The following is a 113,195-nucleotide window of genomic DNA, read 5'->3' as shown; positions in this document are numbered from 1 at the left end:
CAGACCTTCAGCACGAACCACACCACACCCGGGATCCAGGTGAAGGGGGCGAAGTCGAAGGGCGGCAGCCATCCGCCGAGGAACAGAATGGTGGTCAGCGCGCACATCAGAACGATGGCGACATACTCACCGAGGAAGAAGAGCAGGAACGGCGTCGACGAGTACTCGATCATATGACCGGCGACGAGCTCCGACTCCGCCTCCACCAGGTCGAAGGGCGGACGGTTCGTCTCCGCGAGCGCGGAGATGAAGAAGATGATGAACATCGGGAAGAGCGGCAGCCAGTGCCAGTCGAGGAACGAGTTCGGCAGGCCGAGCATGGTGCCCAGACCGTCCTGCTGCGAAACCACGATGTCGGTGAGGTTCAGCGAGCCCACCACCAGCAGGACGGTGACGATCACGAAGCCGATGGAGACTTCGTAAGACACCATCTGCGCGGCGGAGCGCAGCGCGCCGAGGAACGGGTACTTCGAGTTCGAGGCCCAGCCGCCCATGATGACGCCGTAAACCTCGAGCGATGAGATGGCGAGCACGTAGAGGATGCCGACATTGATGTCGGCGATCGCCCAGCCGAAGCTCACCGGAACCACCGCCCAGGCCGACATGGCGAGAACGGAGGAGACCAGCGGGGCCAGGAGGAACACCACCTTGTTGGCGCCCGACGGGATGATCGGCTCCTTGAAGACGAACTTCAGAAGGTCCGCAAAGGACTGCAGAAGGCCCCAGGGGCCGACCACGTTGGGACCGCGGCGCAGCTGGACGGCGGCCCAGATCTTGCGGTCGGCATAGAGGATATAGGCAAGGCCAACCAGCAGGATGACCAGCAACAGCACCGACTGAGCCAGGATGATCAGCCCGGGAACCACGTAGTCAGTAAGGAACGATTCCATAGTAGACCTACTCAGCCGCCTGTTTGATCTCGCCGCGCGCCAGTGCCGAGCACTCGGCCATCACGGCCGAAGCGCGCGCAATCGGATTGGTTAGGTAGAAGTCGCGGATGGTGGAGGCGAAGCCCGCACTGTCCATGGCGCCCGCGAGCGAGGCCAGCGCCTCGACATCGGCCGCCGAACCGGGCGCGATCGTGTCGATGGCGGTGAAATGTGGGTAGTCCGCATAGAGCCGCGCACGCAGCTGCGCCAGCGAGTCGAACGGCAGGCGATGGCCGAGCACGTCCGAGAGCGCGCGCAGGATCGCCCAGTCTTCGCGGGCGTCACCCGGCGCGAAGGCGGCGCGGTTACCCATCTGGACACGGCCTTCCGTGTTCACATAAGTGCCGGACTTTTCGGTATAGGCTGCACCCGGCAGGATCACGTCGGCGCGGTGGGCGCCGGCATCGCCATGCGAGCCAATATAGACCGTGAAGGCGTTACCGATGCGTTCCATGTCGATCTCGTCGGCACCGAGCAGGAACAGCACGTCGAGGTTGCCCATCATGCCGGCAACGTCCCGGCCGCCCTCGCCCGGCACGAAGCCGAGGTCGAGACCGCCAACGCGCGCAGCCGCCGTGTGGAGCACGGCAAAGCCGTTCCAGTCCTCGGAAACGGCGCCGACGGCAGTGGCGAGTTTCGCCACATTGCCAAGCACGGCGCGGCCGTCCGGACGGGCAAGAGCGCCCTGCCCCACCAGGATCAGCGGACGCTGGGCCGTCTTCAGCACCTCGGCGAACTCATGCTTGCCGTCGAGGAGAGCCTTGAGCGACTCCGGACCGGAGCCGATGTGCGTGTACTGGTAGCGCAGCTCGCCGCCCTCGCCGACCACGCCGATCGGGAACGGGCCAACGCGCCAGCGCTTGCGGATGCGCGCGTTGAGCACCGCCGCCTCGATGCGTGGGTTGGAGCCCACGATCAGCAGCGCGTCGGCATCCTCGATGCCCTCGATGGTCGGGTTGAAGATGTAGGTTGCGCGACCGAGCGACGGGTCGAGCACGGTGCCGTCCTGGCGGCAGTCGATGTTGGCCGAGCCCAGCGACTGCATGAGCAGCTTGAGCGCGTACATCTCCTCCACCGAGGCGAGGTCGCCGGCGATGGCGCCGATGCGGTCACCCGAGGTCTGCTTGATGGCAGCGGCGATGGCTGCGAAGGCCTCGCTCCAGGTCGCCGGATAGAGGCGGCCGTCGCGGCGGACATACGGACGGTCAAGGCGCTGCGTGCGCAGGCCGTCCCAGACGAAACGGGTCTTGTCGGAGATCCACTCCTCGTTCACCGCCTCGTTGATGACGGGCACGATACGCATCACCTCGCGGCCGCGGGTATCCACGCGGATCGACGAGCCGACGGCGTCCATCACGTCCACGGACTGGGTCTTGGTGAGCTCCCACGGACGGGCCTTGAAAGCGTAGGGTTTCGAGGTCAGCGCGCCGACCGGGCAGAGGTCGATCACGTTGCCCTGCAGCTCCGAGGTCATTGCGCGCTCGAGATAGGTCGTGATCTCGGCGTCCTCGCCGCGGCCAATCATGCCGAGCTCGGCGATGCCGGCCACTTCCGTCGTGAAGCGGACGCACCGCGTGCAGTGGATGCAGCGGTTCATGATCGTCTTGACCAGCGGGCCGATGTACTTGTCCTCGACCGCGCGCTTGTTCTCGTGATAGCGCGAGGAGTCCACGCCATAGGCCATGGCCTGGTCCTGCAGGTCGCACTCGCCGCCCTGATCGCAGATCGGGCAGTCGAGCGGATGGTTGATGAGCAGGAACTCCATCACGCCCTCGCGCGCCTTCTTCACCATCGCGGACTTGGTGAAGATCTCCGGCAGCTCGCCGTTCGGGCCCGGACGCAGATCGCGGACGCTCATGGCGCAGGACGCCTGGGGCTTGGGCGGACCGCCCTTCACTTCCACCAGACACATGCGGCAGTTGCCGGCGATCGAGAGCCGTTCATGGAAGCAGAAACGCGGAACCTCTGCACCGGCCTCTTCCGCAGCCTGCAGCAGCGTGTAGTGATCGGGAACTTCGATCTCTATGCCGTCGACTTTCAACCTTGCCATTATCGCCGTCCGCTAACTGCTTGCCTTATCGACACATTCATTCTCATTCGGCCGCCGCCAGAACCGGTTCCACGCGGTGCGCATTCCGCGAGAACTCATCGATGCGACATTCGATCTCGTGCCGGAAATTCCGGATCAGGCCCTGGACCGGCCAGGCGGCCGCATCGCCAAGGGCGCAGATCGTGTGACCCTCGATCTGCTTCGACACGTCGAGCAGCATGTCAATCTCGTGCTTGTGCGCCTCGCCGCGCACGAAGCGCTCCATAACGCGCCACATCCAGCCGGTGCCTTCGCGGCACGGGGTGCACTGACCGCAGCTCTCGTGCTTGAAGAACTGCGACAGGCGGGCGATCGCCTTGATGATGTCGGTGGACTTGTCCATGACGATCACGGCGGCCGTGCCGAAGGAGGACTTCACGGAACGAAGGCCGTCGAAATCCATCGGGCAGTCAATGATGTCCTCGGCCTTGACGACCGGGCAGGACGCGCCGCCGGGAATGACCGCCAGAAGGTTGTCCCAGCCGCCGCGGATGCCGCCGGCATGGCGCTCGATCAGCTCGCGGAACGGAATGCCCATCTCCTCCTCGACGGTGCACGGCGTGTTGACGTGACCGGAAATCATGAAGAGCTTGGTGCCCTTGTTGTTCTCGCGTCCGAAGGAGGAGAACCAGGCCGCCCCGCGGCGCAGGATGGTCGGCGCAACGGCAATAGACTCGACGTTGTTGACCGTCGTCGGGCAGCCGTAGAGGCCCATGTTGGCCGGGAACGGCGGCTTCAGGCGCGGCTGGCCCTTCTTGCCTTCGAGGCTCTCGAGCAGCGCGGTTTCCTCGCCGCAGATGTAGGCGCCGGCGCCGTGGTGGACGACGATGTCGAAGTCCCAGCCGTGGCGGTTGTTCTTGCCGATGAGTCCCGCGTCATAGCACTCGTCGATGGCGCGCTGCAGTGCCTCGCGCTCACGGATGAACTCGCCGCGGACGTAGATGAAGGCATGATGCGCGCCCATCGCGAAACCGGCGATCAGGCAGCCCTCGATCAGCGTGTGCGGATCGTGGCGAAGAATATCGCGGTCCTTGCAGGTGCCAGGCTCGGACTCGTCGGCGTTGACGACGAGGTAGTGCGGGCGGCCGTCGCTCTGCTTCGGCATGAACGACCACTTGAGGCCCGTCGGGAAGCCCGCGCCGCCGCGGCCGCGGAGACCGGAAGCCTTCATCTCCTCGATGATCCGGTCCCTGCCCTTCTCCAGGATGGCCTTGGTGCCATCCCAGTGGCCGCGCATCATGGCGCCGCGCAGCGAACGGTCAAACCGGCCGTAGATATTCGTAAAGATGCGGTCCTTGTCCTGAAGCATCTCGCTCTCCTAGCGCGGTTTCTTTCCGAAGACCCGCTCGTATTCGGCTTCGCCGCCACGGGCCAGAGCCTCGGCCTGGCCGACCCAGTTCTCGCGCTCAATGCGGCCGTGGAACTGCAGGTGACGATCCACCCAGGCGCGCTCGCGCGGACCCCAGGCGGCAATCTGCACGTAGGTGTAGATGCCGAGCTCGTTGAGGATGGCCTCGATCTTCGGGCCGATGCCCGAGATCAGTTGCAGGTTGTCCGGCTTCTCCGGGCGCGGAAGCGCAACCGGACGGTCGTCGTCAGACAGGTCCGGGATCGGATCCACCCTGCTCAGCTCCGGCGCGCGCAGCTTGGGCTGCTGTTCCTCAGGCTTGCCGCTGTGGGTGCGGGTGCGAACCGTGCGCTCAACCTCCTCGGCCACGCGATCCGCCTGGGCCGGATTTTCAGCCGGGGCGGAGACGCTTGCAGCCGATTCCGCGGCACCGCTGACCTTGGCGGCGGACGGCGAGCTCACGGCAGGATTGGTCTCGATGGCGTCGGTGCGCGGACGGCCAGCCTCGGTGGGCGGAACCGTGGCGGACGGCGACGAAGCGAACCGCGCCGGCAGATCAGGATTGGGGACCTTGATGACGTCCGCCTCGTTCGCCAGGGCGGTGAAGCCGCCGGCAGGCGCGGAGTTGAAACGGTCGATCTGCGTGCCGGGCTTGATGGTGTCGCCCTTGCCCTCGTGGAAGGCGTCGATGATCTCTTCGAGCCGCTCGGGCGTCAGGTCCTCGTAGGTGTCCTTGAAGATCATCACCATGGGCGCGTTCACGCAGGCGCCCAGGCATTCGACCTCCTCCCAGGAGAGGGAGCCGTCCTCGTTGAGATGGAACGGTTCGGGATGGATCTTGCGCTTGCAGACCTCAATCAGGTCCCCTGCCCCGCGCAGCATGCAGGGCGTGGTGCCGCAGACCTGAACGTGCGCGCGCTTGCCGACAGGGGCGAGCTGGAACTGGGTGTAGAAAGTGGCGACCTCCAGCACGCGGATGTAAGGCATGCCAAGCATGTCAGCCACATATTCGATGGCCGCGCGGGTGACCCAGCCTTCCTGTTCCTGAGCCCGCATCAGGAGCGGGATGACGGCAGACTGCTGGCGCCCCTCGGGATACTTGGCGATCGTGCGCTGCGCCCACTCAAGGTTTTCCTGCGTGAAGGCGAAGCTTGCGGGCTGAACAGCTTCGTCTGCGAGACGGCGGACTGACATTACCTGTCTACCTCACCAAACACGATGTCGAGAGAGCCGAGCACAGCCGTGACATCGGCCAGAAGATGATGCCGGCAAAGGAAGTCCATTGCCTGCAGGTGGGCAAAGCCCGGCGCGCGAAGCTTCACCCGGTAGGGCCGGTTCGTGCCGTCGGAAACCAGGTAGACGCCGAACTCGCCCTTGGGCGCCTCGACGGCGGCATAGACCTCGCCCGCCGGAACGCGGAAGCCTTCCGTGTAGAGCTTGAAGTGATGGATGAGCGCTTCCATCGAGCGCTTCATGGCGGCGCGCTTCGGCGGCACGACCTTGCCATCCTCGGCCGAAACCGGCCCGGTGCGCTCGGTGCTCAACAGACGCTCGACGCACTGGCGCATGATCTTCGCCGACTGGCGCATCTCCTCCATGCGGATGAGATAGCGGTCATAGCAGTCGCCGTTCTTGCCGACCGGGATGTCGAAATCCATCTCGTCGTAGCATTCGTAGGGCTGGCTCTTGCGCAGGTCCCACGGCGCGCCAGACCCGCGCACCATCACGCCGGAGAAGCCCCAGGCCCAGGCGTCCTCGAGCTTCACGACGCCGATGTCGACGTTGCGCTGCTTGAAGATGCGGTTTTCGGTCAGCAGTTCATCGAGGTCATCGACCGTCTTGAGGAAGGGGTCGATCCAGTTGCCGATATCCTCGACCAGCTTCTCGGGCAAATCCTGGTGGACGCCGCCCGGGCGGAAGTAGGCCGCATGCATGCGGGCGCCGGAGGCGCGCTCGTAGAAGACCATCAGCTTCTCGCGCTCCTCAAAGCCCCAAAGCGGCGGGGTGAGCGCGCCAACGTCCATGGCCTGCGTGGTGATGTTCAGCAGATGGTTCAGGATGCGGCCGATCTCGGAATAGAGAACGCGGATGAGCTGGCCGCGCTTCGGCACCTCGATGCCGAGCAGACGCTCGATGGCCAGGCACCAGGCATGTTCCTGGTTCATCGGCGCCACGTAGTCGAGGCGGTCGAGATAGGGCAAGGCCTGGAGGTAGGTCTTGTACTCCATCAGCTTCTCGGTGCCGCGATGGAGCAGACCGATGTGCGGATCGACGCGTTCCACCACCTCGCCGTCCAGCTCCAGAACCAGACGCAGAACGCCGTGGGCGGCCGGATGCTGGGGGCCGAAGTTGATGTTGAAATTGCGGACAGAGGTTTCAGCCACGCGACACCTTCCTCGTCACTGCTTGGCCTTCTCGTCACCTGGCAGCACGTATTCCGTACCCTCCCAGGGCGAGAGAAAATCGAAGTTGCGGAATTCCTGACGGAGCGACACCGGCTTGTAGACGACGCGCTTGGCCTCTTCGTCGTAATGGACTTCGGAATAGCCGGTCAGCGGGAAATCCTTGCGGAGCGGATGGCCCTCGAAGCCGTAGTCGGTCAGGATGCGGCGGAGGTCCGGATGGCCGGTGAACAGCACGCCGTAGAAATCGTAGACCTCGCGCTCATACCAGTTGGCGCCAGGGAATACGTCGACAGCCGAGGGAACTGGCGTGTCCTCGTCCGTCGACAGCTTGACGCGGATGCGCTGGTTCTGGCGCGGCGACAGGAGGTGGTAGACCACCTCGAAACGCTTCTCGCGGGACGGGTAGTCCGCACCGCAAATGTCGATCAGGCAGATGAACTGACACTGCACGTCGTCCTTCAGGAAGGTCAGAACCTCGACGATGTCGTCGGGCTCGACCACCAGGGTCAGTTCCCCGTAGGCGACGATGCTCTCCCGCACACGGCCAGCGAGCTTGTCCTGAATGTAGGCTCCGAGGTCCTTCAGCGCGTCGCTCATCTTCACTCCTAACGCTCGATGGTGCCAGAGCGGCGGATCTTCTTCTGCAGAAGCAGCACGCCATAGAGCAGCGCTTCAGCGGTCGGCGGGCAACCCGGTACATAGATGTCCACCGGGACCACGCGGTCACAGCCGCGAACGACGGAATAGGAATAATGGTAGTAGCCGCCGCCGTTGGCGCAGGACCCCATGGAGATCACGTAGCGCGGCTCGGGCATCTGGTCGTAGACCTTGCGCAGCGCAGGGGCCATCTTGTTGGTGAGAGTTCCCGCTACGATCATCACGTCGGACTGGCGGGGAGAAGCGCGGGGAGCGAAGCCGAAACGCTCGCAATCATAGCGCGGCATCGACATCTGCATCATCTCGACGGCGCAGCAGGCCAGACCGAAGGTCATCCACATCAGCGAACCGGTCCGGGCCCAGGTGATCAGGGCTTCCGACGACGTCACCAGGAAGCCCTTGTCGGTCAGCTCCTCATTGATGGAGCCAAAGAAGGGATCGTTCTCGCCAACCGGACGGCCCGTATTCGGATCAATGATTCCCTTGGGCTTAGGGGCGACCATCGTCGTGCCGTTCAATTCCATTCGAGAGCCCCCTTCTTCCACTCATAGATGAAGCCTACGGTGAGGACGGCGAGGAACACCATCATCGACCAGAAGCCGAACATCCCGATGTCGCCGAAGGACACGGCCCACGGGAAGAGGAACGCCACTTCCAGATCGAAGATGATGAAAAGGATGGCGACCAGATAGAACCGCACATCGAACTTCATGCGGGCGTCGTCGAAGGCGTTGAAGCCGCATTCATAAGCGGACAGCTTTTCCGGGTCGGGATTGCGATAGGCGACCAGGAAGGGCGCAACCAGCAGGGCGCAGCCAATAATGAGCGACACCCCGATGAAGATGACGATGGGTAAGTATGAACTCAGAAGCTCGTTCATTGTCCGACTTTCCGTGACCTGCCAGGCAGGTTCGTACAGGGCGAGTCGCTTGCTGGCAGGAGTGCCGGCAGTGAGCCAGGCCCGTGTTGCAACGCGGCGAGGGTTAGCGCAGCCGTCTCCAGGAAGCAAGTCCAACGTTATGTAGTTGAGCCAGACTCGGGTCTGCTTCCCCCCAATTTTCGTGTTTTTTTGATCAGGCTCAAGAAACAACTTGATGCTTTCTCTCCTCAAACCAAGGGCCTGACCATAATTATTGGCTTACATCCTCATCAGATCTCCACCAGGGATGGGGCCCCGGCCACGCTCCAGGGGGGCTCTCACGGTTCCCTGCCCTCCTCTTCCGTGCCACAGTCGGCTTTGGACAGGAAGGTTCAACCGGACAGGGAGGCGCTCGATTGACCCGGGACACGATCGGACTGGCACAGGCACGGCGCATCGCCCTCGCCGCGCAGGGGTTCGGCACCCGCCCGCGGCCGGAAGGTGCCGAACCCACGCGACAGCATATCGTGCGAGTTCTTCAACGGCTCGGCGCGTTCCAGATCGATTCGGTGAATGTCGTCACCCGGGCGCATTACATGCCGGCCTTCTCGCGGCTGGGCCCCTATCCAGCGCAGCTCGTCGATGCGTCGCTCAGCCGGAAGCCGAGACGCGCCTTCGAGTACTGGGCGCACGAGGCTTCCCTTCTCCCGGCGGAAGTGCATCCGCTCCTGCGCTGGCGCATGGAGGAGGGGCGCGCCGGCCGGGGCATTTACAAGGGGCTCGCAACCTTCGGCCGGGAGATGCGGGATTTCATCGACCAGGTGCTGGCCGAGGTCGAGCGAAACGGCCCGCTGACGGCCGCCGCCATCGAGGGCCATCGCGGCGCCTCCGGCTGGTGGCAGTGGAGCGAGGCCAAACGCGCGCTCGAATGGCTGTTCTGGGCGGGACTGGTGACGACCCATTCGCGCGGGCCCAATTTCGAGCGGCTCTACGACATTCCGGATCGCGTGATGCCGCGCGAGATCCTTGCGCTTCCCACGCCGGAGCCGCGTGAGGCAAAACGCGGCCTGATCGAACGGGCGGCGCGGGCGCTGGGGATCGCCACGCGCAGCGACCTCCGCGATTATTTCCGCCTGCGTCCGGACGACGCCTATCCGCGGATCGAGGAGCTCGTGGAAGACGGAACCCTGTTTCCCGTCAGGGTCGAGGGCTGGTCGCAGACGGCATACCTGCACCGGGAGGCCCGGACGCCCCGAAAAGTCCGGGCAGCCGCGCTGCTCGCCCCCTTCGATCCTCTTATCTGGGAACGCAGCCGGGTCGAACGGCTGTTCGATTTCCGATACCGGCTGGGGATCTACACACCCGTTCACAATCGCGTGCATGGCTATTACGTCTTTCCGTTCCTGCTCGATGACCAGTTGGTGGCGAGGGTGGACCTGAAGGCTGACCGGAAGGTCGGCGTGCTCAGGGTGCTTTCCGCCCATCCGGAAGACGATGCGCCGGACGAGACCCCCGCGCGGCTCGCCGCGGAACTCGGACGAATGGCTGCCTGGCTGGGCCTTGAACGAGCGGAGATGAGCGGCCGGGACTGCCCTTTCGCGCAGCGCCTGGCCCGGGCATTGGAAGATGCGCCGGAGGTCAATCCGCGGTATGTTACCAAGGATGACAAAGTGACTTCGTGACATTGCGCCCGATGCGTGCCATGGGAAGCCCATGCAGAGGTTCATGCGCCTGAAACGGGATCCGTTGCTCGCGTGGCTGGTCGCCGCGCTGCTGGGCTATTTGCTGGCCCTGCAGGGTGCGGTCGCAGCCTACGCCAAGGGCACGATGGCGGCCCATGACCTGACCTACGAGTTCGTCCTTTGCCTGCCTTCCTCGGAGGACGGCTCCGGTCACGATCATCCGCTTGCGGGACTGGACCGCGACTGCTGCACGTCCGCCTGCCAGATGGCCTGCGGAACCGGCCCCCTCTGCACCCCCGAAACCCATCCGCGGATTTCCGCTCCGCATCTTGTTCCTCTCGGCCGGACCGCGGCGGTTGAGCCTCTGCCGCTTCCGGTCAGAGCCGTCAAGGCGGGGCACGCCCGGGCTCCGCCCACTCTCTCCATCTGACCGAAAGCACGGTGCCGCTTCCGGCTCCGCCATCGTACCGCCGCCCTCGCGGCGATCGTCAGACCTGGAGACTCTACTTATGAAATTCGCTGCATATCTTGTTGCTGCATCTGCCCTTTTCATGAGCCACGCCGCGCTGGCGCATGACTATCACGCGGGCGACATCCACATCGTTCATCCCTGGTCGCGCGCCACTCCGCCCGCCGCACAGGTCGGCGGCGGCTTCCTCAAGCTCGAGAACAAGGGCGAAGCGGCCGATCGCCTGGTTTCCGCCTCATCCCCTGTGGCTGGGCGGGTCGAGATCCACTCGATGGAAGTGACGGACGGCGTGATGCGCATGCGCCCCCTCGCGGACGGCCTCGAGATAAAGCCTGGCGCCACGGTGGAGCTGGCCCCCGGCGGCTATCACCTCATGCTGATGGAGCTCAAGCAACCCCTCAAGGAGGGCGAGCGCGTGCCGCTCACGCTCACCTTCGAGAAGGCCGGCTCCATCGACGTCGAGCTGGCAGTGGAAGCTGCCCGCCCTTCCAGCAACCATGGGGCGCACGGTGGGCACGAGGCACAGCCGCAGGACCACGGGCACAAGCACTAGGTGGTATCTGCGCTTCCTCCGGAAGCATGGAAACAACCAGATCGCCGGACGAAAAACGGTTCGCGCCTTTCCCGGGAGCGGACGGCTGGGCGGGGCCACGAGGTGGCCCCTTTCCTTCCCACGCATAAGCCCTGCATGGCCGTTCCTGTGCGCATTTGCCGATTGACCCTGACTGAACCCGGGTTCAATTGCTGATCAAAGAAATGCTTCTTTCCGGGTGAGTCCACGTGGTTCAGTCATGGCAGTTCTGGGCGCTGCTGTCCGCCGCCTTCGCCGCGCTTACGGCCATCTTCGGCAAGATCGGCGTGTCCGGCATCAATTCCGACATGGCGACCTTCATCCGCACGGCAATCATCCTGCCGGTGACGCTCGCGATCGTGCTGATGTTCGGCAACTGGCAGAGCCCGTCCAGCATTCCCGGCAAGACGTGGCAGTTCCTGACGCTCTCGGCACTTGCGACGGGCGCCTCGTGGCTCTGCTATTTCCGCGCGCTAAAGCTCGGTGACGCCGGCCAGGTGGCTCCGATCGACAAGCTCAGCGTCGTCATGGTCGCCATCTTCGCGGCCATCTTCCTCGGCGAGCGGCTCTCCATCCAGGGCTGGACGGGCGTTGCCCTCATCGCCGCCGGCGCCGTACTGGTGGCGACCGCCTGACCTGCCCTACCCGCGCTTCTGCCGGACCAGTCGAAACCCTCAAAGGCATCGCCTCGATGGTCACTACGCTGAGACAGGCAGCATACGACGCATGAAAAGTCTGCAAGATTGGGTCAATAGAGTAACTCTCTAACACCCTCTGCGGGAGTGGAAGTCGCCAACATATTGAAATCATTGAGGAAATTTTGGTGACCCCGGCAGGGCTCGAACCTGCGACATTCAGCTTAGAAGGCTGACGCTCTATCCAGCTGAGCTACGGGGCCAGTCCTGAACCCTCAGTGGGTCCAGGGCATCTTGCGATCATAGCGGAAGTTATCCGCGTACGAAATCTGACGCCGCTTGGGCCTGCGCTCCGGCTCGACGCGATAGGCGATGCCGTTCTTCTCGGCATAGGCGATCGCCTCTTCCTTCGTCGCGAAGGTCAGACGAACCTGACGGCGCGTGTCGGAGGACGACGTGTAACCCATCAGGGGCTCGATCGTCAGGGGCGCTTCCGGCTCAAACTCCAAGACCCAATGACCTGTCTTTGCCGTACCGGATTGCATCGCTGTCCTTGCTGGGCTGTAAATTCGCGCGGACATTCTAGACGACCTCGCTGCTGCCTCTCATGCCGCTCGCGCGGCACACTCGAATTCCTGGTCGGAGCGGCAGGATTTGAACCCGCGACCCTCTGGTCCCAAACCAGATGCGCTACCAGGCTGCGCTACGCTCCGACAGCAATGTCCTCTAGAGAGGATGACGATTCAACGCAAGGGGCTTGCGGAGAAATTTCCAAGCCTCCAAAGCCACCCGGTGGATAGATAATGGGTAGGCGTGGACAATTCCAGACGCTCCCGCCTCTCCGAACCCGCAGGGAAGACGGGACTATCGCGTCAGTGCCTGTCAGCAGGAAACGGCCAGATGATTAACTTGATGCCCCGCGGCGTATACATTTCCTCCCGTTCCAGGATCGAGGGAGGAAGGAATGGACGACAGGACTGAACCCGCGAAACCACGCCTTCTTGCCGGGGGCAACCCACAGATCCCAAAGGGATACGGGAACCGGCCCGTGCAGACCTACATCGCCGCGATGCCGGGATGGAAGCAGGCCGTCGGCCGGCAGATCGACCAGCTCATCGAACAGGCCGTGCCCAACGTGCGCAAGGCGGTGAAATGGAACTCGCCCTTCTACGGCGCGGACGACGACGGCTGGTTCCTCAACTTCCACTGCATCGCCCGGTACATAAAGGTCGCGTTCTTCCGGGGCACGTCGCTCGAACCGATGCCGCCTGTCGCCTCCAAACACAAGGAGGTGCGGTATTTCCACATTTACGAGAACGAACCATTCGACACGGAGCAGTTCGTCGACTGGGTCAAGCAGGCGGCAAAACTGCCGAGCGTGAAGATGTAATCGGCCACCAGGCGGTCAGGGGCAGAGGGATAACCGCCCTGCCCGCCTATTTCACCAATCATACCGGCAAGGCAGGCAGCACCCGCGCAATAACAGTCGGTCACGACGGCGCGCGGGTGATAGCCGCCTCGGCCAGATGCTCGCGGACCTGGGGACGGCGGCGGCGGATCAGCTTGGGCGCGTCGAGCTTCACGGGCGGTTCGTTCGAGAGTGTACGGACGACCGCATCGGTCATCCTGGTGGCAACGAAATCCGCACTGATTTCGTGGGCAAGCACCTCGAGGTCGGTCCCGTCCATTGCCTCGGCGTCCCACAGGACAATGCCGACGCGCAGTCTCGGCGAAGCCCGCTTCAGGCGGCGGACGAGGAAGCGGCCGTGGCCGAGGGAGTTCGGGTTCAGGAAGGCGATCACTGCGGTGTCGAAACCGCGGACAGCGAGTTCGCGCAGGTTGCGCGGCTGGATCTGAACATGGGTGGCGACCTCGGTCTCCGCGCCCTGAACGTCCAGTACCTGAGCGAACATGGCGGCGGAGACGTCGTCGAGTTCCGTGCGGCCGCCGATGCAGAGGATGCGCCTGCCCTCGCCATCGGGAAGCTCGACCTCATCCCCCTGACCCGCCTCGGGCGCGCCGGCGACAGTCCCCTCCTCGGTTGCGGTTATATCCTCCTCCTCCGACTCCTCCTCGGCAATTTCCTCCAGGTTGCGGAGGAGCGTGGAGGCGCTTGCCGCCACCTGCCGCATCTGCTCGCCGGAGAGAACGCCACGGGCGCGGTCGTGCTCTCCGAGCAGAAGCGCCGGGATCGCCACCGTGCCATAGAAGTCCACCAGATAGTCTTCCTCCAGCATTTCCTCGGCATTGTCCGTGGCCTCGTCGGGGTCGGCGGCAAGAAGGCGCTGGTAAAGCCGCTCCTTGGGATCAAGCACCGGTTCGTTGCCAAGCATCACCTGCAGGAACTCGAACTGCGGCACATGGCGGCCGAGGACGACGAGGCAGACGGTCAGCGGAGTAGACAGGACCAGTCCGATCGGTCCCCAAAGCCAGGTCCAGAAGATGGCGGCGGCGATGATGGCAAGCGGAGATAGGCCTGTGCGCGAGCCGTATAGGAGCGGTTCGACGATGTTGTTGCTGATAAGCTCCATGGTGAGGAAAAGGCCGGCTGTCCACAGGAGCAGCGACCAGCCGGGCGCCACCGCGAGCGCCAGCACCAGCGGCAGTACCGCTGCGATGAACGGGCCTATATAGGGCAGGAAGCGCAGGATGGTGGCGAGCAGGCCCCAGAGCAGTGCGTTGGGCACCCCAATCAGCCAGAGGCCAATGCCGATGGGCACGCCGTAGGTGACATTCACCACCAGCTGCGTCAGAAGGTACTGGCTCACGCGGCGGCCGGCGTCCTGGATCGCCTCGGTGGTGCGGTGGAGGTCGCTGTAGCCCACCAGGCGAATGAAGCGATCGCGCAGCTCCTCGCGGTCGAGCAGCATGAAGATCACCACGACGATGACAAGGCCGGTGGTGGCGAGCGGCTCGATCAGCGGGGCGATCAGCTCGGTCAGCATCTCGATCGGCCGCTGGGGGGAGAAGATCTCGACCAGGATCGGATTGCGGCGGTCAGCCGTTTCCACGGGGCCCGCGCTCTCGCCGAGCTGGTTCAGTTCGGAGCCCACGCGCTCCACCACGCCGCTCAGCCGCTCGATGCTGCCACTGCCCGCACCCAGTTCCTTGAGGGAGCGGATCTTGGCGATGATGTTGCTCTGATAGGTTGGAAGCTCGCGGGCAAGCTCGTTGAGCTGCAGCACGACCACCACGCTGATCGCCAGGATGATCAGGAAGGCGAGCAGCACGCTGATGACGACGGCCACCACGCGCGGCAAGCCGATGCGCCGCAAGCGGCTCACCACCGGCTGCAGCGCGAAGGACAGCAGCACGGCTATGGCGAAGGGAAGGATCACCTCGCGGGCGAAATAGAGCGCCACGACCGCAAGGCAGATGAGCAGCAGCGATTGAAGGATCGGGGTGCCCGAGAGGCCCGGCGCGCCCGTATAGGATACCTTCGGGAACCGGATCGGTCCCCCGGTCACGTCCGCCATCTCCATGCCTCCCGAGGTTGCAACTGACCCACAACGCCGGAACGGCCTCTCCCGTTGCAAAGCCGGATAAGAATGTCGGCGGCATGCCCCTTTCCCGGATCGGCCGTGTCCGCGCCCATCAGGGGCGTCCGCCGCACGACAGAACGAGCCATACGCGTGAGGACATGAGGGGGCGCCGGAGCACGACCGGCCGAGCAGTCGGGCCACGGGACAGCACCAGAGCGTTCGTGCTCCAGTTCCTGCGCCAGGTCAGTGTTTGCCTCGCGCCTAGCTTCGCCAGAGGGCGCGAGGGGGTGTGGCTGGAGAGCCGGGGCGCTAACGGCGGTACTGATTCACGACATCGGCGAGCCTGGCGCCGGGGGTATCGCGGCAGTCGGTCATCACCATTTCCACCGGGATGCGATAGAAGCCGGCGTCACCCAATGCAGCCAGGCCAGCGCTGCCGACCGCGCCCGTGACCGTTGTGTCGACTGCCGATGGAGCGGGTTCCGACACGGTCTCAACGTTGCCGGATTCAGCATTGCGGGCGGCAGCCATGGCTTGAACCCGGGCCCTCACCTCCTCCCCGCGCATCCGTCCCTCTGCTTCGCGGCGGGCTTCCACCGTCTGCGACTGGCCGTCACCGATATGGTCAGACCAGTCGATGTTCGGGCTCGGCCAACTCATTGCGTCCCTGGGCAGTTTTTCGCTGGATTCCATGCGGTCTCCGGCCGCTTGGTCGAACGAGACTCTAGCATCGTCCGGGGCGGAGCCGCGCCAGCGGATCAATGCTCGTATCCGGATCCACCGAAACGCTGTGGGCGGGCATGGCGTCTGCCGGAGTTTCCGGCTGGGCGCCTTGCCGGGCAGCCAGGATGCGGGCTTCGTTCAATCCGGCAAGGAAATAAAGCACCCTCTCCGTCTGTGCCCGATCCAGGCCGACAATCTCCGCGCAGGTGACGTCCACGGGATTCACGTTCTCCTGCGCCCGTGCGGCCAGAAGACCTGCTCCGACCGTGATGGCTGCCGCGGCGGCAGCCGTATTCAGCAGCATGCTCATGCGCCTTCTCCTCCCATGGATGCAAACCGTGCTCATGGCGGGCACGCGATGTGTCGGATTGAGCGCAGGTTTCCCTGTTGATGGCGAAGGGCATCAAGCAGAATACGGCCGGACTGTCCGAGCGCCGTCACGGCCGCGGCCGTTTGCGGGAGATCCTGGTACTGTGCAGTCCCTCACGGAAAGACGGTCACCGCGTTTCCGTGGCTGCACCGGGATCGCGCTCTCACGCGCTATCGATCAGCCGCTTCAGTAGAAAGCGAACGCTCGCCCCATTTCTATCAAGGATGGGGCGGAACGGCCAATCACATACCGCCTGCGGGAACGGCCGATCCGTGACAGCCGGGCCGGTTGGCCGCGGGCCGGAAAGAGGCCCGCTCCCAAGCGACACGATCCGTCAGCCGCTGCGGCGCTGTTCCAGGATGGCAGCGGCCTCGGCCGCGAGAGTGCGCGTGATCTTCGCCTTGCGCTCCATGGCCATCTGGTCGATCAGGGCGACGAGCTCGCGCATAGAGGAGAGCGAGCGTTCGGCGCGGCGGACGAGGAACTGCACGACATGCGGCTCCACGACGACCTGGCGGTCGGCGAAGAGCTTCACGATCACGCCGGCGAGCAGATGATCGTCTGGCTCGTGTATCTCGACGGTCGCGGCGGCGCGCAGGCGCGAGGCAAGGTCCGGCAGTTCGACGCCCCAGGCGCCCGCGAACTTGCGGGCGGTCAACAGAAGCTGGGTGCCGGAGGACTTCACCATGTTGATCAGGTGGAACAGACCGGTCTCGTCGAGGCCGGGGGAATCGGCGTCCTCCACCAGGACCGGGCCTTCGGAAGCCGCGTCAATCGCCTCCTGGCCGATACGGTCGTGACGGACGCGGAAGGCACCCGATTCCTCGCACCAGATCTCGGCCAGATGGGATTTGCCCGAACCGGGGGGGCCGGCCAGGATCATTACCGGCGCAGGCCAGTCCGGCCAGCTGTCGATCAGCGCGACAGCCTGCTCGTTCGCCTCGGTAATCACAAGATCATCGCGGGACCTGCCCTCGCCGTGAACCAGGGCAAGGGGAAGCTGCCGCGGCAATGTCTCGTCGTTCATCGGTGTTCCAAGTCTCCGGCACTCGAGTGCTGAGCATGTCCGCTGTAAAGCGGGGATTCCAGATAGCGGGCGATGGCGAAGCGCACCAGCACCGCGACGGCGGCGGCGGCCGGCACGGCCACCAGGAGCCTCACGAAGCCAAACAGATAGCCGAAGGCAAACAGGGCGAACATCAGCCACACGGGGTGCAGGCCAACGCTCCGGCCCACGAGTTTCGGCTGCAGAATGTTTCCTTCAATGAACTGGCCGCTGAAGAAGACAACCAGCACTCCGGCGATCCAGTACCAGTCCGGCCAGAACTGGACGATAGCCACGCCGAGGCCGAGCGCAAGCCCGACCAGCGAGCCGACATAGGGAATGAAGCTGATGAGGCCGGCAAACAGGCCGATCAGCAGGCCGAAATTGGGGCCAAGAAGCGTCAGTCCCGTCGCGTAGTAGATGCCGAGGATCAGGCAAAGGGTGCCCTGCCCGCGCACGAAGCCCGCCGTGGCGGCGTTTATGTCGCGGGCGATCCGGCGGACGTCGTCGAGGTGATTGCGCGGGACCAGGTTGTCGATCTGTTCAACCATGCGGTCCCAGTCGACCAACAGGTAGAAGGCGACGACCGGCGTGACCACGAACAGGCTGACCAGGTTGACGAGCGCCAGGCCCGAACTCCAGATCGAGGCGATCAGGCTGGTAATGAAGCCCGTGCCTTGGGACAGGAGTGTCGCCAGACCGTTCTGAAGCGTGTCGGCCTTGATGCCGAGCTCCTGCTCGAACCATTCGGGGTCGAAGCTCACGATCAGCGCATGCAGACGCGACATGTAGTCAGGCAGCCGGGCCGCGAAATCGAAAAGCTGGGTGGACAGGACCGGCACCACGATCATCAGGGCAAGGATCAGCGCCAGCACGCAGACGATCAGGATGAGGATCGTCGCCCACAGGCGCGAGACGCCCAGAGTCTCGAGCCGGTCAGCCACCGGATCGAGAAAATAGGCAAGCAGCATGCCGGCAAGGAACGGCAGCAGGATCGAGCTGAAGACGTAGAGGAAAAGGATCAGGCCGCCGCCAGCGACAAGCCAGAAGCCCGCGTTGCGCAGGTAGGCCGACCGACGCAACGCGCTGTCCGATTCACTTGTCCGAGGCAGTCCCTGCGTCGACATAGCCACCCATGTGCTTGATCCAGGCAAGGAGATAGGCCGCGCCGGAAGCGACGGTCAAGATGCCCGAGAGCCAGACCAGTGCATCAAGCACAAGACCGGGGGAAACCTGCAGGGCGAGACTTGCCAGGACCAGAGATGCAAGGACGAGCTGAACCGCTGTGTTCGCCTTGGACACGAAGATCGGCTGCATCGCCACCGGATTGCCCATTACCGTGGACAGCACCACGCCGCCCACGATCAGCGCGTCACGCGACACGGCGGCGATTACCAGCCACAGGGGAAGCTGGCCCATGTAGCCCAGCATCACGAAGACCGTAACCAGGAGCAGCTTGTCGGCAATGGGATCGAGATATGAGCCCAGGACACTGCGCTGGTTGAAGTGACGGGCGATGAAGCCGTCCAGACCGTCCGAAATGGCGGCAAGCACGAACCCGCAGAGCGCCCAGAGCCATTCACCATTGAGCAGGAAGAAGACGATCAGGGGAACCAGAAGAAAACGGAACAGGGTGATGACGTTGGGGACGGTCAACGGACACTCCAGCTAACGATACGTCCAAGCATATGAAGGCGTCGGGCTACGGCTTCAAGAGGCGCGAACCATCTATCACCGGACAAAGATGCGGCGTTCCTCATTGCCGCGGATTTGCTAAGGTTGAAGTCTGTGGCTGATGCCTGTGCGTGGCGCTGGCGGGAGCTTGAGTTGCACGCCCCGGCGTGCCAATAGAGCGCCAGCGTCGAGCGACGCCATCGAACGGACTGCCCCGACCGCTGGCCAAGGGGCGGTTCCCCCGGACCACTGAATTGCGCGGAAAGGTCTCCAGGATGAGCAACGAGAAAAAGGGACTGAGCTACGCCGACGCCGGCGTGGACATTGACGCGGGCAATACGCTTGTCGAGAAGATCAAGCCCCTCGTTCGCTCGACGCGCCGTGCGGGAGCCGACACCGAAATCGGCGGTTTCGGCGGGCTGTTCGACCTCAAGGCGGCAGGCTTCAACGATCCGATCCTGGTGGCCGCCAATGACGGCGTGGGCACCAAGCTCAAGATCGCCATCGAGTCGGGCAAGCACGACACGGTCGGCATCGACCTCGTGGCCATGTGCGTGAACGACCTGGTCGTGCAGGGCGCGGAGCCCCTGCTCTTCCTCGACTATTTCGCAACGGGCAAGCTGGATCCGGAACAGGGCGCAGCCATCATTTCCGGCATAGCCGAGGGCTGCCGCCAGGCGGGCTGCGCGCTCATCGGCGGAGAAACCGCCGAGATGCCGGGCATGTACAGCGACGGCGACTATGACCTCGCCGGCTTCGCCGTGGGCGCGGCCGAGCGCGGAACGCTGCTGCCGACGCCTGACGTGGTCGAGGGCGACGTGATCCTCGGGCTTGCCTCCTCCGGCGTGCATTCCAACGGCTTCTCGCTGGTGCGCAAGATCGTGAGCCAGAGCGGGCTCAAATGGACCGACCCCGCCCCGTTCGCCGAGGGCAGGACGCTGGCGGAGGCGCTGCTGGAGCCGACCCGCATCTATGTGAAGCCTATCCTTTCCGCCATCCGCGAGACGCATGGCATAAAGGCGCTGGCCCACATCACCGGCGGCGGTTTCACCGAGAACATTCCGCGCGTGCTGCCGAAGGACTACGCCGCCGAGATCGACCTCGACGCTATCAACGCGCCGGCGGTGTTCTCGTGGCTGGCGAGCCAGGGCAATATCGCGGAACAGGAGATGCTGCGCACCTTCAACTGCGGCATCGGCATGGTGATCGTCGTCGCCTCCGGACAGGCTGCCCAGGTGGCCGCCGTGCTGCAAAGGGCAGGCGAAAAGGTTACAACGCTGGGGCGGATCGTGCCGCGGCGTGATGCAGGCGTGGTCTACAGGGGAAGCCTTGAACTATGAGCAAACGCAAGCGCACAGCCATCCTGATTTCCGGCCGCGGTTCCAACATGACCGCGCTCATCCGCGCGGCGGGCGAACCCGACTATCCGGCGGAAATCTGCTGCGTCATCAGCGACCAGCCCGAGGCGCCGGGCCTCGCGGTCGCCGCATCGTCGGGCATTCCCACGTTCGTCGCGCCGCGCGCGGGGCATCCCAGCAAGGCCGCGCACGAGGCGGAAATCCAGCGCATCCTTGAACAGAGCGGCGCGGAACTCATCTGCCTCGCAGGCTTCATGCGGATCCTGAGCCCGGATTTCGTGAAGCGCTGGGAGGGACGCATCATCAACATCCATCCGTCGCTGCTGCCGCTGTTCCCGGGACTCACCACACATGCGCGGGTGCTGCAGCAGGGCATGCGCATCCACGGCTGCACGGTGCATTTCGTGACCGCCGAGATGGACGCCGGGCCGATCATCGCGCAGGCGGCTGTGCCGGTGCTGCCTGACGACACGGAGGGAGAGCTCGCCGCGCGCGTGCTCAACATGGAGCACAAGATCTATCCCCTCGCTCTTTCGATGCTCGCCTCCGGCAAGGTGCGGATGGAGAACAACCGCGCCGTCTACGTGGCGTCGCTTGAAATCGGCTGGGGACCGACCACGAGCCTGATGGTACCCTCCTCCATCGAGGAGATCGTAAACCTCGAGGATCTCGCCCGCCGGACCCCGTGACGCGGCGACAGACACAAGCCAGTTTCAGCGAAGGCGGGCCACGAGCCCGCCTTCTCTTTTTTCCGGGGGGTGGGTCCTGACCGGTTTCGGGTGGCACCTAACCGGCCGGGTGACTCTCCGGTCCGCTGTCGGCCACGACAGCGCCGCGCAGGCCCGGTGGCTGTTCTGGGCCGGTGGTGGAGTCGCGCAGGGTCTGTCGCTCCATCTCGGCGTTGAGCTCTGCGCCGACAATCACCACGACCGTCGAGATCCAGAGCCACATCAGAAGTCCCATGACCGCTCCCAGAGCGCCGTAGGTGGCGTTGTAGTCGGCAAAATTCTGCAGATAGAGCGAGAAGCCCCAGGAGACAGCGAACCAGCCGAGCGTGGCAATCACCGCACCAACGCTTACCCAGCTCCAGCGCGCGGGCGCGCGGCTGGGTCCGAAGCGGTAAAGAAGCGAAATGGCTGCGAGCGCAACGAGGGCGATCAGAACCCAGCGCATCACGCGGACAAGAAGCTCGGTGACCGGTCCGAGGCCCAGCCAGGCAAGCGCCACGGGCACGATGCCGACCGCAACGATGAAGAGCACCGCCAGCAGGAAAGCGCCGAGCGTGAAGGCGAAGGCGGCGAGATTGAGGCTGATGAAGCCCCGCTTTTCCTCCTCCTCGTAGGCGATGTTCATTGCGTCAAAGAGCGCCTTCACGCCACCGTTGGCGCTCCAGAACGCCACGAGCAGGCCGAGGATGAAGCTGACGCCGAGCGCGTCGGCGCTCTGGCCCGCCAGCGTGCGGATCTGGGTGCCGATGATCTCGATCCCGGCCGCGGGTACGATGCCCTGAAGCTGGCCAAGGTAGCCGGAGACAGCGGCCGGGTCGGCGAGCAGGCCGTAGATCGAGACGAAGGCAGCGAGCGCGGGAAACAGCGCCAGCACGAGGTAGAAGGTCACGCCTCCCGCCACGAGCAGCACGCGGTCCTCGGAAATCTCCCGCCAGACGCGGACAAGCACCGCCCGCCACCCATGCGTGGACAGTTCCGCCGGCGAACGGGCATTGTCGCCGGACCGCCCTCCGGCAGCGTGGGGCATGTCGCGCGCTTCAGCCATCGAACCCTCCTGGAAGAGAGTTCAATTCCCCGGGCGGCCGTTCGTTCCGGAAGGCCCCGCAGGAGCGCAGGACCAGGCTGGCCGTCTTCCCGGCAATCAGCCGGGAAGCGCCCTCACCCACACCTTGGTGTCGTGGAAGCCGACGCCGCCATAGGGCGCCACCGCATCCGCGCCGACCAGAACGTTGATGCCCTCGCCCCGCTCGTGGGCGCTATTGGGCCAGATGCCTTCAGCCACCACGACGCCGCGCTTCACGCCGTCGAACAGGCGGGCGTGCAGGACGACCTCGCCGCGGTGGTTGCCGATCTCCACGCGGCCGCCGTCAGCAACGCCAAGGGCTGCCGCATCCTGCGGATGCAGCATGAGCTCCGGACGGCGCTCGCGCGACTGGGACTCCGGCGTTTCGGTGAAGGTCGAGTTGAGGAAATTGCGCGCCGGCGAGGTGGCGAGACGGAACGGATGCTCCGGGTCCGCCTCCTCGATCAGGTTCACGTAGTCGGGGAACGCGGGCAGCGACCGGTGATCGCCGAAAATGCCCATCCCCTCCGGCGGACGGTTTGGCGCGGGCGTACCGGTCCAATCCGGACGGAAGCGGAACTTGCCGTCAGGAAAGCCAAATCCGTTCAGGAAATGCGCCGTCTCGAAGTCTGGCTGGACGTCGGCCCAGCGTTGCTCCTTCAGCGTCTCGAAGGAGCCCAGGCCCCGGCGCTGCAGCATCCAGTCGATGTGCTCGCGGGCCGTGAGGCCAAAGCCCGGCAGGTGCGCGACACCGAGGCGATTGGCCAGCTCTTCGATGACATAGAGGTTGGGCATCGCCTCACCCGGCGCGTCGAGCAGCTTCGGGCCGAGGTGGATGAACTGGTTGCCACCGCCGCGGTAGATGTCGTCGTGCTCCATGAACATGGTTGCGGGCAGGACGACATCGGCAAGCTTCGCCGTGTCGGTCATGAACTGCTCGTGAACGCAGACAAACAGGTCCTCGCGCAGGAAGCCCTGCTTCACCAGCCGCTGCTCCGGCGCGACATTTGCAGGGTTGGTGTTCTGGATCAGCATGGCGGTGACGGGCGGGCCGCCGTAAAGCTCATTGGGGTCGTTCGTCAGCACCCGGCCGATCTTCGACTGGTCAAGCGAGCGGATGGAGGGATCGCGGTAGGCGCGGCCCTCGATCAGCGACTTGTCAAGGCCGAAGATGTCCGAATTGGAATGGAACGCGCCGCCACCCTCGTACTGCCAGGCGCCGGTGACAGCCGCAATGCTGAGCGCCGCATGCATGCTCACCGCACCGTTGCGGTTGCGGGTGAAGCCGTAGCCCAGACGGAAATAGGTCCGCTTGGTCGTGCCAAAGAGATGGGCGAGCCGGACGATCTCATCAGCCGGGACACCGCAGATGGCCTCCGCCCATTCGGGCGTCCTCGTGCGCAGGTGCTGCTCGAGGCCATGCGGGTCAGCGGTGTATTTTTCGAGATAGGCCCAGTCGGCCATGCCGTCCCGGAACAGGACGTGCATTATCGCGCAGGCGAGCGCGGCATCAGTGCCCGGCCGCAGCAGTACGGGAATGTCCGCCTGCTTCATGGTCGCGTTGTCGTAGATGTCGATGACGACGATCTTCGCGCCGCGCTCCTTGCGGGCTCGCACGGCGTGGGTCATCACGTTCACCTGGGTTGCCACCGCATTGGTGCCCCAGATGACGACGCAGTCGGACTTGGCCATCTCGCGCGGGTCGGGGCCGCGCAGGGTGCCCGCTCCCATGACCCAGCCTGTCCAGGCCGGATTGGTGCAGATGGAATCGTACTGGCAGGAATACCGCTTGGCGTGGCGCAGGCGGTGGATCGAGTCGCGCTGCACCAGTCCCATGGTGCCCGCATACTGATAGGGCCAGACGGTCTCGCTGCCGTATTTTTCCTCTGCCCGCAGGAAAGCCTCCGCCACGCGGTCGAGGGCCGCCTCCCAGCTCGCCTCCTGCCACTTCCCCTCGCCCTTGGCGCCGGCGCGCACCAGCGGCTTCAAGAGGCGGGCGGGATGATGAATGCGCTCGCCATAGCGGGCGACCTTGGCGCAGATCACGCCGGCAGTGTAGCTGTTGTCCTTCGCGCCGTGGACGCGCTGGACGCGCCCGCCGACGATCTGGACATCAAGCGCGCAGGTGGAAGGACAGTCGTGCGGGCAAACCGTATGCCCGATCATCATGTTGGGCTGAATATTCATGGCCGGAACCTAGCGGATTTCCATCCGATCAGGTAGACCCGCGCAGAAATAAAGAGACACCAGCTGCCATCCAGGGTTCAGCCGGGGCCGGAGCCACCATGAACTACCGTCACGCCTATCACGCGGGAAATTTCGCCGATGTGCTCAAGCACACGGTGCTGACCCTCGTCATCGAGTACCTGAAGCGGAAGGAGAAACCATTTCGGGTGATCGACACGCACGCGGGGACCGGTCTCTACGATCTTTCTTCCGACGAGGCGCAGCGGACGGGCGAATGGCTGGGCGGCATCGGAGCGCTGCGCGACGCGAAGCTATCCGAGAAAGAAGCAAGCATTATCAGCGCCTTAATGGACGCTGTTGAATCAGTTAACGAGGGGTCTCAACTGAAGCTTTATCCCGGCTCGCCGGTGATCACGCGGCAGCTCCTGCGCAAGCAGGACCGGCTGACGGCGATCGAGCTGCATCCGGAAGACGCAAAGCGCCTGCGCGCGCAATTTGACGGCGACTATCAGACACGGGTGATCGAGCTTGACGGGTGGCTGGCGCTCGGCGCCCACTTGCCCCCCAAGGAAAAGCGCGGGCTGGTGCTGGTCGATCCGCCCTTCGAGAAGGAAGGCGAGTTCGACCGGCTGCTTTCGGGTCTGCAAAAGGCGCACCGACGCTGGCCTGGCGGCATCTACGCGCTTTGGTATCCGATCAAGAACCTCAAGGAGGTCGCCGCCTTCCGCAAGGGGCTCAAGGAAAGCGGCATACCGGACATCATCGACGTCACGCTGGAGGTTGCGCCGGTCCATCCGGACGGAAAGCTTTCGGCCACGGGGATGATCATCGTCAACCCACCCTACGTGCTGCAGGAACAGCTCAAGACGATCCTGCCCGCCTTCGCCCGGATCCTCGGCGAGAACGGACGGGGACGGTATTCAATCGAAAGACTGGCGGACGAGCACCGGCCGGCTGCATCTTGACCAGGCAAACGCCGTAGCTGAAACTGTAATGCAAGATCACGAGAGGGGATTCCGAATGTCGCGCATCGCAAAGCTTCTGGCGACCATTGCCGTTTCTGCTGCCGCAACCACTCCACTGTCCACCGCGCAGGCGGCCGATATGCTGGGAACCTACCCCGAAGCCAGCTATGGCGCCGACGATCCGATCTGCGGCCACTCGAGTGTGCGGTCGACAATCGCCAACCGTTTCCGCCACCAGGTGACCCATGTGCCGCATCTGCCCAATGTGGACATAGTCGCCTTCCATGATGCGCGCGTGACCCGCTACGAACCCTCGACGCCGGACAGCCCGATCGAACGGCGCTACTGCTCCGCGAGTGTCTCACTGTCTGACGGCTACACGCGGCAGGTCTGGTACGTGATCGAGTATGGCCAGGGCTTTGCTTCGATCGGCGACAACGTCGAGTTCTGCGTCTCGGGCTTCGACCGCTGGAACGTCTACAACAGCAAGTGCAGCACTCTCAGATGAGGCGGTTCACGGGTGCGGCGCTCTCCGCATTCAGCCTGGTTGCGCTTCCCTTCGTTTCGCCTGCGAAGGCGCAGTATCGCGGCGCAGAGCCGGGTGCCTTCGACCATTTCGTCCTTTCGCTCAGCTGGTCACCCAGTTATTGCGCGACGGAAGGTTCGCCCCGGTCGGTTCAGTGCTCGCGGCCCTACGCCTTCCTGCTGCACGGCCTGTGGCCGCAGTATGAGCATGGCTATCCGGAATTCTGTCCGACCAACCAGCCAAGTCGCGTGCCCGATTCGCTGGCGCGCCGCTATCTCGACATCATCCCCTCGCCCGGCCTGATCGGGCACCAGTGGCGCAAGCACGGGTCCTGCACCGGGCTGACGCAGGAGCAGTATCTGCAGCTATCCCGCAGAGCCATGGAGGCAGTGGCAATACCGAGGGAATTCGTGCTGCCATCCGCGCCGATCCTGATCTCGCCACGCGAAGTCGAGGAGAAGTTCATCGCCGCCAATCCGGGGCTCCGGCCCCAACAGATCGCCGTAACCTGCGACCGGCGATACCTGCGCGAGGTGCGCATCTGCCTGTCGAAGGACCTGAAGTTCACGGATTGCGAGTGGGTCAACCGCAATAGCTGCCGGCTCGACCGGGCGCTGATGCCGCCAGTGCGGTGAGTTTGTGAGCGACAGCTCTCTTCGCCTTCCCCATTCAACCGGCTCAAGATGAAGACGAAGAATGGCCGGCGATTGATCCCTCCCCTTCGACAGCCTCAGGGTGAGAGGCTTGGAGTGAAGACCGACCGTCCAAACAGAAAAGCCGGGCGCGAGGCCCGGCTTTTCAGATGTCCGAGGCAATAAAGCCTTAGAACTTCATGCCGACGCCGACCAGAACCTTGTGGCTGGTGGAGTCGACCTTGCCGCCGACGTTGTCGAACGTCTTGCCGCCGAGGTCCGTGTAACGGTACTCGAGGCGGCCGAAGACCTGGTCGGTGACCTTGACGTCAGCACCGGCGCCAGCGGTCCAGCCCCACAGGGTCTTGGACTCGGCAACGCCAGCCGGTTCCGTCACCTTCACGCGGCTACCTGCACCACCGGCGGTCGCATAGATGAGGACGTTGTCCGTGGCAGCAACGCCGAGACGGGCGCGGAGCGTGCCGTCAACGCCATGCTTGACGTTGTAGCCGAAGTCATTGCCGTCCATGCCGTTGTAGCCGATGTCACCCTCGACGCCGTACACGAACTGATCGGACTGCCAGTTCCAGCCGCCGAAGACGTTGCCGACGAAACCGTCGGTCTTCACATCGCCCTGGCCGGCAATGTCAGACTTGCCCGAGAAGCCATAGCCGAGCGACAGACCGGCGTAGCCACCTTCCCAGGTGTTTACGGGCGCGGAAACGATCGGAGCAGCGGGCGGAGCCGGAGGTGCCTCGAACACCGCGTCAGCGGCCTGAGAAGCAGCGGTGGCTGCGAAGAGAGCTGCAACAGCAGCGCCGAGCTTGAAACTTGTCTTGGTGTTCATTCCTGGTGACTCCTTAGTCAACGAATTCCTTTACTGGGTCATCCGAGAGGGTACCCGGCGCCCCTACCGACGAGGCCGAACGATCCAGCCGTCGTGCGGTTCCGCCTGAGCCACCAAAAAGAAGCCAAACGTGGCGCCAACATGGCTCAATTTTGAAATTGTTGCCTTATTTATTGTTCTGCCCCGGTACTGTTGCGATTAAGGCACAGTTTATGGTTTCTTAAACGTAAATATATGAAGAGATTGCAGATTCCGCGGGCCCAGCCCGGTGCCGGACAGGCGTCATGCACAGACGTTCAGGTCGGCGATAAGGAGAATCGCTGGCAGTCAACTCGGCGTGTTCGGCGGGGTCATCACGCAGCTATGAATTCGAACCAGTACTTCATATATAAGCGATTGACTGGCTGGATCGGGTTGGGATGCTGGAATCAGGAACAGGAGTGCTGATCACGGGTGGCGCGCGGCGCATCGGGCGGGCCATCGCCCTCGACCTCGCCGCCCACGGGTTTGCCGTCGTGATTCACCACAACGAATCGGGGGAGGAAGCGGAAGCCCTGGCCAGCGTGATCAACCGCGACGGGGGCTTTGCGCGCGTCGTGCAGGCAGACCTTACCGATCCCACCGCCGCCGCCAGCCTGGTCGACAAGGCGGTCGAGGCCGTCGGTCGGATCGGCATCGTCGTCAACAACGCCTCGATCTTCGAGGACGATTCAGTTACCGACTTCACGCTCGACCGGTTCGACCGGCACTTTGCGCTGCATCTGAAGGCGCCGCTGCAGATCGCGCAGGCCTTCGCGCGCTACGCCGGCGGCGATATGGATGCTCTGATCGTCAACATGATCGACCAGCGGGTGTGGCGGCCGAATCCACGCTTTTTCACCTATACGCTGTCGAAGGCGGCGCTCTGGATGGCAACGAAGACCATGGCGCAGGCGCTCGCGCCCAACATCCGTGTCAACGCCATCGGTCCCGGCCCCACGCTTGCCAACGACCGCCAGTCTCCAGAGGATTTCCAGCGGCAGATCAGGGGACTCCTCCTGCAGCGCGGCCCGGAACTGCCTGAATTTGGCGCGACCATCCGCTATCTATGGGAAACGCCCTCCATCACCGGTCAGATGATCGCGCTCGATGGCGGACAGCATCTTGCCTGGGAGACGCCGGACATAGCAGGTATTGCGGAATGAATTCTCCAGCAACGGACGAAACGATCGCCTGGGACAGCGCCGGACGCGACTCGGCGCTGACGGGCGTTGCCGTGATTCAGGAAATCGTGAAGCGCCTGCCCAACGCGCCCGGCGTCTACCGCATGATCAATGCCGAAGGCGACGTGCTCTATGTCGGCAAGGCGCGCAGCCTCAAGAAGCGCGTCAGCAATTACGCGCAGGGTCGCGGCCACTCCAACCGCATCGAGCGGATGATCCGCGAGACGGCGTCTATGGAGTTCGTCATCACCCGCACCGAGACGGAAGCGCTGCTGCTCGAGGCGAACCTCATCAAGCGGCTCAGGCCCCGCTTCAACGTGCTGCTGCGGGACGACAAGTCGTTCCCCTACATCATGCTGTCCACGGATCACAAGGCGCCGGGCATCTTCAAGCACCGGGGCGCGCGAACGCGCAGGGCGGACTATTTCGGCCCGTTCGCCTCGGCCGGCGCGGTGGACCGCACGATCAACGCGCTGCAACGCGCCTTTCTCATCCGCACCTGCACCGACTCGGTGTTCGAGAGCCGCACGCGGCCATGCCTGCTCTATCAGATCAAGCGTTGCTCGGGTCCCTGCACCGGTGAGATCAGCCTCGACAACTATGCGAAACTGGTGAAGGAGGCAAAGGACTTCCTCTCCGGCCGTTCGGTCAAGGTGAAGGAAGAGATGGCGCGGGCCATGCAGGAGGCCTCCGACGCGCTCGACTTCGAGCGGGCGGCCGTCTACCGCGACCGTCTTGCCGCCCTCTCCCACGTCCAGTCGCATCAGGGCATCAACCCGCAGTCGGTCGAGGAAGCGGACGTGTTCGCCATCCATCAGGAGGGTGGGCAGAACTGCATCCAGGTGTTCTTCTTCCGCACCGGCCAGAACTGGGGCAACCGCGCCTATTTCCCGAAGGCGGACCCGGCGCTGGAGCCCGGACAGGTACTCGGTTCCTTCATTGCCCAGTTCTATGACGACAAGCCGGTGGCGCGGCTGGTGCTGCTTTCCCACGAGGTAGAGGATCAGGAACTGCTCGCAGAGGCATTGTCGGCAAAGGCCGGACACAAGGTCACCCTGTCCATGCCGCAGCGGGGCGAGAAAAAGGATCTGGTCGACCACGCGTTGCAGAACGCCAGGGAAGCGCTCGGGCGCCGCCTGGCGGAGACCTCCACGCAGGCGCGTCTGCTCGAGGGCTTCGCGCAGACCTTCGGGCTGGAGCGCGTGCCGCGGCGCATCGAGGTTTACGACAACTCGCACATCATGGGCACCAATGCCGTCGGAGCGATGATCGTGGCGGGACCGGACGGGTTCGTGAAGAACCAGTACCGCAAGTTCAACATCCGCTCGACCGACATCACACCCGGTGACGACTTCGGCATGATGCGCGAGGTCATGCAGCGGCGCTTCTCCCGCCTCATCAGGGAGGAAGGGCTGCGGCCGGAAGCGGCCGAGCATGAGGACGCCGATACCTTTCCTGCCTGGCCGGACGTGATCCTGATCGACGGCGGCCAGGGGCAGATGTCAGCCGTGCGGCAAATCCTCGAAGACCTCGGGATCGCCAATCAGGTCACCGCCATCGGCGTGGCCAAGGGCGTGGATCGCGATGCGGGCCGCGAACGCTTCTTCATGCAGGGCCGGGAACCATTCACGCTACCCTTGCGCGATCCGGTGCTCTATTTCGTTCAGAGGCTGCGCGACGAGGCGCACCGCTTCGCCATCGGTTCCCACCGGGCGCGGAGGAAGAAGGAAATGGTCAAGAACCCCCTGGATGAAATTCCGGGCATCGGGCCGGCGCGCAAGCGTGCCCTGCTCCATCATTTCGGCACAGCCAAGGCGGTGAGCCGCGCCGGTGTCGAAGATTTGATGGCCGTCGAAGGGATTTCGGAAGCCATGGCCCGACTTATTCATAACCATTTCCATGAGAGGGCATAAACTTTTCCGGCAGTCCTGCTATGAATGCTTCAAAGTCGCCGTCCCGATTGATCTGAAGGGCTGAAATGAGCCAACCGACCGTCCAGCAGCAGCGCATTGCGTTCAGTCTTCCGAACCTGCTCACCTATGCCCGCATCCTTGCGGTGCCGATGATCGTGCTGTGCTTCTTCCTTGAAGGAAAACTGCAGTCCAGCGACTTCGCCCGCTGGACGGCGCTGGCCATCTTCATCGCCGCCAGCGTCACCGACTATCTGGACGGGTACCTGGCCCGCACCTGGAAGCAGACCTCCAATATCGGGCGCATGCTCGACCCGATCGCCGACAAGCTGCTGGTTGCCACCTGCCTGCTGCTGCTCGCGGCGGATACGGACCACACGATCGCCGGATGGACGCTGTGGGCGGCGATCATCATCCTCTGCCGGGAAATTCTGGTGTCTGGCCTGCGCGAATACCTTGCCGCTCTGAAGGTGAGCGTGCCGGTGACGCGGCTCGCCAAGTGGAAGACGGCAATCCAGATGGTCGCCATCGCGACGCTGCTTGTCGGCCCCGCCGGTGACAAGATCGTACCCTATACCACGCAGATCGGCATCACCCTGCTCTGGATCTCGGCGATCATCACGCTCTACACGGGCTATGACTATTTCCGGGCGGGGCTCAAGCACATCATCGAGGAATAGCGGATGAAGCTCGTCTATTTCGCCTGGGTGCGCGAACGCATCGGCACGGCATCGGAGACCATCGAGAAGCCGGAGACGGTGGAGACGGTGGCGGACCTGCTCGCGTGGCTCGCCAGCCGCGGCGAAGGCTACGCGGCGGCGCTGGAGCGACCGGAGGTCATCCGTGTGGCGATCAACCACGAGCATGTCGAGCACGACACCGTTCTGCCCGAGGACGGCGAGATCGCCCTGTTCCCGCCGATGACGGGGGGATGAGATGACGGTGGCGCCGCGCATCTCCGTCCAGGCGGAGGATTTCGATATCGCTGCCGAGATCGAGCGGCTCACCGCCGGGCGCAAGGACATCGGCGCGGTGGTGACCTTCACCGGCCGCTGCCGGGACGAAGGCGGGACGCTCGCAGCACTCGAGCTCGAACATTATCCGGGCATGGCTGAAGCGGAGATCGGCCGGGTCGCCCGCGAGGCGTCCGAGCGCTGGCGTCTCAAGGGGCTCACCGTCATCCACCGCTACGGAAAGATCCCGGCGGGCGAGAACATCGTGCTGGTGGCCGCCTGCTCGGAGAGCCGCAAGGCCGCCTTCGAGGCCGCCGACTTCCTCATGGACTATCTCAAGTCGCGCGCGCCCTTCTGGAAGAAGGAACACCGCGCCGACGGCACGGCAGGCGGCTGGGTCGAGGCGAAAGAGAGCGACGAACAGGCGCTGGCCGCCTGGAAAAAGACCTGACCGCCAGGCCATATCTTCCACCATCCAGTTCCGTCCCTTTCATTCAGACCATATCAGGAGGGCGTGTTGCGCACGACATTGGACCGGATCCGCCATGCGCTGAGCTTCGAGATCATTGGTCTCCTGATCTCCACGCCGCTGGCGGCCTGGGTGTTCCACCATCCGATACTGGATATCGGCGTGGTGGGCGCCGTGACCTCGGTGGTCGCGACGGCGTGGAACTACGTCTACAACCTGATCTTCGACCACGCGATGCAGCGGATTGCGGGCACCACGCGGAAGGGGCCGGTCATCCGCGTCCTGCACAGCGCGCTGTTCGAGGGCGGGCTTCTGGTCATGCTGCTGCCCTTCATCGCCTGGTATCTCGGCATCGGCCTCATCGAGGCCTTCGTGATGGATATTTCCTACTCGCTCTTCTACATGGCCTACGCATTCGTCTTCAACTGGGCCTATGACCTGATCTTCCCGCTGCCGGAATGGAGCCAGGGCGAGCCGGAAACGAAAAAAGCCGAGGCGTGAGCCCCGGCTTTTCCGTTTCATCGGCAATCCTGCAGATTAGCCGACGATTTCCGTCTCGGAGAACCAGAAGCGGATTTCCTGGACCGCCGTCTCGGGGCCATCCGAACCGTGGACCGAGTTCTCGCCGATCGACAGGGCGAAGGTCTTGCGGATGGTGCCCTCGGCAGCCTCGGCCGGGTTGGTGGCACCCATGACCTCGCGGTTCTTGGCGATGGCGTTCTCGCCCTCGAGAACCTGGACGACGGTCGGGCCGGAGGTCATCGTCTCAACGAGCTCGCCGAAGAACGGACGGTCCTTGTGGACCGCATAGAAAGCCTCGGCCTGGCGGCGGGTCATCCACACGCGCTTGGAAGCGACGACGCGAAGGCCGGCATCCTCCAGCATCTTGGTGATGGCGCCGGTCAGGTTACGCTTCGTCGCGTCCGGCTTGATCATGGAAAAGGTGCGTTCGATTGCCATTTCTGGTCCTTCACAACTCGGTAAAAATCAGGATGGGCGTCTATAGCGTCACCGCGGCTCCCTGTGAAGGGCCAGCAGGCATTCCATGCCTTTCATAAATGCCTTGCATCAGAATTTTCCATCGATCCGGCGCAGATTCCGTCTCACAAGTCGCCGAGGAGGCAGTCTAAATTGCATCATCACAGAGAAGGTGGCACATGAACAGGCAGTGTTTTTCCATGATGGCGGCCTACAATCGGTGGGCCAACCGCATTCTCTTCGACGCGGCGGCGGAGCTTTCGGCCGAGGAATTCACGCGGGACGTGTCGGCCTTCTTCCGGTCGATGATGGGCACGCTCAACCACCTGCTGGTGACAGACCGGATCTGGATGCAGCGCTTCACCGGCGAAGGCGAGGCGCCAAAGCAGCTCGACGCCATCCTCCACGAGGGTTTCGAGGAGCTGCGCGCGGCGCGGGTAGCCGAGGACGAACGGATCTGCGCCTGGGTGGACGGTCTTTCCGACGAAAGGCTTGCGGAAAGCTTCACGTACCGCCGCATCGCCGATCCGACACCGATCACGCAGCGGCTGGCGCCGGCGCTCGCGCACATGTTCAACCACCAGACGCACCACCGCGGCCAGGCGCACATGTGCCTGTCGGTGCTCGGCAAGAACCCGCCGCAGCTCGACATTATCTATTTTCTGAGAAGCGCGGACGGCGCGCAGTTCGCCTAATGCGCCCGCCTGCCCTGCCCGGCCACACTTACCCCTTGAAACGCCGCGCAGCCTCGTTCAAAAGCGCCTGATGCTTGTCATCGATAATCTTTCATTGCGCATCGCCGGGCGTCTTCTGATCGAGCACGCCTCGCTCACCATTCCCGCCGGAACGAAGGCGGGCATTGTCGGTCGCAACGGCGCCGGCAAGACGACGCTGTTCCGCGCCATCATGGGTGAAATAGCCCCGGAAACGGGCTCGATCAGCCTGCCCAAGGGGCTCCGGATCGGCCAGGTTGCGCAGGAAGCGCCGGGAACCGACGAGCCGTTGATCGACATCGTGCTGCGCGCCGACGTGGAGCGCGAGCGGCTTTTGAAGGAAGCGGAGACAGCGACAGATCCCAACCGCATCGCGGAAATCCAGACGCGGCTTGCCGACATCGGCGCGCATTCGGCGGAAGCGCGAGCGGCCTCGATCCTCGCGGGCCTCGGCTTCGATGCGGAGGCGCAGAAGCGGCCGGCCTCCTCCTTCTCCGGCGGCTGGCGCATGCGCGTGGCGCTCGCGGCGGTGCTGTTCTCCGAGCCCGATCTGCTGCTCCTCGACGAGCCGACCAACTACCTCGACCTCGAAGGCACGATGTGGCTGGAGGGATATCTGGCAAAGTACCCGCACACGGTGCTGCTGATCAGCCACGACCGCGACCTGCTCAACCGGGCGGTGAACTGCATCATCCACCTCGAACACCGCAAGCTCACGCTGTGGCGCGGCGGCTACGACCAGTTCGCGCGGCAGTATGCCGAGAAGGCGGAGCTTCAAGAGAAGATGCGCGCCAAGGTGGAGGCGCAGCGCAAGCACATGGAAGCCTTCGTGGAGCGCTTCCGCTACAAGGCATCCAAGGCACGGCAGGCACAGTCGCGACTGAAGGCCATCGCCAAGCTGCCGCCCATCGCGGCGATGGAGAGCGAGAGCGTCATCCCGTTCCGCTTTCCCAATCCCGAGAAGCAGGTGGCCTCCCCCATCATCGCCATCAATGGCGGCGCGGTGGGCTACATCCCCGGCAAGCCGGTGCTGAAGAATCTCACGCTACGGATCGACAATGACGACCGCATCGCGCTGCTCGGTTCGAACGGCAACGGCAAGTCCACCTTCGCGAAGCTGATCGCCGGACGGCTGAAGCTGGAAGCCGGCATGATGACGGTGGCGCCGAGCCTCAAGGTCTCCATGTTCGCGCAGCACCAGCTCGACGACCTGCGCCCGGACGAAACGCCGGTGGAGCACGTGCGGCGGCTGATGCCGGACGCGCCGGAGGCGAAGGTACGCGCGCGCGCCGCGCAGTTCGGCCTGTCGCGCGAGAAGATGGATACCGCCGCCAAGGATCTCTCGGGCGGCGAGAAGGCGCGGCTGCTCATGGGGCTTGCCGCCTTCGACGCCCCTCACCTGTTCATCCTCGACGAGCCGACCAACCACCTCGACATCGAGAGCCGGCAAGAGCTGATCGAGGCGCTCAACAGCTTCGAGGGGGCGGTGATCCTCATCAGCCACGACCGGCACCTGATCGACGCCTGCGCCGACCGGCTGTGGCTGGTGGACAAGGGAACGGTGCAACCGTTCGACGGGGATCTCGACGAGTACCGGGCGCTCGCCACCGGAAGGGGTGCTTCGGGCGCGACAGACAAGGGCGACAACGGCGACAAGGTCTCCAAGGCCGACCGGAGGCGGGAGAACGCGAAGAAGCGCGCGGCGCTCGAACCGCTCGCCAGGCAGATCAAGGCGATCGAGACGGGACTTGAAAAGGCGCGCAAGCGACTGGAAGTTATCGACAGTGCGATGGCCGACCCGGAGCTCTATACCCGCGATCCGGCCAAAGCGGGCACGCTCGCCAAGGAGCGCGCCACACTGGTGAGCCTCATCGAAGCGAAGGAAGAGGAGTGGCTGCTTCTCTCCGCCGAATACGAGGAAGCGATGGCCGAGCCCTCAAGCTGAGGGCTCTGTCCTTTTCGGGGCAGCCGCAGCGGGCTCTTCTTCAGTAGTCTCTTCGGCCTCCGGCTTGCCGTCGGTGGACTCCTCCGCAACAGGCTTTCCCTCGGCGGCCTCGTCCGGCGCTGGCTCCGATTCAGCGGAATCTTCCGCGACAGGCTCAGCCGTCGATAGCTCTTCCGGGGTGGAGACAGGCCCCGTCTGAGCGTCTGCAGCCCCTTCAATCGCAACCTCGGCGGGAGCGGGCCCGGCCGGCTCCGCGGGAGCGGTGCCGGAAGTGCTCTCTTCGACCACCTCGACAACCGCGGCGCTTTCGTCGGCGGATGCCGTTTCAGCCGGTCCGGCTTCAGCCCGCTCCTCGTCCGTGCGGGGGAACAGAAGCTCCCAGCCCCGGTCAGGCTCAAAGCGCGGGCCGTTGCGGGCCTCGAGCTCCAGAAGCTTCTCACGGACATGGGCGATGCCCCGGCGGCGAGCGTAGTGGAGAGGACCGCCGCGGAACGGGGCGAAGCCGGTGCCGAAGATCATGGCGCCATCTATGGTGTCGGCGTCATCGACGATCCCCTCGCGCAGGCAGCGCACCAGCGTATTCAGCATCGGCAGGATCATACGGTCGGCGATCTCGGTGTCCTTGAGCTGGACGTCGAGATCCTCGCCCGTCTTGGGCTCCTCCTTCTTGCGCTTGCCTTTCGCGTCGTACTCGTAGATGCCCTTGCCGGTCTTGCGGCCAAGCTCGCCTGCCTCCACCTTGTGAACGAGCCACTGCGGAATGGCCGGCTGGTTGTCGGGAAGGCGTTCGGTGAGCATGCGTGCGACCTCGAGGCAGATGTCGAGGCCCACCTGGTCGGCGAGCTCCAGCGGACCCATCGGCATGCCGAAATCGCGGGCGGCGCGGTCAATGGATTCCTTCTTCGTGCCCTCGTCCACCAGCAGGAAAGCCTCGGACATGTAGGCCATGAGCGCGCGGTTGACGAGGAAGCCCGGCGCGCTCTTCACCGGCACGGGCAGCCGCGAGATGGTTCCGCAGAAGGCGCGCAGCCGCTCCAGCGTCACGGCGCTCACGGCATCGTGGGAGACGACCTCCACGAGCTCCATCTTCGGCACCGGGTTGAAGAAGTGCAGACCAGCGAAACGTTCCGGCGCCGGCAGTCCCTCGCGCAGCGTCTCGAGCGGAATGCTCGAGGTGTTGGTGGCGAGGATCGCGTCTGGCCTCATGCGGGCGGCGACATCGGCCAGCACCTTGCTCTTGATATCGGCGCGCTCGGCGACCGCCTCGATGACCAGATCGGCGGTGCCGATGCCGAAGCCGTCGAAGTCGGGGATCAGGCGGTCGAGCGCGTCGCGCCGCTCCAGCGACGAATGCAGGCGGCTCTCGAACAGCTTGGCGGCGCGGCCGATGGCCTTGGCCACGGCCTTGCGGTCAAGGTCGGAGATGGTGACGCGCAGGCCGCGGGCGGCGCACCAGGCGGCAATGTCGCCGCCCATGACACCGGCGCCGATGACATGGACGTGCTCGACAAGGCTCTCGCCCTTGGCGAGGCCCTTGAGCTTCTCGCGCAGGAAGAATACGCGCACGAGGTTCTGCGCCGTCTCGCCGGTAATCAGCTCGGCGAAAGAGCGGATCTCCGCCTTCTGCATGGCGGCGGCGTTGGCGCCGTGCTCCTCCCACAGATCGATCAGCCGCCAGGGTGCGGGGTAATGGCTGCGCGGCGCGCGCTTCTCGAGTTCCTTGCGCATGCGTTTTGCGACGAAGGTGCGGGCCGGCTCGAAGCGGAAGACCGCCGCCTTGAGACCGTGGCCGCGGCGCTTCAGTTCACCACGCGCGGCAGCGCGGACGGCCTCCATGACATGGCGCTCCTCGACCACCACATCGACGAGGCCGAGCGCCTTCGCCTTCTTCGTATGGACGGTGCGGCCCGTGAGCATCATCGTCATCGCCTCGATCGGGTCGATGAGGCGCGGCAGGCGGAAGGTGCCGCCGAGGCCCGGATGCAGGCCGAGAAGCACTTCCGGCAGGCCGAAACTCGCGCCGTTGACGGCGATGCGATACCGGCAGGCAAGCGCCAGCTCGAGACCGCCGCCCAGGCAGTAGCCGTGGATGACGGCAACGGTCGGCATGGGCAGGCTTGCCAGGCGGTCGAAGACGCCGTGGCCGTCGCGCAGCAGCGCCTCGACCTTCGCCTGGTCGCGCATGCCGGTGAACTCGCGGATGTCGGCACCCGCCACGAAGCCGTTGTGCTTGGCGGAGCGGATCACCAGGGCGCGCGCGCCTTCGGCGTGGATCTCGCCAAGCGCCTTGTCCAGTTCGGCCAGCGCTTCGACGGAGAGCGTGTTGGCGCTCTCGCCGGCGCGGTCAAAAATCAGCCAGGCAATGCCTTCCTCATCCTTGGCCCAGCGCCAGTGGGTGAGCCGCATCCAGTCGCCGCCCGCAGGTCCCATGGCGGTGTTGCGGTGCTGCAGAACCTTCCAAACCATACCCGACATTACGCAACCTCCAGCAGCATCGCACCACCCTGACCGCCACCGATGCACTCGGTGGCGATGCCACGCCTCAGTCCACGCCGCTTCAGCGCATTGGCGAGATGAAGAACGATCCGGTTGCCGCTGGTGCCGACCGGATGGCCAAGGCTGATGGCGCCGCCGTCAACGTTGAGGCGGTCGCGGGGCACTTCCCCATAAGGGGCTTCAAGCCCCAGCACCTCGCGGCAATAGTCCTCGTCGGTCCAGGCGGCAAGGCAGGCGAGCACCTGCGCGGCGAAGGCCTCGTTGATCTCCCACAGGTCGATGTCCTCGCGTGAAAAACCAAGGCGCTCGGTGAGCGCGGCGGAGCAGATGGTGGGGCCGAGGCCCATGACGGCGGGATCGAGCGCCGACCACTCGCTGTCGACGATGCGGGCGATAGGTGTGAGACCATATTCCTCCACCGCCTCCTCCGAGGCGAGGATGACCCAGCTCGCGCCGTCGGTGATCTGGGACGAGTTGCCTGCCGTCACGCGGCCATAGGGCCGCTCGAAGACGGGCTTGAGCTTGGCGAGTTGTTCCATGGACGTGTCGGGCCGGACGCCGTCGTCCTTCTCGAAGAGCTGTCCGTCGCGGGAGACGGCGGGAATGAGCTCGCCGGCGAAGGTCCCGTCCTCCTGGGCGCGGGCGAGACGCTGGTGGCTTTCCAGCGCATAGGCGTCGGCCTGCTCGCGCGTGATGCCGAAGGCGTGGCCGATGATCTCGGCCGTGCGTCCCATGCTCAGGTCGGTGATCGGATCGGTCAGGCCCCGTTCCAGCCCGATGACGGGCTTCAGCATGTTCGGGCGGAAGCCCCCGAGCGCGGCGAGGCGCTTCAGCGGCGACCTGGCGGTGGCGAAGCGGCCGAACCAGCGCGTCGCATTGCGCGACCAGACGAGCGGGGAATGGGACAGCGCCTCGGCACCGCCGGCCAGGATCAGGTCGGCCTGCCCTCCCTCGATCAGGCGGAAACCCGAGTCGATCGACTGCATGCCGGAGCCGCAATTGATCTGCACGGTGAAGGCCCGCATGGCCTCGCCCATGCCGAGGCGGAGGGCAGCGACGCGCGCCGGGTTCATCTCGTCGGCAAGCACGCTCACGCAGCCGAGGATGACATAGTCGAACGCATCCGGCGCAAAGGGCTGGCGGCCGAGCAGCGGACGCCCGCACTGGACCGCGAGGTCCACCGGCGTGAACGGTCCGGGCTCTCCCCTCGCCCGCAGGAACGGTGTGCGCGCCCCGTCAACGATATAGACCTTGCGCCCGGTCTGGCTGCGCGGCGCCGAGCGGCTCCCGCGAATCGCTTCCGTCCGTCGGAGCGAGACGCGGCGCGAAGGCGTTCTGCGCTGTGCGGGCGTGGAAGTGTTGGGAGCCTGTTCCATTTCTTCGTCCGACCTATTCATAAAACATTCAAAACGCAGCGGGCATGCCGGCGGTCACCGGAAGATCGCCCGATACCTGAAGCTCATACAACTTTGGTGAAAGGGCATTCATGGACGCACTATACCCGGCAAACCTCGGCGCGATAATCACGTGAGATGAAAGCATCGGAATAAAAGTTTGCGTCACGATCATGGCGCGCCTGTTATAACAGTTCTGGAAATCTCCGGTTGCCGTAGCGGCAACGGGAAGCGTCTGTATCGCCCGGATACATAAAATTTTAGCCAAGTTTCGAGGTTCCCCGGCTGGCTGCATTGCAATGTCATATGCTTAAGGTCAGGTTTATGGTTTCTGACGGTTATCATTGACGTTTAATGATGGTGTAGATACAGGCTGCATGAGCTGGACACACAGAGCGCCGAGAGGAATACCAAGGCCCGGAATGCTGAGACGTCTGATTGCAGTTTCGGTTCCGGCACTGATCCTTCTTGCGCCGCCGCCGGCAGAGGCATTCCAGCTCTTCGGCATCAAATTCTTTGAAAGTTCAAAGGACCAGAGCGAGTCCGACGACATCATCGGAACGCCGCAGCCCTACGAGGTCGAGCTCGTGGTCGCGGGCGAAGACAAGGAACTTGAGGAACGCTTCGGGTCCGCATCCTCGCTTTGGAGAGGCAAGGACAAGCCGGCATCGGGCGCGGCGGGTCTCATTGCCGCCGCACGCGGCGACTACCGCCGCCTTCTCGATGCAAGCTATGCGGCCGGCAGATATGGCCCCTCCATTTCCATCACCATCAACGGCAAGGAAGCGGCGAGCCTGCTTCCCGACGAGGAGTTCGGCGGCAGCGCGCGAGTGCGCATCAACATCGATCCCGGACCATCCTTCGTCTTCTCGAAGGCCACGGTCGAAAACCGGGCCCCTGCCCCGACGAACCGGCGGGACCGGGTGGACGACGCGAACCGCGAAGCTTTCCAGCCGGGCCAGCCCGCCTTCAGCGGCATCATCCTCGGCACGGCGCGGGTGGCGGTTGAGGAGTGGCGGCACCAGGGCTATCCGAAAGCCACAATCTCCCGGCAGGAGATTGTCGCCAATCACGACACGAATACAGTTGACGCAACGCTGGTGGTCGATCCCGGCCGCTACGCCACGTTCGGGCCGGTGACGGTGAACGGCACCGAGCGGATGGACGCGGATTTCGTTGCCTGGATGACGGGCATCAAGCCCGGCGAGGAATACGATCCGGACGAGATTCAGGCCGCGCGCGACCGGCTGGCGCGGCTCGGCGTGTTCCGCTCGAGCCGGATCGAGGAAGCGGCGCAGATCACGCCAGAGGGCAGGCTGCCGCTGCACCTCTATGTGCAGGAACGCCCCCTCCACAGGATAAGCGTGGGTGGCACCTACTCCACCGTGGACGGACTCGGCCTCGAGGCGGCGTGGCTCCACCGCAACCTGTTCGGACGTGCGGAGAGCATACGCTTCGAAGGCAAGGTCGCCGGTATCGGCGAGACCATCGATCCGAAGAAGTTCACCTACCGGCTGGGGGCGACGTTCACCAAGCCGGGCGTCTACACGCCCGACACGGATTTCGTGGCCTCCCTGTTCGGCGACCGGGAAGTGCTGGAACGCTATACGCGGACCGGCGTGACGGGACAGGCAGGCTTCACCCACCAGTTCAACAAGGAACTGTCGGGACGGGTCTTCGCGGTCGGGTCGTACAACAGGTTCGAGGACGACGTGTTCGGTGAGCGCGAGTTCACGACGGCCGGGCTCAGCGGCGGCGTGACCTACGACTCGCGCGATGACAAGACGGACGCGACGACAGGCATCTACGCCGATCTGTCCCTCGAGCCCTATTACGAATTCAACTACGGCAACGCGGCGGCCAAGGTCGTCGGCGAAGTGCGCGGCTATCAGAGCCTCGACGAGAAGAACCGCTTCGTCGTGGCCGCGCGCGTCAAGGCGGGCAGCCTGATGGATCCGCCGGTCGCCGAGACGCCGCCCGACAAGCTGTTCTTCGCCGGCGGCGGCGGTTCGGTACGCGGCTACGCCTACCGAAACATCGGCGTCGACACACCGGGCGGCGTGGCCGGCGGCCGCTCGCTGATCGAAGGATCAGTCGAACTGCGCGCCCGCGTGACGGACTCGATTGGCGTTGTGGCTTTTGCCGATGCGGGCTACGTCGGCGCGGATGCCCTGCCAAAATTCTCCGAGGATCTCAGAGTCGGCGTCGGCGGCGGTCTGCGCTATTTTACAGGGTTCGGACCGATCCGGCTGGATGTGGCCACGCCGCTCAACCGCCGCTCCGGCGATCCGTCCGTTGCAGTCTACGTGGGAATAGGTCAGGCGTTTTGATCCGGATCGTACTCATATCCGTCGTTGGCATCACGGCCGGCTTCGCGCTGGCCCAGGACAGTGCCACCCAGCAATCGCCCGAGGAAGAGCGCTCGTTCTTCACCTCGCTGCTGGAAGACCAGCTGTCCACGCCCAACCGCATCATCCGCATCAGCGGCATCGAGGGCGTGCTGTCGAGCCAGGCGACGATCGGCCAGATCACCGTCGCAGACCGCGAGGGCGTCTGGCTGCGGATCAACAATGCCTCGATCGACTGGAGCCGCTCGGCGCTGATCTTCAGCCAGCGGCTGGAAATCTCCCACATTTCGGCGGCGTCGATTGAAGTGCTGCGCCGTCCACTGCCGGACGAAGACGCACTCCCCTCGCCCGAGGCGCGCTCCTTCTCGGTGCCCGAACTTCCCATCGCCATCAACCTCGAAGAGCTGGAGGTGCCGGCCATCACCTTCGGAGAGGAGGTGTTCGGCCTCGCCTCGCAGCTTGCCCTGGAGGGCAGGCTGAAACTCGAAGCGGGAACGCTCGACACAGAGCTCAACGTCAACCGGCTCGACGGTCCCGGCGGGCAGCTCTCGCTCACCGCGGCGTATGCCAATTCCACCTCACAGCTCGCCCTCAACGTCAGCCTCTCCGAGCCGGAGAACGGCGTACTGGCCAATGCGCTCAACATCGACGGGCGGCCGCCGCTGGCGCTCACCATTCAAGGTGAAGGCCCGGTCCAGAACCTGGATGTCAATCTCGCGCTCGACGCGGACGGCGCGCGGGCGCTGGCGGGCATGGCGCAGTTCCGGGAAGAACCGGAGGGCATCGGCTTCAACGTCGACGTGGGCGGACCGATCAGCCGCCTGATCGCGCCGCAATACCGCGCCTTCTTCGGGAACGACACGCGCCTGCAGGCGGCGGGCGTGTCGCGCAGCGCAGGCGGACTGCTGTTGTCGTCCCTCACGGTCTCCAGCGAAGCGCTGCAGCTTGAAGCAGCCGCCGAAACCGCGCCGGACGGGTTCCTCACCGCGCTGTCGCTCGATGCCTCGATTGCAGACCCACAGCAGCAGCGCGTGGTGCTGCCTGTCGCAGGCGGGGACACATCTGTCCGGAGCGCTCGGCTCACCGCCACCTATGGCGAGGCGGGAACGGACGCCTGGCAGGTGGCGCTCGATATCGACGACCTCGACACCGGCACCTTTGCAGCACGGGACACGCGCCTGCGGCTCAACGGCCAGGCCCGCAACCTCAACGATGCGGCGAACCGCAACATCAGTTACCTGGTGGCGGGCGAAATCAGCGGCATCTCGTCCGATGATCCAAACCTAGTCCAGGCGCTGGGCGATTCGATCCGGCTCAACAGCCGCGGCCACTGGGATGCGGGCAAGCCGCTGACGCTGACGGACCTCGAGCTTGCGGCGCAGAGCTTCGTCGCCCGCCTCTCCGGCGACGTGCAAAATTTCGCCTTCAATGGCAACGTATCGCTTGAAGCACAGGATATCTCAGCGTTTTCCGGTCTCGCCGACCGCAGGCTCGGTGGCGGGCTGAGCTTCACGGCCACGGGCGAACTCAAGCCGATCAGCGGCGCCTTCAACCTGACGCTCGATGGCACCGGCAGTGGGCTTCGCGTAGGCAATGATGCCGCCAATGCCCTTCTCAAGGGTGAGACGCGCCTCACCGGCCGCGTTGCCCGCACCACAGAGGGATTCGAGGCCCAGAACTTCCGTGTCGCCAGCGAACAGATGGAACTCGAGGCCAACGGCTCGTTCTCGACAGAAGCGGCCGACTTCCGCTTCGAGACCGCCATCACGGATCTCGGCCTGATCTCCGAACGCGCCTCAGGCCGCCTCACGGCAAACGGCACGGCAAGGGGCAGCGCCAGCGACCTCAAGGTGGATCTCGTTGCCGAGGTGCCCGAGGGCAGCGTGCTCAGCCGCCCCCTCACCCGGGCGAAGCTCGGCTTCGACGGGCGCATACGGGACGGCGACCTCGACGGCAGCGCCTTCGGAGAAGCGCTGCTCGACGGCAAGGCTGCGACCCTATCCGCCAATATCGCCACCGCGGACGAGACCCGCAGCATGCGGGATATCCTCTTCTCGGCGGAGGGCGCCCGCCTCACCGGCAACGTAACACAGGACGCAACCGGGCTCCTCACCGGCGAGCTCACGGTCGACGCATCGGACATTTCCAATGCTGCCGCGCTGTTTCTCACTCAGGCAAAGGGTGCCGTCAAAGCCAATATCCGCCTGGAACCGCAGAACGGCGAGCAGCGGGCTTCCCTGGACGGCACCGTTCGCGGTCTGGAGCTCGAGACCGTCTCGCTCGACAGTGCGGATATTCAGGCCACGGCAGCGGATCTCTTCGGCGTGCCGGCCATTCAGGGCACGATCCGCGCAAACGGCCTCAAGACCGCCGGAATCGACGTGGCGCGGCTCGAAGCCGATGCCTCGTCGAACGGAAGCAACACTGCCTTCAACGCCCGCACGTCGCTCGCCAACGGCACGGATATCGTCACGAGCGGCACGCTGGCGCCGGAACAGGACGGCTTCCGGCTCGGCATCGACACGCTCACGCTGCAGCAGAACCAGATCGCCGCGCGCCTGCTCCATCCGGTCACGATCAACACTGCAGGCGATGCCATCACCTTCTCGCCGGTCGAACTCGACGTTGCGGGAGGGCGCATCGCCGCCGAGGGAACGCTCAACGACCGGCTCGACGTCGCCCTCTCCATGGCAGGCGTTCCGCTCTCCATCGCCAATGCGATCCGCGCTGATCTTGGCATGGGCGGCACGATCGACGGCAATGCCCGCATCGGCGGAACCCGTTCGGCGCCTCAGATCACCTTCGACCTGCGCGGCCGGGACATCCGGTCGTCGGCGCTGGCGGCAGCAGGCGTCTCGACGCTCGCCGTGTCGGCCAACGGAAGCACGGACGGCAACGCGCTCAACCTCAACGGCGAGATCACGAGCCCCGAAGGCGTGCGCGCCAACGTGCAGGGTTCGGTGCCGCTCAACGGCAGCCAGATGGACCTCAACATCGCCCTGCGCTCCTTCCCCCTGGCGGTCCTCAACCGGCACGTGCCCAACCAGAACCTGGGCGGAACGCTCACGGGCACGGCGAAGATCGGAGGCACGACCTCCAGCCCTACCGCGCAATTCAATATCCAGGGCCGCGGCCTGACGGCGCTGCAACTCACCGAGCTTGGCATCGCACCGCTCTCCCTCGAGGCGGCAGGCAGCTACGTCAATGACCGCGTGCAGCTCACGTCGCTCAGGGCGGATGGCCCGGCGGGCCTCAACCTCACCGCAAGCGGCACCATCCCGGTGGCCGGCAATGGCCTGTCGGTGAGCGCCCGCGGCACCATTCCGCTGACGCTCGGAAACCGCCTGCTCATCGACCGGGGCACACAGCTTTCCGGCACCGCGACAGCCGACGTGCAGGTCTCGGGAAGCCTCACTAGCCCGCTCATCAACGGAACGCTTTCGACCCGGGGTGCCTCGGTGGTCGACCCGCTGACCAATCTGCGGCTCAACAATGTGGCTGTCGACGCGGCGCTTAGCGGAGACACGGTCAACCTGCGCTCCGCGACGGCCTCGTTCGCGCGCGGGGGAACGCTCGCCATCTCGGGTACGGTTTCGACCAACGCGGCGTCAGGATTTCCGGCAAATCTCTCTATCCGCCTCGACAACGCGCGCTACACGGACGGCGAGCTCGTGACCGCGACAGTCAACGGTGCCATGAGCATCTCCGGCCCCCTTACCCGCGATCCTCTGCTCGCCGGCAACCTGCGTATCGAGCGGGCCGAAGTGGTCGTGCCCGAAAGCCTCGGCGGGGGTGCGGCGAGCATTGACGTCAGGCATATCGATCCGCCGGCGGCGGTGGTTCAGACCCTGCAGCGCGCCCGCGCCGAAGACGGAACGCCGATGCCGGGCAGCCGCCCGAGCGTGATGCGCCTCGACCTCACGGTCGACGCTCCAGCCCGCATTTTCATCCGCGGCCGGGGACTGGATGCCGAAGTGGGCGGTTCGGTCCGTCTCACGGGCCCGATCACATCGGTGGAGCCAGTGGGCGGCTTCCGCCTCATCCGCGGCCGCCTGTCGATCCTCGGCCAGCGCATCGTGCTGAGCGAGGGCACGGTGACCCTGACCGGCGATCTCGATCCGGACCTGAACTTTATCGCCACGTCCGAGGCGAACGGAACCCACATCATCATCACGGTCCGCGGACGTGTCTCCAACCCGAGCGTGAATTTCTCCTCCGAGCCCGCGCTGCCGGAGGACGAAGTGCTTTCGCAGCTTATCTTCAACCGCTCCATCGACCAGCTGTCGCCCATCCAACTGGCGCAGCTCGCTGTGGCGGCATCGGAGCTTGCGGGCGGCAACACGTCCCTGCTCGGATCGTTGCGCAGCGCCACCGGCCTCGACGAGCTCGACGTGACAACCGACGCTGAGGGCAACTTCGGCGTTCGCGCCGGCCGCTATATCCAGGAGAACATCTACCTGGGCGTGGAGACGGGCGCCAAGGGCGACGCCAAGGCCACGATCAATCTCGACGTGACCGAACACCTGCGCCTGCGCGGCTCGACCGGCACCGACGGGGACACGGGCGGCGGTATCTTCTACGAAAAGGATTACTGAGGGGGCGGCCTTGTCCTCTCCGGTCAATGCGTTTGCCTGAACGGCCCGGACGACCGCAGCGGCTTGGAGCCAGCGCCCCAAGTCTCTGGACGTTGCCCAGGGAAAAATCCACGAGCTTCACGGAAGTCGACCCAGGAAACTTGGCCCGACTGCAGGCAAAAAAATGCCGGCAGAGCCGGCAACGGTACGCAATTGTGGGGTTGGGGGGGCGGGGAAGTGCGTACCGTCGAGCAAGTAATCATCGCCGCCTGAAAAGGTTCCTGCTATCCCCAAAAAAGTTGGTACCTCCTTCGTCCAAGACCATCCTCCCTCAGCCGTACCAGGGGCCGAGGATAACATTCACTTCCGGAGCCCCCTCCCTCACCTTCGCGGCGAAAGCTTCCACGTCACTGCCCCGATAGTGGTACGGATAGACATTGGCGGGCTTGAACTCGATCACCGCCGAGGCCGCCTGGTCGATGTCCATCGTGTAGGGCAGGTTCATGGGAATGAAGGCGACGTCGATGTTGCGAAGCGCGCGCATCTCCGGCGTGTCCTCCGTGTCGCCCGCAATGTAGACGCGGCGGCCGTCGATGGTGAGGACATAGCCGTTGTCCCTGCCCTTCGGGTGATACTGGAGCCGGTCTTCCGTCATGTTGTAGGCGGGGATCGCCTCGATCTGCACGTCACGGACTTCCGTCGTGTCGCCGTTCTTCATGGCCGTCGCGCGGGCCCTGTAGTCCTCCGACAGCTTCTCATACACTGACGGGTTGGTAATGAACTGGGACTGTGCGGACACGGTCACGTCGAGCGTGTCCGGACTGAAGTGATCGCCGTGCTCATGGGTAATGAGGACGAGATCGGGCGGTGGCAGGCCCTCATAGGCATCGGCTTCGCCGACCGGGTCGACGTAGATCACCATGCCGGGAACTTCCAGCACGATCGACGCATGAGCGATCGGATAGACGACAATCTCGCCGCCATCGGTCGGATAACGGTCGCTGCTGCGGTCCTGAGCCAGCGCCAGGTGAAGGGAAGCAGGCATGGCCAGCGCAGCCGCCGTTCCCGCTCCAAGCCTCAGTGTCGTTCTTCGGGTGACTTTCATCAGATCTCCTCCAGATCCGGTGCACACAGTCCCCATAAGGTGACCCAATGACGCGAACGCGTCCAGAATATGATTATCAACGATAACAAATTCGCCGCGCACAAATGCGTGAGAATGCGCGACATCCGCGCCGAAGATGCTCGCCGCCTTGATCAATCGCCCGTAGCGGACTACATCTGCATCAGAAACGCGGCATCCCCGCCTGCGCGCCTGTTTGGACCACATTCCTTGCTGATGTCTTTCAAAAACCAGCTTCTGACGGAACCGGTCGAAGCCGTTGTCTTCGACATGGACGGCACGCTGATCGATTCCGAAGCCGTGTTCCGCTCCGCCCTCTTCACGACCTGCGCGGAACTCGGGTTCGAGATGACCGACGAGGTTCACCTGGCCATCGTCGGCGGCACCGCGGAGCATACGAAGCGCGTGTTGTTCGACGCGTTCGGCACATCGTTTCCGTTCGAGGAGTTCGTCGAGCGCTGCACCCATCACATGGAGGCGGAGCTCGAGCAGAATCCGATGCGCGTGAAGCACGGGGCGCGCGACCTTCTGTCGTTCCTGAACGAACGGGGCGTTCCAATGGCGGTCGCCACCAGCTCGCGGCAGATCCATGCGTCGAAGCACCTGGGCCGAGTGGGGCTTCTGCCCTTCTTCCGCACGCTCGTGACACGCGACGACGTCAGGAATCCCAAGCCTCATCCCGAGCCCTATCTCACGGCGGCGCAGCGGCTCAACGTGCATCCGTCCCGCTGCATCGCCTTCGAGGATTCGCCCTTCGGCGTCATGGCTGCCACTTCGGCGGGAATGCGGACCTTCCTCGTGCCGGACCTGACGCGTCCAACTGAGGACATCGCCAGCCGCTGCGCCGCCGTGCTTGAAAACCTCGCCCACGCGCTCGACCATATCGCGGAAATGTTCGAAGCAAGGGTCTGATCCGGCGGAAAAAGGCGCTGTCGGCGCTCCGTCCGACCTTCGCCGCCCGGCCTGCCAAATCGTCACACGGGATTGACCGGCCGTGACGCGGGGTCATACATAAGCGCGGCGTGGGGCAGGCCAGACTTTCGCAGAATCTCTGAACTGCTCCAACCGGTAATTCTTCACGGTTCCGGTTGGGAAACCGGTCTTCACCTTCCCCGGAACCGTGCTCTGTTTGTTTTTCGCGGAGCGGGAAAGAAAGACGATCTCCACTTTCCCGGAACTGCTTCAGATGACGAGGGAATGATCATGTCAGAGCAGCAGGAGTGGCCGAAGCTCTCCCCCCTTCAAGTAGGTATCAGGGGGCGGTGCCCGCGATGCGGCGAAGGCCACCTCTTCAACGGTTTCCTGAAGCTCGCCAAGAAATGCGAGGTGTGCGGCCTCGACTATTCGTTCGCCGATCCGGCCGATGGTCCCGCCTTCTTCGTGATGATCTTCGCCGTCATTCCCAGCGCGCTGCTCGCCGTGTGGCTGGAGGTTGAGTTCTCGGCGCCGATCTGGGTGCACCTGATTACCACCCTGCCCTTCATGCTGCTCACCTGCGTGCCGACACTCAGACCGCTGAAGGGCTGGCTCGTCGCCAGCCAGTATTACTACAAGGCCGAACAGGGCAAGCTGAGCGCCGAGAACTGACGCGGCCTACCGCCTGGCGGTCGGTTTCAAGCGCTTCCGAACGATGCGGATGGGGCCTCGCGCCCCATCTTGCGTTTCCGGGCCATGCCTTCCCGCTGCCCCCTCCCCGTCCTGGAGCGCGTACGGGAGGAGCGGTTCGAAGGGTGGGAACCGCCTTAGTCCAGAATGAAATGGGGCACGAAACGCGACGTGTTGCGCGTGATGGGGCTTCTGTCCTCGCGGATGCCGATGCCTGCTGGCCTCCCCGCGATTACCCAGGAACCGATCACGGTCCAGTCGTCGCCGAAGCGCGGAAGCATCTGGACCTGCTGGCGGATGTAACCCTCTTCACCATAGGCGCCATCCACGGCGATCCCACCTCCGGGGAGCGCGGGATCGACGATCGCCACATTGGCGCCCTCACGCGATAGAAGCGGCTTGCGGACATAGCTGTCCCCCAGCATGTCGCTTGCCGGGCTGCCCTCGAAAAAGGCGGGCAGAAGGTTGGGGTGACCCGGGAACATCTCCCACAGCACCGGCAGCAGGCCCTTGTTGGAAAGCACCAGCTTCCACAGCGGCTCAACGATGCGCGTCGGCGTTTCGATCAGGTAGCGGCCGAATTCCTCGCGAACCATGTCCTCCAGCGGATAGAGCTTGAACAGGGTTTCGATGCGGTAGTCGCTGCTGTCGGTGAACCAGCCTTCAGCGTCCACCCCGATGTGAGCGATGTCGATGAGCGTCGCCTCGATGCCCGCCTGCACGGCACAGTCGGCGATGTATTCCACGGTTGCGCGGTCCTCACCGCTGTCGAAGACGCCGGCGAAGTGCATGCGGCGGTTCGGCCCAGCAATGACCGGAAGCGCCTCGACCAGCTTCTCGTGGATACTGTTGAACTGGTCGGCCTCATCCGGCAGGCGTCCGAGCTCCTTCATCCCCTCCAGCCAGCGCCACTGGAATACCGAGCTCTCGAAGAGGCTCGTGGGCGTGTCGGCGTTGAACTCCAGAAGCTTCGCGGGCGAGCGGCCGTCATAAGCAAGGTCAAAGCGGCCGTAGAGGTCATAGTCCTTGCGGGTCCAGGACTGGCGCACCGCATCGTGAAACTCTTCAGGGATCGCCATGCGCTCCATCAGAGCGCCGTCGTTCACAATCCGCTCGACGGCCCGGTAGCACAGCGAAAGCAGTTCCTGCGTCGGATCTTCCAGATTGTCCTCGATTTCGGCGAGGCTGAACCGGTAGGCCCGGGTCTCATCCCAATATGGTTCGCCGTCAATCGTGTGAAACAGGAAGCCGCAGCGTTCCGCGTCGTCCCGCCAGTCGGGACGTTCCTCAATCTCGATCCGGTCCAAGGGTGTGTTCCTCAGCCTGCCACGTCACGGGATGAAACTGCATGCGCGCCGGTCAGGCGGATATCCCGATGGAGCGGCTGCCGAAGCCGCCGCGGGCGATGGTGCGCGTGGTGGCAGGCGGCGTCTTGGCTACGCCGGAGCGGGTCGAAACCTTGACCGGTCCGGTCGAGCGGGCGACCTCGGTGCCGCGGGCGTTCACATAGGCGTCGGAACCGGCACGGCGGTAAAGCGGCTGGGGATCCACCACCGGACCGCCGCCAAGGGTCCTGCCGATCATGTAGCCTGCAAGCAGGGGCAGGAACGGGAAGCCGCCGGAAGCGTGCTGCTCGGTCGCCTGCCGGCACCGGTCCGGGCCAAACTCGGCCTCGCAGTCTTCCCTGGTGGCAAAGGCGGGCGCAACCTTCTCATGCGCGGCAAGCGCGGCCTTGAAGTCCGTCTCGCATTTCTCGGGCGTGTAGACCCTATCGGCGATGCACTCATCGACCGAGCCGTAAATGGCCGTATCCACCGTCTGGTCTTCACATGCCGCCAGCGCGGCAGCTCCCATGATCACCAGCGAAACTGCAACCGAACGCTTCAACGGATACCTCCTGATGTATGCCCTGCCCGATATGGGCACCGGCCAGCGCTCCGTCAACCGCATGGTCTGCCCTTTGGGGAAAAGCCGCAGCCGCCATGAGGCGGACCGGCTGCTCCGGCCCGCGTGACACCATAAGGCAGGCGTCATTCACCGGCAGAGCCGGACAGCTTCCGCCGGAACGAGATGAAAGCCACGATGCCGACCCGGTCGCGGATCGCCAGATGCAGAAGCATCGTCTCCAGCACGATCGAGGCGGTGGCGGCAATGGCCGCGCCCATGGGGCCCAGATCGTCGATGATAAGCAGGCAGAGCACCAGGTTGAACAGGAACGAGATGGCGTAGACCATCGCGGACATGCGCTGGTGCCCCAGCATGTTCAGAATCTGCTCGCCCGGGCCGATCGACGCGCGAATCACGAGCCCAAGGGTGAGCACCACCACCAACCAATAGCCGTAGGTGAATTCGGAACCAAAGAGCCACAGGAACGGCTTTGCGAAAGCGACAATACCCACGCCTACCAGCAGCGTCGGCCAGAAGGTCCAGCTCACCGAATTGCAGTAGAAAGCCTGCAGGCCCTGCACATTTCCTTCCGCGTGGAGCGCCGCGAAGCGGTAGGCAGCGGAGGCGGCAACCGAGAAATAGACCATGGAGACGATGGCCGTGAGCTTCGTGGCGGCATAGAAGACGGCAATATCGTCCGGCGGATTGTGGACCTGAAGGACCAGCACACCGACATAGCTCAGCATGAACTGGAAGAGCGTCGAGAACAGGACCGGCAGGGACGACACGATCCATTCCCGCCTGGCGTAGCTGCGCGGGCCAGGTTCGATCCGTTTGCGGAAGCGACGGTCGAAGACGATGATCTGGCCCATCGAGGTGAGCCAGGTGGAAATGACGGCGGCCTCCATGGCGCTTCCCGCGTTGAGCGGCACGCGCAGCACGAGGAATACCATCATCACCAGGAGCAGCAGCGAAGGCCTGACGATATAGGGAGGCACCAGAGCCAGGTTGATCCAGCCGAAGGCGCGGGCCGTGCCGTCCTGGGCGTCAGTCAGGCCATAGGGCGGCAGCGCAATGCAGGCGATGAGCATCGGCAGGACCAGATAGGAGTCGAGACGGTCCTGCAGAAGCCAGATCAGGCCCGCCGCCAGAATGGCCAGGATTGTCACGAAGATGCCCGGTATCCAGCGGCTCGCATGGATGAAGCCACGGACGTAATCCAGCTGCCCCCGCTGGAGATAACCCGGGATCACCCGCTGGGCCGTGTTTGCGAAACCGAGGTCGGCCACCAGGCCGACGATGAGCACCCAGGTCCAGACATAGACATAGATGCCGAACTCGAAGGCCCCCATCCAGCGGGCCATGATGATCTGGGAAAGATAAGTGATGCCGGCGTTGGCGATACGGATGAAGAAAGCCGAGCTCGCAGCGAGCTTGACGCTCCGGTCATAGCCGGTGCCGAGAAGTCGACGCAGCAGATCGGCCGGCCCGCGACCGCCGGCTTTCGCACGCGCGTGTTCGTTCGTCTCGATCCCGCCCATCAATGACCACCCCACCCGCTACCCGGAACGGTGCCTGCCATACTGCAAGTGAGGCCCCCACCTCAAGGGATCCCCGTCCATCGGGAACCCGAACCAAGCACAATATCTCTCTCCCTCCTCTAGCGCGAGGCAAGCGGGAAGAAAACCCGGTGGAACACCTTATGCGGAACACAGCGCGGGCAGCTTGATTCATCGGACGCCGTCTGCAACTCTCAATGAAACGGGTTTCACAGAGAGAGCGGACGTCCGCGCGAAGTTCATGCCGCATTTTGTCATCGAGTACAGCCGGAATATCGAGAGCGATTACGACGTCAACGAGATCATCGACACGGCCTTCCAGGCCGGGGTCGATTGCGGCTTCATGAATCCGGACAGCATCCAGGTCCGGGCAATCGGCTACGACAATTTCCGGCTGAAGGATGGGCTCACGTCGTTCCTGCACCTGACCGTTGCGCTGTTTGCCGGCCGGACGCTCGAACAGAAGCAGAGCTTCACGACACTCGCCTGCGAGAGGCTCGCCGAACGCTTTCCAAAGATCGGCAGCATCAGCGTCGACATGCGGGATATGGACCAGCAGGTCTACCGGAAACGGCTTGCTGGAAGCTGAGGCGAATTTCCGTCAAATCAGAGCCGGGAACGGACAAGAAGAGACAAGCGGGAATACGGATCAGGCAATTCTTTGAACCGCTCGCCATGTCCACCCCTTCAAGCGCCGGTAGACTGACACAGGCAGAAGCAGCAGCCGCTCGATCAAGCGGTCCAGCCGGCGCAAATATCTGGTAAGCTTCCACGTAATGATCACGGAGCGGTGATTGAACAGACGGTCGATGGGAATCCGCCGCGCCCTTATCTTGCCGAAGATCTTCTCGATGATCTCGTCGCGCACCCACGACGAACCGAAGTACTTCTCGGGAACGTCGAAGATCTCACGCAGCGCCGTGAGCTTGTCATAGCCTTCCAGCGATTCGACCTTGGAGATCCAGCCCACCGCGTGCATGACCGTATAGGCCTGAAGATGCGGCCGCAGCCTCTCGAACTCGCCTTTCCCGCGGTGAAACTCCAGCATGTCGATGAGCGATGGAACGATGTCCAGGATGCGGCGGTCGCTTTGCTTCATGGTCTGCGTCGGCCGCGTCATGTCGTAATGGTGGACTTCCCGATCGACATAGTAGATGCGCTTCGCCGCCAGATAGGCCTTGGGCGCAAAGTTGGCGTCCGCGAAGATGATACCTTCGCGGAAGCGCACCTCCGGATCCTCAAAGATGGTCTTGCGATAGAGACGCCCGCACGGGGTCGCCCAATTGCGATAAAGCAGCGCCCTGTCTTCTTCCGACAGCATCGCCTCCTCCTTCAGGGCGACAGCCTTGAAGGGCTGCTTATAGCCGCCCGGAAAACGGTACATTAGATTGGCCATAAGGAGATCGCATCGTGTTTCGACGGCCTTGCGATACATGAACTCGATGGAATCCGGGTCGAAATAGTCATCACCATCGAGGAAGGTGACATATTCGCCCTTCGCCCGGTCGATGCCGAGATTGCAGGCTGATCCGTGCCCGCCGTTGTTCTTGATGAACACACGAAAGAGATGGGGATGCCGCCTGACGAACTCGTCGATCACGATCTGGCTGTCGTCAGTGCTGCCGTCGTTCACGACGATCACTTCGATGTCCTTCAGCGTCTGCCGTACAAGGGAGTCAAGGCAACGCTCGAGGTAAAATTCGAGGTTGTAGACAGGGACGATCACGCTCACCACCGGCGAAGGCATCACTCCAGTCCTCCAAATCGCCGGTCGAACGTCTCCAGCGAATGAAGAATGATGTTGTTCATGTCGTAATACCGGTATTCAGCCAGACGCCCCAGGATGACCAACTTGTCGAACCCGCGCGCAAGCGCGGCATAGCGCTCGTAAAGCTCGGCGTTCGCATCCTTCGGGATCGGATAGTACGGAACGTCCTTGCCGGGCTGGAAGCGGTCGTATTCCTGCGGGTATTCCTTCATGATCGTGGTCTTGCGCGGCTTCTCCCGCATCATGTGCTTGAATTCGGTGATCCGCGTGAAGCGTTCGGTGTTGGGATAGTTCACCGTCCCCGTCGGCTGGAAATACTCCATCTCGTGGGTTTCGAGCTTGAACCTCAGGGAACGGTACGGCAGTTCCCCGAAGCAATAGCCGAACAGCTCGTCGAGCGGACCGGTATAGATCACATCGCCGGTGAAAGGCTCTCCGTGAAACAGAACCTGCCGGCGCTCGAGATCGAGCGAGAGAAGGTCGCACGCATCCTCATTCAGCTGAACAGTGATCAGCGGATGTGCGAGCATCCGCTCGAACATCGCCGTGTAACCCTCGCTCGGAAGGGCCTGATGGGGTTCCTGGAAATAGCGGTCGTCGTGGGAGACGTGGACGGGCACGCGAGCGGTGATCGTGTCAAAATCCAGGTTCTCGGGCCGGTCGCCCCACTGCTTCACGGTGTAGTTGAAGTAGATGTGGTGGAAGATGAACTCGCCCAACTCGCGCAGCCGTTCGTCCTCATGCCGGCGCAGGACGGAGACCGGCACCTTCACGTCCATTCCGAAGGTGTCAACGAGAAGCCTGCCCAGTTCCTCATGGCGGTCGGGCAGCAATCGCTCTAGTGAGGTGAGGTTGAAAGGCACCGGAACGAGCTTTTCATCCACCCAGGCCAACACGCGATGCTCGTAGGGGTGCCAGCCGGTGAACCGGTCGAGATAGCGCAGGACCCGCTCGCTCGCCGTGCGGAAAATGTGCGGCCCGTACCTGTGGACGAGAATGCCGTTCTCATCGCGGTAATCGTACATGTTGCCGGCGATGTGGGGCCGCTTCTCGATGACGAGGACGCGCTTGCCGAGCCGGGAGGCAAGGCGCTCCGCCATGATGGAACCAGCAAAGCCGGAGCCGACCACGATAGCGTCGAATGCGGCCATCATGCAGCCCTCGCCTCAAGGACGGACGCGAAGGCTTCGTCCATCATGCGACCGATCCTGTCCGCCGTATACTGCTGATAGATGCCGAAGTCGGGGCTGACCTTGCGGTCAATATACCGCTTCAACACGAAGGCGATGCGATCGATCCGATCGTCGGCCAGCATGTTGCCGCTCGCCCGCAAGATGTCGGCGCTCGGCCCCTTGTCCATCGTGATGCCCAGGACCGGCTTGCGGGCGCCCATGTAGTCCATCAGCTTGCCCGCAAGGAAGGGATTGCAGTCGATGCCATCCTCCTCGGGGCTAAAGATCCCGTCGATGAGAATCAGGGCATCCGCACCGCACATGATCTCCAGGCTCTTGAGATAGGAGACAGGCTCCTCGAACCGAACATGGTTGCGGTTGACCATGTTGGTGTGAACCTTGATGTCGCGGGATGTCGGCGTGTTGCCGAAGAAGACGACCTCGAACCTGTTCCTGTAGGCGGGGTAGATCTCGATCAGGCGGTCGACCGCCCGCAGCAGCGGCTCGGCCGTCCTTTTCACGTGATAGAGCGTGCCGGTGTGAACAAGGGTGAAGTGAGGGTTTTCTCGCTCCTCCCCGTCCGCCGGGTACATGCGCGGATCGAAACAGTGCGGGATGACAACGCATTTCGAGGCGTAGCGCCGCATGGGTCCGCAGAACATCAGCGACTTCTGGTACTCGTTGTTGAGGATCACCAGATCCGCCATGCGGAGCGTCTGGCGCTCGATGTCGATGTTCTCCTGCACAAGGGGATAATTCGGGATGTACTTGACGTAGGGATTCCGCTCGAAGAGATCTCCGAAATAGGCGATCCAGGGCAGCGCGGGGTGGCGCCGCTTGATCTCGGCCGCGACGTCGTGGCTCACCATCTCATTCGAGTGGGAAACGATGAAGTCGTAGCTGGCCCGGCGCGCCTCGAACAGCGCGAGCGACTCGCGCATGAAGTCTTCTCGCGCCCGAAGGGTACGAGGATTGTTGTGATCGGTCTGGATCTCGAACCGCTCTATCGGCGCGGTGGCATAGCGAAGAATGCGGTCATCCCGGCTGTCGCGCGCAACCTGGACCACGTCCCAGGCAAAGGCCGTGTCCTTGATACGTTTGAAGAAGTCTATATCGGCCGAGCCGACATATGGCGCAAAGAGCCAGGAAACTGCGAATCCCTTTCCACGCATCAAACCCCTGCATCAGCTCTGGTAGCCTCTGGTCAGATCAGCCGCGGGTACGCGTTGCACTTCCGCCGGAACGGAAGCGCCGTGCGATCGGAAGGATCTCAACAGTCATTGTGATAGGCAAAAAACCTCTGCCGTATGCCAAGCGACGAGGTACGGAGCAGACACGCCCGTTCCACCCGCTTCATCATCGCAGAACGATCAGCACCGGAAGACGCGCGAAACGAGCCGGCAATCGATCCAGTCCGGACAGAAAAACGACGGGCAGACCAGCGCCTCATTGAGGGGCCGAAAGATGCGTCCCTTCAGGTCACCACCGTGACGAGCAGCCGGAACAGGCGAAGGCGCGTTTGGAAGACGAACCGACGGTCCGGCACACTGCGCAGGGGCAGGCAGCAGCGCGAAAAACGTCGCCCAAATGAAATGCTGGGAAAATGTAAGTGATTGATTTTGGTGGGTGATACAGGATTCGAACCTGTGACCCGCTGATTAAGAGTCAGCTGCTCTACCAACTGAGCTAATCACCCAAACACCGCGTCCGGCTGGCGAAGCACCGCGTCCGTCGCTAATGTGGCGCTCAATTAGCGTGTAACTTTTCCCGATGCAAGAGGCTCCTGAAAGAAAATCTATTCTTTCTCATAAGCTGCTGATTTTTAATAACAATAATCAATCAACAGGCCAGCCGCGGTCATACGGTCAAACGAAAATCCGGCCTTCGGCCACTTTCACAGCCCCTCCACCGATTCTTGCGCTGCGAATCTGGCCGCCCTCGACCTCGATCTCCAACCGGATTCGCGACGGCCTACCCATCTCCATGCCCTGCTCGATCCAGTACCGGTGGATGCCGTCGAGCGGCATGTCGTTGTCGACAATGGCGCCGGCGAAGGCCGCCGCCGCCGAGCCCGTGGCGGGGTCCTCGGCAATGCCCAGGTCGGGCGCAAACATGCGGGCATGGAACGAACTCTGATGATGAACCGCCTCGCGGCAGTAGATATAGGCATTCGGGCGGCGTCCACCCACCTCCGGCATGAGGTCCTCCCACAAATAGGGGTCCAGCTTGATCTTCGCGGCGGCTCCGAGATTCGCCACGGGGATGAAGACGAACGGAACGCCGGCCGACCAGACGCCAATCGTGTGATTCTCGAATCCGATCTCGTGCGGGAAAGCCCGATTGCGGCCGCGACGGTTTCCGGCATCAGGTCGAGGCCCACACGCAACGGCAGCTGCGGCAGATCAAACTCGCCGAAAGACCTGCCTTCCTTGGACGACACGGCGCAACGAACGGGCCCGATCGGTTCCTCAAGCACGATCAGCGCCGAATGGCCATCCTCGCCGCTTGTCGATTCGGCCAGGGCCACGGCGGTGCCGACCGTCGGGTGGCCAGCGAAAGGCAGTTCATGGTGGGGCGTGAAGATTCTCACCCGCCTCGTGTGCAGCGGATTGTTCGGCGGAAACAAAAAGACCGTCTCAAACAGGTTGAACTCGCCTGCGATGCGCTGCATCTGCCGGTCGTCGAGATCCTCACCATCAAGCACGATCGCCAGCGGATTTCCGGACAGTGGCTCATCCGTGAAAACATCATAGATCAGATAGGGGCGCGACTTCATGGACATCCATCCCTCGAACGGCAGCCTGCACATCGGCGATCCAATTTCTAAACCAGATCACCCGGCGCCGTCACCATCCCGCAACCCGGTCGCCACGGCCACTGGCGGCACCGGATACAGTCCGTTCACGCGCAAGCGCGGACACCGGCGGGACAGAAGAACAGCCGTCCGGCCCGCCGTTCATGCAACATTCATGCTGAACGAGATAATTATGTGCTTGAGGATGGATAATCGTAACGTGGAGAGACCGATGCGCAACTGTCTATCCCGTCTTCTGATCGGTGGCGTTCTTGCCGCCGGCTTCGGCCTTGCCGCGCTGCCGGCCCAGGCGGGCCGGCTGTTCACGCCGGCCTCGCTCCAGCGGCCATCAGCAGCGGATCCATCGAGATCACCCTTGTGCGCGACCATCATCCGCGCTGGCACAGGCATCACCCGCACCGGCGTCACTGGCGCCATCACCGCAGGCCGCGTTCCGGGTTCTTCTTCGAGTTCCACACCCGGCCGCTTTACCGGCCCGCGCCAGCCCCGCGGTATGCGCTGCCTCCCGCGCATGTGCAATGGTGCTATTCGCGGTACCGGTCCTACCGGGCCTATGACAACACGTTCCAGCCCTACAACGGCCCGCGACGGCAGTGCCGGTCGCCCTACTGGGGTTGATGGCTCAGACCTGATCCAAGACAAAAGACGGCGTCCACGGGCGCCGTTTTTACCGCATTCATGACCAAGTCGTCACGCTGACGAAGCGCGTTGTCAGAAGCGAAGCTGATAACCGACGCTGATCCCGGCCTCGCCACGGCCGCCCAGACGGGATTGGCCCGCCCTGACATCGATGAACATCGTGCTATCCACGCTGAGGTCATGACGGTAGCCTGCCGTTGCGAATCCGCGCGTGCGGTGGGTGCGAATACCCGATTCAAGGAAGAATTCCTCGAAACCCGGAATGTCGGAACTGCCGGAGATTCCGGTGCGATCGGCCCGGACGTCATGCTCCACGCCAACTCCGAACGACAGGCGGCCGAACTCCGTCACTTTCGTCTCAGCCTCGACCTTCGCGGTCAGAGTGGTGCGGTTGAGACGGAACTTTTCGTAGGAGGCAAGCGTGTCCGAACCGGTCTCGGAATAGGCGGAGCGTTCAGTGCGGACATGGCTCACTCCGACCGAAGGCGTCACAAGCCAACTGCCGGTCTGGAAGCCGTAGCCGAGGGCGGCGTGCAGCACGCCCGTGTCGAGATCGGCCTTGCCTGATGCGAGCATGATGTTCTCAAAGCCCAGGCCGCGCGTGACGTCCGCGCCCTGACGGCCCCAGCCGGCTGCGAAGGAGGCTTGCCAGCCGCGGCGGTCCATGCCGGTTTCGCTCAGCTCGCCCCACAAAGCGGCGCCATGGCCGGTACGGGTGCTGAAGGCATCCGTACCCACGCGGGCGCCAAAGACGGCAACGCTCGCGCCAAGCGTGACCTGGTCGCTCAGGCCGTAACCGAAACTCAGCACGCCGCTGCGGCCGTCCCCGGAGCCGATGCCTTGGCCCTCATCGGATCCTGACCAGAACAGATCGCCCGCAAGACGCATGCCGCCCCTGCCCTGCTCCACCAGGAAGCCGTTACGTGCAAGGGTGGCGACGGCGTGCTGGCTCGCGTCCGCCGCGATGGCATTGGCGTCGGCCATCGCGTGGACCGACTGCAAGACCTTGCCCCAATCCTGCATCTCCGTGCGCCAGATGAAGGGGCGGTCACCTTCAAGCTCGGAAAAATAGCCGACGATCGTACTGCCGTCGTCGGAAATACCGGTAGCAAAGGAAGCTATCGCGGACTCGATCGTGTGGATGTCTTCGATGCCGTCCTCCGTCCAGCGAACGGCATGAACCGTGAAGTCTTCCGTATCCGCAAAGCCGACGATGACGCTTCCGTCCTGGGAAACGGCCCTCGCACCGGAGAGGGTGCTGTCCTCAATCAGCGTTTCAAGACGATGAACGCTTTCGTCTTCCCGTTTGACGGCGAAATTGCCTATGACCTGAATGTCACCGACGACCACTCTCCCATCGGCGGAGATGCCCCAGACGTTGGGCATTTCGTCGTCCGAGATTGCAGTGGGCAAGGCTGTCATGCCGTTGGCCTCACCCCAGATGAAGGCACGTATCCGGCCCTGGTCGTTCTCCGACAGGCCAGCCACTACAGAGCCATCCGCCGAAATTGCCTTTGCCCAGGACTGCCCGCTGTTGTCGGCCTTGAGCGTGCCGAGATCCCTCGCCTCCGCGCCGTCCCACCGGATAGCGCGGTTGGAACCGGCAACCGTCAGCATGCCTGCGATATACCGCCCGTCGGCGGACAGATCATGGGCTGCTCCGGGGCCGAGATCGATGAATTCTCCCCCTTCCCAACGGAATGCGTGGGAAAAGGGGGCCCAAAACGCTCCAACGATGACGCTTCCGCTCCGAGAGGCGGCATACGCCTCGGAGAACACGCCAGGCAAACCCAGCGGATCCCAGCCCGCTTCAGGGCTCCAGCGGGCAGCGTGCATCCGCATCGTGTCCTGGAGATTACCGACGGCCACCTTTCCGTCACCGGAAACTCCCCAGAAGACACCTCCGACACGGTCCGACGGAAGACCCGGAAAGCACATCGTGTCCAGGAGGTCGAGGCATTCAGCCGTCTGTGCAAGGGATGCGGAAGGACTGACGAGCGCGGTCAGGGAGGCAGCGACTCCAGGCGCAATGCTCGCAACTCCGCGCGACGTTCTGACGTGGCGTCCGGCACGGACGCGCCGCATGCGTGAAATGCTCAAGCCAACCCCTCCCTGCATTGGACGTGATGAGCAATCAACAACTGCTCTGTCCTAATAAAAGTTATAAACAGGTCGGGTCAACCGGGGAAAGATGCTACAGGGCGGAAACCGGGAATTTCCCCGGAGCACCGGAGCGACTTCCCGCACAGCCGGCCACGGCTAATCAGAAGCGAAGGCGGGCGAGCCCCGGAAACGGCCTTTCCGGGTGTCAGTCACGAAAAGGCGGCGTCCGGGGACGCCGCCTGTGGAGGACAGTGCCGTTCGGCCGCGCTTAGTTGCGCTCGCGGTCGACCAGCTTGTTCTTGGAAATCCAGGGCATCATGGCGCGCAGCTTGGCGCCGACTTCCTCGATCGGATGCGAGTCGTTCAGGCGGCGGGTGGCCTTGAAGCGGGCGGCACCCGAATGCCACTCCTGCATCCAGTCGGAGGTGAACTTGCCGGTCTGGATGTCCTTGAGCACGCGCTTCATCTCGGCCTTGGTCTCGGCGGTGATGATGCGCGGGCCGGTGACGTACTCACCCCACTCGGCGGTGTTGGAGATCGAGTAGTTCATGTTGGCGATGCCGCCCTCGTAGATGAGGTCGACGATGAGCTTCACTTCGTGCAGGCACTCGAAATAGGCCATCTCCGGCGCGTAACCGGCCTCGACCAGCGTCTCGAAACCGGCGCGGATGAGCTCCACCAGACCGCCGCAGAGCACGACCTGCTCACCGAAGAGGTCGGTCTCGCACTCTTCCTTGAAGGTGGTCTCGATGATGCCGGAGCGGCCGCCGCCGACGCCGCATGCGTAGGAGAGCGCGATGTCGAGGGCGTTGCCGGAGGCGTCGTGATGGACGGCCACCAGGCAGGGCACGCCGCCGCCCTTCTCGTACTCTCCGCGGACGGTGTGGCCCGGACCCTTCGGGGCGATCATGATTACGTCGACGGTCTTCTTCGGCTCGATCAGGCCGAAGTGGACGTTGAGGCCGTGGGCGAAGGCGATCGCGGTGCCGTCACGGATGTTCGGGGCGATCTCCTTGTTGTAGATGCCGGCCTGCAGCTCGTCCGGCGTCGCCATCATAATGACGTCAGCCCAGGCTGCAGCATCAGCAACCGTCATGACCTTGAAGCCGTCAGCTTCGGCCTTCTTGACGGTGCCGGAACCGGCGCGGAGAGCGATGACGATCTCCTTCACGCCGGAGTCCTTGAGGTTCAGCGCATGGGCGCGGCCCTGGCTGCCGTAGCCGACGATGGCAACCTTCTTGCCCTTGATGAGGTTCACATCCGCATCGCGATCATAATAGACACGCATTTCGTTTCCTTCCTTGCTGTATTCCTTGTGACAGGTCCGGCCTGGCGCACATCCGGGGCTTCCACCCCGCATCCGCGCTAGAGCCGGCCCGCCGTCTCCTTCTCCCGCACTTCATAAAGCGCGAAAAACTGCCGAATGGCGTGGGCCGCCTGCGCCTCGAGTGAACGGCCGCCGAACACGCCCTTCTCGCCCAGTAGCATCCGCACGTGCATGTCGCGCACAATCAGCCCGTAGAGCGTGCGGTACGTATCGTCGAGATCGTCGTAATGGATGTGCCCGCTGCGCTTTCCCGCTTCCAGAAGGCGTGTTGCCGCCTGGTCGATGCGACGGCGTCCCTGCTCAACGAGAAGAGCACCCAGACGGTTGCCCTCGCGGCTGGCCTGACCGATGGCAAGGCGGTTCAGCGCCAGTGACACCTCACCCGACAGGACGCGCAGCAGATCCTCGGCGAAGCCCCTGAGATGGGTCTCGAACACGTCGCGGCGCATGGTGCCGCCGGTGTCGGTGAAGCCCCGCACCTTGCTCGCCTGATGAGCGATCATGGCGGCGAGCAGGCCATCGCGGTCACCGAACCACTTGTAGAGGCTTTCCTTGGAGCAGTTGGCGGCGCGGGCAAGGCCGGAGGTCGTCAGCGCCTTCTCACCGCCGGCCACGAGCAGCTCAAGGGCGCGTTCCAGCACATCGCGCTGGCGCGGCGTAAGCTCTTCCCTGGATTGGCGCTCGGGCAATGTCATTCTCCGTACCGTACGGTACGGTTCTCTCACAAGATGCCGGGCAAGGCAAGGTGATATTTCAACTCCCCGCGCTGGAACCTGTCGAAGCGCGGGGGCACGCAACCAGGGGATCATGCAGCCGGGGACAATTGAAGAGGGTCGGCCCGGTGACGCCGGCCCATGGTTCGACAAGCTCACCGTAAGGCCGGGCTAGCTGCTTCTCCCATATAGAACGCGTCTGTCCCTCCTCTACCAGCCCAAGGCGGCGCGGTAGCGGCGGACGGTTTCGGAAATGCCGTGAATAAGCGCATCGGCGGTGAGCGCGTGGCCGATGGAGACCTCCGCCAGCATCGGAACGTGGCGGACCAGCGCCGGAAGGTTGTCCACGGTGAGGTCGTGGCCGGCGTTGACGGCAAGGCCGAGTGACCGGGCCCGCTCGGCCGTGGCCTGAAGCTTCTTCAGTTCGGCCACGGCGCGGGCCTGGTCGTCATGGCAGGCGCCGTAGGGGCCGGTGCAAAGTTCGACGCGGTCGGCGCCCAATTCCCTGGCGAGCGACAGTTCCTCGTGGCTTGCGTCCGGATCGACGAAGCAGGAGACGCGGAAGCCGCCCTTCTTCAGGCGCTCGATAACGCGGGCGAGCAGCTCGCGGTTGTCGCGGAAACACCAGCCGTGGTCGGAAGTGTTCTGCTCCGGGCTGTCAGGCACGAGCGTCACCTGCTCCGGCTGGGTCTCCTCCACCAGGCGTAGGAACTCCTCGCTCGGGTAGCCCTCGATGTTGAACTCACGATCCGGAAACTCATCATCGAGTAGCGCGCGGATCTCCGGCAGATCGGAGAAACGGATGTGGCGCTGGTCGGGCCGCGGATGGACCGTCAGGCCATCGGCGCCGGCCGCAAGCGCCAGACGGCCGATGCCGGTGACGCTCGGCCAAGGCAGGTTGCGGCGGTTGCGAAGCATGGCAACGGCGTTGAGATTGACCGACAGTTTGGCGGGCATCACGAAACCTCCGGCTCGAGTATAGGGAGGTGCTATAGCCCAAAACATGGGAACTGACAGGGGCAAAAACCGTTCTCAATCGACAGTGAAGGGCCGGGAACGGATGCTGATCAACGAAACACCACCAAATGTACGCCGCATTGCTACCGACCGCGACGATGTCCTGGCTTTCGAGGTGAGCGGGCAGATCGCCTCCTCAGACATCGAAAACCTCTATGGGCTTCTGGACGGGGCGGTATCGCTGCACGATTCCGTCGATGTCATCGTGATCGTTCATGACTACGAAGGGGTCGACTGGAGCGGCATGTCGCTTGCAGAGACCTTCACGGGGAAATCCTCGGCCTTCCGGCACGTGCGCAGGATCGCCCTGGTCGGAGCCGAGGGATGGATCAGCGCCGGCATGCGGCTCGCAACGCTCTTCACATCCATCGAGGTCCGCCAGTTCAGCCAGGACGAGGCCACGGCAGCCTGGGAATGGATCGGGGCAAAGCCCCTCGCCCACCCGTAGTCCCCAGAGCCTGGAGGGGCCCGTGGTTCGGCGGGCCATCTTTCAGATTCACGGAGGATGCGAGTAAACCGTCAGCGGACGATTGTGAGACGCTCGGCGGCGCGGGTGATGGCCGTGTAGAGCCAGCGGGCGCGGGTGTCGCGGAAGGCGAAGCTCTCATCGAAAAGCACCACGTCATCCCACTGCGAGCCCTGCGCCTTGTGAACCGTCAGCGCGTAGCCGTAATCGAAATCGTCGTAGCGCTTCTTCGTCTGCCAGGGGATGTCGGCATCCGGGTCCTCAAAAGCAGCCTTGAGCAGCTTGATCTTGGCCACGCCGCGGTCGGGGTCGTCGTCCTCCGGCGTTACGAGCAGGTTGATGCCTGGTTTGACCGTTTCCTTGGAAGAAGTCATGACCTTCCAGAGCGAGCCGTTGAGCAGGCCCTTGGCCGGATCGTTGCGCAGGCAGACGAGCTTGTCGCCCGCCTGGGGATAGAGCGCGTCAAAGCCGCGCAACTCGCGCAGGCGCTGGTTGTAGCGGCGGCGGGTACGGTTGGTGCCGACGAGCACCTGATCGGCCACAGTGACGATCTCGCTGTTGACCTCGGCGCGGGAGATCACGCGCGCCTCGCCATAATCGCCATAGCCGATCTCGCGTCCCTCGCGCGCGTCGAGGGCGAGGCGGATGATGGCATTGTCCCGCGCCTGGCGGTGTATCTCGGTGAGCAGGAAGTCCGGCTCGTGCTCGGTGAAGAAGCCCCCGCCGGAAATCGGCGGAAGCTGCCCCGGGTCGCCCAGCACCAGGATCGGCGTGCCGAAGGACAAGAGGTCGCGGCCGAGCTGCTCGTCCACCATCGAGCATTCGTCGATGATGACGAGCTTGGCCTTGGCGATGGGGCTCTGGCGGTTGAGCGAGAAGGTCGGCGCGATCATGGTCTTGCCGGTGGTCTCGTCCTCCACCTCCTCCTCGCCGCGTGGACGGTAGATCAACGAATGGATGGTGCGCGCGTTGGAGGCACCCTTGGAGCGCAGGACCTGCGCCGCCTTGCCGGTAAAGGCGGCAAACTGGACATCGCCATCCACATGCTCGGCGAAATAGCGCGCAAGCGTCGTCTTGCCCGTTCCGGCATAGCCGAAAAGGCGGAAGATCTGGCTGCGTCCTTCCGACAGCCATTTCGAGACGGCGCGCAGGGCCTGATCCTGTTGCGGCGAAAATCTCATGGTGCCCCCTGAAACCAGATTCTGGCGTCCGTGAACAGGTTTTTTCAGCCGGACGCGACGTGCTGTCCCGCCCCGCCGGATCAAAAACTCACAAACTCATGATCCATGTCATTGTCATGGCGGGTACGCTTGCACGTTGCGAAGCAAATCATACTACAATAGATAAGCGGGGATATTCGGACACAGGAGCTCCGGGCCTTGAACCCGGAATTGAAAGGACAGAGCGATGACCGCTATCCATGATTTCATCGACAACGAGGTCAAGTCCAACGACGTCGTGCTCTTCATGAAGGGCACCCCCAACCAGCCGCTGTGCGGCTTCTCGGGTCAGGTCGTGCAGATCCTCGACTACCTCGGCGTCGACTACAAGGGCATCAATGTCCTCGCTTCCGACGAGCTGCGCCAGGGAATCAAGGAATACACCAACTGGCCGACGATTCCGCAGCTGTACGTGAAGGGAGAGTTCGTCGGCGGCTGCGATATCGTCCGCGAGATGTTCCAGTCCGGCGAGCTGCAGAGTTTCTTTGCCGACAAGGGCATCGCCGTCCGCGCGGCCTGATTTCAGCACTCGTCCGCCGGCTTGCCGGCATTGCATTCAGGACCTTCCAGCGCGCCGGCGGATTCGCCGGCGCATCTGATTTTTCCTATGGCCGCGCGGCGCGGCCCCATTGTTTTCAACGCAGGCGTTGCGTTTTGCCAGGAGCCAGTTCATGGACAAGCCAGTTTCAGGCGCACACGTTACATCCGCGCAGCCAGCCGCTGGCGGAACGCCACCCTCGGACAATCCGTCGCCCGGCATCGGCAAGAAGGAATTCGTGGCACTGGCCGCGGCCATCATGTCGATCAACGCGCTCGGCATCGACGTGGTGCTTCCCGCGCTCATGCAGATGGGCGCGGCCCTCAACGTCGAGGACGAGAATACCCGGCAGCTGGTCATTTCCGCCTATGTTCTCGGCCTTGCCATCGGCCAGATCCTCTACGGGCCGCTGGCCGACCGGTTCGGGCGCCGCAAGCCGCTGTTCTTCGGACTCGGCATTTTCGTGACCGGCGCGGTGCTCGCGGCGTTCTCGCCCACCTTCACCGTCATGCTGCTGCTGCGCGCCCTGCAAGGATTTGGAGCGGCCTCGACCCGCGTCATCGCCGTCTCGACGGTGCGCGACCTCTACGGCGGCCGGAGGATGGCCGAGGTCATGTCGATCATCATGATGATCTTCATGATCGTGCCGATTTTCGCGCCGAGCCTCGGCAAGCTCTTCATGCTGCTCGGCGGCTGGCCGATGATCTACCTGCTGACCGCTGCGGTTACGCTCGCCGTCACCGCCTGGGCATGGTTCCGCCTGCCGGAGACGCTGAAACCCGAAAACAAGCGCTCGCTGGCATTCGACTCGATCCTGCAGGGCTTCCGCATCGTCGTCTCGAACCGCGTCGCCGCCTGCTACATGCTGGCAAGCACGACGATCATGGGCGCCCTGTTCGGCTTCATCAACTCCGCCCAGCAGATCTACGTGGACATCTATGACATGGAAGACGTGTTCACGCTTATGTTCGCGCTCGGCGGAACGCTGATGGCCATTTCCTCCTACAGCAACTCGAGGCTGGTGGGCGGCATCGGCATGCGGCGCCTTTCGCACGGCGCCCTGCTCGGCTTCATCACGATCACCGGCATCTGGCTCATCATCACGCTGCTCGGCCCCGTTCCGTTCTGGCTCTTCTTCCTGCTGTTTTCGCTCGCGATGTTCCAGTTCGGCTGGGTGGGCGGCAATTTCAACGCGATCGCCATGGAGCCCCTTGGTCATGTGGCCGGCACGGCCGCTTCGGTGCAGGGCTTCGTGAGCACTTTGGGCTCGGGCATGTTCGGCGCGCTGATCGGCCAGGCCTTCGACGGGACGCTGACACCCATCGCAGCCGGCTACTTCATACTCGGTGTGCTGTCGCTGATCCTCGTGCTGATCGCCGAGCGCGGCAAGCTGTTCCAACAGGTGAGCCCCTCGGCAGGCAAGCCCGTCTGAAGCACCTGAATTCCGGAAATGAAGAAGGGGCTCCCGCCAGATGCGGCCGGAGCCCCTTCTTCTTGAATCAGTTCGCGAACTTCCTGAATCTCTTTCTCAGGTCCCTGACTCTGTCCGTGAGATCCCTCGCCCAAGCGATTCAGAAGATTGAGGAATCCACCGCGTCGGGATGATGGTCACCACCCGGCACGATGCCGGCAAAATCGAACAGCCTGCGGTCGAGCAGATGGGACGGGCGGACATTGCCCAGGGCACGGATCATGGTGTCCTTGCGGCCCGGCATGCGCTTTCCGATGTCGGCGAGCATCGCCTTCATGGCATTGCGCTGGAGGCCGTCCTGGCTGCCGCAGAGGTTGCACGGAATGATCGGAAACTTCATCGCGTCGGCAAACTTCTGCAGGTCTGCCTCCGCACAATAGGCGAGCGGTCGCAGGACCAGGAGGTCGCCCTCGTCGTTGACGAGCTTGGGCGGCATGGCGGCCAGGCGGCCGCCGTGGAATAGGTTCATGAAGAAGGTCTCGAGGATGTCCTCGCGGTGGTGTCCCAGCACCAGCGCCTGGCAGCCCTCCTCGCGGGCGACGCGGTAAAGATGACCGCGGCGCAGGCGCGAGCAGAGCGAGCAGTAGGTACGGTTCTCGGGGATCTTCTCGGTGACCACCGAATAGGTGTCCTGGTACTCGATGCGGTAGCGGACCCCTACCCGCTCCAGGAACTCAGGCAGGACATGCTTCGGGAAGCCCGGCTGGCCCTGGTCGAGGTTGCAGGCGATCAGCTCCACTGGCAGGAGGCCACGCCATTGCAGGTCGAGCAGAATGGCGAGAAGGCCGTACGAATCCTTGCCGCCCGAGAGCGCCACAAGCCAGCGGTCGCCCGGCCGGACCATACCGAACGCTTCGATGGCCTCGCGGGTCTGGCGCAGAAGGCGCTTCCTCAGCTTGTTGAACTCGACGGACGACGGGGCATCGCGATAGATCGGCAGGCTTTCGATGAAGCTTTCCTGTCCGGATCCTTTCGCGAAATCCTGCCTGGCCTCCGCCATCTCCGGAGACGTTTGGGGGTGCTGCACGCCGAGATCAAGTTCCATGTGCGTCCATCCTTTGCGTGACGCTCTCTGTAATTATTTTCACGGCGGCTGAAAACAGCACAATTCCGCAAATCTGCCCGCGCGACGGCTAATATCAGCTTGCAGGGGGTTCAGGCGACAGTTCGGCATTTCGCCCCCTTGCGGCAAAGCGCCTGACGAACTAGGCCTGTTACCAACCTGAACACCAGAAGCGACGCGCCGTGAGTACAGAAACCAAGCAACTCGACGTCATCGTTCCGTTCCTGAATGAGGCGGAGTCGGCCATCGACTTCAGCAGGATGGCCGTTGAGCTCACCGAGGCCGTGAAGTCGCGGTTCGGACTGTCGACCTGCTTCATTCTCGTTGACGACGGCAGCACCGACAACAGCGTGGAGCTGTTCGAGAAGCACATGCAGGGCAAGTGGAAGCTGCTATCGCTATCGCGCAATTTCGGCAAGGAAACCGCCATCCTGGCTGGGCTCGACCACTCGGACGGCGACTACGTGCTGCTGATGGACGCCGACCTGCAGCACACCACCGAGGTGGCGCTGGAGATGATCTCCCGGCTTCTCGCCAATCCCGAGCTCGACATGGTCTATGCCGTGCGGGCGCACCGCGAGGACGACCGCCTGCTCACCCGCTGGTTCGCCGGCCTGTTCTACAAGATCATGAACATGGGCCAGCGTTACGAGATTCCCGAGAACGCCGGCGACTTCCGCGTGATGACCAGGCGCTTCGCCGCGGCGATGCGCCAGCTCAGGGACCGCAAGCGCTTCAACAAGGGGCTCTATGCCTGGACCGGCTTCAGGCAGGAGCGGATCGAATACCTGCCCGCCGCCCGCCGCGCGGGCAAGACCAAGTACTCCCGGCGCAAGCTGCTCGCCTTCTCGCTGGAAGGCTTCACCTCATTCTCGGTGGTGCCGCTGCGGATCCTGTCGGTATTCGGCGCCTTCGTGGCGGTGCTCGGCTTCCTCTACGGCATCAAGGTCATCCTAGAGGTCATGATCAGCGGCGTCGCGGTTCCCGGCTATCCGAGCCTCATGGTCGCGGTGCTCGTGATGGGCGGCCTCAACCTGGCTCTAATGGGACTGGTGGGCGAATATGTCTGGGCCGCGCTCAGCGAGGCCAAGCACCGGCCGATCTACATCCTCAAGTCGATTTCCGGACCGGCGATGCGCAAGCAGACAGCCGCCAGCGCATCGGACGTCGCGGAGCAGACGGAAGACTCATGACGGGACGTCGCTTCCGCCTCGTGGCCGATGACTACGGACTGTCACCGGGCGTCTCGGAAGGCATCCGACAGCTTCTCGACCGAGGACGGCTCTCGGGAACGGGCTGCATGACGCTGTTCCCAGAGTGGGCGGAAAGCGCCCGCGCAATGCGCGACCTCTCACCGAACGCGGAGATCGGGCTGCACCTGACGCTGACCGATTTCGGCGGCCTGTCGGGCTGGGGGCACCTCCCCCACCTAAAGGAGCTGATCACGGGAGTGTCGCGCGGAGCGATCACGGCGGACAAGGTCTTTCCGGAACTCGATGCGCAGCTCGACCGGTTCACGGCGGAATTCGGGCGCTTGCCGGCGTATCTGGACGGGCACCAGCACGTCCATTTCCTCGCGCCGGTCAGGCAGTGGATCATCGCGCGGTTCGCCCACCTGCCGGACGCGGAAAAGCCGTGGGTGCGCGGGGGGCCGACGCGGAAGGGCGCTCCGGCAGGACTTTGGCCCAAGATCCTGTTCATCCGGGGGCTCGCGACCGGCTTCGACCGGCAGATGCGGGCCGCAGGGCTGCCCGTCAAGGGCCCTCTCGCCGGGTTCTACGCCTGGCAGAAACCGGGTCTGTTCGCCGAGGCAATGACGACACTCGTCCGGTGCCTGCCGGACGGGGCGGTGGTCATGTGCCATCCGGGCCTGGTGGACGATGCGCTGCGCGCGCGTGACGTGCTCACCGACTCCCGCGCGGAAGAACTCGAATTCCTTGCAGGCGACCGGTTCGCGGCACTGCTCGACCGGGCGGGCGCGACGCTCGCGGGGAGAGCCGCGTGACGAAGCCCGGTTCCTCCCGTCCGCTCGGCGTCAAGGCGCTGCGCTTCGGCGCGGTGGGCATCGCCAATTCGGCGGTCGACTTCCTCATCTTCACGGCGCTGGCCTGGGTCGGGCTTCCGGCGCTCGTGGCCAATGTAATCGCCTGGGCGGTCGCGGTGACCTTCTCCTATGCCGTCAACTCGCGCTGGACCTTCGAGGCCGATCAAGCGCTGGGCAAGAAGAAGTCCTTCGCCCGGTTCGCCGTTTCGGGGGCCGCCATCTCGCTCGGATCGTCGAGCCTGGCGCTCATCCTGCTCACCGATCTGGCGGGGCTACTTCCGGCCAAGATCATCGGTATCGTGGTGGGCGCCGTGATCAATTTCTTCGCCGCGCGCTGGTCGATCGAAGACAGGATCGTCTGAGGCCGCCGCGGAACCCTCTTTCCGGCGGGCGCGGTGCCCTCTCACCCCTGCTCCGGCAGCGCGAGGTGGATCACGACGTTCCACGGCTTGCCGGTAATGTCCTGCACCGAGAGCGTTTCAGTCTTGCTGAACTCCACCGGGTAGATCGCCAGCGCTGCCTCGCAGTCCTTCTGGTTCGCGAAACAGGCGACAACGATTCCCGAGCGCCGGAGGTCATCCGGCGTGATCCAGGGCGTGTTGTCGAGCGAGTTCTCGATCACCGCATAGGGCCGCGCGGGCGCATAGAAACTCGTGCCGCTGGAGAGGATCTTGTCGCCGCCGACATAGACCAGGGGAGCCGCTGTCTCATGCTTCCAGGCTTCCTCGACGGCCTGGGCGATGCCTGCGACGGGTACGTGACTGTAATGCTTTTCCCGCCCCTCATCGAAGTAGCGGACGAAGGGAGCCGCCACCAGCAGAGCGACCACGTAGACGGCGATGATGGTGGGGATCACCTCGCGCCGCACCTCCAGCGCACCGGGACGGACCGGAGCCAGCACGAATACCGGAACCGCAAAATACATAGGCAGTCCCCAGACGGAGCTGAGGCGCGTTCCAAGAAGCACAGCAATGGCCAGCGTCACGGCGACGGACCCGAAGGTTGTCCACGCGAGCGCCCTGCCTTCCACCGTGTGGAAGAGCGAACGGAAACCGCTGGCGTCGAGCAACGCCGCCGTCTTGCCCTCCCCGCGATTGCGCAGCAGCGTCAGATACAGGATGAGCACGGCCGGGATGAGATAAAGGACAAGGGCAACCACGAAACGCAGGCCCGAGGTCACGCCATCCAGCGCGCGTCCGTCACCCTGCGAGGCGGCATAGGAGATCGTCTGGAAGTCCACATTCCAGAGCCAGATCAGATGGGGGACGAGAGCGAGCAGGAAGACTGCGGCGGCGAGCCAGGTGGAGGCGCTGCGCAGGAGGCTCCGCGCATCGCGGTCGAACAGGATGTGCAGCACGATCGAGGCGAGCAACACCGCCGTGAAGTATTTGGTCAGGATGCCGATGGCCGCCACCAGACCCAGGACCAGCGCATCGACCAGCCTCCGCCGCTCCAGAAAGCGCAGATAGAACAGAACGATCAGTGGCCAGATCGGCAGGAGCGCCGAATTGGCGTTGAACTTGGTCGCCAGAAACGTGACTGGCGGCAGAAAGAAGAACAGGCAGGAGGCAAGAAGCGACCGCCACGGATCCAGGAAGCGGAGGGCTATGCGCCAGCTCACAAAGACCGCAAGCGCCGCATTGACCGCTGAAAGGAGATAATAGGCCCAGTCGGCACGCGGAAAGAGCTCGAACCAGGCCGCGGCAGTCCAGGCGAAGAACGGAGGGTGCTTGAAATATCCCCACTGCCAGCCGATGCCCCAGGCATAGTTCTCCAGCATGTCGCCATAGGGATCGAGGTTGATGCGGGTCAGCGCGGGGTAGATCGTCCAGGTCAGGACAAAAGCGGCGAGAAGCCAGAAAACAGACAGCCGACCGCAGCTATCCGTGGCTGACTTGGCGCGGATTCTCACTCCCTCAGCTGACAACGGCCGCTCCTCTGTTCATGCCTAGAGCGGTTCCGGGAAATGGGAACCGGTTTCCGTCCGGAACCGCGAAACAAATCAACAGAGCAGCCGGCGATTTCCTGAAACCCAAACCGCTGCTCCAGATGGAGAATGCGCCCGGGCAGCATGAGCCGCCGGGCGCAACACAGCAAGGCTAAATAGTGTTTGCCGATTAGCGCGAGTAGAACTCGACCACCAGGTTCGGTTCCATCTGAACCGGGTACGGCACGTCACTCAGAGCCGGAATGCGAACATACTTCGCGACCATCTTGTTGTGATCGACCTCGATGTAGTCCGGCACGTCACGCTCGGCCGACTGAGTCGCCTCGATGACGAGAGCAAGCTGCTTGGACTTCTCGCGGACCTCGATCACGTCGCCCGGACGGCAGCGGTAGGACGGGATGTTCACCCGGCGGCCGTTCACGAGCACATGGCCGTGGTTCACGAACTGGCGGGCAGCGAAGGGAGTCGGCACGAACTTCGAGCGGTAGACGATGGCGTCCAGACGCGACTCAAGCAGGCCGATCAGGTTTTCGCTGGTGTCGCCCTTGCGGCGGTTGGCTTCCTCGTAGATCTTGCGGAACTGCTTCTCCGACAGATCACCGTAGTAGCCCTTGAGCTTCTGCTTGGCGCGGAGCTGCATGCCGTAGTCGGTCATCTTGCCCTTGCGGCGCTGGCCGTGCTGGCCCGGGCCGTATTCGCGGCGGTTGACCGGCGACTTCGGACGGCCCCAGATGTTCTCGCCAAGGCGGCGGTCAATCTTGTACTTGGTGGTATGGCGTTTAGTCACCGCATTCCCTTTCAAACAAATACACCCGAAACACCACGTTCCGGGTCAAGGAACGCGCCCTCCTCTGGCCCCGTTTCCGGAGGCCTGACAGGAACCCTGCGCACGCTACGCCGGGTTTCCGCGGGACACGTCAGATCGCACAGGGCTCCTGCGAACCGCTGCGCGGGGTTGCACTAGTTCACTCGGGGCCGGATGTCAACGCCGGAGCTGCATTTTGTGCAGGCTGTGCGGCGGCAACGGCCGGGCCGCCCTCGGCCGGAAGAGCCAGTTCGTCGCCGCCCAGCACGAAACCGAAACCGCGCATCAGGCGCCGCATGGCCGCCGGCGGATTGCCCGATGTGAAATAGGCGTAATCCGTGTGGTTGCCCATTTCCCCCTCCAGCCGCGGCAGGAGCGACATGGCACGGCGGGCGATCGCCTCGGAAGGGTCGATCCAGTCGACCGGCCAGGGGGCCACCTTGCGCATGCGGTTGACCAGGAACGGATAATGCGTGCAGGCGAGCACAACAATGTCGGTACGCCGGCCATCCTTCTCCATGAAGCAGGGGGCGATCTCCGCCCTCACCTGCGCCTCGTCAACGAAGCCTTCGCGCATGTACTGCTCGGCGAGCGCCGCGAGATTCTGGCTGCCCACCAGACGGACATGGCAGCGGCTGCCATAGGTGGCGATCAGGTCCCGCGTGTACTGGCGCTTGACCGTTCCGGGCGTGGCCAGCACCGAGACGATGCCTGAACGCGTGCGCTCGGCCGCAGGCTTGATGGCGGGGACGGTTCCGACGAATTGCTGATCGGGATAGGCCGCGCGCAGGTCCGCGATGGCAAGGGTGGAGGCGGTGTTGCAGGCAATCACGATCAGGGACGGCTCGAACCTGTCGATCAGGCGGCCGAAGAGCTTGATCAGGCGGGCGCGGAGCGCCTCTTCTTCCCAGGCGCCGTAGGGAAAGGCGGCGTCGTCCGCAACGTAGACATAGGGATGTTCAGGAAGCAGAATGCGCGCTTCCTTCACGACCGAAAGGCCGCCGATTCCAGAGTCGAAGAACAGGACCGGCCTGCGCTCCATGGATCACTCCCCGTCCGGACTGCCCGCCCCGCGCGGCCGCTTCGGCGTGAACTTCTCCAGGGAGACGAACACGCCGCGCAGCGCCGTCAGTTCTTCGGCGGTGAAGCCGGGACGGGTGAAAAGAGCCCGCAGGTTGTCGAGCATTTTCGGCTTTTTGTCGGCTGTACGGAAATAGCCGCGCTCGTCGAGGATCCGTTCCAGATAGCCGATGAAGCTGTTGAGATTCTCCTTGGTTGCGGGGATGCGCTCCACCTCGGGCGGGCGCACCGCCCGGTCAGGCTGGGTCTTCATCCATTCATAGGACATCAGCAGGACAGCCTGGGCGATGTTGAGCGAGGCGAAGGCCGGGTTGACCGGAAAGGTCACGATCTCGTCAGCCAGGGCCACCTCCTCGTTGGTCAGGCCCCAGCGCTCGCGGCCGAAGAAGATGCCAGTCCGCTCCCCGCGGGCATGGCGCGCGCGCAGGTCCACGGCCGCCTCGACCGGGCCCCGCACCGGCTTGAAGTTGTCGCGCGGACGGGCAGTGGTCGCAAGAATGAAGTTCAAGTCGGCGATGGCGTCCTCCAGCCGGTCGAACACGCGCGCGCCGTCGATGACATGATCGGCCTTGCTGGCCGCTGCGCGCGCCTTCTCGTTGGGCCAGCCATCGCGCGGATTGACAATCCGGAGCTCGGCCAGGCCGAAATTGGCCATGGCCCGCGCCACCATGCCGATGTTTTCGCCGAGCTGCGGCTCCACGAGAATGATCACCGGTCCTTCGGCGATCGGTTCCTGCCGGTTTTCTGTTTCAGCCATTGCCTGCCTGTCAGGGCATCTACCGCGCGGAAGCAACCGCAGGCGCGCGCATCTGCCACAATATTCCGTCTTCAGAGAAAAAATTGCGAACAGCCGTTCAGTTCATGCCGATCTAGCCCCTTCCGCGAAAAGCGTAAAGCGATGTTCATAGATTTTCGCACCGTGAACGGCTTTGCGTTGCAGCATAGCAGTGCTATAGGGGCGGCGCTCAATAGCGATCCCCCACGGGGCGGAAGATCCGCTTTTGTCGAGAAGAGGTTCAGAATGGCGAAAATCAAGGTAGCAAATCCCGTCGTAGAGCTCGACGGCGATGAAATGACCCGCATCATTTGGAAGCTGATCAAAGAAAAGCTGATCTACCCCTATCTCGACATTGACCTTGAATACTACGACCTGTCGATCCAGAACCGCGACGCGACGGACGACCAGGTCACCATCGACGCCGCCTATGCCATCAAGAAGCACGGCGTCGGCGTGAAGTGCGCCACCATTACGCCGGACGAAGCCCGCGTGAAGGAGTTCGGCCTCAAGAAGATGTGGAAGTCGCCGAACGGCACCATTCGCAACATCCTGGGCGGCGTCATCTTCCGTGCCCCGATCATCTGCAAGAACGTTCCGCGCCTGGTTCCGGGCTGGACCAAGCCCGTCATCGTCGGCCGCCACGCCTTTGGCGACCAGTACCGCGCGACCGACTTCCGCTTCCCCGGCAAGGGCAAGCTGACGATCAAGTTCGTTGGTGAAGATGGCACCGTCATCGAGCACGAGGTGTTTGATGCACCGGGCTCCGGCGTCGCCATGGCCATGTACAACCTGGACGAGTCGATCCGCGATTTCGCCCGCGCCTCGTTCAACTACGGCCTGCAGGTCGGCTACCCGGTCTATCTCTCCACGAAGAACACGATCCTCAAAGCCTATGACGGCCGCTTCAAGGACATCTTCCAGGAGATCTACGAGACCGAGTTCAAGGACAAGTTCGAGGCTGCCGGCCTGTTCTACGAGCATCGCCTGATCGACGACATGGTGGCTTCCAGCCTCAAGTGGTCCGGCGGCTATGTCTGGGCCTGCAAGAACTACGACGGTGACGTGCAGTCCGACACGGTCGCACAGGGCTACGGCTCGCTCGGTCTCATGACCTCCGTGCTGATGACGCCGGACGGCCAGACCGTCGAGGCCGAGGCCGCCCACGGCACCGTCACCCGCCACTACCGCCAGTATCAGCGCGGCGAGGAAACCTCGACCAACTCGATCGCCTCGATCTTCGCCTGGACCCGCGGTCTCGCCCACCGCGCCAAGCTCGACAACAACGAGGAGCTCAAGAAGTTCGCCGAGACCCTCGAGGATGTTTGCGTCAAGACCGTCGAGGCCGGCTTCATGACCAAGGACCTCGCCCTGCTCATCGGTCCGGACCAGCCGTGGCTCTCAACCACCGGCTTCCTCGACAAGGTGGACGAGAACCTGCAGAAGGCCATGGCCTCGCTGTAAGACCCGTATCAAACAGAGCGGATACGCTGGAACCCGCCGGACCCGGTCCGGCGGGTTTCTTGTTGCCCGGAGCGCAAACAGTCCAACCGGCCGTGGCGACCGCACCGACAGGCCGAAAAAGTCGCCCGCCCTGACACGGTTCCAGTGCCCTCAGAGGCGAATGAATACACGCAAGCATTGCTGTGGGACGGTCGTCGCCTGGTCCGGAAGGCGGCGGTTACGTAATGATATACGCAGAGACTACTTAATTTCCCGACGCCATGGAGGATAACTCCCTGTTCCTAGGGGAGGCCGGATTACTGATCTCTTGTACTTTTAAGGATTTGCCATGAAGAAACTTGTCGCGGAACTCGTTGGTACGTTCTGGCTCGTCTTTTGTGTTTGCGGGGCAGCGCTCCTTGCCGCCGGCTTTCCCGAGGTGGGCATCGGACATCTCGGGGTCGCCCTCGCGGTTGGCCTGGCCGTCATGACGATGGCCTATGCCGTGGGTCCGGTCTCGGGCGGACATTTCAATCCTGCCGTCTCCGTGGGCATGGTCATCGGGGGGGAGACTGCCGGTCTCGGAGCTTCCCGGCTACATTCTGGCCCAGGTGTGCGGCGCTGTGCTGGCTGCCGGTGTGATCTACTTCATCGCCTCCGTGGCTCCGGCGTTTCAGGCCGGTAATTTCGCATCGAACGGATACGGGCCGCTCTCTCCGGGCGGATATTCGCTTGCGGCTGCGGTCACGATCGAAATCGTAATGACCGCCTTCTTCGTCTTCATCATCCTGGCGACGACCTCGGACAAGTCCACCTCAGCGTTTGCCCCGATCGCCATCGGACTGGCGCTTACGCTCGTCCACCTCGTCGCCATTCCCGTTACGAATGCGTCGGTAAACCCCGCCCGCTCGACCGGAACGGCACTCTTTTCGGACAGCGGAGCGCTTGAACAATTGTGGGTCTTCTGGACGGCTCCGTTGATCGGCGGAACTCTCGGGGCGGCCCTGCATCGGATCGTGCAGGGCAAGGCGGCGTCTGAACCGCAAACCGCCGACGCAAAGGCCGCGGCAGGCCGCAAGTACAGCGGCCGCGGCGCAAACGGCGGTGACCGCAGGAAGTGATACGCGGTAGGAAGTATGCTCCGCCAGGCATGGCAAAGGGCCACTGCCGCTGCCGGCGGTGGCCCTTTCTGCACAAATCAAGGATGGCTGCGAGCGGACCGGAGGGCAGGTCCCTGCCCTGCCCTCGGCTGGCCGAGATCAGGCGTCGTAATCGACGTCCTTCGTTTCAGGGCCCAGCAACAGCGCTATCAGCGTCAGCACGGCCGAAATGGCAAGGTAGACGCCGACCCAGAAGGGGCCGCCGCCGCCGTAGCGCCAAAGGGCCACGGCGATGAACGGAGCCACGGCAGCGCCGATGATTGACGACACGTTGTAGGAGATGCCGGAGCCCGTGTAACGAACGTTGGCCGGGAACAGCTCGGGCAGCAGCGCCCCCATCGGCCCGAAGGTGACGCCCATGAGGCCGAAGCCGATCACCAGCCACGCGATGACGCCGGGCTCGCCGAGCGACAGGAGCGGAACCCAGGTGAGGCCGTAGACGAAGATCAGCGCCGTGATGAGGATCAGAAACCGGCGGCGACCCCAGCGGTCGGCCCACGGGCCGGAGAACAGCGTGAAGATGCCGAAGAAGACCGCGCCGAACACCATCATCCACACGAAGGTGGTGTAGTCATAGCCGAGCCCGGGCACGGCGGCCGTCGTGGGCGCGGTTCCGTAGCTGAGAGAGAAGGCCGTGATCAGATAGAACAGCACGTAGGTGGCGAGCATGTAGAAGGTGCCGAGCACCAGCTCCCAGCCATACTGTTTGATCACGTTGCCAAGCGGCAGGCGCACGACCTTCTTCTGGTTGATGACATTGTTGAAGGCCCGGCTTTCCACCAGGTTCAGGCGAACCCAAAGGCCGATGATCACCATGACGGCGGAGAAGATGAACGGAATGCGCCAGCCCCAGGTCAGGAACTCTTCCGACGGACGGCCGGGGTTGTCCGAAGGCAGCCAGGCCGCGATCAGCAAAAACAGCGAATTGGCAAGAATGAAGCCGAGGGGCGCGCCGAGCTGCGGGAACGTGCCGAACACTGCACGCTTGCCCGCGGGGGCGTTCTCGGTCGCGACGAGCGCGGCACCGCTCCACTCACCGCCAAGCGCAAAACCCTGGGCAAGGCGCATGACGACCAGAAGCAGCGGCGCCAGCCAGCCGACCATGGCATAGGTGGGCAGAAGGCCGATCAGGAAGGTGGCGACACCCATGGTCAGCAGCGCGCCCACGAGCGTGAACTTGCGCCCCTTCTTGTCGCCGAGATGACCGAAATAGATGGCACCGAGCGGGCGGGCAATCATGGCCGCGCCAAACACGGCAAAGGACGCTAACAGCGCCGTCGTCGGATCGCCGGAAGGAAAGAACAGATGCGGGAACACAAGTACAGCGGCGGTCGCATAGACATAGAAGTCATAAAACTCCACCGTGGTCCCGATAAGACTGGCAACAAGAACGCGCAGCGTAGAATTTGCCGGAGCCGTCTGCGAACTAAACGGCTCAGACGCGGAATACATGTCTTGAGAACTCATTCAAATTCACCTGGTGACGCGGGGGGAAGCGCAGCTGAGGGCGCCTGTCACCCGCCATATATTAAGCATCAACATTACTTGCCAACAAAATTAAATCACCAAGCCACACACACCGCCGGGAAACCGGCGGCATTGCAGCCTGGCAGGCGGGATTCAGTTTCCCAAACACCGCCTGACGGGAAAACAAAAATTCTTCATATGCTTTCAAAGAAACACACTATTATCGTAACGCTCCCTGTTTGGAATTTTATTGCGCGATCACGTCACTGCAATAAGAAGCGCAGTCCTTCCTTTCCGCAATTCTCCCTTGCAAATACGCCGTTTCTTGGCATCGCCCCCCACATCACGGCAGGGCTTGCCACAACCTCCGTCGGACAACCGCACCTGCAGGTCGCGCCCGGACCAACGATCGGGCGGCAGCCGCCGAAAACACAGGGCCGGCTTGCGCCGGCCCCCCAAAATCCATTTCGATGCTCTCAAGGCAAGTTCTGAACCGTCCTCTCCTCAGCACACGCCAATCGGCGGAGATCCCGGCTTTCCGTACAAGCCGGAAAGCCGTCCGTTCACCTCTTCCCGTCAAGCGGAGAGAGCCGCCTTGACCGCCTCGATGGCCGCGGAGGCATTGGCGCCATCCGGGCCGCCCGCCTGGGCCATGTCCGGCCGGCCGCCGCCGCCCTTGCCGCCGATGGCGGCGGAGGCGGCGCGGACCAGATCCACGGCGTTGAAACGGCCTGTAAGATCATCCGTCACGCCGACGACGACGCTCGCCTTGCGGTCCTCGGAGACGCCAACGAAGGCGACCACACCCGAGCCGACGGTGCGCTTGCCCTCATCGGCGAGCGGCTTCAGGTCCTTCGGCGCGATGCCTTCGACCACGCGGCCAATGAAGGAGACACCATTCACTGTTTCCTTACCGTCAGTGGATCCGCCGGAAGCGCCGCCGCCGAGGGCGAGCTTGCGCTTGGCCTCGCTCAGTTCGCGCTCAAGCTTCTTGCGTTCCTCGACCAGCGCCTCGAGGCGGGACACGACTTCCGCCGGGGTGACCTTGAGGATGGCAGCCGCCTGCTTCAGGCGGGCTTCCTGCTCCTCCAGATACTGGCGGGCAGCGTCGCCCGTCAGCGCCTCGATGCGGCGGACGCCGGCGGCGACCGCGCCTTCCGACACGATATGGACGAGGCCGATGTCGCCGGTGGAGCGGACATGGGTGCCGCCGCAGAGCTCCATCGAGAAGGTCTTGCCGGCCTTTTCGCCCTGAGTAGCCACGCCCATGGAGACCACGCGAACCTCGTCGCCGTATTTCTCGCCAAACAGCGCCATGGCGCCCTCGGCAATCGCGTCGTCCACCGACATCAGACGGGTGGTGACCGGAGCGTTCTGCAGCACCACCTCGTTGGCAATCGCCTCGATCCGGGCCAGCTCCTCGTCGGAAATCGGCTTCGGATGCGAGAAGTCGAAGCGCAGGCGGTCGGGCGCGACGAGCGAACCCTTCTGGGCCACATGGGTGCCGAGCACCTCACGCAGGGACTCATGCAGAAGATGGGTGGCCGAATGGTTGGCGCGAATCTTGGTGCGACGCGCGCTGTCGACCCTCAGCGCAACCGGCTGGCCGACGCGAACCTTGCCCTTCGCGACCTGGCCGAAATGAACGAACAGGCCCTCGCCGCGCTTCTGCGTGTTCTCGACTTCAATCGCGAAGCCTTCGCCCTCGATCACGCCGGTGTCACCGACCTGACCGCCGGACTCGCCATAGAACGGGGTCTGGTTCGTGATGACGGCGACAGCCTCGCCCTCGCCCGCCTCGTCAACCATAGCGCCATCGCGCACGAGCGCGGCGATGACACCTTCAGCCTCCTCGGTCTCATACCCGAGGAACTCGGTCGCGCCGACCTTGTCCTTGACGGCGAACCAGATCGCCTCGGTGGCCGCCTCGCCGGATCCGGCCCAGCTCGCGCGGGCCTCGGCCTTCTGGCGCTCCATGGCGGCGTTGAAGCCGTCGAGGTCGACGGAAATCTGGCGCTGGCGCAGGGCATCCTGCGTCAGGTCGAGCGGGAAGCCGTAGGTGTCGTAAAGCTTGAAGGCCGTCTCGCCGTCGAGCTGGTCGCCCGCCTTGAGGGAAGCCGTCGCTTCGGCCAGCAGGGTCAGGCCGCGCGACAGCGTCTTGCGGAACCGTGTCTCCTCGAGCTTGAGCGTCTCGGTGATCAGGGCCTCGCCGCGCACGAGCTCCGGATAGGCCTGCCCCATCTCGCGCACGAGCGCCGGGACCAGGCGCCACATCAGCGGCTCCTCGGCGCCCAGCAGCTGGGCATGGCGCATGGCGCGGCGCATGATGCGGCGGAGCACGTAGCCGCGGCCCTCGTTCGACGGCAGAACGCCATCGACGATCAGAAAGCTCGCCGAACGCAGGTGGTCGGCGATGACCTTGTGGCTGGCAGCACGCTCGCCCTTGGCCTCGACGCCGGTCGCCTCGACCGAGGCGCGGATCAGGTTGCGGAAGAGATCGATGTCGTAGTTGTCATGCACGCCCTGCAGGACCGCGGCAATGCGCTCGAGGCCCATGCCTGTGTCGATGGACGGGCGCGGCAGCGGAATGCGCTCCTCGGGCGAGATCTGCTCGAACTGCATGAACACGAGGTTCCAGATCTCGATGAAGCGGTCGCCGTCCTCATCGGGGCTTCCGGGCGGGCCGCCGGGGATGTGCTCGCCGTGGTCGTAGAAGATCTCCGAGCACGGGCCGCAGGGGCCAGTGTCGCCCATCGCCCAGAAGTTGTCGCTTGTCGGGATGCGGATGATGCGGTCGTCGCTCAGGCCGGCAATCTTCTTCCAGTAGGAGGCAGCGTCGTCATCCGTGTGATAAACGGTGACGAGCAGGCGCTTGGGATCGAGGCCGAATTCCTTCGTGACGAGGTTCCAGGCAAGCTCGATCGCCGTCTCCTTGAAATAGTCGCCGAAGGAGAAGTTGCCGAGCATCTCGAAAAAGGTGTGATGGCGGGCGGTGTAGCCGACATTGTCGAGGTCGTTGTGCTTGCCGCCCGCGCGCACGCACTTCTGCGCCGTCGTGGCCCGGGTGTAGGGACGGGTCTCAAGGCCGGTGAAGACGTTCTTGAACTGAACCATACCGGCGTTGGTGAACATCAGCGTCGGATCGTTCTTCGGTACCAGTGAACTGGACGGAACGACCTCGTGTCCATTCTTCCGGAAAAAGTCGAGAAATGCCGACCGGATCTCGTTGACGCTACTCATGCTTTGCCTTTGCAAGAAACCCGCCTGCCAGTGCGGAATATAAGACCGCAGCCTTGTAGCGTCAGCAAGCGGCTCTGTCCAGAAAGCTCAAATGCAGCGCGGCAATCTATTTCGGATTTCCCAAAGGGAGCTTATCTCAAGTCCTCCAGAGGAGGCGGATCAACGGCCCGGCATGGCGAGACCGCGGCCACGGCCGGGTCAATTCCGTTCAAGACGCCCTCGCCGAGGCATCCGTGCCGACAGCCCTCAATCAGGCGCCAGCGGCTCACGGCAGGCCCGCGATCAGACGCCGGAAGCCATGTGGCAGGCCCTCAAACAGACGTCGGAGACGCACCGCCCCCAGCCTCACCTTCGACAGGGCATCGCAGCCCCGCCCCCCCCAGAACAGAAGAACCGAGCCAACGCCCGACCGGCACGGCAAGCCGCCGCTCAGGCGACGTACGCTAATCCGGCGCGCTCCTTCAACAGACACACCCGCGGACATGCCGCGATGCGCGCCTCTCTGTGACTTGGAAACCCCGGAACCAGCGGCCGGAGGGCCTGGAAATCCGGAGACCAGGGACCGGGCCAGTCCGGGCAGCGGGAGGACCGAGCCGCCCGCCAACCGGCATCAGTCGGCGGCGTCGAACTCGTCGCCGCGACCGTTGTCGAGGAACTGATCGGCGATCAGGCCGGCATTCTGGCGCAGGATGGTCTCGATCTCGTTGGCAACCTCGGGATTGTCCTTCAGGAACTGCTTGGCGTTCTCCCTGCCCTGGCCGAGACGCTGGGAGTTATAGGAGAACCAGGCACCAGACTTCTCGATGACGCCGGCCTTCACGCCGAGGTCGATGAGCTCGCCGGTCTTGGAGACGCCCTCGCCATACATGATGTCGAACTCGACCTGCTTGAAGGGCGGGGCCAGCTTGTTCTTGACCACCTTGACGCGGGTCTGGTTGCCGACAGCCTCGTCCCTGTCCTTCACCGAACCAATACGGCGGATGTCGAGACGGACGGAGGCGTAGAACTTGAGAGCGTTGCCGCCCGTGGTCGTCTCGGGCGAACCGAACATCACGCCGATCTTCATGCGGATCTGGTTGATGAAGATCACCATGGTCTTGGAGCGCGAGATCGAGGCGGTGAGCTTGCGCAGCGCCTGGCTCATCAGGCGGGCCTGCATGCCCGGCAGGGCATCGCCCATGTCACCCTCGATTTCGGCGCGCGGCGTCAGGGCCGCCACGGAGTCCACCACGATCACGTCCAGCGCGCCGGAACGCACCAGCGTGTCACAGATCTCCAGCGCCTGTTCGCCGGTGTCAGGCTGCGAGATCAGCAGGTTCTCGAGATCGACGCCGAGCTTGCGGGCATAGACCGGATCGAGCGCATGTTCGGCATCGATGAAGCCGCAGATACCGCCCTTCTTCTGCGCTTCCGCAATGGTGTGCAGCGCCAGGGTGGTCTTGCCGGAACTTTCCGGACCGTAGATCTCGATGATGCGGCCGCGCGGAAGACCGCCCACGCCCAGAGCAATGTCGAGGCCCAGCGAGCCGGTCGAAATGGTCTCGATCTCAACCTTCTCGTTGCCGGCAAGGCGCATAATCGAACCTTTGCCGAAAGCCCTCTCGATCTGCGAAAGAGCCGCGTCCAATGCCTTAGTCTTGTCCACTGCGTGATCCTCTACAAGCCTCAACGTCGTCTGAGCCATGATACAACACCCTTCTCAGGTCAATGGGCGCGATGCCTAGTGCTTTCAGATTGAATTATCTGTACACCTTTTGTTCCGCTTTGGCAATGCAGTTTATCTTATTGGTTTGAAATATAAATCAAAGTTTGTTCCACATTTGTACCGAAGGCAAAAATTTTCAGGAGCTTAGCCGTTTCGGGGGTGGGAACGCGATCGCCGGCAGGAACAATGGAACGCGCCGAGAGAAGCGCGCCGCAAGCAAACATGTGCCCAAACCGAGCCGCAAAAACACGAATGCCGGCGGTGCGCCGGCATTCGCGATAACAGACAGCGAAGCGGTCCGGCGTCGGAGAAAGCCGAACCGCTCCCGAAGGATCAGCGCAGAGGCTGCAGACGAATCTCCACGCGGCGGTTCTGGGCACGGCCCTCGGCCGTCGCGTTGGAGGCGATCGGCTGATCCGGCCCCATGCCGAAAATCTGGAAGCGGCGCGGATCGGTGCCCTGGGCGACCAGGTAGTCGGCCACGGAGGCAGCGCGGCGGCGCGAAAGATCCATGTTGTGCTGGTAGCTGCCGGTGGAATCGGTGTGGCCGTAGACGTCGATCAACGTCTGGTTGAAGCGCTTCAGCACCAGCGCGACCGAGTTAAGCGTGCCGTAGAAGGCCGGCTGGATGGAGGCAGAATCGGTGGTAAACGTGATGTTGGACGGCATGTTGAGGAAGATGTAGTCGCCCTGACGCGTCACGCTCACGCCGGTTCCCTGGAGCTGGGCACGCAGTTCCGCCTCCTGGCGGTCCATGTATGCGCCGATCGCGCCGCCAGCGAGGGCGCCGACGCCTGCACCGATCAGAGCATTGCGGCGGTCATCGCCACCGGCGAGAAGACCCAGGCCCGCGCCGGCCAGCGCGCCAAGCGCGGCTCCGCCAGCGGTATTGGAAATCTTCTGGTCGCCCGTGTAGGGGTCAGTGGTACAGCCAGCCAGCAATCCGCCAACGATGGCCGCGACGACAACTTTCTTCAACATATAGAGGGTCCTCTCCTGGTCAGTGCACGATTTCCTCAAGCTGCGACTCATAGTGGATGGTCGTCCCGCGATTTCCTAGTAACAAAAATGTGGCAAACTACGGTAACTGCAGGCATCTTGCCCAGAAATTAATCCAGAGGACTCGCGGCAAGCCGTACTAGTGGACCAGGGCTCTCACATGGAAGCAGCATCAACCCCTCCCCGCAGGCGAATCGAACTTGTCGACTGCGCCCGCGGGCTCGCCCTGGTGGCGATGGCCGTTTACCATTTCACCTGGGACCTCGACTTCTTCGGCTATATCGAGCCGGGAAGCTCGGTCACCGGCGGCTGGCGCATCTTCGCCCGCTGCATCGCCATATCCTTCCTGTTCATCGTCGGCGTGAGCCTCTATCTGGGCAACGGCCACGGCATCCGGTGGAAGTCGTATTGGCGCAGGCTGGCAATGATCACGGCGGCGGCGCTTGCCGTCACCGCGGCGACGATCGTGGTTACGCCAGGCGCCTTCATCTTCTTCGGCATCCTGCATCACATCGCCGTTGCGAGCCTGCTGGGGCTCCTGTTCCTGCGGCTGCATTGGGCCGTGATCATCCTGTCCGGGATCATCGCGGTGGTGCTGCCGCATGTCGCGACGAGCGCCGCGTTCAACCATCCGGTGCTCTGGTGGATCGGCCTGTCGACGGAGGTTGCGCCATCGACGGATTTCGTGCCTCTATTTCCGATGTTCGGCGCCGTGCTGTTCGGCATCGGCGCGGCGAAGGTTTCGGAGCGGACCGGGTTGACGGAGCGCCTTTCGGCGCTCACCTGGCCGGAGCGTATTCCGCTTCTAGGCTTCTTCGGAAAGCACAGCCTGGCCTTCTACCTGCTGCACCAGCCGGTGTTGATCTCGATCGTGTGGGTGTTCGCCCAGGTGCTGCCCCCACCGCCCCCGGACCAGGGCGCGCTGTTCCTCAGCGCCTGCAACGTGGAGTGCGTCGCCTTCCGCGAGGAGCCGTTCTGCAATGCCTATTGTAGCTGCCTGCTCGACAAGGCGAAGGCCAACAAGCTTGCTGACCAGCTGTTCGGGCCGGACGAGGCAACGACCGAGCGGCTGCGCGGACTTGCCAACACGTGCCTGATCGAGAACACTCCGGGTGAAGGACTTGCGCCGGCTGAAGGATCACGTTCCGGAGAGAGCGACGACAGCCAGTAAGAACGAGCGGGAGGGGACAGCATGCCGTCACAACAGAGCAACAGGAAAAGCAAGCCGAAGCCCGCAGCGCCCGCGACCTCGACCGGCCAGACGGCCCCGTCCTCATTTCCGTGGCCGCCGCTGCTCTACATCGGGGCAATCGCGCTTGCGGTGATGCTGTCCTGGCAGATCCCCTCGCCCTGGTTCGGCAGGCCGCTGTCAGACATCCTGTTCGCGCTGGGCTGGCTGATGATTGTCGCGGTGGCCGCTCTCTACGTGGGCTCCTTCCGGGCGCTGCAGCGGGCGGGAACGACGATCCGGCCCGACCGCGCGGCGTCCCACCTCGTGACGAACGGCCCGTTCGCGATCAGCCGGCACCCGATCTATCTGGCCAACACCATGCTGATGTTTGCGCTCTGCTTTGTCTCGGGAAACCCGTGGTACATCGTGACGGGTCTGGTCGCGGCCTTCCTCACCACGAAACTCGCCATCGAGCCGGAGGAACGGCATCTCGAAGTGCAGTTCGGCAAGGCGTACCGGGATTACAAGAAAAGGGTCCGGCGGTGGATTTGAGAACGGTTCGGGCGGACGAAGCGTCTCCACCTTCATCGTGAACCTGTCCCAAGCATGAAGGGCAACACCGAAGGTTGTCGAGGCGGCCCCGTGGTTCGACGCCCCCCATGAGGCCGCCAAGAGCTCATGGTGTGAGGGGGGGGGGGAAGGAACGGGGTCAGGTCTTGACGCCGAGCTCCGCCAAACGCTCGACGCAGAGTTCCTCGGCTTCGTCGAGCTCCTGCAGAAGATCCTCGAGATCGCGGCGCCTCTGCCGCAGCTCCTGGCGGACACGCTCGATCTCGGCCAGGAGGTCGCCCAGCGCAGCGGACTGGTCCGGCAAAGGACGGTAGATGGCGAGAAGCCGGCTGATCTCCTCGACCGAGAAGCCCACCTTGCGGGCCCGCAGGATGCGGCGCACCAGCTGGCGGTCTGAATGGCTGTAGAGGCGCGTGCGCCCCCGCCGCACCGGCTTGATCAGGCCCTCGTCCTCATAGAATCGCAGCGTGCGCGTCGAAATGCCGAACTCGCGGGTCAATTCGGTAATGGTGTAATACTCATCAATCATATGCGGAGCCTCTCGGGGCCAAACTCCTGATACTTTACGCAGGTGTCAACGTAAGAATACGGAAGCACCCGGCCCGCGCCGCGACTGCGAAAGCGGAGCCATTCCGGCTTGCCACCGCGAATTCACGTCCGTTTACCGGCGGGAAAGATCCGATGCGCCACAAAAAGCACATAGACCGCGCCGATGACCACACCGCCAAACGGGTGGAACGAACACGTTTCCTGTTCAAGAAATGAACGGAACCGGAACGCGTTTTGGCTTTGCCAGACTTTTCGTGGCAACATTCCGGGTGATTCGCGAGGCAGAATTACTTTATGGACGATAGCAACGACCTTTTCACCGGGCTACCTCTGACGGGAGGGGCCAGACAGTCGGTTCTCCAGACTCCCGAGCGCCAGCCGGCGGCTCGCGCCAATGGCGCGCGCGACGCATCCGACAGCTACAGTGCGGCAGACATCGAGGTTCTCGAGGGCCTGGAGCCGGTCCGGCGCCGGCCGGGCATGTATATCGGCGGTACTGACGAAAAGGCGCTGCACCACCTCTTCGCGGAAGTCATCGACAACTCGATGGATGAGGCCGTGGCGGGCCACGCCACGTTCATCGAGGTGGAGCTCGATGCCGACGGATTTCTGACCGTGACCGACAACGGCCGCGGCATTCCGGTCGATCCGCATCCGAAGTTCAAGGACAAGTCCGCGCTCGAGGTCATCATGACCACGCTGCATGCGGGCGGCAAGTTCGACTCCAAGGCCTATGAGACCTCGGGCGGTCTGCACGGCGTGGGCGTGTCGGTGGTCAATGCCCTGTCGGAGCTTCTGGAGGTGGAGGTCGCGCGCGGCCGCAAGCTTTACCGCCAGCGTTTCTCGCGCGGCAAGCCGCTCGGCCCGGTCGAACAGCTGGGCGACGTCCACAACCGCCGCGGTACGCGCGTGCGCTTCAAGCCGGACGCGGAAATTTTCGGCGCCCATGCGAAGTTCGATCCCGCCACGATCTACCGCATGGCCCGCTCGAAGGCGTATCTGTTCGGCGGCGTGGAAGTGCGCTGGAGCTGCGATCCGTCGCTGCTCGGCGAAAAGAGCAAGGTGCCCGAAAAGGCGACCTTCCATTTCCCCGGCGGCCTCAAGGACTTCCTGGAAGCTTCCATCGAGGGCGAATTCCGCGTCACGCAGGAGATCTTCGCCGGCCGCACGGAAAAGCAGAGCGGCCACGGGGCGGTGGAATGGGCCATCACGTGGTACGGCGGCGAGCCGTTTCTCAACTCCTACTGTAACACGATCCCGACGCCTGAAGGCGGGACGCACGAGATGGGTCTGCGCGTTGCCCTGCTCAAGGGCCTGCGCAACTATGCGGAGCTGACCGGCAACAAGCGCGGGTCGGTGATCACAGCGGAAGACGTGATGATCTCCGCCGCGGGCATGCTGTCCGTATTCGTCCGCGAGCCCGAGTTCGTGGGCCAGACGAAGGACAAGCTGGCGACAGCGGCCGCCACGCGCATCGTCGAGAACGCCATCCGCGACCCGTTCGACCATTGGCTGACCAGTAATCCGGCGGAAGCCAACAAGCTGCTCGACTGGGTCATCCAGCGGGCGGACGAGCGCATGCGCCGCCGGCAGGAGAAGGAAGTCAGCCGCAAGACGGCGATCCAGAAGCTACGGCTTCCGGGCAAGCTGGCCGACTGTTCGGCCACGGCAGCGGCCGGCGCAGAAATCTTCATCGTGGAGGGTGACTCGGCTGGCGGCTCGGCCAAGCAGGCGCGCAACCGCGTCAACCAGGCGGTGCTGCCGCTGCGCGGCAAGATCCTCAACGTGGCAAGCGCCGGATCGGGCAAGCTCGCCGCCAACCAGACGATCACCGACCTCATCCAGGCGCTCGGCTGCGGCACGCGCAACAAGTACCGCGAGGAAGACCTGCGTTACGAGCGTGTGATCATCATGACCGACGCGGACGTGGACGGCGCACACATCGCCTCGCTGCTCATCACCTTCTTCTATCAGGAGATGCCGCAGCTCATCCAGAACGGGCACCTCTTCCTGGCGGTCCCGCCGCTCTACCGCATCAGCCAGGGCGGCAAGACCATGTATGCCCGCGACGATGCCCACAAGGAAGAGCTTCTCAGGACCGAGTTCAATGGCCGCGGCAAGGTAGAAGTCAGCCGGTTCAAGGGTCTTGGCGAGATGATGCCCGCCCAGCTCAAGGAAACGACCATGGACCCGCGCAACCGCACGCTGCTGCGCGTGGAGGTGATCGAGTCGCCGGAAACCACGAAGGAAACCGTCGAGGCGCTGATGGGTACCAAGGCGGAGGCCCGCTTCCGCTTCATCCAGGAGAACGCCGAGTTCGCGGAAGATCTGGACATCTAGTCTTGTTTCTTTGAGGCATTGCGGACCGACCTTGTGGTTCGACGAGCTTACCCTGGGGGGCAGATGAGCGCGTCATGAGGGTTCGGCGGGCTCACCATGAAGCCGGTCCGCCATTCGCTTCATTGCCGCCTCTCTTGCTTCGCGTGTCGAAGCATGGAAGCGCCGTTGAAGCTCAACCCTCCCCGCCGCTCGCATAGGCTGCATATTGGGCCGCGAAGGCGCGCTGGTAGGCGGGACGCGTCGTCCCGCGGACCGCATAGTCCGCGAGCGTGGGGTAGTCATCGAGGATGCCCATCCCCTCGAGCCGGCGGAGAACGGTCACCATCAGCAGGTCACCGGCCGCAAAGCGATCCTCAAGCCAGTCGCCTTCGCCCAGCCACGCGGCGAGCTCATCCAGACGCTTGCGGATCGCCTTCTCCATAAGCGGGCGGCGCCCGGCATGCCAAGCGCGGTCACCTTCCAGAAGCGTGGTCTGTTCCAGTTCGACAATCGGCGGCTCGACCGTGTTGAGCGCGGCGAACATCCAGGACAACGCTCTAGCCCGATTGTCCGGATCGCTTGGAAGAAGCCCCGGAAAGCGGCTTGCGATGTGCAGGACAATGGCGCCGCTTTCAAACAGGACGAGATCGCCCTCCTGATAGACCGGGATCTGCCCGAAGGGATGCAGCGCGCGGTATTCCGGCTCGCGCATTTCGGCGAAGGTGACGAGGCGCACGCGATAGGGCTGCCCCACCTCTTCCAGGGCCCAGCGGACGCGCATATCTCGGGCCAGGCCCCTCCCCTGATCAGGCGAGTTGCGGAAGGCCGTGATGGTAATGCTCATGGTCCGTCTCCTCCCTTGTCCTCTTGAAGACGGACAAAGGGGACCCAATCCTACCGCATTGCTCAGGAAGGGAATGAGGCAGAGCGGACGGAATACCGCCCGCTCGCACGGGTCAGGCCGCGGCGAGCGCCCAGGCCTGGTTGCGGGCGTACTTGCGCATCTCTTCCAGATGGATCCGGCGCAGGAGCGACGCGAGCGCGGCCCTCTCCTGCTCGCCACCCTCGACGCTTTCTTCGAGGGCATTGAGCATGACCCGCGAGATTTCCAGAGGGCCGGCCACTTTCCGCCCGGCATCGACCTCGCGGCAGAGCAGAAGTGCGGCCAGAATGGGTTCATGCGTCACCGGACGCAACCCGGCCTGGCGGAGCAGGCCCAGCAGTGCGCGGCGGCTGCCAGCCTGGAACAGGCCCGCCAGACGGACCTCCGGGATGCCGGTCACGGCGCTCATGGCCGCGACGAAGAAGCCGGTCCGGCCGAAGGCGACCATGCGCACGAGAAGCGAGGATGTGAGCTCACCGTTCTCCCGCATGCGCGCCGCCAGCGCAGTCTGCTCGCTCTGGCGCAGGTTCTCGACCAGCGTCACGGACGCCTCGGTTCGCGCATTGGCGACGGCGGCCCTGGCTCCGTCCTCGCCGAGGACGCCCACGACGAGGGGCGAAGCGCCCAGCGCCTCGCTCGCAAGCTTCAAGAGAAGATGGCGGCAGCACGGCGAGAGCGAACCGTTCTTGAGCAGAAGGGAGCGCATCGTGCCGTCGCGCCCATGACGCTCGATGATGCGGCGCATGCTGATATCAGGGATGTGGACATCCTTGCGGCTCGCAAGCACCGCACAGGCCTTCATGCTGCCGATCTCGGCGATGGTGGCGATCACGCGCGGCGAGAGATCCATGCGGGAGGCGATCAGGACCTGGATCTCGGCGCGTCCCGACTGCGTCAGGAGCCCTACCAGATCGCTGTCCGTCAGAAGCGGCGAATGAAGGATGACGGGAGCGGCAACCTCCCGCTGGTCGGCGGCAAGCGCCACGACGATGTCGACCGGCGCCTTCCCGCTCATGCAGAGCCCGTCGCTGAGCGCCATCCGCACCTTGGGCGACGGATCGTCCAGCAGAATGGTCATGGCCGCATGGGCGGCCGCCTTCTGCTCGTCGTTCAGCTCTCGCTGGACGTAGGTCCGCGCCAGCGCCGCCGCGGCGGCGATCCGTTCAGGTACCCTTGCGGTTTCTTTCCACTGAAGAAAGTTCGCGATTACACTCACGCTCGTCCAAGCCCCAGCTTACCCATGGGCCAATATAGAGCGAAATCGTATACGAAGAGTTTACCTTAATGCCCGGTTACTCCGGTCGCTGCGCAGGCACGACAGCGGGGGCGCCGAGCCCGGAAGGCAGATGCGCCTGCCCTTTCCGGACAGGCGCTTGCTCGGCCGGCCGGCTGGTTCCGGCAGCAAGGGAACGGCGCGGCAACGGCCGTCACGTGGCCTGTTCGGCCTTCCACGGGCCCGCGTATTCGGATACCAGCGCGCGAATGTCCGGACGCGGACGGTCCGGCGTGTTGCGAGGATGGCTGCCGATGTGGACGAAGCCGATCACCCGCTCATGCGGGGCAAGGCCCAGGATCCGTCGGCCTTCCTCGAGGTCCGAGTACCAGTTGGTGATGAGATTCGTGCCGTAGCCGAGGGCATTGGCCGCGTGGATGAGATTGAGGGCCACCATGCCGCCGGACAGGAACATCTCCCACTCGGGGACCTTGATGCTTTCCTTCGGGCTCGAGATCACGCCAACGACCAGCGACGCGCGGGAGAAGCGTGTGAACTCCTGTTCGCGGCGGGCGTCGGACAACGGCCCTTCCCTCCGCTCGGCAAGCTCTGCGAGCATCCGGCCAACCTCGACGCGACTGTCGCCGCGGTAGATGATGAAGCGCCAGGGCGCCAGCTGGCCATGGTCAGGAACGCGCGTGGCCACACGAAGAATTGTCTCCAGCTCCGCGTCGCTCGGCGCCGGATCCTTCAGCTCGTGAATCGGTGCAGAACGACGGGCGAGCAGGAACTCGATTACTGAATGATACACCGTATACCTTTCGCATCTGTGGGGGAAATGGAGCCTTGAAATTGCCACCACCTTGCGGTTCAAAGCAAGCATGACGACTTCAGCACGCACTTTCATCGCGGCAGTCATGGCCGCCTGTCTCTGGCTCGCGCCAATGATGGCAGCGGCACAGGAAGATACCGACACGGTTCCACCGATAGAGATGATACCGGGCGCGCCGGCGGCGACCGGCTATGCGCCGCTCGATCTCGGTCCGCTGTCGCAGGAGGCGCTGCGCGGGAATCTCACGCTTTCCGCGAAGCTCAGCGAGGACGGCGACGTGATCCCCACGGGTCTGATCTGGCGCGTCTTCTCCACGGAACCCGATGACTCGGGAAAACTCGTGCTGCTGGCGTCGGCCGAAGGCGGGACGAGCACGTTCGATCTCAAGCCAGGCGTCTATCTCGTCCATGCAGCCTACGGGCGCGCGGGCGCCACCAAGCGCATCCGCCTGGGCAACGAACCCAAGCAAGAGCAATTCATCCTCGACGCGGGCGGACTGAAGCTCAATGCGGTGATCGCCGGAGGCGGACGGATCCCCCCGGATCAGCTGCGCTTTTCCATCTATGAGGGAAGCGCCGAAAACGGCAGCGACCGCCCGTTGATCGTGCCGGACGTGGAGCCCAACAAGATCGTGCGGCTCAATGCGGGCACCTATCACGTGGTTTCCACCTATGGAAACGTGAACGCCGTGGTGCGCTCCGACATTCGCGTGGACGCAAACGAGCTGATCGAGGCGACGGTCGAGCACCGCGCGGCGCAGCTGACGCTCAAGCTCGTCCGCGAGCCCGGCGGCGAAGCGCTCGCGGATACGGCCTGGTCGGTGCTCAACGAAAGCGGTGAGACTGTGCGCGAGTCTGTCGGCGCTTTCGCGTCCATGGTGCTCGCGGAAGGGCAATACACGGTGATCGCCAAGAACCGCAACCGTCTCTACCAGAAGGACCTGACTGTCATCCCGGGCGACAACCAGGACGTGGAACTCCTGCCGCAGGACCTGATCTCCGCGCCTGACGAGGACGATGACCTCGAGGATTTCGACTGAAGGCGGCGCCGCCGCAACATCGCAACCATGAAAAAGGGCCGGCGTGGACCGGCCCTTCGTGCATTTGATCCCTGCTTCGTTGCGCCTACGCTGCATCTGCCTGCGCGGCGCGGGCGCGGCGAATGTCAGGCGGGGTCGCCTCATCCTGCAGCATGGCGATCGCCTCGGCGAGCGACATGGAGGTCTGGTCGCGGCTGCCCAGGCGGCGGATGTTGACCGTGCTCTCCTCGGCCTCGCGCTTGCCGCAGACGAGAATGACCGGAACCTTGGCGAGGCTGTGCTCGCGGACCTTGTAGTTGATCTTCTCGTTGCGCAGGTCGGTTTCAACCGCCAGGCCCGCAGCCTTCAGCTTCGCGGCAACAGACTTCGCATAGTCGTCGGCGTCGGAGGTGATGGTCGCCACCACAACCTGAACCGGCGCCATCCAGAGCGGGAAGTGGCCGGCGAAGTTCTCGATCAGAATGCCGAGGAAACGCTCCATCGAGCCGCAGATGGCGCGGTGGATCATTACCGGCTGCTTCTTCTCGGAGTTGGCGTCGATGTAGAAGGCTCCGAAGCGCTCCGGCAGGTTGAAGTCAACCTGCGTTGTGCCGCACTGCCACTCACGGCCGATGGCATCCTTCAGCGTGTACTCGAACTTCGGACCATAGAAGGCGCCCTCGCCCGGCAGGATGCCGGTTTTGATGCGGCCGCCCGACTGTTCCTCGATCTGCTTGAGAACGCCCATCATGATCTCTTCGGCGTGATCCCAGCTCTCGTCCGAGCCGACGCGCTTCTCCGGGCGGGAGGAGAGCTTGACGACGATCTCCTCGAAGCCGAAGTCCTGATAGACCGAGAGGATCAGGTCGTTGATCTTAAGGCACTCCTCGGCCAGCTGCTCTTCCGTGCAGAAGATGTGCGCATCGTCCTGGGTAAAGCCACGCACGCGCATCAGGCCATGCAGGGCGCCGGACGGTTCGTAACGATGCACGACGCCAAATTCGGCAAGGCGAATGGGCAGTTCGCGGTAGGACTTCAGGCCATGCTTGAAGATCTGGACGTGGCCGGGGCAGTTCATCGGCTTCAGCGCGAAGATGCGCTTGTCCTCGGCTTCGTCACCGGCCGACTGCACGGCGAACATGTTCTCCTTGTACCAGCCCCAGTGGCCGGAGGTCTCCCAGAGGCTGTGATCGAGCACCTGCGGGGCATTGACCTCCTGGTAGTCCTCCGCAAGGCGGCGACGCATGTAGGAGACGAGGTTCTGGAACATCTTCCAGCCCTTGGCGTGCCAGAAGACGACGCCCGGACCCTCTTCCTGGAAATGGAAGAGGTCCATCTCGCGGCCGAGGCGGCGGTGGTCACGCTTCTCGGCTTCCTCAAGCTGGTGCAGGTAGGCGTCGAGCTGCTCCTGCGTCGCCCAGGCGGTGCCGTAGATGCGCGTCAGCATCGGGTTGTTGGCATCGCCGCGCCAGTAGGCGCCGGCCACCTTCATCAGCTTGAAGGCCTTGCCGATCTGGCCGGTGGAGACCATGTGCGGGCCGCGGCAGAGATCGAACCAGTCGCCCTGGAAGTAGATCTTGACGTCCTGGTCCTCGGGAATGGCGTCGACCAGCTCCACCTTGTAGCTCTCGCCCTTCTCGCGGAAAACCTCCTTGGCCTTCTCACGCGACCAGACTTCCTTGCGGAACGGCTTGTTGCGGTCGATGATCTCCCGCATCTTCTTCTCGATGACCGGGAGATCGTCGGGCGTAAAGGGCTCGTTGCGGGCGAAGTCGTAGTAGAAACCGTTGGCGATGACGGGACCGATGGTCACCTGCGTGCCGGGCCACAGCTCCTGTACGGCTTCGGCCAGCACATGGGCGCAGTCGTGGCGGATGAGTTCCAGCGCGCGCGGATCGTCTCGCGTGATGATCTCGATCCTGCCGTCGTGACCGACGGGATCGGCAAGATCGCGCAGCTCGCCATCGAGCGCATAGGCGACCGCCTTCTTGGCCAGCGACTTGGAAATGGATTCAGCGATGGCGGCACCGGTGATCGCGGCGTCGTAGCTGCGAACGGAACCATCGGGAAATGTCAGGGAAACGGCTCCAGCCATGATTGGTAAGCTCCTCTACCCAGTCCCGCCAACGAGCGCGGGTGGTCAAGTGTCAGACGAAGCCAGCCATTTAGCCCCTGGCGGCTAATTCGTAAAGGTCCGACCGCGCGTTTTTGGCGCATCGCCGGTTTCAGGGCGCCAGTAGCGCCAGGGCATCCACCACCGATGGCGGGGCGAAAGCGTCTCGGGCACCGGATCGAGACCGCAGGTTCCCCCGGGGCCGCAGCGCATGACGCGGAAGAGCCCCATCCAGCCGCCAGCCCAGAGGCCATGGCGGGCGATAGCCTCGTAGGCATATTCAGAGCAGGTCGGCATGTGCCGGCAGTGGTTGCCGACGAAACCGGAGAGCGTCAGCTGATAGAGGCGGACGAGCGCCGTGCCGAGAAGCCTCCCCGGCGTCTTCGGCCAGGGTCCCTGCCAGTTGCGGGATCGGCGCGTCGAGGTCATTGGCTCACCCGATGGGGCTCAGGCGGAAGGGCTCAGGCAGAGATTTTCGCCTTCTTCTTCTCGATCTGGTCGATGCAGTCCACCACCGCGTCGAAGGTCAGCATGGTGGAGGCGTGACGGGCCTTGTAGTCGCGCACCGGTTCCAGGTACTTCAGGTCCTCAAATCGCCCCCTGGGCGGCTCGCCGCCCTCCTTCAGCATGCGGAGCATGGTTTCGCGCACCTCGCGCAGCTCCTCAGCCGTGGCGCCAATGATGTTGCGTGCCATGATGGAGGATGATGCCTGACCCAGCGCGCAGGCGCGGACCTCATGGGCGAAATCGGTGACAACGCCGTTTTCCATCTTTAGATCGACCGTCACGGTCGAGCCGCACAGCTTGGAGTGCGCCGTGGCCGTGGCGTCGGGGTTCTCCAGGCGACCGCACCGGGGAATGTTGCCCGCGAAGGCAAGAATTTTCACGTTATAGACGTCGTCGATCATGATATTTTGATCCGGTACGGATTATGGCTACGGCAATCTTTCATTTTATGGTCCAGCATCATATATAGGTTCAGTATCAGACCGGGGGCAAGAAGAGGCTTCCGGTTTCACCGCACGCCACTTCGGGGGTGGACCAAGGTCTCGAGAAGGGTCGTGTACCGTTCAACTCGTCCCAGCTTCGACTGGGACTACGGGAGCGCCTGATTATGGATGCAATCATAAAGAACTTCCCTCCCCGTCCCGACAATCCGACCAGCCAGGAACAGCCTGCCGCGCCCGGCACGCCAGAAGACAACCGCCCAAGCCGCGAGGAAGTCGAGGCTGCAGTCCGCACGCTGCTGCGCTGGATCGGCGACGATCCGGACCGCGAGGGGCTCAGGGACACGCCGATGCGCGTGGCCAAGGCCTATGAGGAAATCTTCGGCGGCTACCGGCTCGATCCGGTGGAAGAACTCGGCCGCACCTTCGAGGAAGTGGCGGGGTATGACGATCTCGTCCTGATCAAGGACATCCCGTTCCATTCGCACTGCGAACACCACATGGTGCCGATCATCGGCAAGGCGCATGTCGCCTACCTGCCGGACGGCAAGGTGGTGGGCCTGTCGAAGATTGCCCGCGTTGTGGACATCTTCGCGCGCCGCCTGCAGACGCAGGAAGCGCTGACCGCGCAGATCGCCCAGACGATCCAGAATACGCTGCAGCCGCTCGGGGTGGCCGTGATGATCGAGGCCGAGCACATGTGCATGTCCATGCGCGGAATCCGCAAGCAGGGCTCGACGACCATCACGACGGCCTTTACCAAGGCGTTCAAGATGAATACGGAGGAGCAGGCACGCTTCCTCAACCTCATCCAGAACGGTCGCCAAACTACGAAATGACTGACAGCGAAAAGCCATTTCCGGCCCCTCCCGCCGACAAGCAGGCGCTTGAAGAGGGGCCGGTCTTCACGCCCAAATTCGATTCCAACGGTCTGCTGACTGCCGTCGTGACGGATGCGGACGACCGCACCCTGCTCATGGTAGCGCACATGAACGCTGAGGCGCTCGCGCTCACCCTCGAGACGGGCATCGCGCACTACTGGTCACGCTCGCGCAAGACGCTGTGGAAGAAGGGCGAGACCTCCGGCAACGTGCAGCACGTCGTGCGCATCAGCACGGATTGCGATCAGGACGCGATCGAGCTCGCCGTGCGGGTGGCCGGCGACAATGCCACATGCCATACCGGCAGGCGCTCCTGCTTCTATCGCGACGTGATCATGCAGGACGGCAAGCCGGTCCTCGTGTTCCGGGACTAAGGCGGCAAGGTTCCTCCCTGCCCGTTCCAGATCGCGGTTACACGCCCTCCTCCCCTTCTCTTGAAGCCTGCACCACATTTTCGACACGTCCCTGTTGCGAAGTGCAAGAGGCGCGGGCGAGGAGGTTGCACATGCGAAGCTGGAGCGCGACGCTGGGTCTCGACCGGAACGCCGGCAAGGAAGGCGAACCGGATGCATCTCTTCCCGCGGCCCCCGAAAGGAAGCAGCCGGAACAGGGCATTGCACTCGCGCTCGGCGGCGGAGCCGCGCGAGGCTGGGCGCATATCGGCATTCTGAAGGCCTTCGACGAGGCCGGCATTCCCATCGACATGATCGCGGGAACCTCGATCGGGGCGCTGGTCGGCGGATGCTATCTCGCCGGCAAGCTGCCGGAGCTCGAGGAATTTGCTCTCTCGCTTACCAGGCGGCGGATCTTCGGTCTGCTTGACTTCCGCTTCGGCGGCAGCGGGCTGCTTGCGGGCATGCGGCTCACCAACCGAATGCGAGAGCACCTCGAGGGCCTCAATATAGAGGACCTGCCAAAGCCGTTCGTCTGTGTGGCCTCAGAGCTTCGGACCGGGCACGAGGTGTGGCTCACCCGCGGGTCGCTGATCACCGCCATCCGCGCCTCCTATGCGCTGCCGGGTGTGTTCGCGCCCGTCATTTGCAACGGGCGGATGCTGGTGGACGGGGCGCTGGTCAATCCCGTGCCCGTCTCGGTGTGCCGGGCCTACGAGCAGCCGATCGTTGTCGGCATCAACCTCAACAACCACATCTTCGGGCGCGCCGCAGTGATCCGGCACTCTGCCGAAGCCGCCGAGTCCCTTGACCCGCCTGACAGGGACTCGGAACTCCTGCTGCCCACGCCCGAGGCAATCGCACATGTGCCGGACCGTTCGCCAAAGCCGATGGGCCTGCTCGGCGTGATGATCGAGTCCTTCAACATCATCCAGGACCGCATCACGCGCGCAAGGCTGGCGGGGGATCCACCGGATCTGACGCTGCAACTCAAGCTGGGAGACCTGGGGCTCGCCGAATTCCACCGCGCGGCGGAGGCGATCGAAATCGGCTACACGACCGGCAAGGCCCACGCGCCGGAAATCATGCACATGCTGGAGATGGTCAGCTGAAGCTTGCCCTCGCCTGCCCGCTGGCAGAAGGGGCTTGGGGATGATGGCTTGGCCGGTCAGCCTTGAGGTTCGACAAGTTCATGGTTCGACAAGCTCACCATGAGGGTTGAAGCTCCTCTGATCTGTTCATGCGGTTCCGGACGGAAAACCGGTTCCCACTTTTCCTGGAACCGGCTCTCTTGCCTGACGCGGTTCCGGACGGAAAACCGGTTCCCACTTTTCCTGGAACCGCTTTAGCGGCTCCTGGCAGCGTCGGCGATGCGGAACTGGATCGAGCGCGTGCCATTCCAGAGATTGGAGGACAGGCTGCCGGCCACATGGATTTCGGCGCCGCGGCTCGACAGCAGGAACTGGCCGAGATCCGAGTCGGCGGCGCGGAAGGCCATCGCCTGCAGGCGCGCTCCCGTAATGCTGCGAAGTTCCGCACGGATGTGGCCATTACCCACCACCCGCACGTCGGCAAGCCGGTGGCGCGGCAGCGCGAGGACGGGAGCCGCGTGACCCGGACCATAGGGCCCGGCGGATTCCAGCGCATCGAGCAGCGAGAATGTCGCCCCGTCCGCCGAAAGCGCCGCGTCGATCTTGAGCGTCTCGCCGTTGCGCAGGCCGGTGACCTCGGCGCTCGCCTTTTCCTCGAAGAAGGCCCGCAAGTCGCCGAGTTTGGAACGGTGAACGGTGATGCCCGCGGCCATCGAGTGGCCGCCGCCCTTGATCAAGAGTCCCTCCTCGACGGCAGCGCGGACGAGCCTGCCGAGGTCGAAGCCGGGAATGGAGCGGCCGGAGCCGGTGCCGATGTCGTTCACATCGAAGGAGATGGCGAAGGCCGGACGGCGGGCATGTTCCTTGAGCCGAGCGGCGATCAGGCCGACGATGCCCGGATGCCAGCGGTCGCTGGCCGTCACGATGATGCCCGGGCCGTCGCCCACGGCGAGCTCGGCATCGGCTTCAGCGCGGGCCTCGGCCAGCATCTCGTTTTCGATTGCCTGGCGCTCCTGATTGAGGCGGTCCAGCGTCTCGGCAATACTGTTGGCCTCCTCCGGACTGGTCGCGGCCAGCAGCGTGCTGCCGAGCGCAGCGTTGCCGATGCGGCCGCCCGCGTTGATGCGGGGACCTAGCAGGAAGCCGAGGTGATAGCTGTTCAAGGGCTCGCCTATGCGGGAGACGCGCGCGAGTGCGGCGAGACCCGGACGCCGCAGCTGGCGGGCAGCGAGCAGGCCCTTCACCACGAAAGCACGGTTGACGCCCACGAGCGGAACGACGTCGCACACGGTGGCGAGCGCCACGAGGTCCAGCATCTGCAGTAGATCCGGTGGCTGCGCGCCGGCGACGCGGCTGCGCAGGACACGGGCGACCTGGACCAGTGTCAGGAAGACAACGCCCGCGGCGCAGAGATGACCCTGCCCCGAGAGATCATCGTCGCGGTTGGGGTTCACGACCGGCACGTCCGGCAGGGGGCCGCCCACCTGATGGTGGTCGAGGACGACGACATCCGCGCCCGCCTCGCGGGCGGCGGCGATGGCCGCGGCGCTGTTGGTGCCGCAATCGGCGGTGATAATGAGCCTGGCGCCGCGCTGGGCGAGCTCGCGCATGGCGGCCGGATTGGGGCCATAGCCCTCGAAGATGCGGTCGGGGATGTAGACTTCCACCGGAACGCCGAAATGGCCGAGGAAGATCTTGAGCAGCGCGGAGGACACAGCGCCGTCGACATCGTAGTCGCCGAACACGGCGACGCGCTCGCGGTTCATGATCGCGCGAACGATGCGATCGGCCGCAGCTTCCATATCGGTGAGCGTCAGGGGATCGGGAAGAAGATCCCGGATGGTGGGGTCGAGAAAACGCCGCGCCTCATCCAGTCCGACGCCTCGGCCGGCCAGCACGCGTGCGACAATATCGGGAATGCCATGCGTCTGAGCGATGGCAAGCGCAGTGTTCTCCTCACGCAGGCCGAGGCGATGCTCCCATGCCATTCCCCGCGCGGAGCTGCGCACGTCGAGGAAATAACGCCGTTCACCCGGCAAAATGCGACTCGCTTCCATCATCCAGCCCTTTCAAGGGCTGAATGATAGAAGCTTGCAAGTTCTGGCGGAAAGAAAATCAGAACTTTTCCAGATCCTGATGACGTGCCTTGATCTCGCGGATGGTGCGAGAAGCAGAGCGCATCACGATGGTGTGGGTCTCGATGTAGTCGCGGGCGAACTTGACGCCCTGGAGCATGTTGCCGTCGGTCACGCCGGTCGCGGCGAAGAGCACGTCGCCCTTGGCCATCTCTTCCATCGTGTAGACCTTGTTCGGATCCTCAATGCCCATCTTGGCTGCGCGGGCGATCTTCTCCTCGGTGTTGAGCTGGAGACGGCCCTGCATCTGGCCACCGATGCAGCGCAGCGCAGCCGCAGCCAGCACGCCCTCGGGAGCGCCACCGATGCCCATGTAGATGTCGATGCCGGTGTTGTCAGGATCGGTGGTGTGGATCACGCCAGCCACGTCGCCGTCGCCGATCAGGCGGATGGCGGCACCCGTGGCGCGCACTTCCTCGATCAGGCGGGCATGGCGCGGACGGTCGAGAATGCAGGCGGTGATCTCGGACACCGGCACACCCTTGGCCCTGGCGAGGTTATGGATGTTCTCGGCGGGCGGAGCGTCCAGGCTCACGATCCTTGCCGGATAGCCCGGGCCGATCGCGATCTTTTCCATGTAGACGTCCGGCGCGTAGAGCAGGCTGCCGCGCTCGGCGATGGCGATCACGGCCAGCGAGTTCGGCAGGTTCTTGGCGCAGATGGTGGTGCCTTCGAGCGGATCGAGCGCGATGTCCACTTCCGGACCTTCGCCGAGGCCGACCTCCTCGCCGATGTAGAGCATCGGGGCCTCGTCGCGCTCGCCCTCGCCGATCACGACGGTGCCGCGGATCGGCAGGCAGTTGAGCTCGGAGCGCATCGCGTCGACCGCCGCCTGGTCGGCGGCGTTCTCGTCGCCGCGGCCGCGCAGCCGGGCGGCAGCCACGGCTGCCCGCTCCGTCACACGGGCGAGTTCCAGCGTCAGGATTCGATCAAGTCCCGCCTGGGAGCTTTTCGACATGATGAGGTAATCCTTTTCTTGCAACTGATGCAGACGGCCAATGCCGCGCAATTGCCCCCTTGTGGCAAAGACCAGTAACGACGGCAAGACCCCAGCAGGGGACTGCAACAACCTGAATCGATTGAATAAGTTGGGGACGCAAATTATTGTTTTCAAAAGCGGGGCACGCCCGGGCGGATACTCCCCCGCATCGTCCGTTGTTCCTCACCGAGACCGCCCGAAACTCGTGGCGAAACCGGGCGGCCGATTTCCACGGGCCACGGTCTGCCCATGACCGAACTGAAAATGATGGGTGTGCCAATGGCGGGAACGGTGAGCCTGGCGCCTGAAGGTCAGGCGGCCACCCGGATCAGCCTGGCCGTCTCACCTGACGCCGGTTTCGGTGTCCTTCGGGCGTCGAGCCATTCAAGATGACCGCAGACGGACGCCGGCAAAAAGCCCTCGAGCTTCGCGTGCATGACCGACCGGAACAGCCTGCGACGGTCGGCGGAAAACCGCTCGAGGCTCTGGGCACAGCCGTACAGCGTCCCTTCCCGCCGCAGCACGTTCAGCCTCTCCTCACCCGAATTGCTGGGCTTCAGATAGGCGCTGCTGTCCAGGGGCCTCAGCTCGACCGTACCGGCAGCCAGCCCCGCATGGTGAGAAAGGCCAACCGGCAGAAACTGCTCGATGGTGCGGAACCTGGGGGCGATTTGACGATGCACCGCATCCGGGTGGCTGCGGAAGAACGCCTCGAAAACGGACCGCCGCAGAACGTGAGGCGTATGCCCCACCTGGATGTAGCGGGAAAGCCGGCACAGCCGCGCCGAGAGAACCTGCGCCGTCTTGAAATGCGCTCCGTAGCTCTTCTTCGTCAGACGGTAGCGGGTGCGGATGCGGCGAAGAAGCCCCTTCAAAAGAAGCGGATAGACGGAGCGGAGCTCGCCATGGATGACCAGCTTTCCCTCGTCCGTCACAAGATCGGCTGGAGAAAGCGGCGCGTTCAGAAAGACGTCGTCGTTCAGGTAGAGGAAGGTTTCCGACAGACCGGGGATGCGCCAGATCATCGTTTCGATCGTTAATGAGTTATATGTCGGCAGATATTCCTCGTAACCTGCAAAGATCGTCCGATGGTCGACGACCTGGATTCGGCCCGGGTCGCAGATTCCCAGCGCCGTGAAATCCTCGAGATGTGGCGGAACCTGATTGTCGGTAACGATGAAGATGCGCCGGACAAAGGGCGCATACTTCAGAATGGACGCGATCGAATAATAGATTTCACCACTGTTGGCGAAGCGCGTCTCTTCCGTGCCGTTCAGCCGTCGGGCCTGCGGCAGATCGGCCGCTGCCAGCGCTTCAGCGCGCCCGAACCTGTGAACCGGATCATCACCATCGACCCAGGTGATAACCACGTCGATCGCCCCGCCCATCACATCTTTCAACTTGTTACGTTTCGCGGGAACCCGTTCGGAGTCCTGGAGCTCCGAATTGGTTCATCTGATAACTATCATATGATGAATACTTTTTCTATTGGCAAGGCAATACACTCGGGAAACATCCGCCACCAAGACTTCATCACATTTTTCTAACGGGAGACATATTGCGGCTGGCCCGAAGGCCGGCTCGGTGCCGGTGACTGAGGTCCAAACGCCCTTTTCACGTTTCAGCGAAACGAAGGGGGCGGCGGGCTCACGGTGCGACGGTTCATGACCAACACCACCAGCATGGAGCGCAGTCAGGCAGAGCCAGTCGCGACCAGGCGGGAGACAGGGCAGACCCTCAGCGGTGTCGTTCGCCAGGCCGCATCCGTCGGAGAGGAGCTGCGGCGCCGGGCGAGAAGCGGCCTCCACCGTCAGAACCGCACGTTGATTGCACCGGAGATTGTGTGGCTCATTTCGTCGCCCTGGTTGCGGCCGGTGTAGGAAACATCCAGGTTCAGCCCGTCGAACTCTGCGGTCACCCCCGCCTCCACGGATACCGTATTCACCGGAACCTGGGCTCCATACACCGTAAAGGCCGAGTTCGTGTCCAGAAATTTCAGCCGGCGCGACGTCTGCTCCCCCACCAGCGCGGCCTCATAGGCGAGACCGGCGTGCAGGTTCAGGGACATGTGATCATCGATCCTCACGCGAGACTCGCCACGGACCCCCACCCTGCTCTCCGCGGTAAGGTGGGCTCCAGACACGGCCATGAGGCCGGAGATCCCCCTGGTTTCAGGCATCTCCGCCAGATATGTCCGGGCGATCCTCAGCCCCATATGCGGGAAGATACTGACCACTTCGTCACCCATCTCGAAGCTGGCATCCACGAAGGCCTGGAGCGTGGAACCGGCGGCGGCGGCGTTAAGTCTCTCGTCGAAGAACTTTCCCGTGACGCGGCGACCCATGGCGAGGCTGTGAAGACTGGCTGACAGACCGCCCCCAAATCGCGCGGGACCATCCGTCGACATCGCGTACACCATTCCATGGAAGCTGCGGCCGGATCCACCCGCCTCCCGCCGGTTGGCGAACTCCAGCGAGGAGTAACCTGCGGCGGCGCCGACCATCCAGAGGCCGTGATCCGTTACCTCCACACCCGCCAGGAAAGTCCCTGAACTCGCATCCACGCCGGTTCCGCCCGCCTCGCCTGCCGCAAAGGACTCGTCAGTGAGCTGACTGGCCGTCCAGATCCGGCGCTTCGGCTGGACACAGCGCAGATCCAGCCGCCCGGGATCGTCCCGGCTCCAGCAGGAGCCCAGACCCTCCGGGCTTTCCGCAGTGGCAAGCCGGAAGCGGTCTCGCGCTGCATCCGGCAGGGCCCCGGTGCTGCCTGTCAGAACCGCAAAGGTGCTGGCATGGATTTCGCCCGGCAGACGCTCGAAGAGGTGCTGCAGCTCATCCCAGGAGGAGCTCAGCATGACCTGCCGCAGCGGATGCCCTTCAGGCAGACGGTCAACCGCGGCGGCTGCCGCCTTCTGGTTCCGCTTCTCGAAAACGGCCGGTGCGGAAACCTCGTTGCGGAAGAACGAAACCACCACCGCGCCGGTCTCGTACTGCAACTGGGGTATCAGGAAAACCAGATTGGTGGTGAAGCTGTCGAAGGTTCCACTCACCCCGCCCGCGGCCGTGATCGCCTCATAGCGCCGGCCCTCAAGGATGACCTCGTCGCCGGCAGTAAGCTGGAGAACACCACCCAGGATATGGACGGCTCCGCCGGCAACCAGACGGTCCGCCGCGCCCGTGCTGTCGATCTGAAAGTCGTAGAGTGACCCCGACATGAAGGTGACGTCGCCGGAGACCGAGAGCGTACCCGGCAGACCGGGTGTGCCGGGCGAATGCGTGCCGGCAACCGTGAGCGACCCGAGCACGCCGTTGCCGGCGATCGTGGCGCCATGGCCTACATCGACACGAGCGTGGGCGAAGCCGGAATCCACCACAAGCGTGCCCGCCTGCACATCGGCGGAGCCGGTAAAGTTCTCACCGGGACCTGAAAGGCTGAATGTTCCTGCACCCGTCTTGACCAGCGTGCCGGTCCCCTGGATCGGTCCAGAGTAGGCACCGTCCTGCGCCATATCGACAATCAGACGGGAGGTATCCTCCAGGCTAAGCGTTCCGGTCCCTTCAAGCCGGCTCACCTTTTGCGTGCTGCCGTTCCGGGTGATCACCAGACCCTCGTTGAAGAGCTCGTTCATGTCGAGGGCGTTGTCGACCACGGTCCACAGCTCACCCTTGGGATCCACCTTCACCAGACCCGTTCCAAGGGAGCCCGCAGCCGCCGCCTGGAGCAGCAGGTTGTCGAAGACATGGGTCTCGAAATCCGTTACCGGCGCATCACGGTAATCGTAGAGCAGGACATCGGGAAAGATCGAACGGATCCATTGCCAGTGATCGCTCATGCTGGCGCCTGACGATGCCACCCCGTTCTGACCATGCATTTCGGCGATGATCGACCACACGCCGCCCTGATTTTGCCACCAGGCCGATCCGCTGTCGCCGCTGCCCGAGCGGGCCCACTTCCCGCTCGCTCCTCCATTGGCTGCATCGTAACCCGCGCGAAGTGCACCCCCGCCAAAGATCTCCGTGATGATTGACTCTCCCATCGACCGTCTGGGTTCCGGCGCATCCGGACTTGGCGCAACCAGCGGACCGACGCCTGCGACACCCCATGTGCCATATCCAAGCAATGTCACAGGCTTGCCAACCACATTCGTGCCGATGTAGAGCCGCGGACGCGCCACCGGCGTACCGTCAGGCAGCGTGAGATCCGCAACCTTGGGAACGGTAAGAATGGCGATGTCCCTGGCGGGCGGAAATGAATCATCCAGATCCGCCACGTCCGCCGGCCGATAACTGGTTCCTCCCCCGCTCGCCACCACCCCGGCCGACCAGTTGCCGTCAGACAGCCGATGCAGGACGACCTGGCCATCATAGGTCCCAACCTCGCCTCGCTCCACGCAATGGGCCGCAGTCAGGATGTAGCAAACACTCCCGTCGGCACTGTCACCCAGCCAGGTACCGGTGCAGCCCGGAATGCGCACGACGGACATGAACTGCGGGGCCATGCTGGCCTCGCGCAGGCTCCGCATGACCTGCAGGATGTCCGCCACGTAGCCGGCCTGATCGGTCCCTTGCCCTCCCAACAGTCGGTAGTAATCCTCGCTGATGAAAATCGCGAGCGCGGGCCGCGAAACGCTCCAAAGCAGCGCGCCGATGAGAATGACCCGCCATGCGGCCTTCGCCGGCTTCCGAAACGCCGCGGAAGTGGTTCTCCGTCGCAACCTGATCCGCCGGCGACGACGCCAATCGCCAGTCCAGTGCTTTGTGCCCGACAAGCGCAATACGGCCCAAGTCTCCACCTACGATACGGTCGAGACGTTCTACCTGCATCGGGTTGGGCTGCGAGGCTACGCTACGCGAACGCATACGGATCGCCCGTTGGGGTCCGCATGCTGTAACACTGTAAGTCCGACAGGCCATGTCAGGAATTCCGAAGGCCCCAGGCCATGCAGGTCGCGGAAGACAGGTACTGCTGACAAGCGCAGGCTCCGCGCCCCAATCCCCTATTTTTCCGCAGCTTCGGCCGAGAATCGGATTCTGCACTTCCGGCACCGCATGGGCCATGACGCAGATCCGGCTGAAACACCGCGTCAAGCAACAAACCAATGAATATCGTGGAGGAAGGTGGTACGCCCAAGGGGAATCGAACCCCTGTTTCCGCCGTGAAAGGGCCAATCCACAATTGTTGGGCGCCCATCCGACATTGATTTCATTGGCTTTTTTGGCGATGTCGTATGGAAAATCACGACAAATTCAACCGTTCACTGATCAGTAACCGGCCAATTGTACAAGTAGCAGAATCACGACAAAAGCAGCCGCCGCGAGGGAGCCGATCCCTCGCAGAATCGGCGAAAGGAAGGCGATCACGAACAGGGCCGCAATGGCCAACAGGATTCCGCCAGCTACCTCAAGCATTCTCATTCCTCCTCTAAAATGTCACCAAGATGATCTGCCGAGTGGTGCCCGTAGACCCGCTCGACGGTTGCAAGTGTGTCTCCGAGGAGACGTGCCACCGAGTAGATGGGCTTCCCCTCCTGTAGGAGATGGGTCGCTCTCGTGTGGCGCATGATGTGGGGGTGGGCCTTGAAGTCGGGGATACCCGCCCGCCTCATCAATTCGCGGTACGGCCGGTAGAAGTCCGAGCACCGGAACAGTCGCCCCTCCCTGCCCGTGGCCAGGAGGAATTTCAGCGCCGGCTCCATCGGCTTCAGAATCGGAACGATCGGCTGGCGCTTCTTCGTGTCCACCTTCCCCGGCTGCTTCAGGAGGATGCGCTTCTGATCCATCCGGATTTGGCTTCGGGTCAGGTTCTCGATCGAGCGCCGACGCGCGCCGGTGTAGTACAGGAGCGTGATGAAGGGTTCGATCTCGCCGGCGTTCGGGTCGTCGGGGGACTTCTCGCGCTCCTCCTCGGCCCATATCGCGGCCTCCTCGAAGATCCGGAACAGCTCCTCCCGGTCATAGAAAGGGGCTTCGTCGTCCTCGCCAAGGCGCTTCTCTTGCGGGTAGTCCACCTGGACATCGTAGTCGGTGCGCTTCATCCACTTGGCATGGTTGACCGCGGCCACGAGCACATTCAGCTCGCGCCAAACGGTCGAGGGGGAAGCCTCTTTCTTTTTCCGGCGCTTGCCTCCGCCTATCCGGCCCGTCACCCTGGCCTCCGTGTACGCCTGGCTGGTCGGCACGTCTATCGAGGTCACGGGCGCGTCCTTGAAGAACGCCTTCAGGTGCGCGATGGCGTCCTTCTGGCGCTGCGCGTCGGCGCAGTTTTTCACTACGTGCTCCTCGAAGTAGTCGTCCAACGCCCGCTCGACGGTAAGCTGGCCGGTCTGCCCGCGCCGGATTTCGTGGCCCTTGATCAGGAACTCCGCGAAACGAGCCTGCGCTTCAGCACTATCTCTCGTACGTAGGCTGATGCGCTTTGTTTCCCCTGTGCGTTCATCGTACCAGCAAGCATAATGGATGCCGTTTTCCCTCGTATCGAGCCACGGGCCTGGCCTTTTAGGTCTAGCCATTCTTGAATCTTCTCCCTTCCGAATCTCATATGCCCGCCTCTTGTCCTGTAGGATGGTGTGAACTTCCCTTCGCTGACACAGCAGGCCACGGTTCTGACGGAAACTCCTACCGCGGCGGCGAACTCACTAATGCGCACGGCTTTCTTCTTCGAGCATTTGTAGGATTTTGATGGCAGTAGGCCAGGACACTTCCTGGTTGACGCGAAACCACACCCGACCGCCGCCCAGGTCTTTGACCTCGCGCGTCGGAACCGCGGCTTTCGGCGCAGGGCGGATGGAGTTCGGAAGCAGGTCCGTAGGCTCCACGCCAAGGGCCTTGGCCATGGCCTCCAGTCGTTCGCGCCCCGGCAGCGCGCGCATGTTCACGTACACGGAGACGTTATCCCGGTGCACCGCCTTGCCCTGCGGCATGAATTTGGACGCCTCCCTCGCCAGATCGCTCTGGTTCCACCCCTTAGCCACCATGGCCGCTTGCAGGCGGCGAGCAAACTCCAAGGCAACGACGTCCTTGGGCGCGTTCTCTGGGACACCCCCACTCGGTTCCGCATGAATTATGTTTCTACGTGCCATGTGTCGTATCCCTCCGTGATCGATGTTTGTCAATTTTTTACGACAAAAAGCGACAAATTTATGCTAACGTAAGCCCCCTGCGATTCGTGGATGTAAAAAACTTTTAATTTTCCGGCACAAAAGGCCGGGAAGCCATCGTAAAAGTCGTATCGGCACCTATCCTACACGGGCAGGTAAAGCCACCCAATCTGTTCTCTCCTCGACCTTCGGCTCCTCAACAAGGACGCTCCAGCGAGACGTAATCCCGCGCTTAGGGTGGATGAAGAAAAGCACTTGGCTTGGCCGTGACGGAACCGCTCTCAGGCTGTTCTTCGCGTATTCGTCGAACCCTTTCAGTGCGTTATTGATGATGGCTCGCGGCAACCACAGCTCTTGGTGCCAATGCGCGCCCAGAAGGAGGTCATACGGCCGGCCCAAGGACGTGGACTGGCCTCTGGTCTTGATCTCGCCTTTGTCATCGCGTCCAGCTATGCCGCTGTTGGCATAGCCACAATGTAGAATTTTAGGGAGGAGACCGAAATGGAAAATTACACACCGAAACACCTAAAGCGCTGGACCCGTCCGGAATGCTACATTGGCGCATCGTGGCCAGGCTACTGTTCCGCGGGCGTTGGCCAGCATCGTGACAGCGACGCGCTGGCGCGCTCAAACTTTTCCTGCATGATCACCGCATTGGGCGGGGAGTCGGAGACCGTCAAGGTGGTGCGCGAGTCACATTGGGCCGTCGGCTGGATCGAATGGATCGCGATCCATGAGGGCGACAGCAAAGCGCTTGCAATCGCCGACGACATCGCCGCCAAGCTCGAATCCTATCCAGTCATAGACGAGGACCATTGGTCCGAGCTGGAAACGGAGGAGGCGGACAAATTCTGGAAAGAATGCTTCTCGCCACTGATCGGCCCCCACGGACGGGTCCAGCTAGAGCAAGATCTTATAGCCACGTGCTCGGAATATTTCGGTCGCATGGGCAAGGTTTTCTCCTATGAGGAACTCGTCCACTGCACCAGCATCGACATCCAGATGTTCGTGCGGGAGATCTTTTATTACGGCGCGATCGTGGTCCCGGAGTTGCCCTCAACCGACAGCGAACTCACCACGGCTTCGTCCGCTTCGATGCCGATCGAAATAGGCATACACTCGTAGTAGACCTTCAGAACCCGGCGGTTCGTGGCTCGATCTACCACAGGCTGTTTCGACAGGCGCTTCCCGGCTTGCCACTCCTGACATTGTTCCGAGGTCATGATTTGATGATGGACGACACGGGCATCGTCCTGCGTCGCGTAGTCATTCGCCAAAATCGTAACGACGGTTGCAATGACGGTCTTGAGCATGGGAGGGGCTTCCTGTTGAAACAGAACTGTGGCGATCGGATCGACATCGCCGGCGGCGGAACGCCGGAGCAGTTCAGTTGGTGGTCATGGGCCTTTCTGCCCTTCCTGCTGTAGGAACCACGGCCCTTCCTTCGGCCGGACAATCTTCTGGCGCAATGACTGCTGGGCAAGAGCCCGGGCGACCGGATTTCGGCGGTTCATGAGCTTCTCCTTTCGTTGAACCAAGGTGTAGGTAGCTATCCGGCTATCTAGCTAGATAGCTATCTTGTTATAGCATTTATCGCATTGGAGCGCGCGTGGTGCTATGCGGCGCGTTCACCGCTGCCCCAGGCGCGCTTGAGCGCCTCGACGCCCCGCATCGCTTCTTCCTTGTCGAAGTTCGGGTGCCGGGACCAGAAGGCGAGCTTCTTCTCCGCAATCGTCATTTCGAGGCGCGCCTGTCGCTTCTCGAGTTCAGTGGCGCGCGGGTTCTTCGGGAGCAGAGGGATAGAAAAAGTGCATATGCGCCTCCGTTGTTGCTGACGCTCAATCGTCGCACATGCAAGCGCATGTGTCGGTTGGATCAGGCCGGGACTTCGTGGGACGCGCCGACAAAAAAAGGTGGGGCGCGAGGCCCCACCCTCGCACACCGGTCGCAAGGCGGATCAACGACCGGCAGGCACTTCGACGAACGGCACGGCGCCGTTCGGAACCATTGTCGCCGGCAGGATGCCGTTCCAGGTCTTTGCCGCGGTGAGCTTCACGAGGTCCGGGAACTGGCGCAGCTTCGAGGCCGTGGAATACGCAACCCTCGAATGANTGCTCGAGCCGATCGGGAACATCCCGCCCGCCGAAGCCGAGGCAAACTTCTACGCGGCTCTGGAAACTGAAGCCATGGCCGCGTAACTAAACCAAATCAGCCTCCGGCAAACCCGGCGCGGTTCACCGCGATCTCCTTGTCGAGCTTCTCTATCTTACTCTGATAGAATTCGCGTGAGCCTTTTGGGGCGTTTCGACCGAGAGCGCGGTCGACAAGGGAAGGATCGCCGCCTTCTCGCGCCAGCTCCATCTTGATGACCAGTTCGGATCGTTCCTGCCTACCCTTGTCGAGCGCCTTGTCGAGCTCAAAGAGGCGCTTGCGTGTTTCCTGATAGATACCTGGCGCGATGGAGGAGAAGGCGTAGTCCAGGGCCTTGTTGAGGTCCTTCTGGTACTTGTCCTTGTCGAAGTAGGTCAGCAGCCCGCCTTCAGGAGCCTCGTCATACTTTCGCACCGTATTCCGGATGTCTGGTAACTGGTCGGCAAACAACTCAATGATTGGAGCGACGTCGAAGTCTTGCTGTTGCGCGCTGGCGGTAGTGAGTGATGCCGCCAAGATTGCTGCTACCAGAATTTTCCGCATGAATGCCTCCCGTCATTAGTCTCACATAGCCTGCCAAGCATCCCTTTGCCAAGGTTGAAGCATTCGGTTCCCACTGTGCTTGTGGTTTTCTGTTCTAAACAGAATGATCAGTGGAACGAGCACAGTGCATGGCTACCCGGCCAAGGATGTAGTCGAAGCGGATCAATGCGGATGCGGAAAAGGTCGAGCATCACAGGTAAACAGCAAGAGAGCGGAATAAAACCTGCGGGACGAGATTTCTGCCGTTGAAATTTTAGCAAAGGAGTACGAAATGTATATCGAAGAAGAACTTCTAATAGATCATGACTTTAGCGAATATGTTGAAAAACAGTTTGCAAATCTTCCAGATCAGAATACTACCTTATCAGGCGAAGCTTTATCTGAAATGTTGCACCAATGGGCATCCAAGTTTGTGAGCTCAAAACCTGATCCGATTAAGGTGCTGCTGGCTAACCAAGATTTGGTGAACAGCTCGAAGTGGCCTGACCCCATAGGGTGGTCCGGTTTCAATCTTAGTTCATGATCGGCCTTGGGGCTATTGCCTGGGCAGATGACGGTGCTGCTCCGCTTGCTGGCGCAGGCCAGATGATGGCCTCGGGTGCCGGTGGCTTGTATCCAAGCGACGAGTGTGGCCTCTCGGTGTTGTAGTATCGCCGCCAGGCTTCGATGATGATCTTGGCCTCGGCGAGGCTGTAGAAGATCTCACCGTCAAGCAGTTCGTCGCGGAGCTTCGAGTTGAAGCTCTCGCAGTAGCCGTTCTCCCAAGGGCTTCCAGGTTCGATGAACGCTGTCTTTGCGCCGACGGCTACGATCCACTCCCGTACAGCCTTGGCGATGAACTCCGGGCCGTTGTCGGAACGGATGTGCTCAGGCACGCCGCGCAGGATGAACAGGTCGGACAGGACGTCGATGACGTCGGTGGAGTTGAGCTTGC

At 63.6% G+C, this 113,195-nt stretch carries 101 protein-coding genes, 4 tRNA genes and 3 pseudogenes (1 of these 108 running past the window's edge); 43 read left to right on the top strand and 65 right to left on the bottom strand.

Annotation, left to right across the window (positions count from 1 at the left end; translation table 11 throughout):
• The 8 genes in view from nuoH to ABD906_RS02990 are tightly spaced (at most 43 nt apart) and all read right to left on the bottom strand, a layout consistent with a single transcriptional unit that may run on beyond the window.
• A protein-coding gene (gene nuoH / locus ABD906_RS03025) for an NADH-quinone oxidoreductase subunit NuoH (protein WP_345098141.1) crosses the window boundary here: on the bottom strand, nt 1-890 show its 5' portion. It extends 154 nt beyond the left edge of the window; 890 of the gene's 1,044 nt are visible here — the first part of the coding sequence; its start codon is at nt 888-890; the stop codon falls past the left edge of the window.
• Nucleotides 891-897: 7 nt separating this feature from the next.
• Nucleotides 898-2,979 carry an NADH-quinone oxidoreductase subunit NuoG gene (nuoG, locus tag ABD906_RS03020; protein WP_345098140.1) on the bottom strand — a complete coding sequence of 694 codons (2,082 nt, stop codon included), beginning with the start codon at nt 2,977-2,979 and terminating at the stop codon, nt 898-900.
• Nucleotides 2,980-3,022: 43 nt separating this feature from the next.
• Entirely contained in the window at nt 3,023-4,327 is a 1,305-nt protein-coding gene (nuoF, locus tag ABD906_RS03015; protein ID WP_345098139.1) for an NADH-quinone oxidoreductase subunit NuoF, read from the bottom strand.
• A 9-nt stretch (nt 4,328-4,336) separates the two neighbouring features.
• Nucleotides 4,337-5,560, bottom strand: coding sequence for an NADH-quinone oxidoreductase subunit E (locus tag ABD906_RS03010; protein ID WP_345098138.1), 1,224 nt, complete (start codon nt 5,558-5,560; stop codon nt 4,337-4,339).
• A complete protein-coding gene (locus tag ABD906_RS03005; protein ID WP_345098137.1) occupies nt 5,560-6,750 on the bottom strand; it encodes an NADH-quinone oxidoreductase subunit D in 1,191 nt (396 codons plus the stop codon). The genes ABD906_RS03010 and ABD906_RS03005 overlap by 1 nt, the downstream gene beginning before the upstream one ends.
• 15 nt (nt 6,751-6,765) lie before the next feature.
• Nucleotides 6,766-7,368, bottom strand: a complete 603-nt coding sequence (locus ABD906_RS03000) for an NADH-quinone oxidoreductase subunit C (protein ID WP_345098136.1) — start codon at nt 7,366-7,368, stop codon at nt 6,766-6,768.
• 8 nt (nt 7,369-7,376) lie between these two features.
• The gene (locus tag ABD906_RS02995; RefSeq protein ID WP_345098135.1) at nt 7,377-7,952 is read right to left on the bottom strand and encodes a NuoB/complex I 20 kDa subunit family protein; all 576 of its coding nucleotides are present in this window, start codon (nt 7,950-7,952) and stop codon (nt 7,377-7,379) included.
• Nucleotides 7,943-8,308 (bottom strand): NADH-quinone oxidoreductase subunit A, encoded by a 366-nt coding sequence (locus tag ABD906_RS02990; RefSeq protein WP_345098134.1) that lies wholly within the window; start codon nt 8,306-8,308, stop codon nt 7,943-7,945. The genes ABD906_RS02995 and ABD906_RS02990 overlap by 10 nt, the downstream gene beginning before the upstream one ends.
• Nucleotides 8,309-8,703: 395 nt before the next feature.
• On the opposite strand from ABD906_RS02990, the gene ABD906_RS02985 reads away from it, so the two are divergent.
• From ABD906_RS02985 to ABD906_RS02970, 4 genes are all read left to right on the top strand, one after another.
• Nucleotides 8,704-9,969, top strand: coding sequence for a winged helix-turn-helix domain-containing protein (locus ABD906_RS02985; protein ID WP_345098133.1), 1,266 nt, complete (start codon nt 8,704-8,706; stop codon nt 9,967-9,969).
• A gap of 31 nt (nt 9,970-10,000) precedes the next feature.
• Nucleotides 10,001-10,399, top strand: coding sequence for a hypothetical protein (locus ABD906_RS02980; protein WP_345098132.1), 399 nt, complete (start codon nt 10,001-10,003; stop codon nt 10,397-10,399).
• Nucleotides 10,400-10,478: 79 nt separating this feature from the next.
• A complete protein-coding gene (locus tag ABD906_RS02975; RefSeq protein ID WP_345098131.1) occupies nt 10,479-10,991 on the top strand; it encodes a copper chaperone PCu(A)C in 513 nt (170 codons plus the stop codon).
• A 227-nt stretch (nt 10,992-11,218) separates the two neighbouring features.
• On the top strand, nt 11,219-11,644 hold the full coding sequence (locus ABD906_RS02970; RefSeq protein WP_345098129.1) for an EamA family transporter: 426 nt from the start codon (nt 11,219-11,221) through the stop codon (nt 11,642-11,644).
• A gap of 186 nt (nt 11,645-11,830) precedes the next feature.
• On the opposite strand, the gene ABD906_RS02965 is transcribed toward ABD906_RS02970, so the two are convergent.
• The 3 genes from ABD906_RS02965 to ABD906_RS02955 all read right to left on the bottom strand — a co-directional run bounded on the left by ABD906_RS02965 (nt 11,831) and on the right by ABD906_RS02955 (nt 12,357).
• Nucleotides 11,831-11,907 (bottom strand) — tRNA-Arg (locus ABD906_RS02965).
• Between the two features lie 12 nt (nt 11,908-11,919).
• Nucleotides 11,920-12,225 (bottom strand): ETC complex I subunit, encoded by a 306-nt coding sequence (locus tag ABD906_RS02960; protein WP_345098128.1) that lies wholly within the window; start codon nt 12,223-12,225, stop codon nt 11,920-11,922.
• Nucleotides 12,226-12,280: 55 nt separating this feature from the next.
• Nucleotides 12,281-12,357: transfer RNA gene (locus ABD906_RS02955), tRNA-Pro, on the bottom strand.
• 251 nt (nt 12,358-12,608) lie between these two features.
• On the opposite strand from ABD906_RS02955, the gene ABD906_RS02950 reads away from it, so the two are divergent.
• Nucleotides 12,609-13,034: a DUF1801 domain-containing protein gene (locus ABD906_RS02950; protein ID WP_345098127.1), complete on the top strand. Its 426-nt coding sequence runs from the start codon at nt 12,609-12,611 to the stop codon at nt 13,032-13,034.
• 100 nt (nt 13,035-13,134) lie between these two features.
• Here the strand turns inward: ABD906_RS02950 and ABD906_RS02945 are convergent, their stop codons facing one another.
• The 6 genes from ABD906_RS02945 to ABD906_RS02920 all read right to left on the bottom strand — a co-directional run bounded on the left by ABD906_RS02945 (nt 13,135) and on the right by ABD906_RS02920 (nt 18,920).
• On the bottom strand, nt 13,135-15,120 hold the full coding sequence (locus ABD906_RS02945; RefSeq protein ID WP_345098126.1) for an AI-2E family transporter: 1,986 nt from the start codon (nt 15,118-15,120) through the stop codon (nt 13,135-13,137).
• Between the two features lie 315 nt (nt 15,121-15,435).
• The gene (locus ABD906_RS02940; RefSeq protein WP_345098125.1) at nt 15,436-15,819 is read right to left on the bottom strand and encodes a hypothetical protein; all 384 of its coding nucleotides are present in this window, start codon (nt 15,817-15,819) and stop codon (nt 15,436-15,438) included.
• A 31-nt stretch (nt 15,820-15,850) separates the two neighbouring features.
• Complete coding sequence (locus ABD906_RS02935; RefSeq protein ID WP_345098124.1) at nt 15,851-16,159, bottom strand: HdeA/HdeB family chaperone; 309 nt, start codon at nt 16,157-16,159, stop codon at nt 15,851-15,853.
• Between the two features lie 394 nt (nt 16,160-16,553).
• A complete protein-coding gene (hdaA, locus tag ABD906_RS02930) occupies nt 16,554-17,246 on the bottom strand; it encodes a DnaA regulatory inactivator HdaA (protein ID WP_345098123.1) in 693 nt (230 codons plus the stop codon).
• Nucleotides 17,243-18,391 carry an AI-2E family transporter gene (locus ABD906_RS02925; protein ID WP_378188807.1) on the bottom strand — a complete coding sequence of 383 codons (1,149 nt, stop codon included), beginning with the start codon at nt 18,389-18,391 and terminating at the stop codon, nt 17,243-17,245. The genes hdaA and ABD906_RS02925 overlap by 4 nt, the downstream gene beginning before the upstream one ends.
• Nucleotides 18,360-18,920: a CDP-alcohol phosphatidyltransferase family protein gene (locus ABD906_RS02920; protein WP_345098121.1), complete on the bottom strand. Its 561-nt coding sequence runs from the start codon at nt 18,918-18,920 to the stop codon at nt 18,360-18,362. Before ABD906_RS02920 ends, ABD906_RS02925 begins: the two co-directional genes overlap by 32 nt.
• A 293-nt stretch (nt 18,921-19,213) precedes the next feature.
• Here ABD906_RS02920 and purM point away from each other — a divergent pair, with 293 nt between their 5' ends.
• The gene (gene purM / locus ABD906_RS02915; protein ID WP_345098120.1) at nt 19,214-20,278 is read left to right on the top strand and encodes a phosphoribosylformylglycinamidine cyclo-ligase; all 1,065 of its coding nucleotides are present in this window, start codon (nt 19,214-19,216) and stop codon (nt 20,276-20,278) included.
• Entirely contained in the window at nt 20,275-20,985 is a 711-nt protein-coding gene (gene purN / locus ABD906_RS02910; protein WP_345098119.1) for a phosphoribosylglycinamide formyltransferase, read from the top strand. Before purM ends, purN begins: the two co-directional genes overlap by 4 nt.
• Nucleotides 20,986-21,082: 97 nt before the next feature.
• Here purN and ABD906_RS02905 read toward each other — a convergent pair whose 3' ends face one another.
• Both ABD906_RS02905 and ABD906_RS02900 read right to left on the bottom strand, forming a co-directional pair.
• Complete coding sequence (locus ABD906_RS02905) at nt 21,083-22,069, bottom strand: YihY/virulence factor BrkB family protein (protein WP_345098117.1); 987 nt, start codon at nt 22,067-22,069, stop codon at nt 21,083-21,085.
• A 96-nt stretch (nt 22,070-22,165) separates the two neighbouring features.
• Entirely contained in the window at nt 22,166-24,274 is a 2,109-nt protein-coding gene (locus ABD906_RS02900) for a molybdopterin-containing oxidoreductase family protein (RefSeq protein WP_345098116.1), read from the bottom strand.
• A gap of 98 nt (nt 24,275-24,372) precedes the next feature.
• Between ABD906_RS02900 and ABD906_RS02895 the strand changes: the two genes are divergently transcribed.
• Genes ABD906_RS02895 through ABD906_RS02885 form a run of 3 tightly spaced genes read left to right on the top strand, consistent with a single transcriptional unit; the run spans nt 24,373 to nt 26,400 of the window.
• Nucleotides 24,373-25,239 (top strand): 23S rRNA (adenine(2030)-N(6))-methyltransferase RlmJ, encoded by an 867-nt coding sequence (locus tag ABD906_RS02895; protein WP_345098115.1) that lies wholly within the window; start codon nt 24,373-24,375, stop codon nt 25,237-25,239.
• Between the two features lie 55 nt (nt 25,240-25,294).
• Nucleotides 25,295-25,747 (top strand): hypothetical protein, encoded by a 453-nt coding sequence (locus ABD906_RS02890; protein WP_345098114.1) that lies wholly within the window; start codon nt 25,295-25,297, stop codon nt 25,745-25,747.
• The gene (locus ABD906_RS02885) at nt 25,744-26,400 is read left to right on the top strand and encodes a ribonuclease T2 family protein (RefSeq protein ID WP_345098113.1); all 657 of its coding nucleotides are present in this window, start codon (nt 25,744-25,746) and stop codon (nt 26,398-26,400) included. The genes ABD906_RS02890 and ABD906_RS02885 overlap by 4 nt, the downstream gene beginning before the upstream one ends.
• A gap of 187 nt (nt 26,401-26,587) precedes the next feature.
• Here the strand turns inward: ABD906_RS02885 and ABD906_RS02880 are convergent, their stop codons facing one another.
• Nucleotides 26,588-27,244, bottom strand: a complete 657-nt coding sequence (locus ABD906_RS02880; RefSeq protein ID WP_345098112.1) for an outer membrane protein — start codon at nt 27,242-27,244, stop codon at nt 26,588-26,590.
• Between the two features lie 419 nt (nt 27,245-27,663).
• Between ABD906_RS02880 and ABD906_RS02875 the strand changes: the two genes are divergently transcribed.
• From ABD906_RS02875 to ABD906_RS02850, 6 genes are all read left to right on the top strand, one after another.
• Nucleotides 27,664-28,428: an SDR family oxidoreductase gene (locus tag ABD906_RS02875; protein ID WP_345098111.1), complete on the top strand. Its 765-nt coding sequence runs from the start codon at nt 27,664-27,666 to the stop codon at nt 28,426-28,428.
• Entirely contained in the window at nt 28,425-30,359 is a 1,935-nt protein-coding gene (uvrC, locus tag ABD906_RS02870) for an excinuclease ABC subunit UvrC (protein ID WP_345098110.1), read from the top strand. The genes ABD906_RS02875 and uvrC overlap by 4 nt, the downstream gene beginning before the upstream one ends.
• A 65-nt stretch (nt 30,360-30,424) precedes the next feature.
• Complete coding sequence (gene pgsA, locus ABD906_RS02865) at nt 30,425-31,036, top strand: CDP-diacylglycerol--glycerol-3-phosphate 3-phosphatidyltransferase (protein WP_345098109.1); 612 nt, start codon at nt 30,425-30,427, stop codon at nt 31,034-31,036.
• A gap of 3 nt (nt 31,037-31,039) precedes the next feature.
• Nucleotides 31,040-31,291, top strand: coding sequence for a molybdopterin converting factor subunit 1 (gene moaD, locus ABD906_RS02860; RefSeq protein WP_345098108.1), 252 nt, complete (start codon nt 31,040-31,042; stop codon nt 31,289-31,291).
• Nucleotide 31,292: 1 nt separating this feature from the next.
• Nucleotides 31,293-31,760, top strand: a complete 468-nt coding sequence (locus ABD906_RS02855; protein WP_345098107.1) for a molybdenum cofactor biosynthesis protein MoaE — start codon at nt 31,293-31,295, stop codon at nt 31,758-31,760.
• A gap of 66 nt (nt 31,761-31,826) precedes the next feature.
• Entirely contained in the window at nt 31,827-32,279 is a 453-nt protein-coding gene (locus tag ABD906_RS02850; protein WP_345098106.1) for a PACE efflux transporter, read from the top strand.
• Between the two features lie 36 nt (nt 32,280-32,315).
• Here the strand turns inward: ABD906_RS02850 and ndk are convergent, their stop codons facing one another.
• Complete coding sequence (gene ndk, locus ABD906_RS02845) at nt 32,316-32,738, bottom strand: nucleoside-diphosphate kinase (RefSeq protein ID WP_345098105.1); 423 nt, start codon at nt 32,736-32,738, stop codon at nt 32,316-32,318.
• A 197-nt stretch (nt 32,739-32,935) separates the two neighbouring features.
• On the opposite strand from ndk, the gene ABD906_RS02840 reads away from it, so the two are divergent.
• Complete coding sequence (locus ABD906_RS02840) at nt 32,936-33,451, top strand: DinB family protein (RefSeq protein ID WP_345098104.1); 516 nt, start codon at nt 32,936-32,938, stop codon at nt 33,449-33,451.
• A gap of 70 nt (nt 33,452-33,521) precedes the next feature.
• Nucleotides 33,522-35,414, top strand: a complete 1,893-nt coding sequence (locus ABD906_RS02835; protein WP_345098103.1) for an ABC-F family ATP-binding cassette domain-containing protein — start codon at nt 33,522-33,524, stop codon at nt 35,412-35,414.
• Here ABD906_RS02835 and ABD906_RS02830 read toward each other — a convergent pair.
• From ABD906_RS02830 to ABD906_RS02820, 3 genes are read right to left on the bottom strand one after another with little or no spacing between them, the layout of a single operon-like run.
• The gene (locus ABD906_RS02830; RefSeq protein WP_345098102.1) at nt 35,406-37,889 is read right to left on the bottom strand and encodes a 3-hydroxyacyl-CoA dehydrogenase NAD-binding domain-containing protein; all 2,484 of its coding nucleotides are present in this window, start codon (nt 37,887-37,889) and stop codon (nt 35,406-35,408) included. The genes ABD906_RS02835 and ABD906_RS02830 overlap by 9 nt on opposite strands.
• Nucleotides 37,889-39,286 (bottom strand): acetyl-CoA C-acetyltransferase, encoded by a 1,398-nt coding sequence (locus tag ABD906_RS02825; RefSeq protein WP_345098101.1) that lies wholly within the window; start codon nt 39,284-39,286, stop codon nt 37,889-37,891. The genes ABD906_RS02830 and ABD906_RS02825 overlap by 1 nt, the downstream gene beginning before the upstream one ends.
• 28 nt (nt 39,287-39,314) lie before the next feature.
• Nucleotides 39,315-39,572, bottom strand: coding sequence for a hypothetical protein (locus tag ABD906_RS02820; protein ID WP_345098100.1), 258 nt, complete (start codon nt 39,570-39,572; stop codon nt 39,315-39,317).
• A 154-nt stretch (nt 39,573-39,726) separates the two neighbouring features.
• On the opposite strand from ABD906_RS02820, the gene ABD906_RS02815 reads away from it, so the two are divergent.
• Together ABD906_RS02815 and ABD906_RS02810 are read left to right on the top strand one after the other, a co-directional pair.
• Nucleotides 39,727-41,634, top strand: a complete 1,908-nt coding sequence (locus ABD906_RS02815) for an autotransporter assembly complex protein TamA (protein WP_345098099.1) — start codon at nt 39,727-39,729, stop codon at nt 41,632-41,634.
• Entirely contained in the window at nt 41,631-46,247 is a 4,617-nt protein-coding gene (locus ABD906_RS02810) for a translocation/assembly module TamB domain-containing protein (RefSeq protein WP_345098098.1), read from the top strand. The genes ABD906_RS02815 and ABD906_RS02810 overlap by 4 nt, the downstream gene beginning before the upstream one ends.
• 310 nt (nt 46,248-46,557) lie before the next feature.
• On the opposite strand, the gene ABD906_RS02805 is transcribed toward ABD906_RS02810, so the two are convergent.
• Nucleotides 46,558-47,331 (bottom strand): MBL fold metallo-hydrolase, encoded by a 774-nt coding sequence (locus tag ABD906_RS02805; protein ID WP_345098097.1) that lies wholly within the window; start codon nt 47,329-47,331, stop codon nt 46,558-46,560.
• Between the two features lie 234 nt (nt 47,332-47,565).
• Between ABD906_RS02805 and ABD906_RS02800 the strand changes: the two genes are divergently transcribed.
• Both ABD906_RS02800 and ABD906_RS02795 read left to right on the top strand, forming a co-directional pair.
• Nucleotides 47,566-48,261 (top strand): HAD family hydrolase, encoded by a 696-nt coding sequence (locus ABD906_RS02800; protein ID WP_345098096.1) that lies wholly within the window; start codon nt 47,566-47,568, stop codon nt 48,259-48,261.
• Nucleotides 48,262-48,552: 291 nt separating this feature from the next.
• Nucleotides 48,553-48,936 (top strand): DUF983 domain-containing protein, encoded by a 384-nt coding sequence (locus tag ABD906_RS02795; protein WP_345098095.1) that lies wholly within the window; start codon nt 48,553-48,555, stop codon nt 48,934-48,936.
• Between the two features lie 155 nt (nt 48,937-49,091).
• Here the strand turns inward: ABD906_RS02795 and ABD906_RS02790 are convergent, their stop codons facing one another.
• The 3 genes from ABD906_RS02790 to ABD906_RS02780 form a co-directional block, all read right to left on the bottom strand.
• Complete coding sequence (locus ABD906_RS02790; protein WP_345098094.1) at nt 49,092-50,261, bottom strand: glutathionylspermidine synthase family protein; 1,170 nt, start codon at nt 50,259-50,261, stop codon at nt 49,092-49,094.
• A gap of 52 nt (nt 50,262-50,313) precedes the next feature.
• Complete coding sequence (locus ABD906_RS02785; protein WP_345098093.1) at nt 50,314-50,841, bottom strand: DUF1190 domain-containing protein; 528 nt, start codon at nt 50,839-50,841, stop codon at nt 50,314-50,316.
• A 143-nt stretch (nt 50,842-50,984) separates the two neighbouring features.
• A complete protein-coding gene (locus ABD906_RS02780; RefSeq protein ID WP_345098092.1) occupies nt 50,985-52,382 on the bottom strand; it encodes a lipopolysaccharide biosynthesis protein in 1,398 nt (465 codons plus the stop codon).
• Between the two features lie 259 nt (nt 52,383-52,641).
• Between ABD906_RS02780 and ABD906_RS02775 the strand changes: the two genes are divergently transcribed.
• Complete coding sequence (locus ABD906_RS02775) at nt 52,642-52,989, top strand: 5-carboxymethyl-2-hydroxymuconate Delta-isomerase (RefSeq protein WP_345098090.1); 348 nt, start codon at nt 52,642-52,644, stop codon at nt 52,987-52,989.
• A 60-nt stretch (nt 52,990-53,049) separates the two neighbouring features.
• Here ABD906_RS02775 and ABD906_RS02770 read toward each other — a convergent pair whose 3' ends face one another.
• The 5 genes and pseudogenes from ABD906_RS02770 to ABD906_RS02750 all read right to left on the bottom strand — a co-directional run bounded on the left by ABD906_RS02770 (nt 53,050) and on the right by ABD906_RS02750 (nt 58,116).
• A complete protein-coding gene (locus ABD906_RS02770; protein WP_345098294.1) occupies nt 53,050-54,147 on the bottom strand; it encodes a glycosyltransferase family 2 protein in 1,098 nt (365 codons plus the stop codon).
• A complete protein-coding gene (glf, locus tag ABD906_RS02765; RefSeq protein ID WP_345098088.1) occupies nt 54,147-55,322 on the bottom strand; it encodes a UDP-galactopyranose mutase in 1,176 nt (391 codons plus the stop codon). Before glf ends, ABD906_RS02770 begins: the two co-directional genes overlap by 1 nt.
• Nucleotides 55,319-56,512: a glycosyltransferase family protein gene (locus ABD906_RS02760; protein ID WP_345098086.1), complete on the bottom strand. Its 1,194-nt coding sequence runs from the start codon at nt 56,510-56,512 to the stop codon at nt 55,319-55,321. Before ABD906_RS02760 ends, glf begins: the two co-directional genes overlap by 4 nt.
• Nucleotides 56,513-56,960: 448 nt before the next feature.
• A tRNA-Lys gene (locus ABD906_RS02755) sits at nt 56,961-57,036 on the bottom strand.
• Between the two features lie 169 nt (nt 57,037-57,205).
• Nucleotides 57,206-58,116 (bottom strand): annotated as a pseudogene (locus ABD906_RS02750) (PhzF family phenazine biosynthesis protein).
• A 264-nt stretch (nt 58,117-58,380) separates the two neighbouring features.
• On the opposite strand from ABD906_RS02750, the gene ABD906_RS16080 reads away from it, so the two are divergent.
• Entirely contained in the window at nt 58,381-58,773 is a 393-nt protein-coding gene (locus tag ABD906_RS16080; RefSeq protein ID WP_378188868.1) for a BA14K family protein, read from the top strand.
• 93 nt (nt 58,774-58,866) lie between these two features.
• Here the strand turns inward: ABD906_RS16080 and ABD906_RS02735 are convergent, their stop codons facing one another.
• From ABD906_RS02735 to ABD906_RS02720, 4 genes are all read right to left on the bottom strand, one after another.
• Nucleotides 58,867-60,894, bottom strand: a complete 2,028-nt coding sequence (locus tag ABD906_RS02735; RefSeq protein ID WP_345098085.1) for an autotransporter domain-containing protein — start codon at nt 60,892-60,894, stop codon at nt 58,867-58,869.
• 271 nt (nt 60,895-61,165) lie between these two features.
• Complete coding sequence (gene ilvC, locus ABD906_RS02730; RefSeq protein ID WP_345098084.1) at nt 61,166-62,185, bottom strand: ketol-acid reductoisomerase; 1,020 nt, start codon at nt 62,183-62,185, stop codon at nt 61,166-61,168.
• 77 nt (nt 62,186-62,262) lie between these two features.
• Nucleotides 62,263-62,919: a TetR/AcrR family transcriptional regulator gene (locus ABD906_RS02725; RefSeq protein ID WP_345098083.1), complete on the bottom strand. Its 657-nt coding sequence runs from the start codon at nt 62,917-62,919 to the stop codon at nt 62,263-62,265.
• 228 nt (nt 62,920-63,147) lie between these two features.
• Complete coding sequence (locus tag ABD906_RS02720; RefSeq protein WP_345098082.1) at nt 63,148-63,894, bottom strand: pyridoxine 5'-phosphate synthase; 747 nt, start codon at nt 63,892-63,894, stop codon at nt 63,148-63,150.
• Between the two features lie 103 nt (nt 63,895-63,997).
• On the opposite strand from ABD906_RS02720, the gene ABD906_RS02715 reads away from it, so the two are divergent.
• Nucleotides 63,998-64,402: a SpoIIAA family protein gene (locus ABD906_RS02715; RefSeq protein WP_345098081.1), complete on the top strand. Its 405-nt coding sequence runs from the start codon at nt 63,998-64,000 to the stop codon at nt 64,400-64,402.
• 71 nt (nt 64,403-64,473) lie between these two features.
• On the opposite strand, the gene ABD906_RS02710 is transcribed toward ABD906_RS02715, so the two are convergent.
• On the bottom strand, nt 64,474-65,601 hold the full coding sequence (locus ABD906_RS02710) for an ATP-dependent DNA helicase (RefSeq protein WP_345098080.1): 1,128 nt from the start codon (nt 65,599-65,601) through the stop codon (nt 64,474-64,476).
• 226 nt (nt 65,602-65,827) lie between these two features.
• Here ABD906_RS02710 and grxD point away from each other — a divergent pair, with 226 nt between their 5' ends.
• Both grxD and ABD906_RS02700 read left to right on the top strand, forming a co-directional pair.
• Nucleotides 65,828-66,160 (top strand): Grx4 family monothiol glutaredoxin, encoded by a 333-nt coding sequence (gene grxD, locus ABD906_RS02705; RefSeq protein WP_345098079.1) that lies wholly within the window; start codon nt 65,828-65,830, stop codon nt 66,158-66,160.
• Nucleotides 66,161-66,437: 277 nt separating this feature from the next.
• On the top strand, nt 66,438-67,610 hold the full coding sequence (locus ABD906_RS02700; protein WP_345098293.1) for a multidrug effflux MFS transporter: 1,173 nt from the start codon (nt 66,438-66,440) through the stop codon (nt 67,608-67,610).
• A gap of 139 nt (nt 67,611-67,749) precedes the next feature.
• Here ABD906_RS02700 and ttcA read toward each other — a convergent pair whose 3' ends face one another.
• Nucleotides 67,750-68,694, bottom strand: a complete 945-nt coding sequence (ttcA, locus tag ABD906_RS02695) for a tRNA 2-thiocytidine(32) synthetase TtcA (RefSeq protein ID WP_378188787.1) — start codon at nt 68,692-68,694, stop codon at nt 67,750-67,752.
• 200 nt (nt 68,695-68,894) lie between these two features.
• On the opposite strand from ttcA, the gene ABD906_RS02690 reads away from it, so the two are divergent.
• From ABD906_RS02690 to ABD906_RS02680, 3 genes are read left to right on the top strand one after another with little or no spacing between them, the layout of a single operon-like run.
• On the top strand, nt 68,895-69,905 hold the full coding sequence (locus ABD906_RS02690; RefSeq protein ID WP_345098078.1) for a glycosyltransferase family 2 protein: 1,011 nt from the start codon (nt 68,895-68,897) through the stop codon (nt 69,903-69,905).
• Complete coding sequence (locus tag ABD906_RS02685) at nt 69,902-70,717, top strand: ChbG/HpnK family deacetylase (RefSeq protein WP_345098077.1); 816 nt, start codon at nt 69,902-69,904, stop codon at nt 70,715-70,717. The genes ABD906_RS02690 and ABD906_RS02685 overlap by 4 nt, the downstream gene beginning before the upstream one ends.
• Nucleotides 70,714-71,118 carry a GtrA family protein gene (locus tag ABD906_RS02680; RefSeq protein WP_345098076.1) on the top strand — a complete coding sequence of 135 codons (405 nt, stop codon included), beginning with the start codon at nt 70,714-70,716 and terminating at the stop codon, nt 71,116-71,118. The genes ABD906_RS02685 and ABD906_RS02680 overlap by 4 nt, the downstream gene beginning before the upstream one ends.
• Before the next feature lie 41 nt (nt 71,119-71,159).
• On the opposite strand, the gene ABD906_RS02675 is transcribed toward ABD906_RS02680, so the two are convergent.
• From ABD906_RS02675 to ABD906_RS02660, 4 genes are all read right to left on the bottom strand, one after another.
• Complete coding sequence (locus ABD906_RS02675) at nt 71,160-72,683, bottom strand: glycosyltransferase family 39 protein (RefSeq protein WP_345098075.1); 1,524 nt, start codon at nt 72,681-72,683, stop codon at nt 71,160-71,162.
• Nucleotides 72,684-72,873: 190 nt separating this feature from the next.
• On the bottom strand, nt 72,874-73,491 hold the full coding sequence (gene rpsD / locus ABD906_RS02670) for a 30S ribosomal protein S4 (RefSeq protein ID WP_345098074.1): 618 nt from the start codon (nt 73,489-73,491) through the stop codon (nt 72,874-72,876).
• Nucleotides 73,492-73,669: 178 nt separating this feature from the next.
• A complete protein-coding gene (gene murI / locus ABD906_RS02665) occupies nt 73,670-74,551 on the bottom strand; it encodes a glutamate racemase (protein ID WP_345098073.1) in 882 nt (293 codons plus the stop codon).
• A gap of 3 nt (nt 74,552-74,554) precedes the next feature.
• Complete coding sequence (locus ABD906_RS02660) at nt 74,555-75,346, bottom strand: RNA methyltransferase (RefSeq protein ID WP_345098072.1); 792 nt, start codon at nt 75,344-75,346, stop codon at nt 74,555-74,557.
• A 264-nt stretch (nt 75,347-75,610) separates the two neighbouring features.
• Between ABD906_RS02660 and ABD906_RS02655 the strand changes: the two genes are divergently transcribed.
• Both ABD906_RS02655 and aqpZ read left to right on the top strand, forming a co-directional pair.
• Complete coding sequence (locus tag ABD906_RS02655) at nt 75,611-76,828, top strand: NADP-dependent isocitrate dehydrogenase (RefSeq protein ID WP_345098071.1); 1,218 nt, start codon at nt 75,611-75,613, stop codon at nt 76,826-76,828.
• 328 nt (nt 76,829-77,156) lie between these two features.
• A pseudogene (aqpZ, locus tag ABD906_RS02650) lies at nt 77,157-77,928 on the top strand (aquaporin Z).
• A 138-nt stretch (nt 77,929-78,066) separates the two neighbouring features.
• Here aqpZ and ABD906_RS02645 read toward each other — a convergent pair.
• The 4 genes from ABD906_RS02645 to ABD906_RS02630 form a co-directional block, all read right to left on the bottom strand.
• Nucleotides 78,067-79,419, bottom strand: coding sequence for an MFS transporter (locus tag ABD906_RS02645; protein WP_345098291.1), 1,353 nt, complete (start codon nt 79,417-79,419; stop codon nt 78,067-78,069).
• A gap of 591 nt (nt 79,420-80,010) precedes the next feature.
• The gene (gene alaS, locus ABD906_RS02640) at nt 80,011-82,674 is read right to left on the bottom strand and encodes an alanine--tRNA ligase (protein ID WP_345098070.1); all 2,664 of its coding nucleotides are present in this window, start codon (nt 82,672-82,674) and stop codon (nt 80,011-80,013) included.
• 610 nt (nt 82,675-83,284) lie between these two features.
• Nucleotides 83,285-84,358 carry a recombinase RecA gene (recA, locus tag ABD906_RS02635; RefSeq protein WP_345098069.1) on the bottom strand — a complete coding sequence of 358 codons (1,074 nt, stop codon included), beginning with the start codon at nt 84,356-84,358 and terminating at the stop codon, nt 83,285-83,287.
• A gap of 354 nt (nt 84,359-84,712) precedes the next feature.
• Complete coding sequence (locus ABD906_RS02630) at nt 84,713-85,360, bottom strand: YiaD family glycine zipper/OmpA-like lipoprotein (RefSeq protein WP_345098068.1); 648 nt, start codon at nt 85,358-85,360, stop codon at nt 84,713-84,715.
• A gap of 178 nt (nt 85,361-85,538) precedes the next feature.
• Between ABD906_RS02630 and ABD906_RS02625 the strand changes: the two genes are divergently transcribed.
• Both ABD906_RS02625 and ABD906_RS02620 read left to right on the top strand, forming a co-directional pair.
• On the top strand, nt 85,539-86,549 hold the full coding sequence (locus ABD906_RS02625) for an acetyltransferase domain-containing protein (protein WP_345098067.1): 1,011 nt from the start codon (nt 85,539-85,541) through the stop codon (nt 86,547-86,549).
• A gap of 21 nt (nt 86,550-86,570) precedes the next feature.
• Complete coding sequence (locus tag ABD906_RS02620) at nt 86,571-87,101, top strand: methyltransferase family protein (RefSeq protein ID WP_345098066.1); 531 nt, start codon at nt 86,571-86,573, stop codon at nt 87,099-87,101.
• Between the two features lie 157 nt (nt 87,102-87,258).
• On the opposite strand, the gene ABD906_RS02615 is transcribed toward ABD906_RS02620, so the two are convergent.
• Nucleotides 87,259-87,645 carry a MerR family transcriptional regulator gene (locus tag ABD906_RS02615; RefSeq protein WP_345098290.1) on the bottom strand — a complete coding sequence of 129 codons (387 nt, stop codon included), beginning with the start codon at nt 87,643-87,645 and terminating at the stop codon, nt 87,259-87,261.
• Nucleotides 87,646-87,962: 317 nt separating this feature from the next.
• Here ABD906_RS02615 and parE point away from each other — a divergent pair, with 317 nt between their 5' ends.
• A complete protein-coding gene (parE, locus tag ABD906_RS02610; protein ID WP_345098065.1) occupies nt 87,963-90,008 on the top strand; it encodes a DNA topoisomerase IV subunit B in 2,046 nt (681 codons plus the stop codon).
• 172 nt (nt 90,009-90,180) lie between these two features.
• Here parE and ABD906_RS02605 read toward each other — a convergent pair whose 3' ends face one another.
• From ABD906_RS02605 to ABD906_RS02595, 3 genes are all read right to left on the bottom strand, one after another.
• The gene (locus ABD906_RS02605; protein ID WP_345098064.1) at nt 90,181-90,831 is read right to left on the bottom strand and encodes a glutathione S-transferase family protein; all 651 of its coding nucleotides are present in this window, start codon (nt 90,829-90,831) and stop codon (nt 90,181-90,183) included.
• Nucleotides 90,832-90,943: 112 nt separating this feature from the next.
• Nucleotides 90,944-92,086, bottom strand: a complete 1,143-nt coding sequence (locus ABD906_RS02600; RefSeq protein ID WP_345098063.1) for a DUF2336 domain-containing protein — start codon at nt 92,084-92,086, stop codon at nt 90,944-90,946.
• Between the two features lie 211 nt (nt 92,087-92,297).
• Entirely contained in the window at nt 92,298-92,894 is a 597-nt protein-coding gene (locus tag ABD906_RS02595; RefSeq protein ID WP_345098062.1) for a nitroreductase family protein, read from the bottom strand.
• A gap of 70 nt (nt 92,895-92,964) precedes the next feature.
• Here ABD906_RS02595 and ABD906_RS02590 point away from each other — a divergent pair, with 70 nt between their 5' ends.
• A complete protein-coding gene (locus tag ABD906_RS02590) occupies nt 92,965-93,954 on the top strand; it encodes a hypothetical protein (protein WP_345098061.1) in 990 nt (329 codons plus the stop codon).
• Nucleotides 93,955-94,039: 85 nt separating this feature from the next.
• Here ABD906_RS02590 and thrS read toward each other — a convergent pair whose 3' ends face one another.
• From thrS to ABD906_RS02575, 3 genes are all read right to left on the bottom strand, one after another.
• Nucleotides 94,040-96,028 carry a threonine--tRNA ligase gene (thrS, locus tag ABD906_RS02585; protein WP_345098060.1) on the bottom strand — a complete coding sequence of 663 codons (1,989 nt, stop codon included), beginning with the start codon at nt 96,026-96,028 and terminating at the stop codon, nt 94,040-94,042.
• An 84-nt stretch (nt 96,029-96,112) separates the two neighbouring features.
• Nucleotides 96,113-96,475 carry a membrane protein insertion efficiency factor YidD gene (gene yidD / locus ABD906_RS02580; RefSeq protein WP_345098059.1) on the bottom strand — a complete coding sequence of 121 codons (363 nt, stop codon included), beginning with the start codon at nt 96,473-96,475 and terminating at the stop codon, nt 96,113-96,115.
• Between the two features lie 32 nt (nt 96,476-96,507).
• Complete coding sequence (locus ABD906_RS02575) at nt 96,508-96,954, bottom strand: iron-sulfur cluster assembly scaffold protein (protein ID WP_345098058.1); 447 nt, start codon at nt 96,952-96,954, stop codon at nt 96,508-96,510.
• A gap of 206 nt (nt 96,955-97,160) precedes the next feature.
• Between ABD906_RS02575 and folE the strand changes: the two genes are divergently transcribed.
• From folE to ABD906_RS02560, 3 genes are all read left to right on the top strand, one after another.
• Complete coding sequence (gene folE / locus ABD906_RS02570) at nt 97,161-97,832, top strand: GTP cyclohydrolase I FolE (RefSeq protein ID WP_345098057.1); 672 nt, start codon at nt 97,161-97,163, stop codon at nt 97,830-97,832.
• A complete protein-coding gene (gene hisI / locus ABD906_RS02565) occupies nt 97,829-98,248 on the top strand; it encodes a phosphoribosyl-AMP cyclohydrolase (RefSeq protein ID WP_345098056.1) in 420 nt (139 codons plus the stop codon). Before folE ends, hisI begins: the two co-directional genes overlap by 4 nt.
• A 131-nt stretch (nt 98,249-98,379) precedes the next feature.
• On the top strand, nt 98,380-99,378 hold the full coding sequence (locus ABD906_RS02560; protein WP_345098055.1) for a patatin family protein: 999 nt from the start codon (nt 98,380-98,382) through the stop codon (nt 99,376-99,378).
• A 233-nt stretch (nt 99,379-99,611) separates the two neighbouring features.
• Here the strand turns inward: ABD906_RS02560 and recJ are convergent, their stop codons facing one another.
• From recJ to ABD906_RS02520, 8 genes are all read right to left on the bottom strand, one after another.
• A complete protein-coding gene (recJ, locus tag ABD906_RS02555) occupies nt 99,612-101,417 on the bottom strand; it encodes a single-stranded-DNA-specific exonuclease RecJ (RefSeq protein ID WP_378188773.1) in 1,806 nt (601 codons plus the stop codon).
• A gap of 55 nt (nt 101,418-101,472) precedes the next feature.
• Nucleotides 101,473-102,450, bottom strand: coding sequence for a class II fructose-bisphosphatase (glpX, locus tag ABD906_RS02550; RefSeq protein ID WP_345098054.1), 978 nt, complete (start codon nt 102,448-102,450; stop codon nt 101,473-101,475).
• Between the two features lie 332 nt (nt 102,451-102,782).
• A complete protein-coding gene (locus ABD906_RS02545; protein ID WP_345098053.1) occupies nt 102,783-103,859 on the bottom strand; it encodes a stealth family protein in 1,077 nt (358 codons plus the stop codon).
• Nucleotides 103,860-104,281: 422 nt separating this feature from the next.
• On the bottom strand, nt 104,282-107,047 hold the full coding sequence (locus ABD906_RS02540; RefSeq protein WP_345098052.1) for an autotransporter outer membrane beta-barrel domain-containing protein: 2,766 nt from the start codon (nt 107,045-107,047) through the stop codon (nt 104,282-104,284).
• A gap of 542 nt (nt 107,048-107,589) precedes the next feature.
• A tRNA-Glu gene (locus tag ABD906_RS02535) sits at nt 107,590-107,657 on the bottom strand.
• A 75-nt stretch (nt 107,658-107,732) separates the two neighbouring features.
• On the bottom strand, nt 107,733-107,879 hold the full coding sequence (locus ABD906_RS02530; protein ID WP_345098051.1) for a hypothetical protein: 147 nt from the start codon (nt 107,877-107,879) through the stop codon (nt 107,733-107,735).
• Nucleotides 107,880-107,881: 2 nt separating this feature from the next.
• Nucleotides 107,882-108,979, bottom strand: a complete 1,098-nt coding sequence (locus tag ABD906_RS02525) for a tyrosine-type recombinase/integrase (RefSeq protein ID WP_345098050.1) — start codon at nt 108,977-108,979, stop codon at nt 107,882-107,884.
• 126 nt (nt 108,980-109,105) lie between these two features.
• A complete protein-coding gene (locus tag ABD906_RS02520; protein WP_345098049.1) occupies nt 109,106-109,474 on the bottom strand; it encodes a helix-turn-helix domain-containing protein in 369 nt (122 codons plus the stop codon).
• Nucleotides 109,475-110,068: 594 nt separating this feature from the next.
• Between ABD906_RS02520 and ABD906_RS02515 the strand changes: the two genes are divergently transcribed.
• Nucleotides 110,069-110,692 (top strand): hypothetical protein, encoded by a 624-nt coding sequence (locus ABD906_RS02515; RefSeq protein WP_345098048.1) that lies wholly within the window; start codon nt 110,069-110,071, stop codon nt 110,690-110,692.
• A gap of 104 nt (nt 110,693-110,796) precedes the next feature.
• Nucleotides 110,797-110,994 (top strand): hypothetical protein, encoded by a 198-nt coding sequence (locus ABD906_RS02510; protein ID WP_345098047.1) that lies wholly within the window; start codon nt 110,797-110,799, stop codon nt 110,992-110,994.
• Between the two features lie 188 nt (nt 110,995-111,182).
• Here the strand turns inward: ABD906_RS02510 and ABD906_RS02505 are convergent, their stop codons facing one another.
• Nucleotides 111,183-111,305 carry a hypothetical protein gene (locus tag ABD906_RS02505; RefSeq protein WP_345098046.1) on the bottom strand — a complete coding sequence of 41 codons (123 nt, stop codon included), beginning with the start codon at nt 111,303-111,305 and terminating at the stop codon, nt 111,183-111,185.
• Nucleotides 111,306-111,600: 295 nt separating this feature from the next.
• Here ABD906_RS02505 and ABD906_RS02500 point away from each other — a divergent pair.
• A pseudogene (locus ABD906_RS02500) lies at nt 111,601-111,765 on the top strand (IS3 family transposase); the annotation flags it as partial.
• Nucleotides 111,766-111,775: 10 nt separating this feature from the next.
• On the opposite strand, the gene ABD906_RS02495 reads toward ABD906_RS02500, so the two are convergent.
• Nucleotides 111,776-112,261, bottom strand: a complete 486-nt coding sequence (locus ABD906_RS02495) for a hypothetical protein (protein WP_345098045.1) — start codon at nt 112,259-112,261, stop codon at nt 111,776-111,778.
• Between the two features lie 271 nt (nt 112,262-112,532).
• Here ABD906_RS02495 and ABD906_RS02490 point away from each other — a divergent pair, with 271 nt between their 5' ends.
• Nucleotides 112,533-112,784, top strand: coding sequence for a hypothetical protein (locus ABD906_RS02490; protein WP_345098044.1), 252 nt, complete (start codon nt 112,533-112,535; stop codon nt 112,782-112,784).
• Here ABD906_RS02490 and ABD906_RS02485 read toward each other — a convergent pair.
• The coding region (locus tag ABD906_RS02485) for an integrase core domain-containing protein (RefSeq protein ID WP_345098043.1) at nt 112,774-113,195 on the bottom strand (422 nt) is incomplete at its 5' end. The genes ABD906_RS02490 and ABD906_RS02485 overlap by 11 nt on opposite strands.

The organism is Chelativorans composti, assembly GCF_039541695.1.
In the GTDB taxonomy this organism is placed as follows: Bacteria; Pseudomonadota; Alphaproteobacteria; order Rhizobiales; family Rhizobiaceae; genus Chelativorans; species Chelativorans composti.
Note: the sequence above shows the minus strand (reverse complement) of the source record. Positions and strands in the feature narration are given on the sequence as shown.

What these genes read in the sequence shown, in the direction of transcription:
- ABD906_RS02510 (WP_345098047.1), top strand. Translation starts at nt 110,797, where the DNA reads ATGATGGACGACACGGGCATCGTCCTGCGTCGCGTAGTCATTCGCCAA.
- ABD906_RS02490 (WP_345098044.1), top strand. Translation starts at nt 112,533, where the DNA reads ATGTATATCGAAGAAGAACTTCTAATAGATCATGACTTTAGCGAATAT.
- ABD906_RS02590 (WP_345098061.1), top strand. Translation starts at nt 92,965, where the DNA reads ATGACGACTTCAGCACGCACTTTCATCGCGGCAGTCATGGCCGCCTGT.
- ABD906_RS02945 (WP_345098126.1), bottom strand. Translation starts at nt 15,120, where the DNA reads ATGGCGGACGTGACCGGGGGACCGATCCGGTTCCCGAAGGTATCCTAT.
- ABD906_RS02645 (WP_345098291.1), bottom strand. Translation starts at nt 79,419, where the DNA reads ATGTATTCCGCGTCTGAGCCGTTTAGTTCGCAGACGGCTCCGGCAAAT.
- recJ (WP_378188773.1), bottom strand. Translation starts at nt 101,417, where the DNA reads ATGATGGAAGCGAGTCGCATTTTGCCGGGTGAACGGCGTTATTTCCTC.
- ABD906_RS02760 (WP_345098086.1), bottom strand. Translation starts at nt 56,512, where the DNA reads ATGCGTGGAAAGGGATTCGCAGTTTCCTGGCTCTTTGCGCCATATGTC.
- ABD906_RS02875 (WP_345098111.1), top strand. Translation starts at nt 27,664, where the DNA reads ATGCTGGAATCAGGAACAGGAGTGCTGATCACGGGTGGCGCGCGGCGC.
- ABD906_RS02980 (WP_345098132.1), top strand. Translation starts at nt 10,001, where the DNA reads ATGCAGAGGTTCATGCGCCTGAAACGGGATCCGTTGCTCGCGTGGCTG.
- nuoG (WP_345098140.1), bottom strand. Translation starts at nt 2,979, where the DNA reads ATGGCAAGGTTGAAAGTCGACGGCATAGAGATCGAAGTTCCCGATCAC.
- ABD906_RS02775 (WP_345098090.1), top strand. Translation starts at nt 52,642, where the DNA reads ATGCCGCATTTTGTCATCGAGTACAGCCGGAATATCGAGAGCGATTAC.
- ABD906_RS02840 (WP_345098104.1), top strand. Translation starts at nt 32,936, where the DNA reads ATGAACAGGCAGTGTTTTTCCATGATGGCGGCCTACAATCGGTGGGCC.
- ABD906_RS02505 (WP_345098046.1), bottom strand. Translation starts at nt 111,305, where the DNA reads ATGACGATTGCGGAGAAGAAGCTCGCCTTCTGGTCCCGGCACCCGAAC.
- pgsA (WP_345098109.1), top strand. Translation starts at nt 30,425, where the DNA reads ATGAGCCAACCGACCGTCCAGCAGCAGCGCATTGCGTTCAGTCTTCCG.
- ABD906_RS02795 (WP_345098095.1), top strand. Translation starts at nt 48,553, where the DNA reads ATGTCAGAGCAGCAGGAGTGGCCGAAGCTCTCCCCCCTTCAAGTAGGT.
- ABD906_RS02895 (WP_345098115.1), top strand. Translation starts at nt 24,373, where the DNA reads ATGAACTACCGTCACGCCTATCACGCGGGAAATTTCGCCGATGTGCTC.
- ABD906_RS02495 (WP_345098045.1), bottom strand. Translation starts at nt 112,261, where the DNA reads ATGCGGAAAATTCTGGTAGCAGCAATCTTGGCGGCATCACTCACTACC.
- ndk (WP_345098105.1), bottom strand. Translation starts at nt 32,738, where the DNA reads ATGGCAATCGAACGCACCTTTTCCATGATCAAGCCGGACGCGACGAAG.
- ABD906_RS02625 (WP_345098067.1), top strand. Translation starts at nt 85,539, where the DNA reads ATGGAAGCAGCATCAACCCCTCCCCGCAGGCGAATCGAACTTGTCGAC.
- hdaA (WP_345098123.1), bottom strand. Translation starts at nt 17,246, where the DNA reads ATGAACGACGAGACATTGCCGCGGCAGCTTCCCCTTGCCCTGGTTCAC.
- ABD906_RS02890 (WP_345098114.1), top strand. Translation starts at nt 25,295, where the DNA reads ATGTCGCGCATCGCAAAGCTTCTGGCGACCATTGCCGTTTCTGCTGCC.
- ABD906_RS02545 (WP_345098053.1), bottom strand. Translation starts at nt 103,859, where the DNA reads ATGGGCGGGGCGATCGACGTGGTTATCACCTGGGTCGATGGTGATGAT.
- ABD906_RS02780 (WP_345098092.1), bottom strand. Translation starts at nt 52,382, where the DNA reads ATGGGCGGGATCGAGACGAACGAACACGCGCGTGCGAAAGCCGGCGGT.
- purM (WP_345098120.1), top strand. Translation starts at nt 19,214, where the DNA reads ATGAGCAACGAGAAAAAGGGACTGAGCTACGCCGACGCCGGCGTGGAC.
- ABD906_RS02855 (WP_345098107.1), top strand. Translation starts at nt 31,293, where the DNA reads ATGACGGTGGCGCCGCGCATCTCCGTCCAGGCGGAGGATTTCGATATC.
- hisI (WP_345098056.1), top strand. Translation starts at nt 97,829, where the DNA reads ATGACTGACAGCGAAAAGCCATTTCCGGCCCCTCCCGCCGACAAGCAG.
- ABD906_RS03010 (WP_345098138.1), bottom strand. Translation starts at nt 5,560, where the DNA reads ATGTCAGTCCGCCGTCTCGCAGACGAAGCTGTTCAGCCCGCAAGCTTC.
- thrS (WP_345098060.1), bottom strand. Translation starts at nt 96,028, where the DNA reads ATGGCTGGAGCCGTTTCCCTGACATTTCCCGATGGTTCCGTTCGCAGC.
- grxD (WP_345098079.1), top strand. Translation starts at nt 65,828, where the DNA reads ATGACCGCTATCCATGATTTCATCGACAACGAGGTCAAGTCCAACGAC.
- ABD906_RS02620 (WP_345098066.1), top strand. Translation starts at nt 86,571, where the DNA reads ATGCCGTCACAACAGAGCAACAGGAAAAGCAAGCCGAAGCCCGCAGCG.
- ABD906_RS02700 (WP_345098293.1), top strand. Translation starts at nt 66,438, where the DNA reads ATGTCGATCAACGCGCTCGGCATCGACGTGGTGCTTCCCGCGCTCATG.
- moaD (WP_345098108.1), top strand. Translation starts at nt 31,040, where the DNA reads ATGAAGCTCGTCTATTTCGCCTGGGTGCGCGAACGCATCGGCACGGCA.
- ABD906_RS02800 (WP_345098096.1), top strand. Translation starts at nt 47,566, where the DNA reads ATGTCTTTCAAAAACCAGCTTCTGACGGAACCGGTCGAAGCCGTTGTC.
- ABD906_RS02630 (WP_345098068.1), bottom strand. Translation starts at nt 85,360, where the DNA reads ATGTTGAAGAAAGTTGTCGTCGCGGCCATCGTTGGCGGATTGCTGGCT.
- ABD906_RS02815 (WP_345098099.1), top strand. Translation starts at nt 39,727, where the DNA reads ATGCTGAGACGTCTGATTGCAGTTTCGGTTCCGGCACTGATCCTTCTT.
- ABD906_RS02950 (WP_345098127.1), top strand. Translation starts at nt 12,609, where the DNA reads ATGGACGACAGGACTGAACCCGCGAAACCACGCCTTCTTGCCGGGGGC.
- ABD906_RS02830 (WP_345098102.1), bottom strand. Translation starts at nt 37,889, where the DNA reads ATGTCGGGTATGGTTTGGAAGGTTCTGCAGCACCGCAACACCGCCATG.
- ABD906_RS02530 (WP_345098051.1), bottom strand. Translation starts at nt 107,879, where the DNA reads ATGCTTGAGGTAGCTGGCGGAATCCTGTTGGCCATTGCGGCCCTGTTC.
- murI (WP_345098073.1), bottom strand. Translation starts at nt 74,551, where the DNA reads ATGGAGCGCAGGCCGGTCCTGTTCTTCGACTCTGGAATCGGCGGCCTT.
- ABD906_RS02515 (WP_345098048.1), top strand. Translation starts at nt 110,069, where the DNA reads ATGGAAAATTACACACCGAAACACCTAAAGCGCTGGACCCGTCCGGAA.
- ABD906_RS02900 (WP_345098116.1), bottom strand. Translation starts at nt 24,274, where the DNA reads ATGAATATTCAGCCCAACATGATGATCGGGCATACGGTTTGCCCGCAC.
- ABD906_RS02805 (WP_345098097.1), bottom strand. Translation starts at nt 47,331, where the DNA reads ATGAAAGTCACCCGAAGAACGACACTGAGGCTTGGAGCGGGAACGGCG.
- ABD906_RS02715 (WP_345098081.1), top strand. Translation starts at nt 63,998, where the DNA reads ATGCTGATCAACGAAACACCACCAAATGTACGCCGCATTGCTACCGAC.
- ABD906_RS02725 (WP_345098083.1), bottom strand. Translation starts at nt 62,919, where the DNA reads ATGACATTGCCCGAGCGCCAATCCAGGGAAGAGCTTACGCCGCGCCAG.
- glpX (WP_345098054.1), bottom strand. Translation starts at nt 102,450, where the DNA reads ATGTCGAAAAGCTCCCAGGCGGGACTTGATCGAATCCTGACGCTGGAA.
- nuoF (WP_345098139.1), bottom strand. Translation starts at nt 4,327, where the DNA reads ATGCTTCAGGACAAGGACCGCATCTTTACGAATATCTACGGCCGGTTT.
- glf (WP_345098088.1), bottom strand. Translation starts at nt 55,322, where the DNA reads ATGATGGCCGCATTCGACGCTATCGTGGTCGGCTCCGGCTTTGCTGGT.
- ABD906_RS02710 (WP_345098080.1), bottom strand. Translation starts at nt 65,601, where the DNA reads ATGAGATTTTCGCCGCAACAGGATCAGGCCCTGCGCGCCGTCTCGAAA.
- ABD906_RS02960 (WP_345098128.1), bottom strand. Translation starts at nt 12,225, where the DNA reads ATGTCCGCGCGAATTTACAGCCCAGCAAGGACAGCGATGCAATCCGGT.
- ABD906_RS02880 (WP_345098112.1), bottom strand. Translation starts at nt 27,244, where the DNA reads ATGAACACCAAGACAAGTTTCAAGCTCGGCGCTGCTGTTGCAGCTCTC.
- yidD (WP_345098059.1), bottom strand. Translation starts at nt 96,475, where the DNA reads ATGACCTCGACGCGCCGATCCCGCAACTGGCAGGGACCCTGGCCGAAG.
- purN (WP_345098119.1), top strand. Translation starts at nt 20,275, where the DNA reads ATGAGCAAACGCAAGCGCACAGCCATCCTGATTTCCGGCCGCGGTTCC.
- ABD906_RS02940 (WP_345098125.1), bottom strand. Translation starts at nt 15,819, where the DNA reads ATGGAATCCAGCGAAAAACTGCCCAGGGACGCAATGAGTTGGCCGAGC.
- ABD906_RS02925 (WP_378188807.1), bottom strand. Translation starts at nt 18,391, where the DNA reads ATGTCGACGCAGGGACTGCCTCGGACAAGTGAATCGGACAGCGCGTTG.
- ABD906_RS02660 (WP_345098072.1), bottom strand. Translation starts at nt 75,346, where the DNA reads ATGGCTGAAACAGAAAACCGGCAGGAACCGATCGCCGAAGGACCGGTG.
- ABD906_RS02655 (WP_345098071.1), top strand. Translation starts at nt 75,611, where the DNA reads ATGGCGAAAATCAAGGTAGCAAATCCCGTCGTAGAGCTCGACGGCGAT.
- ABD906_RS02835 (WP_345098103.1), top strand. Translation starts at nt 33,522, where the DNA reads ATGCTTGTCATCGATAATCTTTCATTGCGCATCGCCGGGCGTCTTCTG.
- parE (WP_345098065.1), top strand. Translation starts at nt 87,963, where the DNA reads ATGGACGATAGCAACGACCTTTTCACCGGGCTACCTCTGACGGGAGGG.
- ABD906_RS02885 (WP_345098113.1), top strand. Translation starts at nt 25,744, where the DNA reads ATGAGGCGGTTCACGGGTGCGGCGCTCTCCGCATTCAGCCTGGTTGCG.
- ilvC (WP_345098084.1), bottom strand. Translation starts at nt 62,185, where the DNA reads ATGCGTGTCTATTATGATCGCGATGCGGATGTGAACCTCATCAAGGGC.
- folE (WP_345098057.1), top strand. Translation starts at nt 97,161, where the DNA reads ATGGATGCAATCATAAAGAACTTCCCTCCCCGTCCCGACAATCCGACC.
- ABD906_RS02720 (WP_345098082.1), bottom strand. Translation starts at nt 63,894, where the DNA reads ATGCCCGCCAAACTGTCGGTCAATCTCAACGCCGTTGCCATGCTTCGC.
- ABD906_RS02975 (WP_345098131.1), top strand. Translation starts at nt 10,479, where the DNA reads ATGAAATTCGCTGCATATCTTGTTGCTGCATCTGCCCTTTTCATGAGC.
- ABD906_RS02575 (WP_345098058.1), bottom strand. Translation starts at nt 96,954, where the DNA reads ATGATCGACGACGTCTATAACGTGAAAATTCTTGCCTTCGCGGGCAAC.
- ABD906_RS02935 (WP_345098124.1), bottom strand. Translation starts at nt 16,159, where the DNA reads ATGAGCATGCTGCTGAATACGGCTGCCGCCGCGGCAGCCATCACGGTC.
- ABD906_RS02685 (WP_345098077.1), top strand. Translation starts at nt 69,902, where the DNA reads ATGACGGGACGTCGCTTCCGCCTCGTGGCCGATGACTACGGACTGTCA.
- ABD906_RS02560 (WP_345098055.1), top strand. Translation starts at nt 98,380, where the DNA reads ATGCGAAGCTGGAGCGCGACGCTGGGTCTCGACCGGAACGCCGGCAAG.
- ABD906_RS02995 (WP_345098135.1), bottom strand. Translation starts at nt 7,952, where the DNA reads ATGGAATTGAACGGCACGACGATGGTCGCCCCTAAGCCCAAGGGAATC.
- ABD906_RS02825 (WP_345098101.1), bottom strand. Translation starts at nt 39,286, where the DNA reads ATGGAACAGGCTCCCAACACTTCCACGCCCGCACAGCGCAGAACGCCT.
- ABD906_RS02770 (WP_345098294.1), bottom strand. Translation starts at nt 54,147, where the DNA reads ATGCCTTCGCCGGTGGTGAGCGTGATCGTCCCTGTCTACAACCTCGAA.
- ABD906_RS02605 (WP_345098064.1), bottom strand. Translation starts at nt 90,831, where the DNA reads ATGAGCATTACCATCACGGCCTTCCGCAACTCGCCTGATCAGGGGAGG.
- uvrC (WP_345098110.1), top strand. Translation starts at nt 28,425, where the DNA reads ATGAATTCTCCAGCAACGGACGAAACGATCGCCTGGGACAGCGCCGGA.
- ABD906_RS03000 (WP_345098136.1), bottom strand. Translation starts at nt 7,368, where the DNA reads ATGAGCGACGCGCTGAAGGACCTCGGAGCCTACATTCAGGACAAGCTC.
- alaS (WP_345098070.1), bottom strand. Translation starts at nt 82,674, where the DNA reads ATGAGTAGCGTCAACGAGATCCGGTCGGCATTTCTCGACTTTTTCCGG.
- recA (WP_345098069.1), bottom strand. Translation starts at nt 84,358, where the DNA reads ATGGCTCAGACGACGTTGAGGCTTGTAGAGGATCACGCAGTGGACAAG.
- ABD906_RS02905 (WP_345098117.1), bottom strand. Translation starts at nt 22,069, where the DNA reads ATGGCTGAAGCGCGCGACATGCCCCACGCTGCCGGAGGGCGGTCCGGC.
- ttcA (WP_378188787.1), bottom strand. Translation starts at nt 68,694, where the DNA reads ATGGAACTTGATCTCGGCGTGCAGCACCCCCAAACGTCTCCGGAGATG.
- ABD906_RS02990 (WP_345098134.1), bottom strand. Translation starts at nt 8,308, where the DNA reads ATGAACGAGCTTCTGAGTTCATACTTACCCATCGTCATCTTCATCGGG.
- ABD906_RS02525 (WP_345098050.1), bottom strand. Translation starts at nt 108,979, where the DNA reads ATGGCTAGACCTAAAAGGCCAGGCCCGTGGCTCGATACGAGGGAAAAC.